General features: G+C 67.9%; 90 protein-coding genes and 1 pseudogene (1 of these 91 running past the window's edge). 26 read left to right on the top strand and 65 right to left on the bottom strand.

Features of this window, described 5'->3' with window-relative positions; genetic code table 11:
• The 5 genes from HF886_RS12210 to dxr all read right to left on the bottom strand — a co-directional run.
• Window positions 1-139, bottom strand: the start of a protein-coding gene (locus tag HF886_RS12210) for a penicillin-binding transpeptidase domain-containing protein (protein WP_169652419.1). It extends 1,706 nt beyond the left edge of the window; the window shows 139 of its 1,845 coding nt (coding positions 1-139); it begins with the start codon at window positions 137-139; its stop codon lies beyond the left edge, outside the window.
• A 46-nt stretch (window positions 140-185) separates the two neighbouring features.
• Entirely contained in the window at window positions 186-1,022 is an 837-nt protein-coding gene (locus HF886_RS12215; RefSeq protein WP_169620571.1) for a GNAT family N-acetyltransferase, read from the bottom strand.
• A 73-nt stretch (window positions 1,023-1,095) separates the two neighbouring features.
• Window positions 1,096-2,250 carry a flavodoxin-dependent (E)-4-hydroxy-3-methylbut-2-enyl-diphosphate synthase gene (gene ispG / locus HF886_RS12220; RefSeq protein ID WP_169620570.1) on the bottom strand — a complete coding sequence of 385 codons (1,155 nt, stop codon included), beginning with the start codon at window positions 2,248-2,250 and terminating at the stop codon, window positions 1,096-1,098.
• 45 nt (window positions 2,251-2,295) lie between these two features.
• The gene (locus HF886_RS12225) at window positions 2,296-3,513 is read right to left on the bottom strand and encodes a M50 family metallopeptidase (RefSeq protein WP_169620569.1); all 1,218 of its coding nucleotides are present in this window, start codon (window positions 3,511-3,513) and stop codon (window positions 2,296-2,298) included.
• A gap of 15 nt (window positions 3,514-3,528) precedes the next feature.
• Window positions 3,529-4,683, bottom strand: a complete 1,155-nt coding sequence (gene dxr / locus HF886_RS12230) for a 1-deoxy-D-xylulose-5-phosphate reductoisomerase (protein ID WP_169652420.1) — start codon at window positions 4,681-4,683, stop codon at window positions 3,529-3,531.
• Between the two features lie 152 nt (window positions 4,684-4,835).
• On the opposite strand from dxr, the gene HF886_RS12235 reads away from it, so the two are divergent.
• Window positions 4,836-5,084 carry a DUF2631 domain-containing protein gene (locus HF886_RS12235; protein WP_296550871.1) on the top strand — a complete coding sequence of 83 codons (249 nt, stop codon included), beginning with the start codon at window positions 4,836-4,838 and terminating at the stop codon, window positions 5,082-5,084.
• A gap of 164 nt (window positions 5,085-5,248) precedes the next feature.
• Here HF886_RS12235 and HF886_RS12240 read toward each other — a convergent pair whose 3' ends face one another.
• Window positions 5,249-5,989 carry an enoyl-CoA hydratase-related protein gene (locus tag HF886_RS12240; RefSeq protein ID WP_169652421.1) on the bottom strand — a complete coding sequence of 247 codons (741 nt, stop codon included), beginning with the start codon at window positions 5,987-5,989 and terminating at the stop codon, window positions 5,249-5,251.
• On the opposite strand from HF886_RS12240, the gene HF886_RS12245 reads away from it, so the two are divergent.
• The 3 genes from HF886_RS12245 to HF886_RS12255 are packed head-to-tail and all read left to right on the top strand — an operon-like array spanning window position 5,936 to window position 9,213.
• Complete coding sequence (locus HF886_RS12245; RefSeq protein WP_206038759.1) at window positions 5,936-7,717, top strand: ABC transporter permease; 1,782 nt, start codon at window positions 5,936-5,938, stop codon at window positions 7,715-7,717. The two genes, HF886_RS12240 and HF886_RS12245, sit on opposite strands and share 54 nt — an antisense overlap.
• Entirely contained in the window at window positions 7,707-8,480 is a 774-nt protein-coding gene (locus tag HF886_RS12250; protein WP_072698611.1) for an ABC transporter ATP-binding protein, read from the top strand. The genes HF886_RS12245 and HF886_RS12250 overlap by 11 nt, the downstream gene beginning before the upstream one ends.
• Window positions 8,473-9,213, top strand: coding sequence for an ATP-binding cassette domain-containing protein (locus tag HF886_RS12255; RefSeq protein ID WP_169620554.1), 741 nt, complete (start codon window positions 8,473-8,475; stop codon window positions 9,211-9,213). Before HF886_RS12250 ends, HF886_RS12255 begins: the two co-directional genes overlap by 8 nt.
• A 45-nt stretch (window positions 9,214-9,258) precedes the next feature.
• Here HF886_RS12255 and rlmN read toward each other — a convergent pair whose 3' ends face one another.
• A complete protein-coding gene (rlmN, locus tag HF886_RS12260) occupies window positions 9,259-10,368 on the bottom strand; it encodes a 23S rRNA (adenine(2503)-C(2))-methyltransferase RlmN (protein WP_072698613.1) in 1,110 nt (369 codons plus the stop codon).
• Window positions 10,369-10,452: 84 nt separating this feature from the next.
• On the opposite strand from rlmN, the gene HF886_RS12265 reads away from it, so the two are divergent.
• Window positions 10,453-11,283 carry a CoA ester lyase gene (locus HF886_RS12265; protein ID WP_169652422.1) on the top strand — a complete coding sequence of 277 codons (831 nt, stop codon included), beginning with the start codon at window positions 10,453-10,455 and terminating at the stop codon, window positions 11,281-11,283.
• A 20-nt stretch (window positions 11,284-11,303) separates the two neighbouring features.
• Here HF886_RS12265 and HF886_RS12270 read toward each other — a convergent pair whose 3' ends face one another.
• From HF886_RS12270 to rpsB, 6 genes are all read right to left on the bottom strand, one after another.
• Window positions 11,304-12,002 carry a class I SAM-dependent methyltransferase gene (locus HF886_RS12270; RefSeq protein WP_169652470.1) on the bottom strand — a complete coding sequence of 233 codons (699 nt, stop codon included), beginning with the start codon at window positions 12,000-12,002 and terminating at the stop codon, window positions 11,304-11,306.
• 32 nt (window positions 12,003-12,034) lie between these two features.
• Complete coding sequence (locus HF886_RS12275) at window positions 12,035-12,967, bottom strand: phosphatidate cytidylyltransferase (RefSeq protein WP_169620552.1); 933 nt, start codon at window positions 12,965-12,967, stop codon at window positions 12,035-12,037.
• A 2-nt stretch (window positions 12,968-12,969) separates the two neighbouring features.
• Window positions 12,970-13,527, bottom strand: a complete 558-nt coding sequence (frr, locus tag HF886_RS12280) for a ribosome recycling factor (protein ID WP_072698615.1) — start codon at window positions 13,525-13,527, stop codon at window positions 12,970-12,972.
• Between the two features lie 28 nt (window positions 13,528-13,555).
• Window positions 13,556-14,290 (bottom strand): UMP kinase, encoded by a 735-nt coding sequence (pyrH, locus tag HF886_RS12285; RefSeq protein ID WP_072698616.1) that lies wholly within the window; start codon window positions 14,288-14,290, stop codon window positions 13,556-13,558.
• Between the two features lie 210 nt (window positions 14,291-14,500).
• Complete coding sequence (tsf, locus tag HF886_RS12290) at window positions 14,501-15,325, bottom strand: translation elongation factor Ts (protein WP_072698617.1); 825 nt, start codon at window positions 15,323-15,325, stop codon at window positions 14,501-14,503.
• A 132-nt stretch (window positions 15,326-15,457) separates the two neighbouring features.
• Window positions 15,458-16,327: a 30S ribosomal protein S2 gene (gene rpsB, locus HF886_RS12295; protein WP_169652423.1), complete on the bottom strand. Its 870-nt coding sequence runs from the start codon at window positions 16,325-16,327 to the stop codon at window positions 15,458-15,460.
• A 303-nt stretch (window positions 16,328-16,630) separates the two neighbouring features.
• On the opposite strand from rpsB, the gene HF886_RS12300 reads away from it, so the two are divergent.
• Both HF886_RS12300 and ligD (HF886_RS12305) read left to right on the top strand, forming a co-directional pair.
• Window positions 16,631-17,164 carry a M23 family metallopeptidase gene (locus HF886_RS12300; RefSeq protein WP_169652424.1) on the top strand — a complete coding sequence of 178 codons (534 nt, stop codon included), beginning with the start codon at window positions 16,631-16,633 and terminating at the stop codon, window positions 17,162-17,164.
• Window positions 17,165-17,244: 80 nt separating this feature from the next.
• Window positions 17,245-18,216: a non-homologous end-joining DNA ligase gene (gene ligD, locus HF886_RS12305; protein ID WP_169652425.1), complete on the top strand. Its 972-nt coding sequence runs from the start codon at window positions 17,245-17,247 to the stop codon at window positions 18,214-18,216.
• A 44-nt stretch (window positions 18,217-18,260) separates the two neighbouring features.
• On the opposite strand, the gene HF886_RS12310 is transcribed toward ligD (HF886_RS12305), so the two are convergent.
• Both HF886_RS12310 and HF886_RS12315 read right to left on the bottom strand, forming a co-directional pair.
• Window positions 18,261-19,670, bottom strand: coding sequence for a MinD/ParA family protein (locus HF886_RS12310; protein WP_240955076.1), 1,410 nt, complete (start codon window positions 19,668-19,670; stop codon window positions 18,261-18,263).
• A gap of 127 nt (window positions 19,671-19,797) precedes the next feature.
• On the bottom strand, window positions 19,798-20,712 hold the full coding sequence (locus HF886_RS12315; RefSeq protein WP_240955109.1) for a tyrosine recombinase XerC: 915 nt from the start codon (window positions 20,710-20,712) through the stop codon (window positions 19,798-19,800).
• Window positions 20,713-20,820: 108 nt separating this feature from the next.
• On the opposite strand from HF886_RS12315, the gene HF886_RS12320 reads away from it, so the two are divergent.
• Entirely contained in the window at window positions 20,821-22,008 is a 1,188-nt protein-coding gene (locus HF886_RS12320; RefSeq protein ID WP_169652471.1) for a multidrug effflux MFS transporter, read from the top strand.
• A gap of 80 nt (window positions 22,009-22,088) precedes the next feature.
• Here HF886_RS12320 and HF886_RS12325 read toward each other — a convergent pair whose 3' ends face one another.
• Window positions 22,089-22,871: a siderophore-interacting protein gene (locus HF886_RS12325; RefSeq protein WP_169652428.1), complete on the bottom strand. Its 783-nt coding sequence runs from the start codon at window positions 22,869-22,871 to the stop codon at window positions 22,089-22,091.
• Between the two features lie 99 nt (window positions 22,872-22,970).
• Here HF886_RS12325 and HF886_RS12330 point away from each other — a divergent pair, with 99 nt between their 5' ends.
• Both HF886_RS12330 and HF886_RS12335 read left to right on the top strand, forming a co-directional pair.
• Window positions 22,971-23,252: a hypothetical protein gene (locus HF886_RS12330; RefSeq protein ID WP_169652429.1), complete on the top strand. Its 282-nt coding sequence runs from the start codon at window positions 22,971-22,973 to the stop codon at window positions 23,250-23,252.
• A 216-nt stretch (window positions 23,253-23,468) separates the two neighbouring features.
• Window positions 23,469-24,803: a ClC family H(+)/Cl(-) exchange transporter gene (locus HF886_RS12335; RefSeq protein ID WP_072698626.1), complete on the top strand. Its 1,335-nt coding sequence runs from the start codon at window positions 23,469-23,471 to the stop codon at window positions 24,801-24,803.
• Window positions 24,804-24,822: 19 nt separating this feature from the next.
• On the opposite strand, the gene dprA is transcribed toward HF886_RS12335, so the two are convergent.
• The 9 genes from dprA to HF886_RS12380 all read right to left on the bottom strand — a co-directional run bounded on the left by dprA (window position 24,823) and on the right by HF886_RS12380 (window position 33,769).
• Window positions 24,823-25,950: a DNA-processing protein DprA gene (gene dprA, locus HF886_RS12340; RefSeq protein WP_169620544.1), complete on the bottom strand. Its 1,128-nt coding sequence runs from the start codon at window positions 25,948-25,950 to the stop codon at window positions 24,823-24,825.
• Window positions 25,947-27,455 carry a YifB family Mg chelatase-like AAA ATPase gene (locus HF886_RS12345; protein WP_169620543.1) on the bottom strand — a complete coding sequence of 503 codons (1,509 nt, stop codon included), beginning with the start codon at window positions 27,453-27,455 and terminating at the stop codon, window positions 25,947-25,949. Before HF886_RS12345 ends, dprA begins: the two co-directional genes overlap by 4 nt.
• A complete protein-coding gene (locus HF886_RS12350; RefSeq protein ID WP_169620542.1) occupies window positions 27,455-27,811 on the bottom strand; it encodes a YraN family protein in 357 nt (118 codons plus the stop codon). The genes HF886_RS12345 and HF886_RS12350 overlap by 1 nt, the downstream gene beginning before the upstream one ends.
• A 124-nt stretch (window positions 27,812-27,935) precedes the next feature.
• The gene (locus HF886_RS12355) at window positions 27,936-28,250 is read right to left on the bottom strand and encodes a DUF2469 domain-containing protein (RefSeq protein ID WP_072698634.1); all 315 of its coding nucleotides are present in this window, start codon (window positions 28,248-28,250) and stop codon (window positions 27,936-27,938) included.
• A gap of 37 nt (window positions 28,251-28,287) precedes the next feature.
• Window positions 28,288-28,986, bottom strand: coding sequence for a ribonuclease HII (locus HF886_RS12360; protein WP_072698889.1), 699 nt, complete (start codon window positions 28,984-28,986; stop codon window positions 28,288-28,290).
• 5 nt (window positions 28,987-28,991) lie between these two features.
• Window positions 28,992-29,855 carry a signal peptidase I gene (gene lepB / locus HF886_RS12365; protein WP_169652430.1) on the bottom strand — a complete coding sequence of 288 codons (864 nt, stop codon included), beginning with the start codon at window positions 29,853-29,855 and terminating at the stop codon, window positions 28,992-28,994.
• Window positions 29,856-29,958: 103 nt separating this feature from the next.
• Window positions 29,959-30,300 carry a 50S ribosomal protein L19 gene (gene rplS, locus HF886_RS12370; protein WP_072698636.1) on the bottom strand — a complete coding sequence of 114 codons (342 nt, stop codon included), beginning with the start codon at window positions 30,298-30,300 and terminating at the stop codon, window positions 29,959-29,961.
• Between the two features lie 96 nt (window positions 30,301-30,396).
• Window positions 30,397-31,293 (bottom strand): hypothetical protein, encoded by an 897-nt coding sequence (locus tag HF886_RS12375; RefSeq protein WP_206038754.1) that lies wholly within the window; start codon window positions 31,291-31,293, stop codon window positions 30,397-30,399.
• A 97-nt stretch (window positions 31,294-31,390) separates the two neighbouring features.
• Window positions 31,391-33,769, bottom strand: a complete 2,379-nt coding sequence (locus HF886_RS12380; RefSeq protein WP_169652432.1) for a Tex family protein — start codon at window positions 33,767-33,769, stop codon at window positions 31,391-31,393.
• Between the two features lie 128 nt (window positions 33,770-33,897).
• On the opposite strand from HF886_RS12380, the gene HF886_RS12385 reads away from it, so the two are divergent.
• Window positions 33,898-34,914: a serine hydrolase gene (locus HF886_RS12385; RefSeq protein ID WP_169652433.1), complete on the top strand. Its 1,017-nt coding sequence runs from the start codon at window positions 33,898-33,900 to the stop codon at window positions 34,912-34,914.
• Window positions 34,915-34,933: 19 nt separating this feature from the next.
• Here HF886_RS12385 and trmD read toward each other — a convergent pair whose 3' ends face one another.
• From trmD to HF886_RS12500, 23 genes are all read right to left on the bottom strand, one after another.
• A complete protein-coding gene (gene trmD / locus HF886_RS12390) occupies window positions 34,934-35,641 on the bottom strand; it encodes a tRNA (guanosine(37)-N1)-methyltransferase TrmD (protein ID WP_169620537.1) in 708 nt (235 codons plus the stop codon).
• 4 nt (window positions 35,642-35,645) lie between these two features.
• On the bottom strand, window positions 35,646-36,239 hold the full coding sequence (gene rimM / locus HF886_RS12395; RefSeq protein ID WP_169620715.1) for a ribosome maturation factor RimM: 594 nt from the start codon (window positions 36,237-36,239) through the stop codon (window positions 35,646-35,648).
• A 10-nt stretch (window positions 36,240-36,249) separates the two neighbouring features.
• Window positions 36,250-36,492, bottom strand: a complete 243-nt coding sequence (locus tag HF886_RS12400) for an RNA-binding protein (protein ID WP_072698641.1) — start codon at window positions 36,490-36,492, stop codon at window positions 36,250-36,252.
• Window positions 36,492-36,926, bottom strand: a complete 435-nt coding sequence (gene rpsP / locus HF886_RS12405) for a 30S ribosomal protein S16 (RefSeq protein WP_169620536.1) — start codon at window positions 36,924-36,926, stop codon at window positions 36,492-36,494. Before rpsP ends, HF886_RS12400 begins: the two co-directional genes overlap by 1 nt.
• Window positions 36,927-37,098: 172 nt before the next feature.
• Window positions 37,099-38,205, bottom strand: coding sequence for an amidohydrolase family protein (locus tag HF886_RS12410; RefSeq protein ID WP_169620535.1), 1,107 nt, complete (start codon window positions 38,203-38,205; stop codon window positions 37,099-37,101).
• Window positions 38,206-38,211: 6 nt separating this feature from the next.
• Entirely contained in the window at window positions 38,212-39,780 is a 1,569-nt protein-coding gene (gene ffh / locus HF886_RS12415; RefSeq protein ID WP_169652434.1) for a signal recognition particle protein, read from the bottom strand.
• 112 nt (window positions 39,781-39,892) lie between these two features.
• Window positions 39,893-42,406, bottom strand: a complete 2,514-nt coding sequence (locus HF886_RS12420) for a [protein-PII] uridylyltransferase (protein WP_169652435.1) — start codon at window positions 42,404-42,406, stop codon at window positions 39,893-39,895.
• A complete protein-coding gene (locus tag HF886_RS12425; RefSeq protein WP_169620532.1) occupies window positions 42,396-42,734 on the bottom strand; it encodes a P-II family nitrogen regulator in 339 nt (112 codons plus the stop codon). The genes HF886_RS12420 and HF886_RS12425 overlap by 11 nt, the downstream gene beginning before the upstream one ends.
• Window positions 42,735-42,823: 89 nt before the next feature.
• A complete protein-coding gene (locus tag HF886_RS12430; RefSeq protein WP_169620531.1) occupies window positions 42,824-44,131 on the bottom strand; it encodes an ammonium transporter in 1,308 nt (435 codons plus the stop codon).
• A gap of 268 nt (window positions 44,132-44,399) precedes the next feature.
• A complete protein-coding gene (ftsY, locus tag HF886_RS12435) occupies window positions 44,400-45,902 on the bottom strand; it encodes a signal recognition particle-docking protein FtsY (RefSeq protein WP_169652436.1) in 1,503 nt (500 codons plus the stop codon).
• Between the two features lie 12 nt (window positions 45,903-45,914).
• Complete coding sequence (gene smc, locus HF886_RS12440; protein WP_169652437.1) at window positions 45,915-49,541, bottom strand: chromosome segregation protein SMC; 3,627 nt, start codon at window positions 49,539-49,541, stop codon at window positions 45,915-45,917.
• Window positions 49,542-49,563: 22 nt separating this feature from the next.
• A complete protein-coding gene (locus HF886_RS12445) occupies window positions 49,564-49,845 on the bottom strand; it encodes an acylphosphatase (protein WP_169620528.1) in 282 nt (93 codons plus the stop codon).
• A gap of 7 nt (window positions 49,846-49,852) precedes the next feature.
• Window positions 49,853-50,290 (bottom strand): OsmC family protein, encoded by a 438-nt coding sequence (locus HF886_RS12450; RefSeq protein ID WP_169620527.1) that lies wholly within the window; start codon window positions 50,288-50,290, stop codon window positions 49,853-49,855.
• 57 nt (window positions 50,291-50,347) lie between these two features.
• Window positions 50,348-51,211: a bifunctional DNA-formamidopyrimidine glycosylase/DNA-(apurinic or apyrimidinic site) lyase gene (gene mutM / locus HF886_RS12455; protein ID WP_169652438.1), complete on the bottom strand. Its 864-nt coding sequence runs from the start codon at window positions 51,209-51,211 to the stop codon at window positions 50,348-50,350.
• A 4-nt stretch (window positions 51,212-51,215) separates the two neighbouring features.
• Complete coding sequence (rnc, locus tag HF886_RS12460; RefSeq protein ID WP_169620525.1) at window positions 51,216-51,989, bottom strand: ribonuclease III; 774 nt, start codon at window positions 51,987-51,989, stop codon at window positions 51,216-51,218.
• Between the two features lie 13 nt (window positions 51,990-52,002).
• Window positions 52,003-52,185 carry a 50S ribosomal protein L32 gene (gene rpmF / locus HF886_RS12465; protein ID WP_006551208.1) on the bottom strand — a complete coding sequence of 61 codons (183 nt, stop codon included), beginning with the start codon at window positions 52,183-52,185 and terminating at the stop codon, window positions 52,003-52,005.
• Between the two features lie 2 nt (window positions 52,186-52,187).
• A complete protein-coding gene (locus HF886_RS12470; protein WP_169620524.1) occupies window positions 52,188-52,802 on the bottom strand; it encodes a DUF177 domain-containing protein in 615 nt (204 codons plus the stop codon).
• 111 nt (window positions 52,803-52,913) lie between these two features.
• Window positions 52,914-53,672: a DivIVA domain-containing protein gene (locus HF886_RS12475; protein WP_169620523.1), complete on the bottom strand. Its 759-nt coding sequence runs from the start codon at window positions 53,670-53,672 to the stop codon at window positions 52,914-52,916.
• 140 nt (window positions 53,673-53,812) lie between these two features.
• The gene (gene coaD, locus HF886_RS12480; protein ID WP_169620522.1) at window positions 53,813-54,316 is read right to left on the bottom strand and encodes a pantetheine-phosphate adenylyltransferase; all 504 of its coding nucleotides are present in this window, start codon (window positions 54,314-54,316) and stop codon (window positions 53,813-53,815) included.
• Entirely contained in the window at window positions 54,313-54,879 is a 567-nt protein-coding gene (gene rsmD / locus HF886_RS12485; RefSeq protein WP_169620521.1) for a 16S rRNA (guanine(966)-N(2))-methyltransferase RsmD, read from the bottom strand. The genes coaD and rsmD overlap by 4 nt, the downstream gene beginning before the upstream one ends.
• Window positions 54,876-58,277, bottom strand: coding sequence for a pyruvate carboxylase (locus HF886_RS12490; protein WP_169652439.1), 3,402 nt, complete (start codon window positions 58,275-58,277; stop codon window positions 54,876-54,878). The genes rsmD and HF886_RS12490 overlap by 4 nt, the downstream gene beginning before the upstream one ends.
• 196 nt (window positions 58,278-58,473) lie before the next feature.
• Window positions 58,474-60,783, bottom strand: coding sequence for an ATP-dependent DNA helicase RecG (gene recG / locus HF886_RS12495; RefSeq protein WP_169652440.1), 2,310 nt, complete (start codon window positions 60,781-60,783; stop codon window positions 58,474-58,476).
• 46 nt (window positions 60,784-60,829) lie between these two features.
• Window positions 60,830-62,542, bottom strand: coding sequence for a DAK2 domain-containing protein (locus HF886_RS12500; protein ID WP_169652441.1), 1,713 nt, complete (start codon window positions 62,540-62,542; stop codon window positions 60,830-60,832).
• A gap of 177 nt (window positions 62,543-62,719) precedes the next feature.
• Here HF886_RS12500 and rpmB point away from each other — a divergent pair, with 177 nt between their 5' ends.
• Entirely contained in the window at window positions 62,720-62,908 is a 189-nt protein-coding gene (gene rpmB, locus HF886_RS12505) for a 50S ribosomal protein L28 (RefSeq protein ID WP_072698660.1), read from the top strand.
• 87 nt (window positions 62,909-62,995) lie between these two features.
• Window positions 62,996-63,790, top strand: a complete 795-nt coding sequence (locus tag HF886_RS12510) for an enoyl-CoA hydratase-related protein (RefSeq protein WP_169620517.1) — start codon at window positions 62,996-62,998, stop codon at window positions 63,788-63,790.
• Between the two features lie 24 nt (window positions 63,791-63,814).
• Here the strand turns inward: HF886_RS12510 and HF886_RS12515 are convergent, their stop codons facing one another.
• From HF886_RS12515 to HF886_RS12525, 3 genes are all read right to left on the bottom strand, one after another.
• Window positions 63,815-64,510 carry a uracil-DNA glycosylase gene (locus HF886_RS12515; RefSeq protein ID WP_346765086.1) on the bottom strand — a complete coding sequence of 232 codons (696 nt, stop codon included), beginning with the start codon at window positions 64,508-64,510 and terminating at the stop codon, window positions 63,815-63,817.
• Between the two features lie 73 nt (window positions 64,511-64,583).
• Window positions 64,584-65,105 carry a gamma carbonic anhydrase family protein gene (locus HF886_RS12520; RefSeq protein WP_169620516.1) on the bottom strand — a complete coding sequence of 174 codons (522 nt, stop codon included), beginning with the start codon at window positions 65,103-65,105 and terminating at the stop codon, window positions 64,584-64,586.
• Window positions 65,106-65,115: 10 nt separating this feature from the next.
• Window positions 65,116-66,087 (bottom strand): thiamine-phosphate kinase, encoded by a 972-nt coding sequence (locus HF886_RS12525; protein ID WP_346765355.1) that lies wholly within the window; start codon window positions 66,085-66,087, stop codon window positions 65,116-65,118.
• A 109-nt stretch (window positions 66,088-66,196) separates the two neighbouring features.
• Between HF886_RS12525 and HF886_RS12530 the strand changes: the two genes are divergently transcribed.
• On the top strand, window positions 66,197-66,835 hold the full coding sequence (locus HF886_RS12530) for a DUF3515 domain-containing protein (protein WP_169652444.1): 639 nt from the start codon (window positions 66,197-66,199) through the stop codon (window positions 66,833-66,835).
• A gap of 31 nt (window positions 66,836-66,866) precedes the next feature.
• On the opposite strand, the gene HF886_RS12535 is transcribed toward HF886_RS12530, so the two are convergent.
• Entirely contained in the window at window positions 66,867-68,453 is a 1,587-nt protein-coding gene (locus HF886_RS12535) for an acetyl-CoA hydrolase/transferase family protein (RefSeq protein WP_169620514.1), read from the bottom strand.
• 365 nt (window positions 68,454-68,818) lie between these two features.
• Here HF886_RS12535 and HF886_RS12540 point away from each other — a divergent pair, with 365 nt between their 5' ends.
• The 5 genes from HF886_RS12540 (at window position 68,819) to HF886_RS12560 (ending at window position 74,427) form a co-directional block, all read left to right on the top strand.
• Window positions 68,819-70,957 (top strand): DEAD/DEAH box helicase, encoded by a 2,139-nt coding sequence (locus HF886_RS12540; RefSeq protein ID WP_169620513.1) that lies wholly within the window; start codon window positions 68,819-68,821, stop codon window positions 70,955-70,957.
• Between the two features lie 141 nt (window positions 70,958-71,098).
• Entirely contained in the window at window positions 71,099-71,617 is a 519-nt protein-coding gene (gene ectA / locus HF886_RS12545; RefSeq protein WP_169652445.1) for a diaminobutyrate acetyltransferase, read from the top strand.
• A 61-nt stretch (window positions 71,618-71,678) separates the two neighbouring features.
• A complete protein-coding gene (ectB, locus tag HF886_RS12550; RefSeq protein ID WP_169620511.1) occupies window positions 71,679-72,962 on the top strand; it encodes a diaminobutyrate--2-oxoglutarate transaminase in 1,284 nt (427 codons plus the stop codon).
• Between the two features lie 57 nt (window positions 72,963-73,019).
• A complete protein-coding gene (locus HF886_RS12555) occupies window positions 73,020-73,418 on the top strand; it encodes an ectoine synthase (RefSeq protein ID WP_169620510.1) in 399 nt (132 codons plus the stop codon).
• A gap of 73 nt (window positions 73,419-73,491) precedes the next feature.
• Complete coding sequence (locus HF886_RS12560; RefSeq protein ID WP_169652446.1) at window positions 73,492-74,427, top strand: D-isomer specific 2-hydroxyacid dehydrogenase family protein; 936 nt, start codon at window positions 73,492-73,494, stop codon at window positions 74,425-74,427.
• Between the two features lie 18 nt (window positions 74,428-74,445).
• Here HF886_RS12560 and ligD (HF886_RS12565) read toward each other — a convergent pair whose 3' ends face one another.
• A complete protein-coding gene (ligD, locus tag HF886_RS12565) occupies window positions 74,446-75,408 on the bottom strand; it encodes a non-homologous end-joining DNA ligase (protein ID WP_169620508.1) in 963 nt (320 codons plus the stop codon).
• A gap of 129 nt (window positions 75,409-75,537) precedes the next feature.
• Here ligD (HF886_RS12565) and HF886_RS12570 point away from each other — a divergent pair, with 129 nt between their 5' ends.
• Window positions 75,538-77,076 carry an ATP-dependent DNA ligase gene (locus HF886_RS12570; RefSeq protein ID WP_169652447.1) on the top strand — a complete coding sequence of 513 codons (1,539 nt, stop codon included), beginning with the start codon at window positions 75,538-75,540 and terminating at the stop codon, window positions 77,074-77,076.
• Between the two features lie 5 nt (window positions 77,077-77,081).
• Entirely contained in the window at window positions 77,082-77,933 is an 852-nt protein-coding gene (locus HF886_RS12575) for an NAD-dependent protein deacetylase (protein ID WP_169620506.1), read from the top strand.
• A 3-nt stretch (window positions 77,934-77,936) separates the two neighbouring features.
• Here HF886_RS12575 and proB read toward each other — a convergent pair whose 3' ends face one another.
• From proB to HF886_RS12630, 11 genes are all read right to left on the bottom strand, one after another.
• Complete coding sequence (proB, locus tag HF886_RS12580) at window positions 77,937-79,037, bottom strand: glutamate 5-kinase (RefSeq protein ID WP_169652448.1); 1,101 nt, start codon at window positions 79,035-79,037, stop codon at window positions 77,937-77,939.
• A gap of 17 nt (window positions 79,038-79,054) precedes the next feature.
• Window positions 79,055-80,512 carry a GTPase ObgE gene (gene obgE, locus HF886_RS12585; RefSeq protein ID WP_169652449.1) on the bottom strand — a complete coding sequence of 486 codons (1,458 nt, stop codon included), beginning with the start codon at window positions 80,510-80,512 and terminating at the stop codon, window positions 79,055-79,057.
• A 169-nt stretch (window positions 80,513-80,681) separates the two neighbouring features.
• Window positions 80,682-80,945 carry a 50S ribosomal protein L27 gene (gene rpmA, locus HF886_RS12590; protein WP_169620503.1) on the bottom strand — a complete coding sequence of 88 codons (264 nt, stop codon included), beginning with the start codon at window positions 80,943-80,945 and terminating at the stop codon, window positions 80,682-80,684.
• A gap of 37 nt (window positions 80,946-80,982) precedes the next feature.
• Window positions 80,983-81,294 (bottom strand): 50S ribosomal protein L21, encoded by a 312-nt coding sequence (rplU, locus tag HF886_RS12595; protein ID WP_072698676.1) that lies wholly within the window; start codon window positions 81,292-81,294, stop codon window positions 80,983-80,985.
• 235 nt (window positions 81,295-81,529) lie between these two features.
• A complete protein-coding gene (locus HF886_RS12600; RefSeq protein ID WP_169652450.1) occupies window positions 81,530-84,997 on the bottom strand; it encodes a translation initiation factor IF-2 N-terminal domain-containing protein in 3,468 nt (1,155 codons plus the stop codon).
• A gap of 454 nt (window positions 84,998-85,451) precedes the next feature.
• Window positions 85,452-85,871 (bottom strand): nucleoside-diphosphate kinase, encoded by a 420-nt coding sequence (ndk, locus tag HF886_RS12605; protein WP_169620501.1) that lies wholly within the window; start codon window positions 85,869-85,871, stop codon window positions 85,452-85,454.
• 16 nt (window positions 85,872-85,887) lie between these two features.
• Complete coding sequence (locus tag HF886_RS12610) at window positions 85,888-86,292, bottom strand: DUF4233 domain-containing protein (RefSeq protein ID WP_346765356.1); 405 nt, start codon at window positions 86,290-86,292, stop codon at window positions 85,888-85,890.
• Complete coding sequence (locus HF886_RS12615; protein ID WP_169620500.1) at window positions 86,289-87,710, bottom strand: folylpolyglutamate synthase/dihydrofolate synthase family protein; 1,422 nt, start codon at window positions 87,708-87,710, stop codon at window positions 86,289-86,291. Before HF886_RS12615 ends, HF886_RS12610 begins: the two co-directional genes overlap by 4 nt.
• Complete coding sequence (locus HF886_RS12620) at window positions 87,707-90,370, bottom strand: valine--tRNA ligase (protein ID WP_206036802.1); 2,664 nt, start codon at window positions 90,368-90,370, stop codon at window positions 87,707-87,709. The genes HF886_RS12615 and HF886_RS12620 overlap by 4 nt, the downstream gene beginning before the upstream one ends.
• A gap of 95 nt (window positions 90,371-90,465) precedes the next feature.
• Window positions 90,466-92,454 (bottom strand): S9 family peptidase, encoded by a 1,989-nt coding sequence (locus HF886_RS12625; protein WP_169652451.1) that lies wholly within the window; start codon window positions 92,452-92,454, stop codon window positions 90,466-90,468.
• 40 nt (window positions 92,455-92,494) lie between these two features.
• Complete coding sequence (locus HF886_RS12630; RefSeq protein ID WP_169652452.1) at window positions 92,495-92,935, bottom strand: hypothetical protein; 441 nt, start codon at window positions 92,933-92,935, stop codon at window positions 92,495-92,497.
• Window positions 92,936-93,108: 173 nt separating this feature from the next.
• Between HF886_RS12630 and thiD the strand changes: the two genes are divergently transcribed.
• The 4 genes from thiD to HF886_RS12650 all read left to right on the top strand — a co-directional run bounded on the left by thiD (window position 93,109) and on the right by HF886_RS12650 (window position 96,546).
• On the top strand, window positions 93,109-93,900 hold the full coding sequence (gene thiD, locus HF886_RS12635) for a bifunctional hydroxymethylpyrimidine kinase/phosphomethylpyrimidine kinase (RefSeq protein ID WP_169620711.1): 792 nt from the start codon (window positions 93,109-93,111) through the stop codon (window positions 93,898-93,900).
• 242 nt (window positions 93,901-94,142) lie between these two features.
• Window positions 94,143-94,433 carry a hypothetical protein gene (locus HF886_RS12640; RefSeq protein ID WP_169620496.1) on the top strand — a complete coding sequence of 97 codons (291 nt, stop codon included), beginning with the start codon at window positions 94,143-94,145 and terminating at the stop codon, window positions 94,431-94,433.
• A 3-nt stretch (window positions 94,434-94,436) separates the two neighbouring features.
• Entirely contained in the window at window positions 94,437-95,516 is a 1,080-nt protein-coding gene (locus HF886_RS12645; RefSeq protein WP_169652453.1) for a hypothetical protein, read from the top strand.
• The gene (locus tag HF886_RS12650; RefSeq protein WP_169652454.1) at window positions 95,506-96,546 is read left to right on the top strand and encodes a hypothetical protein; all 1,041 of its coding nucleotides are present in this window, start codon (window positions 95,506-95,508) and stop codon (window positions 96,544-96,546) included. The genes HF886_RS12645 and HF886_RS12650 overlap by 11 nt, the downstream gene beginning before the upstream one ends.
• 24 nt (window positions 96,547-96,570) lie before the next feature.
• Here the strand turns inward: HF886_RS12650 and HF886_RS12655 are convergent.
• Window positions 96,571-97,174: pseudogene (locus HF886_RS12655) on the bottom strand (GNAT family N-acetyltransferase).
• A gap of 113 nt (window positions 97,175-97,287) precedes the next feature.
• Between HF886_RS12655 and HF886_RS12660 the strand changes: the two are divergent.
• Window positions 97,288-98,478 carry an FAD-binding oxidoreductase gene (locus HF886_RS12660; RefSeq protein ID WP_169652455.1) on the top strand — a complete coding sequence of 397 codons (1,191 nt, stop codon included), beginning with the start codon at window positions 97,288-97,290 and terminating at the stop codon, window positions 98,476-98,478.
• The last annotated feature ends 537 nt before the right edge of the window (window positions 98,479-99,015 follow it).

The following is a 99,015-nucleotide window of genomic DNA, read 5'->3' on the forward strand; positions in this document are numbered from 1 at the left end:
GCGCGGCGGCTTGGGGGCCCGTGACGCCGGGCGTGCACGCGACGAGAAGACCGCACAGCAGCGCCGTCGCCACCCAGACCGCGACGACGGCGACACGACCGGGCCGCGCGGGCGCCAGAGGTGAACGTCGAGGGCTCATCGCCCGTCATGGTAAGCGGACGAGCGCCCGAATCGGCCGAGGCGCGTCAGTCGAGCAACACGGTCGTGAATGTCGCGACCTGGCGGAAACCGATGCGTTCGTACGTGGCGCGCGCCCGGGTGTTGAAGCTGTTGACGTACAGGCTCGGCAGACGCCCCGTCGCGGTGACGGCTGCGCCGACCGCGGCCGTTCCGGCGGCACCGAGACCGGCGCCGCGTTTGTCCGGGTCGACCCACACGCCCTGGATCTGGCCCACCGTCGAGGACTGTGACCCTACCTCGGCCTTGAACACGACCCGGCCGTCCTCGAAGCGCGCCCAGGCGCGTCCGGCGGCGATGAGGCTCGCGACCCTTCGCCGGTATCCCGCTCCCCCGTCGCCGAGACGCGGGTCGACTCCGACCTCCTCGATGAACATCGAGATGGCGGCGGGGAGATAGGCGTCGAGTTCTTCCGGGCGCACCCGCCGGACGCGCGGATCGGGATCGATGCGGGGTTCCCGGTCGAGAACCAGCAGCGGTTGCTCGGCGCGAACCTCACGCGGAGGCCCCCACGCGGATTCGAGTGCTTCCCACATCGGCAGCGCCAACTCGGCGCGGCCCACGATCGAGGAGCACAGACGCGGCCCGCGGACGGCTCGCTCGGCGAACGCCTGGATGTCGTCGGGGTTCCCGAGCAGGGGTATGAGGTTTGCGCCGGCGAAGCAGAGTGAGGACTCCGGCCCGCCGCGACTCCACATGTCGCCGCCGACAGCACGACCGTCGAGACCGTACTCCTCGACGCGACCCGCCACCATGCACGACGCCACAGGGTCTCTCGCGAGCACCCGCAACACCGAGGCCGTATCACGGCCACCCAGCGACCGGACACCCAGAAGCTTGAGCACTCGCTCACCACCCGTCGACAAGCCGATACGAGATCAGGGTGCCACGCGTCACCCGCTCAGGGAAATCGGGGTATCAGCCGACGGACACGACCGGGTTTCCGGCTCCGGCGTCGCCTTCCATCTCCTCGGCGATCCGCATCGCCTCTTCGATCAGCGTCTCGACGATCTGCGCTTCCGGCACCGTCTTGATGACCTTGCCCTTGACGAAGATCTGGCCCTTGCCGTTACCCGACGCCACACCGAGATCCGCCTCGCGGGCTTCACCCGGACCGTTGACGACGCAGCCCATCACTGCGACGCGCAGCGGGATCTCCATCCCCTCGAGCCCAGCCGAGACCTCGTCGGCCAGCGTGTAGACGTCGACCTGTGCGCGCCCGCACGACGGGCACGACACGATTTCCAGCTTGCGGGGGCGCAGGTTCAGCGATTGCAGGATCTGCGTGCCCACCTTGATCTCCTCCGCGGGCGGAGCGGACAGCGATACGCGGATGGTGTCGCCGATCCCTTCGCTCAGCAGCGCGCCGAACGCGACCGCGGACTTGATCGTGCCCTGGAAGGCCGGTCCGGCCTCGGTGACACCGAGGTGCAGCGGGTAGTTGCACTGGGCGGCGAGCTGACGGTAGGCCTCGACCATCACGACCGGATCGTTGTGCTTGACCGAGATCTTGATGTCGCCGAAGCCGTGTTCCTCGAAGAGGCCCGCCTCCCACAACGCGGACTCGACGAGCGCTTCGGGCGTCGCCTTGCCGTATTTCTGCATCAGGCGCGGATCGAGGGAACCGGCGTTCACGCCGATGCGGATCGGAATGCCCGCGTCGCCGGCCGCCTTCGCGACCTCCTTGACGCGACCGTCGAACTCCTTGATGTTGCCGGGGTTGACCCGCACCGCGGCGCATCCCGCGTCGATGGCGGCGAAGATGTACCGGGGCTGGAAGTGGATGTCGGCGATCACGGGGATCTGGCTCTTCTTCGCGATGGTCGCGAGAGCGTCGGCATCCTCCTGCCGAGGGCAGGCAACACGCACGATGTCGCAGCCCGAGGCGGTGAGCTCGGCGATCTGCTGAAGCGTGGCGTTGATGTCGTGGGTCTTGGTGGTGCACATCGACTGCACCGAGATGGGGTGATCGCTTCCGACACCGACATTGCCGACCATGAGCTGGCGTGTCTTGCGTCGCGGCGCGAGGACCGCGGGCAGTTCGGGCATGCCCAATCCGACGGGGCTGGTCACAGTTCGCCTTCTTTCGTAGCTACCCGGCAATTCTAGCGGCGCAGGTCAGAACAGCTGGATGGGGTTGATGATGTCGGCGGTGAGGGTGAGGACCATGAACGCGCCACCGATCACGACGGCGACGTAGGTCAGCGGAAGCAGTTTCATGTAGTCGACGGGCGCTCCTTCCGGCAGCCCGCGCAATCCGCGCACCCAGTTGCGGATGCGTTCGTAGATCGCCACGGCCATGTGCCCACCGTCGAGCGGAAGCAGCGGCAGGAGATTGAAGGCACCGAGGAAGAAGTTGAGCTGCGCGAGCAGCAGGACGAAGGATTGCCAGATCCCGCGCTCCGCGAACTGCCCGCCGATGACACTGGCACCGACCACGCTCACCGGGGTGTCGATGGCGCGCTCACCGCCTGTCACCGCAGTCCACAGATCCGACACCTTGCTGGGCAGATCCATGAGCGACTGGGCAGTGATCACGGCCAGGTCGCCGGTGAATTGGAACGTCGCCGGAATCGCCGTGAGTGCGTTGTACTCGGTCGGACGGTTCTCCTCTCCCGTCACGCCGATCGCGCCCACGGTCTCGGAGGTGATCTCCCCGGTCGCGGTGTTCTCCACGTACCGCTGCACCTGTTCGACGGTCACCGGCACGGTGAGGGTTTCCCCACCCCGCTCGACCGTGAAGTCGACGGTACCCGTGGCGGCGCGTGTCGCCTCGACCAGCGCGTAGAACCCTTCGACCTCCTGGCCGTCCACAGCGACGATCACGTCACCGGGCTGGATTCCCGCCTCACCCGCAGGCCCGGTGCCGGTACACGGGGCGAGCGCGTAGTCGCCGTCCGCCCCCGCCTGGCTGGGTGCCACACAGGACACCTCCGCGACGGTGGCCTTGGGATGCAGTTGCGGCAGCGCCCACGCGACGGCGAGGACATAGATCAGGACGATGCCCAGCGCGAAGTTCATCCCGATGCCACCCGCCATGACGACCAGGCGCTTCCACGTCTTCTGCTTGTACATCGCGCGGTCGTACTCGTCGGGAGCGAGTTCGTCGAGGGCGGTCATGCCCGCGATGTCGCAGAAACCTCCGGCCGGGATGGCCTTGAGACCGTATTCGGTCTCGCCGCGGCGGAAGGCGAAGATGCGCGGCCCGAAGCCGATGTAGTAGCGCCGAACCTTCATGCCCAGTTTCTGCGCGGTCCACATGTGGCCGGCCTCGTGCAGGGCGATGGAGGCGGCGATGCCAAAGGCGAAAACCACAACGCCCAATACGAACATCATGTGTGGCCGATCCTCCTAGTCGACGAGTGTGCGCGCCCGGCTGCGGGCCCAGCCGTCGGCTGCGAGCACATCGTCCACGGTACTGGGTTGCGCCGACCACTCGTCGGCGTCGTCCAGCACGGCCTCGACGGTCTGCACGATCCGGGGGAACGAGAGCCGTCCCGCGAGGAACGCCTCGGCGGCGATCTCGTTCGCCGCGTTGTACACGGCGGTCAGGCAGCCACCGCGGCTTCCCGCGGCGCGTGCGAGTTCCACAGCAGGGAACACCGCGTTGTCGAGCGGCTCGAACTCCCATGTCGACGCCGTCGAGAAATCGAGCGCCGGAGCCGCCTCCGCGACACGGTGCGGCCAGCCGAGCGCGAGCGCGATCGGCAGAGTCATCGACGGCGGCGAGGCCTGGGCGAGCGTGGACCCGTCGGTGAAGGTCACCATGGAATGCACGATCGATTGCGGATGGACGGTGACGTCGATCCGGTCGTAGGCGATACCGAACAGCAGGTGCGCCTCGATGAGTTCGAGCCCCTTGTTCACGAGCGTCGCGGAATTGAGGGTGTTCATCGGGCCCATCGACCACGTCGGATGGGCGCCGGCCTGCTCGGGTGTGACCGACTCGAGACGATCTGCCGTCCAGCCCCGGAACGGCCCACCCGACGCGGTGAGCACCAGACGGGCCACCTCGTCGGCAGTGCCGCCGCGCAGGCACTGCGCCATCGCCGAATGCTCGGAATCGACCGGCACGATCTGGCCCGGAGCGGCCGCTGCCGTCACGAGCGCACCACCGGCGACGAGCGATTCCTTGTTCGCCAGCGCGAGGCGCGCCCCGGTCTCGAGAGCCGCGAGGGTCGGCGCGAGCCCGAGCGAGCCGACGAGCCCGTTGAGCACCACGTCGGCTTCCACCTCCCGCACGAGCGCGGTCACCGCGTCGGGGCCGCTGCGCACCGGACGGTCGAGGCGCGACGCAGCGGCGGGGTCGGCGACCGCGACCTCGGAGACACCGAACAGACGGATCTGCTCCGCCAGCAGGTCGATGTTGCCACCGCCCGCGGCGAGGCCGACCACCTCGAACTTGTCGGGGTTCGCGTCGATCACCTGGAGCGCTTGGGTCCCGATGGAGCCGGTGCTGCCCAGCAGCAGCACGCGTGTACGGGAGGAGTTCTCTGCTTCGGCCACGGATGCATTGTTCCCGACGGCGGTGTCCACGTCATGAACCGGTGGTCACGGGTCGTACCGGACTTGCCGTGAGAGCGCCCCCACTTCATACGACGGGCGGTCGTATGTCACGATTAGCGGCAACAGGACCAACTGGCAAGCAGGAGGAAACGGTGGCCGGTACCGAGCTGGAGTCCATTCATGACAGAACGGTGGCGGAGGTGCCCTCGGCGGAGTGGGGCTGGAGTGGTGAAGCACCGCGCGCGTTCCGTGCCGCAGGCTGGATTTTCGCCGCGTTCCTCCTCCTGATGATGATCGGCAACCACACCGGCCGCGTCGAGGACCTCTACCTCATCGGTTTCGCTGCGGTGATCGTGTTCATCCTCGTCCGCGACATCGTCAGTCGCCGTCGCATGCGGTAACACCACTGGTCGAACAGCAGGGCCCGCCCGGAGTGATCCGGGCGGGCCCTCGCCGTCGTGGCCCCCGCGTCTCCCGCCACTGCGCGGAATCAGCGGCCCCGCCACGGCACAGAATCAGTGGCCCCGCCACCGCACTGAATCAGCGGCCCCGCCACTGCACTGAATCAGTGGCCCCGCCACTGGGGCGCACGTTTGGCCGCGAACGCCCTCGGCCCTTCCTGCGCGTCCTCGCTGTTGTAGCAAAGCTCGGACGCGTGCCGGGCGGCGACCAGCGCAGCCGAGCGTCCCATCTCCGTCGAGAGCATCACGGTCTCCCGCGCCGCACGAACCGACAGGGGTGCGCCGGCGAGGATCTCACCCGCCAGGCCGAGTGCCGTCGCGAGGAGGTCTCCGGGCTCGGCGAGCCTGTTGACCAATCCGATCTCGTACGCCCGCTGCGCGGTGATCCGGTTTCCGGTCAGGAGGATCTCCATCATGATCCGCTGCGGGATCATGTGGATCAGTGGAGAAGCCCACGGTGAGCTCCTGCCCACCTTCACTTCCGTCACCGCGAACGTCGCACCGGTACTCGCCACACACAGGTCGCACGACTGCGCGATCAGCCAGCCCCCGGCGAACGCGGCCCCGTTGACGGCCGCGATCGTGGGTTTCGACAGTTCGACCGTGTCGTACGGGACCGGAATCAGCGTGCGGGGGGGAACCGTCATCCCCGTCTCGACCATCTCCTTGAGGTCGCCACCCGCACAGAACGCCTTGTCCCCCGCCGCGGTGAGGACGGCGACTTGCAGGCCGGGATCGTTCTGGTTCTGCCGATCGGAAGCCTGGAGTTCGACGAGAAACCGTCCACCCCGGTGGCGCTGGCCATCGGGCTGCTCATGGCACTGCTCCTCGGCCTTCTCACGCACTACCTGGTGTTCCGGCCCGTCCGGCGCGCACCGGCACTCGCGCAGGTGGTCGTCTCGGTCGCACTGATGCTCACCATCCAGGCGCTGGTGGTGCTTCGGTTCGGCCCGAACAACATTCCGATCGAGGCGATCGTCCCGGACGGCTCCCTCGACGTCTTCGGCACCACCGTCTCGTCCGCCGAGTTGGTGATGGCGGGGATCATGGTGGCGCTCTCCGCACTGATCTGGGCATACTTCCGCTTCACGCGGGCCGGTGCGGCCACCCGAGCGGCCGCCGAGAACGAGCGGGGCGCGACGCTCATGGGATTCTCGGCGGACCGCCTCGCCGCACTCGCGATGGTGATGGCGTCGTTCGTCAGCACGATGGGTGTCGTCCTGGGCGCGAGCTTGACCGGGTTGAATCCTCTCAACTATTCGCTGCTCGTCGTGCCCGCTCTCGCGGTGCTCCTCGTCGCCCGGATGGAGTCCGTCGCGACGATCGTGATCGCCTCGCTCGCCCTCGGAGCATTCCAATCGGTGCTCAACCTGCTCACCGGTGAGAACTGGTGGCCGGTGTGGGCGCAATCCGGCGTCGACCAGGTTGTGCCGTTCCTCGTGATCATCGTGATCCTCTTCGCGTTCGGCGGTCGCATACCGTCCCGCGGTTCGCTCCAGACTGTCAAACTGCCCGATGTGCGGATTCCGCGCTTCCGGCCGATCCCCGCCGCCGTCGTGGTCGTCGCGACCGGGGTACTGCTGGCGGTCACCTCCGGCACGTACCGTTTCGGGTTGACCTATTCGATCATCCTGATGCTCCTGGCCCTGTCGTACGTGGTGATCACCGGTTACCTCGGCCAGATCTCGTTGGCGCAGGCGGCATTCGCCGGAGCGGCAGGATTCATGCTGTCGAAGGTGACCACCGGCTGGGGTCTACCGTTCCCGGTAGCACTGGTGTTCTGCTCGCTCGTCGCGGCGGGGCTGGGAATGCTGGTAGCGCTGCCCGCCTTCAGAATCCGGGGCGCGCAACTCGCGATCGTCACCATCGCGGCCGCCCTGGCCATCGAGCGGTTCGTCTTCAACAACTACAGCCTGACCCCTCCGTCGGGAAATCCCATCGCCAACCCCACGCTGTTCGGACTGAATCTCGGTGTGCGCGAGGGCAGCGACATCGCGCGTCTGTCGTTCTCCCTCACCGTCCTGGTCGTCGCAGTCCTGGTCGTCTGGGGATTCATCCGGCTCGCGTCCGGCGACACGGGCCGGACGTTTCTGGCAGTACGCGCCAATGAGCGCGCCGCCGCCGCGAGCGGCATCAACGTGCGGCTGACCAAGCTCGTCGGGTTCGGTCTCTCCGCCTTCATCGCCGGTGTCGCCGGGTGCCTCATCGGGTACAGCGCAGGCCAGCTCTCGGCGGAGTCCTTCACGGTCTTCGTGGGATTGCAGGTGCTTGCGGTCGCGTACCTGGGCGGCATCACCTCGGTCGGCGGCGCGATGATCGCCGGCGTGATCGGGCCACTGGGGATCGTCTACGTGTTGCTGCACAACGTGTTCGATTTCGGTGACTACTACGCCCTGATCTCCGGACTGGCGCTGATCGCCACCGCGATCGTCAATCCCGTCGGGGTGGCGGGAGAAGCATCCCGGATCGCCGATCTGGTCCGCTCCCGCCGATCGCGACCACCGGCCCCACCCGGGATCGACTCCGCCCCGAACGCCGACGACAGAAAGGTTGCGGTGAGTGATGCCGGATGAGAAACCGGCGCGGCTGTCCGCGCGTAACGTGACCGTGGCCTACGGAGGCGTCGTCGCCAACGACGACGTGTCGCTGACGGTCGGCTCCGGGGAGATCGTCGGACTGATCGGACCGAACGGTGCCGGCAAGACCACGTTCGTCGACGCAGTCACGGGCTTCACCGAGTACTCCGGCGAGATCACACTCGGCGACACACGGCTCGACGGACGTGCTCCGCATCTGCGCCGACGCGCCGGACTGTCCCGCACATGGCAATCCGGTGAGCTTTTCGGCAACCTCACCGTCGCGCAGAATGTCGTTGCCGCCCTGCGTCCCGGCGGACCGGCGACGCTGTGGCGCGATCTGTTCGGCCGACGGAAGACCGGCACGGACGAACTCGTGGCCTCGACGCTGCATGCGGTAGGCCTCGGCGATCTCGGGGAGACCACGGCGCGCGATCTCACCCTCGGACAACAGAAACTCGTCGGCGTCGCACGTGCACTCGTCGGGAACTGCCGCCTGCTGCTGCTCGACGAGCCCGCCGCGGGCCTCGACAGCCAGGAGAGCCTCGACTTCGCCGAGCGTATCCGTGCCGTGGCGCGCGGCGGTCCGGGAGTGCTGCTCATCGACCACGACATGTCGCTCATTCTCGGTGTGTGCGACCGCATCTACGTCATGGAGTTCGGGAAGGTGATCTTCTCGGGCACACCGGAAGAGGCGAGAAAGGATCCTGCTGTGATCGCTGCGTACCTCGGCACACCGATGGAGACCACTCATGGCTGACGTGGTGCTCACCGCCGAATCCATGACGTCCGGTTACAACGGCGTCGCCGCGGTCTCCGACGTGAACCTGACCGTCTCCGCCGGTGAGGTCGTCTCGATCCTCGGATCCAACGGCGCGGGCAAAACGACGACTCTGTTGACACTCGCGGGACTGCTTCCGGTGATGGGCGGTGCGGTCACCGCCCTCGGTGCCCCGGTCGACCACCGCAGGCCCTACCGGATGGCGCGGCGCGGTATCCGACTCGTTCCCGACGACCGCGGACTCTTCTCCACCATGACGGTGCGCGACCACTTCCGGCTGGCCCGCAGTACAGCCGACCGTGCCCGGGAAGAATTCGTTCTCGACAGGTTTCCGGCTCTGGCCCGATTGCAATCGCGCACAGTCGGTCTCCTGTCCGGCGGTGAACAGCAGATGCTCGCGATCGCGGTGGCGCTACTCGCGGAACCGCGGATCCTCATGGTCGACGAGATGAGCCTCGGGCTGGCACCGCTCGTCGTGGAACAGATGCTGCCCGCCATCCGGGACCTGGCTCGCGACGAGAACATCGCCGTCGTGCTGGTCGAGCAGCACGTCGAACTCGCTCTCGCCGTGTCGGACCGCGCGATCGTGCTCGGGCACGGCCGCGTCGTCCTCGAGGGCAGCGCGGCGGAACTGCTGGCCGACCGGGATCGTCTCGAGGCAGCGTACTTCGGCGCCGGGGACAGCGAGGCGAAGCAGGATCGCGCTGTCTGAGCCGGCTCAGTCCGAGGTGGTCCGGGTCGCCACGTCGCCCCGTTCTCAGCCTTCGGCGGCGAGCTGGCCACACGCCGCGGCAATTTCCTGGCCGCGGGTGTCACGCACCGTGCAGGAGACGCCCTGGGCCTGTACGCGCCGCACGAACTCGCGTTCGACGTGCTTGGGGCTTGCGTCCCACTCGCTACCCGGCGTCGGGTTGAGCGGAATCAGATTGACGTGCACCAGCGCGCCGAGTGCCTTGTGCAGCTTCTTGCCCAGCAGGTCGGCACGCCACGGCTGATCGTTCACATCGCGGATCAACGCGTACTCGATGGAAACCCGGCGCCCGGTCTTGTCGGCGTAGTAGCGCGCGGCGTCGAGCACCTCCTTCACCGACCAGCGGTTGTTCACGGGTACGAGGGTGTCGCGCAGTTCGTCGTCGGGGGTGTGCAGCGACACGGCGAGTGTCACGCTCAGCCCCTCGTCGGCGAGCTTGCGGATCGCGGGCGCCAAGCCGACCGTCGAGACAGTGACCGAACGCTGGGACAAACCGAGACCGTCGGGTGCCGGCGAGGTGATACGACGGACCGCAGCGACGACCCGCTTGTAGTTCGCGAGCGGTTCGCCCATGCCCATGAACACGACGTTGGACAGTCGCCCCGGCCCGCCGGCTACGTCACCGTCGCGAAGCGCGGCCGCGGCCGCACGCACCTGGTCGACGATCTCCGCGGTCGTCAGATTGCGGTCGAGACCGCCCTGGCCGGTCGCGCAGAAGGGGCACGCCATCCCGCATCCGGCCTGGCTCGAGATGCAGAGTGTCGCGCGGTCGGGGTAGCGCATCAGCACACTTTCGAGGAGTGTGCCGTCGTGGGCGCGCCACAGCGTCTTGCGGGTCTCGCCCTTGTCGCAGGCGATGTGCTTGACCGCGGTGAGCAGAGGGGGGAACAGGGCCGTGCCCACCGTGTCCCGCACCGTGGCGGGCAGGTCGGTCATCTTGGCCGGGTCCGCCTCGAGACGCCCGTAGTACTGGCGAGCGAGTTGGTCGGCGCGAAACGCCGGCAGACCCAGCTCCCGCACCGCCTCACGTCGCTGCTCGGAATCGAGGTCGGCGAGGTGTCGCGGCGGCATGCCGCGCTTGGGTGCGTCGAATACCAGGGGCAGAGAAGAAGCCATAATGATCCATTCTCCCATGAACCGGAGCGGGCCGGACTCGCCGTTGCTGTGATGCTCGCCTATCGGCAGGGGGACGATGGCTCTATGGCCACCAGCATCGCTCCGGAACTCGCCCGATCGTGGCTACTGGTGCCCGGCACCGCACCGGAAAAATTCGACGCCGCGGCCGCGTCGCCCGCCGACGCGATCGTTCTGGACCTCGAAGATGCGGTTCCGGCCGCGAGCAAGGCCGACGCCCGCGCCGCCGTGGCGCACTGGATCAGCGAGGGCAGTTCTGCGTGGGTGCGCATCAACGACACCAGCACCCCGCACTGGGCCGACGACCTCGCGGCTCTGAGCGCGATCCCGCATCTCGCCGGAGTCATGCTCGCGAAGACCGAAAGCGGCCAGCAGGTCGATGCCACCGCCGACGCGATGCCCGACGGCACCCGGATCCTGGTGCTCATCGAATCGGCGACCGGTCTCGAGGCCGCGCCCGAGATCGCCCGGGCCGACGGCACGTTCCGCCTCGTCTTCGGCAGCGGTGACTTCCGGCGCGACACCGGTATGAGCGATTCGCCGCTGGCCCTGGCCTACCCGCGGTCGCGTCTGGTGATCACCAGTCGCGCCGCGCGCCTGCCCGGGCCCGTCGACGGTCCGTCGCTGAGCGCCGACCCGGCGGCGCTGCGGCAGGATGCCGAGCACACACGCTCGATGGGCATGACCGGAAAGCTTTGTATGACGCCGGAGCGGACGCCGTATGTCAACGCGGCGTTGAGTCCCAGCGCCGAGGACATCGCATGGGCACGCCGGGTGATCGACGAACTGGGCGAGGACGGCCACGGTGTGCACGACGGCAGCGACCTGCCCACACTGGCGAAAGCGAAGAAGATCACCGAACTCGCGAGGGCATTCCACGTCGGCGTGTCGCGCTGACGGGCACGACGCGGTCCGGCTCAGCGTATTTCGACGCCTACCGGTTTGCGGCGGACGTGGAGGCGATAGCGCACGGTCAGTGTCGTGCCGGGTGTTTCCCTGATCGCCCGGGATGCCACCTCCGGGCCGAATTCGATACCCAGCACGCGTTCGAGGGCCGCACGGTCCGGAAACGCCCATTCCGTGTCGACGCGTCGCAGGTCGAATCCCTGGGCGCGGAAGAACGCTTCGACGGCCGGAGGGTCGTAGTGCGGGAGGTCGGCGCGCATCCACTCTCCGTACGGATGGGCGGTCGCGTCGAGATCGACGACGGCGAGCGCTCCCCCGGGCCGCAGCACCCGCATGGCCTCGAGGATGCCGGCCCCGCATCCGGGGCCGAAGAAGTACGCGGTGCGGGCGTGAACGAGGTCGGTGGAGGCGTCCGGCAACGGCAGAGACGCGGCGGATCCTCGCAGAACCCGGACGGTCGAAAGATCCTCGACCCGGCGCCGTGCCGCCGCCACGAGCGGCGGGTGGGGTTCCACACCGGTCACCGTGCGCGCCGCACGGGCGAACATCGGCAGATGGTAGCCGCTGCCGCATCCCACGTCGACGACGTCACGGCCGGTCCAGTCGACCGACTCCCGCAGCGCCGCATAAACGGCGCCGCGGGTGTCCTGGGCCCGGTTCTCCTCTTCGTAGACCGCGGGCCAGTGCCAGATGTTGGGGCTCGCTATCACGCCCCGGTCGCGGCCGCTGTTGCCGACAGCCACTAGATGAACGCGGTGAGGATCAGCCAGGTGACGAATGCGGACGGCAGGATCGAATCCAGCCGATCCATGATGCCGCCGTGGCCCGGCAGGAGTGTGCCCATGTCCTTGATGCCGAGTTCCCGCTTGACCTGGGATTCGATCAGGTCACCGGCCGTGGCCGTGAAGACCAGGACCACGCCGAGGACGGCACCGACCCACCACGGGCCGTCGAGCAGGAAGGTGACGGTGAGGATTCCCACGGCCACACAGGCGACCAGCGAACCTCCGAATCCTTCCCAGGACTTCTTCGGGCTGATCGCCGGGGCCATCGTGTGCTTACCGAACAGTACGCCCGCCGCGTAACCACCGATATCGGACGCCACGCACACCAGCATCAGGCAGAAGACGCGGGCGGCACCCTGATCTTCGAGGACCATCAATGTCGCGAACGAGGCGAGCAACGGCAACCACGCCGCGGTGAACACCGCTACCGCGGTGTCCCGGAGATAGTTGTGCGGCTGCGCCGCCAAGCCGCGGTCGAACAGTCGCCACAACATGGTGACCACCACGGTGCCCGCGAAGGCACCGAGTACGCCGGTGGTGCCGTACGGCCACCCCAGCCAGATGATCGCCTGCCCACCGAGCAGGAGAGGCACGCGGGGAACCGACACGTCGGCTTCGCGGAGGCGCTTGGTGACCTCCCACGTTGCTATGGCGATCGCCGCCGCGACCACCCCAAGCCAGGCAGTCGGGGCGAACAGCAGAATTACGATGACAAGACCGCCGAGCCCGGACCCCACCGCGATCGCGGCAGGGAGGTCTCGACCGGCACGGGAGGCCGGCTTCGCGGGTGCGGTACCGGATGTCGAGTCCGAGACTGCGGGGGTGGTACCGGAGTCGCCTTCGGCACCGAGTGGAAGCTGCGGGGTTGAAGACCCGTCGGCTCTGCCCACCGTCAGACCTCCATCAACTCGGCTTCCTTGTGCTTGATCAGTTCGTCGATCTGCGCCACGTACTTGGCCGTGGTCTTGTCGAGTTCCTTCTCCGCGCGGTTGACTTCGTCCTCGCCGGCTTCGCCGTCCTTCTGGATGCGGCCGAGTTCTTCCATCGCCTTGCGCCGGACGTTGCGCACGGCAACCTTCGCGTCCTCGCCTTTCGACTTGGACTGCTTGACGAGTTCGCGGCGACGTTCCTCGGTGAGCTGCGGCACCGAGATACGGATGATGTGCCCGTCGTTGCTCGGGTTCACGCCGAGATCGGAGTTGCGGATCGCAGTTTCGATCGCGCCGAGCTGCGACTGCTCGTACGGCTTGACGATGACCATGCGTGCCTCGGGCACACTGATACTGGCAATCTGCGTGACGGGCGTCGGCGAGCCGTAGTAGTCCACCACGATGCGGTTGAACATGCCGGGATTCGCGCGTCCGGTGCGGATGCCCCCGAGCTCGTCCTTGGCCACCGTGACGGCCTTGTCCATCTTCTCCTCGGCTTCGAAGAGGGCTTCATCGATCACGGCAGTTCCTCCATGTTCCGTTGTCCGTTCATGACCGTACGAGCGTTCCGATCTTCTCACCGTTGACGGCCCGGGCGATATTGCCCTTGGTCAGCAGGTTGAAGACCATGATCGGCATGGAGTTGTCCATGCACAGGCTGAAAGCGGTCGCGTCCGCGACCTTGAGGTCCTTCTCGATGACCTCGCGGTGGGTGATCTCCTCGAACATCACCGCATCGGGAACCACCCGCGGGTCGGCCGAATAGACGCCGTCGACGGCTTTCGCCATCAGCACGACATCGGCCCCGATCTCGAGCGCGCGCTGCGCGGCGGTGGTGTCGGTCGAGAAGTACGGCATGCCCATGCCCGCACCGAAGATGACGACGCGGCCCTTCTCGAGGTGCCGGCGGGCGCGAAGCGGGAGATACGGCTCGGCGACCTGCCCCATCGTGATGGCGGTCTGCACGCGGGTGTCGATACCCTGCTTCTCCAGGAAATCCTGCAGCGCAAGGGAATTCATGACCGTGCCGAGCATGCCCATGTAGTCGGAGCGAGCGCGTTCGAGCCCGCGCTGTTGCAGTTCCGCGCCGCGGAAGAAGTTTCCGCCGCCGATCACCACGGCAACTTCCACACCGCTGCGCACGACCTCGGCGATCTGCTCTGCCACCGTGGTCACGACGTCGGGATCCAGCCCCACCTTGCCGGTGCCGCCGCCGAACATCTCGCCGCCGAGCTTGAGGAGCACCCGGCGGAAACCGGGCCGTTCGTGGGCGTGTTCGGACATGACTCTCCTCTGGTTGCGCATGAATCGGCCCTTTCATCCTGCCTCATCGACCCGGTGGAACCGAGACCGGGCGCGAGACGACACGTTGTGTCATGACCGTTCGCACGGCGGCGGACCGCCCGTGCGGCGGCCGTGCGCGTGCCGGTGGGCGTGCCCTGACACACCTCGACCCCGCCGGCAGAGAGCCGGCGGGGTCGAGAAGCAGACATTCTAGCTGGCGCCGACCTCGAACCGCACGAAGCGGACGACGGTGGCACCGGCCTCGTCGAGGATCGCCTTGACGGTCTTCTTCGAGTCCGTGACGGAGGCCTGCTCGGTGAGCACGACATCCTTGAAGTAGCCGTTGACGCGGCCTTCGACGATCTTCGGGAGTGCAGCCTCGGGCTTGCCCTCGGCCTTTGCGGTCTCCTCGGCGATACGACGCTCGTTGGCGACGATGTCCTCGGGGACCTCGTCACGGGTGACGTACTTGGCCTTGAGCGCAGCGATCTGCATCGCGGCGGCACGCGCGGCCTCGGCGGCAGCGTCGCCTTCACCGGTGTACTCGACGAGCACGCCGACCGACGGCGGCAGGTCCGAAGCACGCTTGTGCAGGTAGACGGACGTCTGGCCGTCGAACGACGCGACGCGGCGAAGCTCGAGCTTCTCGCCGATCTTCGCGGACATCTCCTGGACCAGCGCGTCGACCGTCTTGCCGTCGATCTCGACGGCCTTGAGGGCGTCGACATCGGCGGGACGCGCCTGCGCGGCCGCGGTGACGATCGTGTCGGCGAGAGCCTTGAACTCGTCGTTCTTGGCGACGAAGTCGGTCTCGGAGTTCAGCTCGACGAGCACGCCGTCCTTGGACACGACCAGGCCTTCGGCGGTGGAGCGCTCGGCGCGCTTGCCCACGTCCTTGGCACCCTTGATGCGCAGCTGCTCGACGGCCTTGTCGAAGTCGCCGTCGTTGTCGGCGAGAGCGTTCTTGCAGTCCAGCATTCCGGAGCCGGTGAGCTCACGGAGACGCTTGACGTCGGCGGCGGTGTAGTTCGCCATGGAAGCGAGCCTCCTGTGTCTGTGATGGAAAGTCTCGGAGTGCGGGCGGCGCAGCGAATGTCCGGGCCGCTCGCGAACAGACGGCCCCGACCATGGATCTTGCGATCTACCGGTCGGGGCCGTCCATCGGGATCAGGCCTCGGGCGTTGCGTCCGCGGCAGATGCCTCGGCAGCGGGAGCTTCCGCGGCGGGAGCCTCTGCAGCAGGGGCCTCGGCCTCGGCGGCCGGGGTGGCCTGCGAGAGCAGTTCCTGCTCCCACTCGGCGAGCGGCTCGGCGCCGGCCTCGGGCTTGGCGTCGGCGTCGGTGCTCTTGCCGGCGCGGGCCTGGAGGCCCTCGGCGACGGCGGAAGCGACAACCTTGGTCAGAAGCGCAGCCGAACGAATCGCGTCGTCGTTACCCGGGATCGGGTAGTCGACGAGGTCGGGATCGCAGTTCGTGTCCAGGATCGCGATGACCGGGATGTTGAGCTTGCGAGCCTCACCGACGGCGATGTGCTCCTTGTTGGTGTCGACGATCCACACGGCCGACGGAACCTTGGCCATATCGCGGATACCACCGAGGGTGCGATCCAGCTTGTTCATCTCACGCGTGAGCATGAGGATTTCCTTCTTGGTGCGACCCTCGAAGCCACCGGTCTGCTCCATGGCCTCCAGCTCCTTCAGGCGCTGCAGGCGCTTGTGGACGGTGGAGAAGTTGGTGAGCATGCCGCCGAGCCAGCGCTGGTTCACGTACGGCATTCCGACGCGAGTGGCCTCTTCGGCGATGGATTCCTGCGCCTGCTTCTTGGTGCCGACGAACAGGATCGTGCCACCGTGGGCGACGGTCTCCTTGACGAATTCGTACGCCTTGTCGATGTACGTCAGCGTCTGCTGCAAGTCGATGATGTAGATGCCGTTGCGGTCGGTGAAGATGAACCGCTTCATCTTCGGGTTCCAGCGTCGAGTCTGGTGACCGAAGTGGGCGCCGCTGTCGAGCAGCTGCCTCATGGTTACGACAGCCATGGCTGTTGTCTCTCTTTCGTGTCGGTTGATGCGGGCGATCTTGCGATCCCCGCCCTGGCGTCCACATGCCCGTCGAACCCTTGCGGGACCGATCGACGGCCATCGGGTGTACACCGTACGAACGGGTGACACCGTGCGCGGACGCGCGAAGTCGATCTGCGAACACAGACCGCCCGACAAGTGTACGTGCCCAGGTGCCGGATCGCTAAACCGGCACGTCGCCCCTGTGGAGCACTCCCGCTTTGTCCACAGACCCCGGATCGGGTCTGTCGCTCGGGCGGCTGCGGACGGCACCCTTCCTGCATGAGTATCGCGGCCGTCCGCCGGATCGTGTCCCGCAGCGCCTGCCTCGCGGTGCTGGTGTTCACCGTGGGGACCGTCCCGGCCCTGGGCGGCCCCCTCCGGACCGACGGGCCGCCCGCCGGTCCGCTGTTCGGATGGCCGCTCGAACCCCGGCCCGCCGTCACTCGCGCCTTCGACCCGCCCGACCGGAATTGGCTGCCCGGTCACCGCGGCGTCGACCTGGCCGCGTCGCCCGGACAGCACGTCCGGTCTGCGGGTGACGGTGTGGTGGTGTTCGCAGGCACCGTCGCGGGGAAGCCGGTCGTGTCCGTCGACCATCCCGGTGGGCTGCGCACGACGTACGAACCCGTCGTCGCCGCGGTCGTGTCCGGGCGGCGCATCGGGCGCGGCGATCCGATCGGCACGGTCGAGAGCGGTCACGAGGGGTGCCCGGTCGCGGCGTGCCTGCATTGGGGACTGCGCCGGGACCGGGACGAGTATCTCGACCCCTTCCCCCTCGTGGAGCGGCCGGTGATCCGTCTCCATCCCGTGTGACCGGCGTCGAGGACGAGTAGCCGGGGACCACGCTGCCGATTCGCCGATCACCGCCAGGGTGGATGCCGCAGACTCGGTCTATGCCTTCCGCGTCGACGGAGCCGTCCCCGATGCTGGCGACCCTCGGCGTGCTGCCGGCCGGGGACGGCTGGGCATTCGAGATGAAATGGGACGGTGTCAGGGCGATCGCGCGAGCCGGAGCCGACGACTGCCGATTCTCGAGCCGCAACGGCAACGACATCACCGTCTCCTATCCTGAACTGCCCGGCCCGGTGTCGCTCGCCCTGGGCGGCCGCGACGCGGTACTCGACGGCGAGATCGTCGCGCTCGATGCGAAGGGAAGACCGTCGTTCCACCGGCTCCAGCGCCGGATGCACGTGCAGCGGCCTACGCCCGCGTTGCGACGCGAGATCCCGGTGGTGCTGTACCTGTTCGATGTTCTCGCCGTCGACGGCCGGTCGACCACCGCGTTGCCGTATGCCGAGCGCCGGGCCGTGCTCGACGACCTGGTGCGACCGAGTGCGCAGGTAAAGATCCCCCCGTACTGGACCGATGTCGACGGCGCGCAGATGCTCGACCTTGCCCGCCTGCACGGACTCGAAGGCGTAGTGGCCAAACGGCTCGACTCGACGTATCTGCCCGGGGCCCGGGCGCCGACCTGGATCAAGTCACCACTGCGGAACAACACCGAGGCCGTGGTGGTCGGCTGGCTGCCCGGGTCGGGGTCGGCCGCCGGAGGCATCGGTTCCCTGATTCTCGGCGCGCACGACGACGAAGGGCATCTGGTGTACATCGGGAAGGTCGGCACGGGTTTCACCGCCGCGACCCGGCGGACGCTGCGCGCACAACTCGATTCACTCGAGCGGACGACGAGCCCGCTGGCAGTCCCGGCACCGGCTCGCGACACCCGCGATGCGCACTGGGTCGAGCCTGTCCTCGTCGGCGACGTGGAGTTCCGCGAATACGCGGGCGGAAGCCTGCGCCATCCGAGCTGGAAAGGACTACGGACCGACAAGTCACCGGCCGAGGTCGAGCTACCGGGCAAGCACTGAGGAGCGCGCCGCGACCCTCGGCCGGACCGGAGACACCCGCATCGTCAGCCGCGGCCGGCATGCCGGCCGGACAACGGCGGAAAGTCGTCCGCCACGATCGCGGCGAGTTCGACGAAGGCACGCCGGGTCGCAGGCCGCAACCGCTCGAGGTCGATCTCGGCTCCCTCCGCCAGATGCTCGTCGAACGGGACGACATGCAGTGCGCGGCACCGCGCGAGGAAATGCGCGGTCAGCGCATCCATGTCGATCGTCGACGTGCCCGGACGCGGCGCGCTGATCACCACGACCGTGCGGTCGACCAGATCGTCGTACCCGTGGGCCTGCAACCAGTCGAGGGTCGCGGCAGCGCTCCGCGCACCGTCGAGCGCGGGCGAGCCCACCAGCACGAGGGCATTCGCCAGATCGAGTACTCCCCGCATCGCGGAGTGCATGATCCCGGTACCGCAATCGGTGAGGATGATGTTGTAGAAGACCTGGAGGATGTCGACGACAGCGCGGTAGTCGTCCTCGCTGAACGCCTCCGACACCGCCGGGTCGCGTTCGCTCGCCAGCACCTCGAGCCGGCTCGGTGCCTGGGAGGTGTGCGCCCGGACATCGGAATAGCGCCGGATCGTGGGCGCTGCCGCGAGCAGGTCCCGGACCGTGGCGTCGGTCTGCTGCGGGATGCGCTGCGCGAGCGTGCCGAAATCAGGATTCGCGTCGACAGCCACGACACAGTCGCCGCGTAACGAGGCGAACGTGGAGCCGAGCCCGATCGTCGTGGTCGTCTTGCCCACCCCACCTTTGAGGGACAGCACCGCGATGCGGTAATCCCCCGAGATCGGTTGCCGGATCCGTTCCACCAGATGCTCGTGGCGAGCGCTCCCCGTGGAGTCGCCGGGCTCGAGGAGTCCCTTCGCGAACCGGTGCACACCGCGGCGCCACCCGGCCGGCGAAGAACGCCGGGATCGTCGGACCAGCACGTCCGACGCGAGATCGACAGTGGACGGCTGGTGCTCGAACGCGTGAGGGAGCAACGCCGACGGATCGTGTTCACCGGCCTGGTGCGGCGCCCAGGGTTCCTCGGCCTCGACCACCGGATCGGGACAGTCCTCCCCGGAGGCGTTCACCGGGGATGGTTCGGAAGCCGTGACGGACGGCTCGGTCTCTTCGGAGCGCGGCATGTCTTCGGATCGCGGCGCTCCGGGCTCCGGGGTCGGTGTCTCTCCCGCGTCGTCCGCCGCACCGGCCGGGGGCAGGAGTGGCGTTCCGAACGGGACCGACGCGACGGGGCGCTCGGCCGCCTGCACAGCGGCGGCAGCTGTCTCGAGCGAATCGCTTTTCGGTTCGGAGCCTGCCCCCTCCGGCCGGACCACCCGACGAAAAGCCTTCCGTGCCGGTGGTGACTCACTTGCGGCAGGTGGCTGGTCCCGCAGCCACGCGGGCAGAGCATGGCCCGGTTCGTCGCGTCTCATCTGATCCCCCCGAATTCGATGGTGCGGCGCGCACGCTATCAATCCGGGCGGGACTGTGCACGTCCGCACCCCCGAACCCGTGCGCGCAGGACAGTTCGCGCGGGCGCGAGGGCCGACGTTCCGGTCGTCAGGCCCGTGGATGTGCTTGCTCGTGCACGGCACGCAGCCGCGCGACGGAAACGTGCGTATAGAGCTGTGTGGTTGCGAGGCTCGAATGACCGAGCACTTCCTGCACAACTCTCAGATCCGCACCGCCCTCGAGGAGATGAGTCGCGGCACTGTGCCGGAGTCCGTGCGGCGCGAGATCGGGGGCTCCGGGAATTGCCGACACCGCGTCGTGCACGACCGTGCGGACCTGGCGCTGGTCGATGCGTCCGCCGCGCTTGCCGAGGAGCAGCGCATCGCCGGACGACGGCCGCACCAGATGCGGGCGGCCGTGCCGGAGCCAGGCATCGAGCGCGTCGCCTGCCGGAACGCCGTAGGGCACCACCCGCTCCTTGTCACCCTTGCCGAGCACACGCAGCACGCGCCGCTCGCCGTCGACGTCGCCGACGTTCATCCCGCACAGTTCGCCGACCCGGATGCCCGTCGCGTACAGGACCTCGAGGATGACCCGGTCGCGGAGTGCCTGCGGGTCGAGTTCCTGCGCACCCGATTTTGCGGCCTCCATGACCTCGACGGCCTGCTCGTCGCGCAACACGGTGGGCAGTGTCCGATGTGCCCGCGCCGACGCGAGGCGCACGGCCGGATCGTGGTCGAGCCGCCCGGTCCGAACCAGCCAGGCCGTGAACGCCCGCGCCGTCGACGTGCGTCTCGCGATTGTGGTCCGTGCCGCGCCGGCCTCGACCTGCCCCGCGAGCCATGATCGCAGCGTCGCGAGGTCGAGGTCCGCGATGCGGGCGTCCGGGTTCGTTGCAGCCAGGTGTGCGAGCAGGGACCGGACATCGGTGGAATAAGCACGAACGGTGTGGGCGGAGCGGTTGTTCTCGAGGGCGAGATGGTCGGCGAAATCGTCGAGGTGCACGGCGAGCGGGGGCGGCAGTTCTCTCGGACCGTCGGTGCGCATGGGTCTACCGTGCGCGGAGTCACCGCACGGCGCAACGAGCCACGCCGTTACAGTTCGTTAGTGAGTAAAACAATCCCGTTGTCGATGCTCTGCGCGCTCGCGCTACTGTCGGCGATCGCACCACTTTCCACCGATATGTACCTTCCCGGGCTCCCCGTCATGTCCGAAAGCCTCGGCACGACGACGGTCGGTGTCCAGCTCACCCTGACGACGTTCATGGCCGGTCTCGGCCTGGGACAGCTGCTGATCGGTCCGCTCTCCGACGGCTGGGGGCGACGCCGACTGCTCATCATCGGCACGCTCGTCCTGGTGGCGAGCAGTGCCCTGTGCGCGCTCGCACCGACGGTGGAGGTGCTGATCGCAGCCCGTCTGGTCCAAGGATTCAGCGGCGGAATCGGAATCGTCCTGGCCCGTGCGGTCATCGCCGACCGCGCGCGGGGCGACCAGGCCGCCAAACTTTTCAGCATCATGATGATCATCGGCGGTATCGCGCCGGTGGCCGCGCCCCTGCTCGGCGGCGCGCTTCTCGGTCCGATCGGGTGGCGTGGCATCTTCTGGGTTCTCACGGCGCTGGCCGTCGCGATGACCGTCGCGGTGCTGCTCTTCGTCCCGGAAACCCTGCCGCCGGAGAAGCGGCACGGCGGCGGCTTCTCTGCCATGGCAGGCAACTTCGGGTACGTGCTGTCGCAGCGGCGGTTCGTCGGCTATGCCGCGACCTTCGCTCTCAGCTTCGGGGCGATGTTCTCCTACATCTCGGCGTCGCCGTTCGTGACGCAGGAGATCCTCGGACTCAGCCCGGGGCAGTTCTCTCTCGTCTTCGCCGTGAATTCGGTCGGTCTCGTCGGCGGCAACATCGTCAACAGCCGTCTGATCGGACGTTTCCCGACGCGGTCGCTGCTGCGCGCCGGCGTCACCACCCTTTTCTGTGGTGGAGCACTCCTGCTGCTGTCGATCCTGGTTGTCGGGTACACACCGTGGCTGATCCTCCCGCTGATGTTCGTGTGCGTCAGCAGCCTCAGCTTCATCCTCGGCAACGCCACCGCGCTCGCCCAGTCGCAGGTCCCCAAGGCGGCCGGCACCGGTTCGGCGGTGATCGGCGCGTCCCAGTTCGGGCTCGCGGCACTCGTCTCGCCCCTCGTGGGACTCGGCGGTGAGAGCACCGCGGTACCCATGGCGATCTCGATCCTCGTGTGCGGGACCCTCGCGTTGACCGCGTTCACCGTGCTCACCAGGGAAGCCCGCGTCGACGCCGCCCGCGAGCCTGCGCACTGACGCAACGCGCCCCGTCGGCACGACGAGTGCGGCCCGGCTCCCCTCACCGGGGACCCGGGCCGCACTCGTTGTGAATGCCGTTACGACGCTTCGATGGTCGCCAATTCCTGCTTCCAGGTCCGGAAGCCTTCTTCGGTACGACCACGACGCCAGTACCCGGAGATAGAGGCGCGGGCAGGACTCACGCCCCGGTCCTTTCGCAGGTACGGACGAAGATGCTTCATCACCGTCTCCGCTTCACCGTGCACGAAGACGTGGACGTCCCCGGCCGGCCACGGAAGCGACTTCACCGCGGCGACGAGCGGCGCGTTACCGTCGATCAGGTCCTGCGGTGCGTCACCGGCGGCCACCCCACGATGCACCCAGTGCACCTCGACACCCGCCGGAACGGACAAGGGCAATTCGTCCGATACGCCCGCCACCTCGACGAATACCGCCCCCCGAGCGTCGCCGGGCAGCGACTCGAGCGCAGCAGCGATCGCCGGGAGCGCCGTCTCGTCGCCCGCGAGCAGGTGGAAATCCGCGGCCGGATCGGGCCGGTATCCACCGCCCGGTCCGCGCACTACGACGTCGGTCCCGGGCTGCACACTGCGCGCCCACGGTCCGGCGACACCCTGGTCACCGTGCACGACGAAGTCGATCCAGATCTCGCGGGCAGCCTCGTCGACCCGGCGCACCGTGTAGGTGCGTACCGCGGTGTCCTCTCCCGTGGGAAGTTCGATCTTGACGTAGCTGTCGGTGTCGGCTCGCGCGGCGAAGTCGCCGAAGCCGTCTCCGCCGAGGACGACCCGGACGAAGTGTTCGGCGATCGTCTCCGTGCGCAACACGGTCAGGGTCGTCGATGACGGAGATTTCCGGGCCACTGCGCCTCCTGGTAAGGGTTACCTATATCGGCGCAACCGTACTCCGAGGCGGGGTCCAGCGGGGACGTCACCCCTCGGGACGCTCTAGGCTCGATACCCATGAGCACCACCGCGACCGAGATCGCCACCTGGATGACCGACATCATCACCACGGAACACAAGGTCACCCAGACCGACATGGTCGACGCGATCGAGGCCAAGTTCGGACCCGAGTGGACCTACATCAACGACAACGGTCACGCGTCGATCGACCGGGCCGTTCTCCGGGAGTTCCGCAAGGCCCACCGCGGTGGCGTGAAGTGGGACCGGGAGGATCGCGCCTGGTACGTGGACGACACCGCCGCCGCCGAGGGCACCGACTCGGAGACCACCGGGAACTGACACGACACCCCGGCGACGCCGACCCGCCGGGACGATTCCGCGATACTCCGATTCCCGGACCGGCCGAAACGTCCGAACGACCACGCAGGACAGACTCCGGTGGCCATACTTCCGAGTGTGGATTGTTTTCGATCGCCTGCGTTCGATCCCTTCACGGCCGCGTCGGCACGGCGCGGCCTGCGCCCGTAGCCGACATCCCCCGGTCCTGGAGAGCGCATGGCGGATTCACGCGACAAATCGGACGAAGCTCCCGTAGTCGCGCGCGAACTCGCAATCGTCTGCCTGGTCGCTGCTGTTGCCGGCGCGCTGATCGGCTTCGTCGGAGGAGCGTTCCGATGGTGTCTGCTGAGGGCTGACGCAGCACGGATCGATCTTCTGGGCTGGGCGCACGAGTTGCCCGGACCGGGATGGTTGATCCCGATGGGGGTCACGGCCGTCTGTGCCGCGATCGCGGCGTTGATAGTGCGCTGGGTGCCGTTCGCATCCGGTAGCGGTATTCAGCATGTCGAGGCCGTCTCCCGCGGCGAGGTCGACCCACCGCAATTCCGGATATTGCCTGCGACGTTGGTGGGCGGCGTCCTCAGCATCGGGTCGGGTCTCGTGCTCGGACGTGAAGGCCCCATCGTGCACATGGGCGCAGTCGCAGGGGCCGAGACAGCTCGCCGCGCGGGGATGAACGCCGATCACCAGCGACTCCTGCAGACGTCGGTATCCGGCGCGGGACTGGCGGTCGCGTTCAATGCGCCCATCGGTGGCGCGCTGTTCGTCTTCGAGGAAGTCATGCACTCGTTCCGGCTCCGGACTGTGGTGCCGGTTCTGGTGTCTGTCGCCGTCGGGGTCGCGTGCTCCCGTCTTGTCGTCGGAGATTCGCCTGACTTCTCGGTCGGCCCGGTCGATCCCCCCTCGATCACCCTGCTCCCGGTGTTCGTCGTGTTCGGTCTCCTCACCGGAGTTCTCGGCGCTGCCTACAACCGTGCGGTGATGGGTTCACTGTCCGTTGTGGACGCTCTCCGCTCGGTCCCCTCGGTGGTGAAGGCCACTGCGATCGGAGGTGCCATCGGCTTGCTCTCCGCAGCCTCACCTCCTGCTACCGGCGGCGGCGACTCCCTGGTGCAGCACGTGCTGTCGGGCGGCGCGCTCGCGATCCCGCTCGTCGCGTTGTACGTCGCATTGCGGTTCGCCACGGGGCCCGTCTCGTATGCCGCGGGCACTCCGGGAGGTCTGTTCGCTCCGCTACTCGCGCTCGGTGCGCTGTGGGGCGTGCTCTACGCGGGGATCTGCCACGCAATAGTTCCCGGAATCGATTCCTCTGTTGCGGTGCCGATGGCAATCGTGGGAATGGCCTCGATGTTCAGTGCGACGGTGCGCGCACCCGTCACCGGCGCGGTCCTCGTCATGGAGATGACCGCGACGACCAGCGTCACCGTCCCGATGCTCGCAGCCGTCGCCGGGGCATTCGCCGTAGCGCAGTTGATGGGATCCTCGCCGATCTACGACAGCCTGAGAGAACGCATGCTCGCGCAACTGCACCACCCCCCACGTGGAGACTGAAATCCGGCCCTGGTGAGGTTCACGCACGCCGCCAGCCACCGTCCACCAGAACCACGAGCCCGTCCAGCTCGAGCAGAGTCAACGCCGCACGAACCTGCTCGACCGGCACACCCGCCGACTCCGCCAGGACCGACGGAGTGCAACTGCCCGTGGCCGGAAAAGCCTCGTACACAAGAGAACTCTCCGTCGACAAGCCATCGAGATCTCGGTGGAACAACGCGTCACGTCCGTCGTCGCGGGCGAGCAGCGGTCCGCATTCCTCCACGATCTCGCGCGCACTGCCCACCAGACGCGCCTCACCCTCGCGGATCATCCGGTGACAACCCTGCGACGATGCGGAGGTCACCGGACCCGGCACCGCCATCACGGGTTTGCCGAGCCGTCGAGCCCACGTCGCCGTATTGCGAGCGCCGCTGCGCCATCCCGCCTCCACCACGACCGTGCCCGCCGACAACGCCGCAATCAGGCGATTGCGCGCCAGGAATCGGTACCGGGCAGGCGTAGTGCCCGTGGGGTACTCGCTCACAACCAGGCCCGTTTCCGAGACCGATCGCAGCAGCGCGGAATGCGCGGCGGGATAAGCCCGGTCGACGCCGCACGCAAGGACGGCCAGCGTCGGCCCCCCGACCCCCAGCGCCGCCCGATGCGCTGCAGCATCGACCCCGAACGCCGCACCGGACACCACGGTCCACCCGTCGACAGCGAGATCCCCGGCGACCTGCGCGGTCACGTGTTCGCCGTATCCACTCGCCGCGCGGGTGCCCACGATGCCCACGGACCGGTCGGTCAGTTCGTCGATTCTTCGCTCCCCCCACACCCACAGCGCGAGAGGCGGCGCGTCGGCATCGGCGGTGGTGGTCAGCGAGTCGAATCCGAGCAGGTGCCAGGCCGGCCACTCCTCGTCGTCCGGCGTGACCAGGCGCCCTCCCGATCGTGCGAGCCTGCCGAGATCCTCCGCCGCCGTGTCGAGGTGCGCCCGCGCGGCAAGCCGGGACGACAACCGTCCGCCGGCGCCGCCCTGACGAACCGCCTCGGCCACCTCGACCACGCCGTGTTCCCCGATCGCCGCGGACAACGACCGGGACGCGCCCTGCGCCACCGTGGACAGATACGCCCAGGCGAGGCGTCTCTCGTCGGCCGCGCTCACACCAGTCCCCTGTCGCGGAACTGCAGTGCTGTCGCGACATGCACCTCCGACGGCGAGGCCGCGCCCGCGAGATCGGCCAGCGACCACGCGACGCGCAACGCCCGGTCGGCGCCTCTCGCGGTGATCGCACCCTTCCGCAGCGCTCGTTCGACGGGCCGCACCGCCGCGGGGGCGAGGCGGAACTTCTGCCGCAGAGCGGGTCCGGGAACCTCGGCATTGGTGGACCACCCGTACTCGGCCCAGCGCTCCCGCGCAGCGCCGCGTGCGTTCGCGACCCGAGCGCGCACCTCGTCGGTACTCTCACCGGTCTCGTCCATCAGGGCACTGGTCGCGACGGACTCCATCCGGATGCGTAGGTCCACCCGATCGAGCAACGGACCCGAAAGCCTCCCGAGATACCGGCGGCGCGCCGTGGGAGCACAGACGCAGTCGGCGTCGCGTGCCGGTGCGCACGGGCACGGGTTCGCCGCCAGGATCAGCTGGAACCGCGCCGGGTACCGTGCCACGCCGTCACGCCGCGCAATCCGGACTTCGCCGTCCTCGAGGGGTGTCCGCAGTGCTTCGAGTGTTTTCGTGCCCATCTCGGCAACTTCGTCGAGGAAGAGGATTCCGCGGTGCGCTCGGCTTACCGCACCCGGCTTCGCCATCCCTGTCCCACCACCGATCAGCGAGCTCACCGAGGCGGTGTGGTGAGGGGCGATGAAGGGGGGTTCCGTCACCAGAGGACGGTCGGCGGTGAGCGTACCGGCCACCGAGTGAATCGCGGTCACTTCGAGGGCGTGCTTCTCGGTGAGCACGGGAAGAATTCCCGGGAGACGCTGTGCGAGCATCGTTTTGCCGATCCCCGGCGGACCGGTGAGCATGAGGTGATGCGCCCCCGCAGCGGCCACTTCGAGGGCGCGGCGCGCCTCGTACTGCCCGACGACTTCGCTCAGGTCCCCGCGGACCGCACGCGGAGGGGCGCGACGCTCGCCGGGACGCTCGAGAGCACCGTCACCCCGCAACCAGCGCACGAGGTCCGCGAGGGTATCGGCGCCGTAGATCTCGATCCCCTCCACCAGCGCGGCTTCGATCATCGTCGCGGTGGGCACCACAACCCTCCGCCACCCGTGATTCATCGCGGTCACGACCGCCGGCAGCACTCCCCGGATCGGCCGCAGCCTGCCGTCCAGTGCGAGTTCACCCAGCAGGATCGTCTTCTCGAGGAGATCGAGGGGGACGATGTCGGCGGCGTTGAGCACCGCGCACGCAAGACCCACGTCGTAGACGCTGCCCACTTTGGGCAGCGTCGCCGGCGACAACGCCAGCACGACTTTCGAATCCGGCCATGCAGCACCCGAATTGGACACCGCGGCGCGCACCCGATCGCGCGACTCCTGCAGCGCGGTGTCGGGCAGACCCACCATGGTCACGCCGGGTAGCCCCCGGCCGATATCCGCTTCGATCTCGACGACCTGCCCGTCGACACCCGAGACCGCCACCGACCAGGCTCTGCCCAGCGCCATCACAGCACCTGCCGCAGGTGGGTGATGACGGGCGCGTAGCCGCGCTGGAGCAGCACTGTCACGACATCCACCCGGATGTGCGTCCACCGCCTGCTCTGCGCGGCGAGCCACATGCCCGCGAGACGCCGGATCCGTTCGGTCTTACCTCGGGTGACGGCTTCGGCGGGCGTGCCGTACCCGAGACCCGACCGGGTCTTGACCTCCACGAATACGAGGACCGCGCCGTCCTGCGCGATCAGATCGAGTTCCCCGTACCGCGTGCGCCAATTGCGTTCGAGCACCACCATTCCGGCGGACTCGAGGAATTCTGCGGCGAGGTCTTCCCCGCGTATCCCCAGATCCCGATTACGTCCCATGCCCGGCTCCTCCCCCTGCGTGCACCTACTGTGCAGCGGGGAGGGCGCGAGGCAACGGAAACAAGGGCCCCGAGGCGTGATCTGTGGATGAGGGCGGGCGTTGTGGACAACGCCCTCGGGTCGGCTATCCCAGCTTGTCGGGCAACCTCAACTCGGGCTTGTCGAGTTCTTCGATGTTGACGTCCTTGAAGGTGATCACCCGGACGTGCTTGACGAACCGCGCGGGGCGGTACATGTCCCAAACCCAGGCGTCGGACATGCGTACCTCGAAGTACACCTCTCCGCTCGCGTTGTGCGGGAGCAACTCGACCGCGTTGGCGAGATAGAACCGTCGTTCGGTCTCCACGACGTACGCGAACTGACCGACGATGTCCCGGTACTCCCGGTACAGCGAGAGCTCCATCTCGGTTTCGTACTTTTCGAGATCCTCGGCACTCATCGCTTTCGGTGTCCTCCCAGTCCGGTGTGTCCTGTCATCATCCCGCATCTGCCTCGTCGATGAACAATCGCCGCCGGAACGGGGTGTCGCCGGACACCGCCGCGACGTTTGCCCACGACCGTCGATGCTCGTGGCACGGGCCGCGTTCTTGCAGCGCCGCGATGTGGGCGGGTGTGTTGTAGCCCTTGTGTACCGCGAAACCGTACCCCGGTATCTCGCGATCGAGGTCCACCATGATCCGATCTCGCGTGACCTTGGCGAGAATACTGGCGGCCGCGATACAGGCGGCCGCGCCGTCTCCGCCGATGACCGGAAGCGACGGAACCGGCAGACCGGGCACCCGGAATCCGTCGGTGAGCACATAGCCGGGTGCGAGGGACAGGCCCGCGACGGCGCGTCGCATGCCTTCGATGTTGGCCACGTGGATACCGATCGCGTCGATCTCCGCGGCCGGTACCTCGATCACATTCCACGCGAGTGCCCTGCGCGTGATGACCGCGTACAACTCTTCGCGAGTCTTCTCGGTGAGCTTCTTCGAGTCGTCGAGCCGATCGAGCGACGGGTGCGGCTTCGGGCCGAGAATGCAGGCCGCGATGACCAGCGGGCCGGCGCACGGACCTCGCCCGGCCTCGTCGACTCCGGCCACGGGGCCGAGTCCGCACCGCACGAGGGCGGATTCCATCGTCCGCAGGCCCGCGGACCTGCGGATCACCGGACGAGGGGGCCAATTGTCCAGAACGGTCACGAGGGGATTATCTCCGGAGAATCGATCAGACCCCACCGTCCGGGGGGCAGCACGATGAACTGGGCCTTGCCGATCACGTTGTCCAGGGGAACGGCACCCTGGTATTCGTCGCCGACGTGATACCGCGAGTCCGCGGAGTTGCTGCGGTTGTCGCCCATGACCCATACCGCGTCCTCGGGGACGGTGATCGGGCCGAAGCACCGGCCGGACGGTACTTCGGTGTCGCAGTCGACCACGCCGGGCGTGAACGGGTAGTCCATCTGCACATACGGCTCGTCGAGCGGTTTGCCGTCGACGAGGACGCGGCCCTGGTCGTCACAGCACTCGACCGTCTGACCCCCGACTGCGATGACGCGCTTGACGAGGTCGTTCTCGTCGGGCGGCACGACACCGATCAGCGAGCCGACCTCCTGGAGGCCGCGCAGAACGACATTGTCGGAGCGAGTCGAGGTGTATCCCGCCGACCACGAGTCGGGTCCCTTGAACACGATGACGTCGCCGGGCCGGGGATCGGTGAAGCGGTAGCTGATCTTCTCGACGACGATCCGGTCTCCGGTACAGCCCGGGCATCCGTGGAGCGTGGGCTCCATCGACTCGGACGGGATGAGGTAGACGCGGGCGACGAATGTCTGGAGCAGGAAACTCAGTGCCAGCGCCACCACGATGAGAATCGGGAGTTCGCGCCAGAAGGACTTCTCCTTCTTCGTGTCCGTGTTGTCGTCCTTGCGGGAGAATCCACCGCCCGGATCGGCGTCGTCGCGCCGGTGGTGTGCACCGGAGGTTCGGTGGTTGCGGGCGACGGCGTCGTCGCTGTAACGGTGCGCACCCGGACCGGCCGGATCGTGCGGGGAATCTGCCACGACGACAGCCTAGCGTCTGCCACCACGCTCTCCGAACGGCAACAACCCGGCACGGACGAATGTCCGTACCGGGTTGTCGAACTCGTGGTTCAGCGCGTGGAGATCAGCGCTTTTCCTTGATCTTCGCAGCCTTGCCGCGCAGGTCGCGCAGGTAGTACAGCTTGGCGCGACGCACGTCACCGCGGGTGAGGACGTCGATCTTCGCAATGTTGGGGCTGTGGACCGGGAAGGTGCGCTCGACACCGACGCCGAACGACACCTTGCGCACGGTGAAGGTCTCGCGGACGCCGCCGCCCTGACGCCGGATCACGACGCCCTTGAAGACCTGCACGCGCTCCTTGGAGCCCTCGATAACCTTGACGTGCACGTCGAGCGTGTCGCCGGGACGGAAGTCCGGGATGTCGTCGCGCAGCGACTTTGCGTCCAGAAAGTCCAGGGTGTTCATCGGTTACATCCTCTTTTTCGCTCGAGCAGAGGAACCTGGCGGCGACCACCGTGAGGCGGGCTCGACCGGTTCATACCCAGGTCAGGTAGGCGTGCCCTAACGGGGCAACCCGTCAATTGTGCCAGACGACGCCGCTGGAGGCGAAATCGACGGCGGTGGCAGCGCGGGATGCACCTCCCGGTCGAGGACCTCCTCGGCCACGACCTTCGAATTCTCCACGCTCCCGCGCACCGTCTCGAGTGTCGGAGCCCCCGCCACGAGGTTCTGCACGACGACCTTCGCCCGGACGACGGGGCGACGTACTTTCCGCTCCCGGGCGAGCGACCGAGCCATCTTGCGCGAGTCGGGTGCGTACCGCGCCCGTGCCCACGGTGCCGCCGGACGCGACAACCGGAGCGCACCGACCCACAGCAGCGGAGCGAAGAACAAGCCCACCAGCCCCGTCCAGATCTTCCCCTTGGACAGGACGACCATCGCCAGCAGCAGGTCGATCACCGCACCCACCACCAGCAGGCCGCGGCTGATCAGGTCGCCGGTGTCCTCGAAATTGCCGGCGTCCCCGAGGTCCAGCGGCCGGAGCCCGACGAGCAACATGCCCGTCACCGCGACCGCGACGAACACCGCGTCGACCGAGACGCGGCCTTCTTCGTCCCAATAGACGTCGTTGAGGTAGAAGATCAGCGCGAACTCGTCCAGGGTCAGCGCGGCGCCGATCCCGAACAGCGTCGCGAAGACGACCCCGGCCGCCAGGCTGCCGTCCTCGTAGAAGCCGATCAGGCCACCACCGGCGATCACCATGGTCACCACGCCGAACACCACATGGTGCACATGGTGTCCGCCGGGACTGATGTTGCCGGGCCACCACCGCACGTTCGCGCGGATCATGCGCACGCTCATCCGGATGAACAAGAAGGCCACCACGAAACCGATGAGGAAGCACAGCAGCGGAAATCGCCCCTGCTCGACGATTTCTCTGCGGAACCAGTCGATCATTCCGGTCATCGCACGACCGGCAGCCACTCCATACAACTCAGCATCGCAGGTGCGGGGCCACGCCGCGGAACAACGCGACCCCGCACCGGGATACGAACTACTTCCCGAATCCGGCTCGTCGCAGCGCCTCGGCCATGGACCCGGCGGCCGGAGCTTCGCTGCGCCGGCCCGACTGCCCGTCGCGGTTCCGGCCGCCCTGTCCGTTGCCCCGCGTCTGGCTGTCGCCCCGGCCCTGAGTGTTGCCCCGGCTCTGGCCGCCGGCCGGTCCCCCGCGGCGTGCGCCGCCCCGGGGCGGACGCCCGTCGGACGCATCGGGCGTGGTCGAGGGCAGTTCGTCGTCGAGGCGGAGAGTCAGAGCGATGCGCTGTCTCGGCACGTCGACCTCGAGGACCTTCACCTTGACCACTTCGCCGGACTTGACGACGTCGTGCGGATCCTTGACGAAGCTGCGCGACATCGCCGACACATGCACCAGACCGTCCTGGTGCACTCCGACGTCGACGAACGCACCGAATGCGGCGACGTTGGTGACGACACCTTCGAGCACCATTCCCGGCTTCAGGTCGCCCACCTTCTCGACGCCCACCGCGAAGGTGGCGGTCTTGAACTCCGGGCGGGGGTCACGACCGGGCTTTTCGAGTTCCCCGATGATGTCGGTGACCGTCGGCAGCCCGAACTTGTCGTCGACGAAGTCGTCCGGACGCACCGTACGGAGCGTTGCGGTGTTGCCCAGCAGTTCGCGCACGGCCGTCCCGCTGCGTTCGGCGATCCGTCGCACCACGGGGTAGGCCTCGGGGTGCACGGCGGACGCGTCGAGCGGATCCTCACCGTTGGGAATGCGGAGGAATCCGGCGCACTGCTCGAACGCCTTGGGACCGAGCCGCGCGACGTCCTTGAGCGCCCTGCGGCTGGGGAAGGGACCGTTCTGGTCGCGGTGCGCCACGATGCTCTCGGCGAGCGACGACGTGACACCCGAGACGCGCGAGAGCAGCGGCACCGACGCAGTGTTGACATCGACCCCCACCGCGTTCACCGCATCTTCGACGACCGCTCCGAGGGACCGGGCGAGCATCGTCTCCGAGACGTCGTGCTGGTACTGCCCCACGCCGATGGACTTGGGATCGATCTTGACCAGTTCGGCGAGCGGATCCTGCAGGCGCCGGGCGATCGATACCGCGCCGCGGATCGACACGTCGAGGTCGGGCAGTTCCTGTGAGGCGTACGCCGAGGCCGAGTACACCGAGGCCCCCGCCTCGGACACCACGATCTTCGTGAGACCGGGCGTGCCGAGCTTCGCGATCAGTTCGGTGGCGAGCGCGTCGGTCTCCCGCGACGCCGTGCCGTTACCGATGGCGATCAGTTCGACGCCGTGCCTCGCGACGAGTTGGGCGAGGGTCGCCAGCGACTGGTCCCGTTTGTTGTGGGGCTGGTGCGGGTAGATCGTGGCATGGTCGACGACCTTGCCGGTGGCGTCGACCACTGCGACCTTGGTGCCGGTGCGGAAGCCGGGGTCCAGGCCCATGGTGGGACGGGACCCGGCGGGTGCGGCGAGCAGAAGATCCTTGAGGTTTGCCGCGAAGACGTCGACGGCATCCTTCTCCGCGGACTGCTTGAGCCGCATCCGGAGATCGACACCGAGCGAGACCTGCAGGCGGGTCCGCCACGCCCAGCGCACGGTGTCGAGCAACCAGCGGTCGGCGGCCCGGCCGCGGTCGGCGATACCGAAACGTGCGGCGATGCGGCCCTCGAAGTACGACGGCTCCCCCGGCTCGGGCTCGTCGGCATCGGGAACGAGCGTCAGGGAGAGCACCTCTTCCTTTTCGCCACGCAGCATCGCGAGGATGCGGTGGGACGGAAGCTGGGTGAACGGCTCGGAGAATTCGAAGTAGTCCGCGAACTTCGCGCCGTCGGTCTCCTTGCCCGGGCGGACGGCCGCTTTCATGCAACCGCGGCTCCACATCGCCTCGCGAAGTTCACCGACGAGGTCGGGGTCCTCCGCGAAACGCTCGACGAGGATGGCACGTGCACCGTCGAGTTGCTCTGCGGAGAACCCGGCGGGATCGGTGCTCGGGTCCGAGTAGAGGGCGTCGGCGACGGGTTCGTGGCCGGCTTCCCGCGCGATCTGCGCTTTCGTGCGCCGCTTGGGCTTGTAGGGCAGGTAGATGTCCTCGAGCCTGGCCTTGGTGTCCGCGAGGCGGATCTGGGCGCGCAGGTCGTCGTCGAGTTTGCCTTGGGCCTCGATCGATTCGAGGATCGCGGTGCGGCGCTCGTCGAGTTCACGCAGGTACCGCAGTCGCTCTTCGAGGGTGCGGAGCTGGGCATCGTCGAGTCCGCCGGTCGCTTCCTTGCGGTAGCGCGCGACGAACGGAACGGTCGCGCCGCCGTCGAGCAATCCCACCGCCGCAGCCACCTGGTGTTCGCGGACGTCGAGTTCGTCGGCGATTCGCCGGATCACGGTGTCGGGTTCGGTTGTCACGACGATCGACCCTACATTTATCCTTGCGAAGCTCCCCGGGCGCCACATCGGGTTCCGGACGGAGCGTCGACGACGGACGCGTGGACGCATGGTGCTGCGCGCCGCACAATGGCATACAGGAGCAAACGATGAATCGGGGTCGCCGGACCGGTGCTCGGTCGTACGCAACGGTGCTGCTCGCAGCAGCAACGGTAGTGGCGTGTGGATCGCAGTCCGACGGGTCGAAAGAGATCGTGCCGGCGCTTGCCGCGCTGAACCCGGGTGTCACGGATACCGACGGTGACGGGTTCGCGGACCTCGCCTTGCAGATGGGCTCGTCCTCACTCGACGTGGAGTCGCTCGCCGACCGCATCGAAGCGGCAGCGACCCTCGCGGAACGCCGGGGTGCCCGGATGACCATCGCCGTGCTGGATCGCAGCACCGGCGCACGCACGGTGGGCGGCGTGGACGAGCCCGTGGAAACCGCATCGGTGGTGAAACTGTTTCTCGCCGACGACCTGCTGTTCCGCGAGTCGACCGGCGAAGTGACACTCACCGAGGACGACTACGACCTCATCGAGAACATGCTCCGGTCGTCCGACGACACGGCCGCGAATCTGCTGTGGGCGCAGCACGGTGGTTCGGAGATGGTCTTGCGGGTTGCGGAGCGGCACAACCTCACCGGGACCACGCCGCCGTTCTCACCGTGGTGGTGGAACACGACGACCACGGCGTCGGACCTGCTCACCTGGTATGACGATGTGCTCGGTGGTCGCGGCGGGCTCGACGAAGAGGCGCGCGCCCGGATCATCGGATATCTGACCGATTTCACACCCACAGGATCGGACGGGTACGACCAGACGTTCGGTCTGCCCGAAGGCCTGCCGGGCATGACCGATCTCGGGGTCAAGCAGGGATGGATGTGCTGCCTCGACGGCGAGTGGGTGCACCTGTCCACCGGTTTCTTCGGCGACGACCAACGGTATGTCGTGGCCGTGACGTCGCAGGAAGAGGTCACCTACGAGGAGGGCGATCCCGAGTTCGGCACGGGAATCCTGCCGGATACGGCGCTCTACGACGTGACCTACGACGGCAGCGCCCGGCATGCGCGCGAGACGGTGTCGATGGCGGTGGAGACGGCACTGGGCAGCAGCGCCGATCGCTGAGCGGCAGCGCGCAGAGCGGTCAGTTCTCGTCGGGCAGCAGGTCGGGCCGGCGTTCCCGGGTGCGGGCGAGCGATTGCTCCCGGCGCCAGGCGGCGACCTTCGCGTGGTCGCCCGAGAGGAGCACCGCCGGTACGTCCAGTCCACGCCAACTGGCGGGCCGCGTATAGCTCGGTCCCTCGAGGAGTCCGTCGGAGAAGGAATCTTCCTGGTGCGACTGCTGATTGCCGAGGACGCCGGGGAGCAACCTGACGACGGCCTCGACCATGACGAGTACCGCGACTTCCCCGCCGATCAGTACGTAGTCCCCGATGCTCACTTCCTCGACGCGCACGCGGCGGGCCGCGTCGTCGAAGACACGTTGGTCGATGCCTTCGTACCTGCCGCACGCGAAGACGATGCGCTTCTCCTGCGACCAGCGCTGGGCGGTGGCCTGGTCGAACGGCCGCCCCGCGGGGGTGGGGACGACGAGCAGGACGTCGGGGTCGGTGTCGCCGTCGGGGCCGGCGAGCACGTCGTCGAGGGCAGGCCCCCAGACGGTGGGTTTCATGACCATTCCGGGACCCCCGCCGTACGGCGAGTCGTCGACGGCCTTGTGGACGTCGTGCGTCCAGTCGCGGAGATTGTGGATGTCCACGGAGATCAGGCCTTTGTCGATGGCCTTGCCGAGGAGCGCTGCACGCATCGGTGCGAGATATTCGGGAAAGATGGTGACGACATCGAGTCGCACGGAACTACCTGTCTCCCTTGCTGTTCCGCTGTGACGCCTTCGAAGGCGGCTCCCCGAAGTCGGGGTCGAGCAGACCTTCGGGCGGATCGATCTCGATGACACCGTCCGCGAGAGACACGGTCGGCACGATGTCGGTGACGAACGGGATCAGCAGTTCCGCGCGCTCGTCGTCGACGGGACGGAGCGAGAGCAGTTCACCGGCGGCCGTGTGCAGCACCTCGCGCACGGTGCCCACCACGGTGCCGCCGTCGGGACGGCCGGCGACGATGCGCACCGACAGCCCTTCGAGTTCGTGATCGTAGAATTCGTCGGGATCGTCGGACGGCCCCAGGTCGTCGCTGTCGACGACGAACAGGGTTCCGCGCAGCGCGTCCGCCGTGCTGCGATCGTCAACCCCGGTCAAGCGCAGCAGAAGCCGCCCGGAATGCTCCCGGGCGGCTTCTACCGTGTAGTCCTGCAGGTTCTTCTCGCGGGGTTTGCGGCCACGCAGGACCGCACCCACAGCAAAGCGCTCCTCGGGTTCGTCGGTGCGAACCTCGACGACCACCTCACCCTTGATGCCGTGCGACTTCGCCACCCGGCCTACCACGAGCTCCACCTGCATGCGCCTATCGGTCGGTGTCGACGACGTCGACGCGAATGCCCCGGCCACCGATGCCGGTGACGAGGGTCCGCAGCGCGGTGGCGGTACGCCCACCACGACCGATCACCTTGCCGAGATCGTCGGGGTTGACGTGAACCTCGACGGTGCGTCCCCGTCGGCCTGTGATCAGGTCGACGCGGACGTCATCGGGGTTGGCGACGATTCCACGAACAAGATGCTCGACGGCGTCGGCGACCACGGTGCTCATTACTCGGCGGCCTCGGTGGACTCGGCCTCGGTGGCCTCTTCCTTGGCAGCCTTCTTCTTCTTCGGGGTGGTCGCTGCGGCGGCCGGCTCGTTCTCGGCCTGCGCGAGAGCGGCCTGGAACAGCTCGAGCTTGGACGGCTTGGGCTCTGCGGTCTTCAGGGTGCCCTCGGTGCCCGGCAGGCCCTTGAACTTCTGCCAGTCACCGGTGATCTTCAGAAGGTTGAGGACGGGCTCGGTCGGCTGTGCGCCGACGCTCAGCCAGTACTGCGCGCGCTCCGAATCGATCTGGATCAGCGACGGCTCTTCCTTGGGGTGGTACTTGCCGATCGTCTCGATCGCCCGGCCGTTGCGACGGGTACGCGAGTCCGCGATGACCACGCGGTACTGCGGGTTGCGAATCTTGCCGAGACGGGTGAGCTTGATCTTCACAGCCATGGCTGAGTTCTCCTTCGAAGCGCACAAGGCGCATGTCACGTGCAATTCGGACGGCGCACCCTTTTGGCACGCCCGGTTTTGCCTCTAACCTGTGACCGCCGCGCGGTACGTAACCGGATGCGACGACAGCGGTCCATTCTGCCAGATCGCCGAGCCAGGACGAAACCGGAGGTCACGCGAGTGACGCACTCCGCGTGACGACCGCACCGCGGAGGACGACGAGATCCGGACGTGCTGCCGCGGGGTCCCGGCGCGGGTCCTCGGTGTAGACGATGAAGTCGGCCGGAGTGCCCGGCTCGAGGCTGGGGTGGCCGAGCCACGTCCGGGCCGCCGACCCGGCCGCGTCGAACGCTTCGGTCGGGCCGAGACCCACGCGGGCGAGTGCGGCGATCTCGTCCGCGATCCGGCCGTGCCGGACGTGCCCACCGGCGTCCGTGCCGGCATAGATGGGGACCCCGGCGTCGTGGGCCGCGCCGATCGTGTCGGCGACGCGGGCGTGCAAATCCCGCATATGCGCGGCATACACTGGGAAACGCGTTGCGGAATCGGCGATTTCGGGGAAGTTGTCGATGTTGACCAGCGTCGGGACGAGCGCGGTGCCCGCTGCCGCCATGGTCGCGATCGTCTCGTCGGTCAGGCCGGTGCCGTGCTCGATGCAGTCGATCCCCGCGGCGAGCAGACCCGGCAACGCGTCTTCACCGAACACGTGCGCGGTGACGCGGGCGCCCTCGCGGTGTGCCGCGGCGATCGCCTCGACGAGGATGGCATCGCTCCACAACGGCGCCAGGTCGCCGCTCCCCCGGTCGATCCAGTCGCCGATCAGTTTGACCCAGCCGTCGCCGGCGCGCGCCTGCCTCACCACCTCCGCGGGAAGTTGCGATTCGTCGTCCAGTTCGACCGGCAGACCCCGGATATACCGCTTCGGGAGTGCGATGTGACGGCCGGCGCGGACGATGCGCGGCAGGGCCGGATCGTCGTCGAAGCTGCGCGTGTCGGCGGGAGACCCGGCGTCGCGGAGCAACAGGACGCCCGCGTCCCGCTCGACGATCGCTTGCGCGAGGGCCCCGGCAGCGTCTTCGATGCCGCCGCCGTAGCGGATTCCGACATGGCAGTGGGCATCGACGAGACCGGGCAGGATCCACCCGCCGGTCGACGCAACCTCGGCGCCGGGAATCGGCTCGGACGCGAACATGCCGTCCGAGCCGACCCACAGTTCGACGGGCTCACCGTCGAGCGTCTTTCCCCGAACCGCGAATGCCTCGGCGGTCCCCCCTGCCACCGGTCGCTACTTCTTCGGCAGCTTGAACTGCGAGAGGTCGAATCCCTCGAGGCCGGGCGGCAACTCGTCGAGACCCTTCGGCATCTTCGACAGATCCGGCATGCCACCCGGAAGTCCGCCGGGCAGGCCCGGGAAGCCGCCGGGCAAGCCGCCCCGCACCTTCGGCGGAGTGGGCCCGCGGCCGCCCTTCTTGCCCTTCTTGCCCTTCTTGGACCGCTGGTTCTTGCGAGAGCCCATGCCCATCTGGCCGGCCATCGCCGTCATCATCTTGCGGGCTTCGAAGAAGCGGTCGACGAGCTGGTTCACGTCGGAGACCTTCACGCCGGAACCGTTGGCGATACGGAGACGACGCGAACCGTTGATGATCTTCGGGTTCGCCCGCTCGGCCGGGGTCATGCCGCGGATGATCGCCTGGATGCGGTCGAGCTGCTTCTCGTCGACGTTGGCCAGCGCGTCCTTCATCTGGCCCGCGCCGGGCAGCATGCCCAAGAGGTTTGCGATCGGCCCCATCTTGCGGACGGCCATCATCTGGTCGAGGAAGTCCTCGAGCGTGAGCTCTCCCGAACCGATCCGGTTGGCCGTGGCTTCGGCCTGCTCGGCGTCGAAGACCTGCTCGGCCTGCTCGATGAGGGTGAGCACGTCGCCCATGCCGAGGATCCGGCTCGCCATGCGCTCGGGGTGGAAGACGTCGAAGTCTTCGAGCTTCTCACCGGTCGACGCGAACATGATCGGCTGACCGGTCAGTTCGCGGACGCTCAGGGCGGCGCCACCGCGGGCATCGCCGTCCAGCTTGGTCAGCACGACGCCACTGAATCCGACGCCGGCACGGAAGGCCTCGGCGGTGCTGACGGCATCCTGGCCGATCATCGCGTCGAGGACGAACAGCACCTCGTCGGGATCGACCGCATCGCGGATCCCGGCGGCCTGAGCCATCAGTTCCTCGTCGATGCCGAGACGACCGGCGGTGTCGACGATCACGACGTCGTACTGCTTGCTCTTCGCCTCGGCGATGCCCTGCTCGGCCACCGCGACGGGGTCTGCCGCCGTGATGCCCAGAGCGTTCTCGCCGCCGCCGATGGACGTTCCGGGGTGGGGCGCGAACACCGAGACCCCGGCGCGTTCACCGACCACCTGAAGCTGCGTCACGGCACCGGGCCGCTGCAGGTCGCACGCGACGAGCAGTGGCGTGTGGCCCTGATCCTTCAGCCACTTCGCCAGCTTGCCGGCGAGGGTCGTCTTACCGGCACCCTGCAGACCGGCGAGCATGATGACCGTCGGAGGGGTCTTCGCGAAGCGCAGCCGGCGCGTCTCACCGCCGAGGATCGTGACGAGTTCCTCGTTGACGATCTTGACGACCTGCTGCGCGGGGTTGAGCGCGCCGTGCACCTCGGCACCCTTGGCGCGTTCCTTGATCTTCTTGATGAACTCGCGCACAACGGGAAGGGCGACGTCGGCCTCGAGAAGCGCGAGGCGGATCTCGCGGCACGTGGCGTCGATGTCTGCGTCGGACAGGCGTCCCTTGCCCCGCAGGTCCTTCAGGACCCCTGTCAACCTGTCGGAAAGGGATTCGAACACCGAATGCGCTCCTGGGCTATGACGAAGATGCGGACAATTCTGCGAACCAGGGTAGCCGCTCCCGATCCACAAGCATCGAGTGCGGCCACCCAGCCGGCAGGATCACGGTCGTTCAGGACTCCGTTGCGGGCTTCTTCGGCTCGGCCGTAGGCAGGACGGCGAGGAGCTCACGCTCGAGGCGCTCACGCGACGCTCGTGTGTCGAGCCCGGTCAGGTCCACTCCGAAGGCGTCGACCACGGTCGTGCCGAGCGTGGTCACCCGCGCCCAGCGCACATCGGCGCCGACCCGTTCGAACACATCGGCCAGCCGGCACAACAGTCCGAGGCGGTCCTCCGCGCGCAGTTCGAGCACCACCTGTCCGGGCTCGGACGCGTCGAACCAGATCAGGCGCGGTGGCGCCTGCGCGTACATGCCGGGCACGGCGTGCTCGGCCCGCTCCGGAGTCCGGCCTTCCCGCGCGGCGCGGTCTTTCGCGTCGAGTTCGGAGAGCAGGTCCAGGTCTCCGGATCGAGCTCGGCCGAGTTCCTGCCGGAGCAGGCTCGCCTCCGGTGGTGCACCGAATCGGGGCACCACCACGAAGGTGTTGACCGTGCTGCCGGCATGGCTGCCGATCGACGCGGACAGCACCCGGAGTCCGTGCAGGGCAAGGACACCCGCCTCGTCCGACAACACGCCTCGTTCGTCGGGAGCGATGAAGGTGGCCGAGTAGCTGCGGCCGTCCTCGCGGGGATCGAGCGCGACATGCGTGGCGCCCTCCGCGGCCAGCGCCGCCAGTTCCGGATCGATGGGGTCGGGAACGGGAAGCTCCTCACCGGCCATCATCATGCGGCACCGCCGCACCAGTTCCCGCATCAGCGACGCCTTCCAGTCACCCCACACCCCGGGTCCGGTGGCCTGTGAATCGGCTTCCGCGAGCGCGTGGAGCAGTTCGAGCAGGACGGGGTCACCGTCGAGCGCCTCGACCACCGACGCCACCGTCTCCGGGTCGTCGAGGTCGCGCCGGGTCGCGGTGTGCGGCAGCAGCAGGTGGTGGCGCACCATCGCGGTGAGCATGCCGAGATCCGACGGCCACAGTCCCATGCGCCTGCCGATCTGCTGGGCCAGTTCGGCCCCGACGACGCTGTGGTCTCCGCCCCTTCCCTTGCCGATGTCGTGCAGGAGAGCGCCGAGCACGAGCAGGTCGGGGCGTGCGACGCGCGTCGTCAGTTCGCTCGCATACACCGCGGTTTCGACGAGGTGCCGGTCGACGGTCCACGTGTGGATGGCGTCGCGCGGCGGCAGGTCGCGCACCGCACCCCATTCGGGTAGGAGTCGGCCCCACAGGCCCGTCCGGTCGAGCGACTCGATCACGTCCACTGCGCGTCGCCCGGAACCGAGCAGCACGAGCAGGTCGTTGAGCGCTTCCCGCGGCCACGGTTCCCGGAGTTCGGGTGCGTTGTCCGCGAGCCTGGTCAGGGTGGCCGCGGAGATCGGCAGGCCGGACTGCGCTGCGGCGGCAGCGACCCGCGTGATCAGTCCCGGGTCGCGTCGCGGATGTGCGTCCCGCGCGAGAGCGACCTCTCCCCCGTGCTCGACGACGCCCTCGTCGAGTGGCCTGCGCACCGGTCCGCGCCGCAACCTCGACAGGCCCTTGCGTGGAAGCGAGTTCGCGGCGGTCCGGAGCCCGACGTCCACCGAATAGCTCACTGTTCGCGCGGATTCGGTGAGCACGCGCGCGAGGTCGAAGCGGTCGCCGATGCGGAGCGCCGCCCCGATCTCGTCGGCATCCTGCGCACGGAGCTGGTCGCGGCCGCGTGCCGCGACGCGGTGGAGTTCGGTACGCACGTCGAGGAGCCGGCGGTGCGCGGCGGCGAGACCGCCACCGGGCACGTCCGGACCGAGTCCCGGCATGCCGTCGGTGAGCTGCGCGACGGACAGGGCATTGAGCAGCTGTACGTCCCGCAGCCCTCCGCGGCCGCTCTTGAGGTCGGGTTCGGCGCGGTGCGCGATCTGCCCGCTGCGCCGCCATCGGGTCTCTGTCATCTCGAGCAGTTCGTCGAAGCGGGAGCGGATCCCGGTACGCCACTGGCGCCGCACCCCGCCGATCAGCAGGTTGCTCAGCTCCACGTCACCGGCGATGTGCCGGGCTTCGAGCATCCCCAGCGCCGCCGTGAGGTCCGAGGAGAACACCTGCAGCGCCTGCGGGACCGTGCGCACACTGTGGTCGAGTTTGATGTGGGCGTCCCACAGCGGGTACCAGAGCTTGTCGGCGACCTGGGACACCACGGCGCTGTCCATGTCGTCGTGAAGGAGGATCAGGTCCAGATCCGAGTACGGCAGCATCTCGCGACGGCCCAGACCACCCACCGCGACGATCGCGAATCCACAGTCGTGCTTGATGCCGAGCTCGGCACCCTTCGTGGTCAACCAGAATTCGTGCAGGTCGACCAGTGCGTGCCGGAGTGCGGGCGTATCGAGGCGCCGGTTTCGGGAGGTGCCGGCCAGGAGGGCATCGCGGGCGGCGGCGAGGTCGGCCGCTCCGGAGTGTGCGGTGTTGTGGCCCGAAGACACCGAGGGCCCCGGTCCCGCCGCCGAAGCGGCGGGGCCAGGGCCTCGAGTTCCGGACCCGTGGGGGTCAGAGTGCATCCGTTCCTCGTTCTCCGGTACGAACTCGGACCACCGACTCGACGGGGGTGATCCACACCTTGCCGTCGCCGATCTTGCCGGTGCGGGAAGCCTCGACGATGGTCTCGACGACCTTCTCGACCGCCGAGTCGTCCACGACGACCTCGACGCGCACCTTGGGCACGAAATCGACGGAGTACTCGGCGCCGCGGTACACCTCGGTGTGACCCTTCTGGCGCCCGTAGCCCTGCACCTCGCTGACGGTCATGCCGAGCACGCCCGCCTGTTCGAGACCCGCTTTGACATCCTCGAGCGTGAACGGCTTGATGATTGCCGTGATCAGCTTCATATCCTCATCCTTCCCAGTGCCCACTGGCTACTGCGATCACTGCCCGCTGTCTTGGTCTTCTTATCACTTCGGTGCGTTGGAGAAGTCGTTCACTTCAACGCGGTGGCGAAGTCGTATGCGGATTCCGCATGCTCGGCTTCGTCGATTCCGCGGGCTTCTTCCTCGTCCGTCACACGCCAGCCGAGCGGCTTGAGGGCGTATGCGATCACGAGCGTGACGACACCGGTGAACACCAGGGCGACGACCGCGATGACGATCTGGACCACGAGCTGCTTGTAGTCGCCGCCGTAGAACAGGCCGGTCTCGGTTCCCAGGAACCCGATGGCGACGGTGCCCCACAGGCCGGAGACGAGGTGCACGCCGACGACGTCGAGCGAGTCGTCGTAGCCGAACTTGTACTTCAGGCCGACGGCCAGGGCGGACAGCACACCGGCGATGACACCGAGGGCGATCGAGCCGACCGGGCTCAGCGAGCCGGCTGCCGGAGTGATGGCGACCAGGCCGGCGACGGCACCCGACGCGGCACCGAGGCTGGTGGCCTTGCCGTCACGCAGTCGTTCGGTGAGGAGCCAGCCGAGGATCGCGGCGGCGGTTGCGGTGGTGGTGTTGACCCAGGCGAGACCCGCGGTTCCGTCTGCGGCGAATGCCGAACCGGCGTTGAAGCCGAACCAGCCGAACCACAGCAGGGCGGCGCCGAGCATGACGAACGGGAGGTTGTGCGGGCGGAACGCGGTGCGTCCGAAGCCGGCGCGCTTGCCGACCACCAGCGCCAGCACGAGGGCTGCGACACCGGCGTTGATGTGGACCACGGTGCCACCGGCGAAGTCGATCGGTGAGACCGTGGCAACGAGCCCACCTTCACCGTCGTCCGACGTGCCGAACAGCTTGGCCGCGAGGCCGTCTTCCGAACCGGAGAGCAGGCCGCCACCCCACACCATGTGGGCGAGCGGGAAGTAGGCGCAGGTGACCCAGATCGCCGCGAACGCCATCCAGGTTCCGAACTTGACGCGCTCCGACAGAGCACCGCTGATCAGCGCGGTGGTGATGATCGCGAAGGTCACCTGGAAGCCGATGTCGATGATCTGCGGGTAGTTTCCGAGACCGGGCAGGAACTCGCCGCTCTCGTCATAGATCGCACCCTGCAGACCGAAGTGCTGGAACGGGTTCGCGAAGATGCCGGCGATGTCTTGCGAGCCGTAGGACATCGACCAGCCCCACAGGACGTAGACGACGCCGATCACGGCCATCGCCCCGAACGACATCATCATCATGTTCAGGACAGATTTCGCCCGGGACATTCCGCCGTAGAAGAACGCCAGGCCCGGTGTCATCAACAGCACGAGCGACGCTGCCATCAGCATCCATGCTGCGTCCCCGGTGTTCACCACTTCCTCCACTTGCAACCTCCCTGTTGGTCGCGCCGGACGGCGCGTCGTCATCGAGGGAAAGCTTGGCGGCGTCATGTTTCATCGGAAGCGCCGCACTGTTTCGGAGGTGTGAACGACGAACCGGACTGTGTTTCGTCTGTGTTTCGCCTGCGAAGAACAACGGCGCGCACACGGCGTATTCGCCTATTTCGTCCGATTCATGCGTGGCACGACATGCGAGTGGCCGCTCCCCTCTGTCGAGGGAAGCGGCCACATCGAGCGTGTCGCAGCGGGACCGTCAGCCGAGCAGAGCGTCCACGAATGCCTCCGGCTCGAACGGCGCAAGGTCGTCCGCGCCCTCTCCGAGACCGACGAGCTTGACCGGCACACCGAGCTCGTGCTGAACCTGGAACACGATGCCACCCTTGGCGGTGCCGTCGAGCTTGGTGAGGACGACACCGGTGATGTCGACGACGTCGGCGAACACCCGGGCCTGCATGAGACCGTTCTGGCCGATGGTCGCGTCGAGCACGAGCAGTACCTCGTCGACCGCGGCCTTCTTCTCCACGACGCGCTTGACCTTGCCGAGTTCGTCCATCAAGCCGATCTTGGTGTGCAGGCGCCCCGCGGTGTCGATCAGGACCGCGTCGACACCGTTCTCGATCCCCTTCGCCACCGCATCGAATGCGACGGCGGCCGGGTCGGCGGAATCCTTGCCGCGCACCACTTCGGCGCCCACGCGTTCCGCCCAGGTCTGCAACTGATCTGCCGCAGCGGCACGGAAGGTGTCTGCGGCGCCGAGAAGCACCCGGCGGCCGTCGGCGACGAGCACGCGGGCGAGCTTGCCGGTGGTGGTCGTCTTTCCGGTGCCGTTGACGCCCACCACGAGCAGCACGGCCGGATGGTCCTTGTGCGGCAATGCGCGGATCGAACGGTCGAGTTCGGGTCGCAACTCGTCGACGAGGACGCTGCGGAGCAGGGCGCGCGCCTCCGCCTCGGTACGGACCGTGTTCAGTGCGATCTGTTCACGCAGACGATCGACGATCTTGGTCGTGGTCGCGGCACCGAGGTCTGCGACGAGCAGCGTGTCCTCGATCTCCTCCCACGAGTCCTCGTCGAGGTCGCCGCCGCCGAGCAGCCCGAGCAGGCTCTTGCCGACCGCGGACTGCGAGCGGGCGAGGCGCCCGCGCAGGCGCACGAGCCGGCCGGCGGTGGGGTCGATCTCGTCCAGGTCGGGCGCGGCCGGTGCAGCGGGCTCGACCGGTGCCGGCGCCAAGTCCGTCTCGACGGTCGTCTCGGTCGTCGGCTGCGTGACGACGACGGGCTCGACGGGCTCCGTGGTCTCGGGAACTGCCTCGGGTTCGACGGTCTCCGGCGCCGTCTCGGGTGCAGGAGCGGTCTCGGGAGCGGTCTCGGGAGCGGTCTCAGGTGCGGGAGCGGTCTCGGGAGCTGCTGCGGGCTCGGCCGGACCGGTTTTCGGCGGGGTCGGCGTGGTCGGCGGCGCCGGAGCCTCCGTGACCTCGTCCGGCAACGGCACCGTGGGCGGTGCGGGCGCCTTGTCGGGCACCGGCCGCTCGACAGGCTGCGGCGGCGCCGTGGCGGTGGGCCCCTGGGTGAAACTGAACCCGCTCTGCGCCGTGTAACCGCCGGAGCGGTCCTTGGTGTCGGCGGCGTCGAGCTCAGGCGTGTCCTTCACCTGGAGCGACACCTGTCGGCGCCGGTACAGCGTCAGACCGACGACGAGCGCAACGAGAACAACCGCCAGGGCGGCCGCGATGATTATCCAAGCTCCGGTACTCACGCCCCCATACTGTCAGGCTTGCGCCTCTTCCTCCGGCCCGGGGACGGGTGTCGGGACGTTCTGGCCGCGCATGCGCTGGGAGATGACACGGGTGATGCCGTCGCCGCGCATGCTGACCCCGTAGAGCGCGTCGGCCACTTCCATCGTGGCCTTCTGGTGCGTGATCACGATGAGCTGGGATTTTTCCCGCAACTGCTCGAACAGTCCGATCAACCGCCGGAGATTGGTGTCGTCCAGTGCGGCCTCGACCTCGTCCATGACGTAGAACGGGGACGGCCGGGCCCGGAAGATCGCGACGAGCATCGCCACTGCGGTCAGCGACTTCTCGCCACCGGACAGCAGCGACAACCGCTTGACCTTCTTGCCCGGCGGCCGGGCCTCGACCTCGATCCCTGTGGTGAGCATGTTGCCGGGCTCGGTGAGCACCAGCCTGCCTTCACCGCCGGGAAACAGCTTGGCGAACACCTGCTCGAATTCGCGTTCGACGTCGACCCATGCCTCTGTGAAGATCTGCAGGATGCGGGCGTCCACCTCGTCGACGACGGCCAGGAGGTCCTTGCGGGCGTTCTTGACGTCCTCGAGCTGCGTGGCCAGGAAGTTGTACCGCTCTTCGAGGGCCGCGAACTCTTCGAGTGCGAGGGGATTGACCTTGCCCAGCGTGGTGAGATCCTTCTCGGCGCGCTTGGCTCGACGCTCCTGGGTCGTCCGGTCGTAGGGCATGGGTTGAGGCGCGACCACCTGCTCCCCCCGCTCACGAGCTTGCTCGTACTCCGCGATCTCGACGTCGCTCGGAGGCAGCGGCACATCGGGTCCGTATTCCGCGACCAGATCGTCGAGCGCGATGCCGTACTGCTCGAGAATCGTCTGCTCGAGCTGCTCGATTCGCAGCGCCGCCTGAGCACGGGCCACCTCGTCGCGGTGAACGGAGTCGGTGAGCTGGTCGCGCTGCGTGGTGAGTTCCCGCACGAGTGCGCGCGCGTGTTCCAGTTTCTCGGTGCATTCGGTGCGCAGGCGCGTGAGTTCCTCGCGGTGGGCGAGTGCCTCTGCGACAACTGTCTCGAGATGCGCCGAGACCCGGCCTCCCGCTTCCGCGACCGCCGCGGCGACCGCAGCGGCCTGTCGCCGGCTCCGGCGGGCACGCTCGGCCCGCGCGCGGGCCTCCCGCTCGGCCTGGGCGGCGCGCCGCAGAGAATCAGCTTTACCGCGAAGGGATTCCGCGCGTTCCTCGGCCGTACGAGCCGCGAGCCTGGCTTCGACCTCGACTGCGCGCACTTCGGCGAGGGCCGCAGCGGTCATCTCCCGCTCGGCCGCGGTCGAGTCGGTGCCGCTGCCGTCTCCGGTGCCGGACTGTTCGTCTTCCGCGAGCCGCAGCCGCTCTTCGAGCTCGACGAGCTTCTCCCGCGCGGTGTCGCGTTCCTTCTCTGCCGCCGAACGCTGCGCGGCGAGCCGTTCCGATTCGGCGTGCGCGTTCCGCGCCACCTGCCCGAGCCGCCCCAGCTGCTCGTACACCGCCGACATCGCGGCATCCGACTCGTTGAGAGCGGCGAGGGTCTGCTCGACGTGCTCGGCGCGATCCTTCTGTTCGGTGAGCGCGCCGGCGAGCGCCGCCGCGAGTTCTTCGGACCGCCGGACCGCGCGGTCGAGACCGTCGCGCGACGTATCGATCGCGGCCTGGATCTCGAGGGTGCTCGGTGCACGATCCGATCCGCCGATCACCCAGCCGGAACCGGCGAGATCTCCCCCACGGGTCACCGCACGCAGGTCGGGGCGCTGGGCACACACGTGTGCCGCCGCGTCGAGATCGTCGACGACGACGGTGCGGGCAAGCAGGGCGTCGAGCGCTCCACGTAGGTCCGGGGGGCAGTCGACGACGTCCCGGACCCAGCGCGCACCGCTCGGTGGATCGCCCGCGTCGCCGGGGCCGGACGCGTCGGCGGCGACGAACGCGACCCGCCCTTGGTCGGCTGCCGCGAGGGCTGCCACCGCGTCGTTCGCGGACCGCACCGACGCCACCGCGAGGGCATCGGCGGCGGGTCCGAGCGCGGCCGCGACCGTGGCCTCGTACCCGGGTGTCACCCGCAAGCGCTCGGCGAGGGATCCGAGCAGTGCTCCTCCGGTGTCGTTGCCGAGCAACCAGGCAGCGCCGTCCTTACGTTCGAGTCCCATCGACAGTGCGTCGATGCGGGCCTCGAGCGAGGCCACCTCCTTGCCGGCCGCACGTTCGGCTTCCTGCAGTTCGGTGACCCGCGCGTCGGCGAGGCGCTGCGCAGCGACCGCCCGTTCGTGTTGCGCGTCCGCGTCGATCTCCCCGGCGTCGAGGTCGGCGATGCTGCGTTGCGCGGTTTCGAACTCCGCCTGGGCCTCGACGCCGCGCAGGCGCGCTTCTTCGATCGCGACGGTCAGGCGCGCGATCTCCGAGTCGACGGAGTCGGCGCGGGTGCGGAACGTGTCGACCTGCCCGGCGAGGCGTGCGAGCCCCTCGCGTCGGTCGGCGATGGCACGCACCGCCGCCATGTGTGCCCGTTCGGCGGCAACTGCGAGTTCTTCCTGCGCGGCGAGTTGTTCCCGTGCGGCCTCGAGCGTTCCGTGCGCGATCTCGACGGCTTCGACGAGTTCGGCTTCCTCGGCGGCGATCCGGTCGGCGCGGGCCTCCATCTCGTCGGGGTCCTGCCCGGAGCGGTCCTCGGGTTCACTGTGCAGGTGGCGGGCGCGCTCCTGCGCGACCCGCACTGTCGCCGACACCCGTTCGGCGAGCGCGGACAGCCGGAACCAGGCCTGCGACGCGGCCTCCGCGCCCGGGGTGAGCTGGGCGAGCGACTGCTCGTAATGGGCGAGTTCGATGTTGGCGTCGTCGAGCGCGGACAGGATGTGGTCGAGGCGCTCCCGGATGGTGCGTTCCTCCTCGTCCTGACCGGCGAGTTCGGCGCGGCGGGTGACGAGGTCGTCGGCGGCGAGCCGCAGCCGCGCGTCGCGCAGGTCGGCCTGGATGCTCTGTGCACGGCGCGCGACCTCCGCCTGCCGGCCCAGCGGCTTGAGCTGGCGGCGCAGTTCCGCGGTGAGGTCGGTGAGCCGGGCGAGGTTGGCCTGCATCGAATCGAGCTTGCGGACGGCCTTTTCCTTGCGGCGGCGGTGTTTGAGAACCCCGGCAGCCTCTTCGATGAAGGCGCGGCGATCTTCCGGGCGCGACTCGAGGATCGCGGCGAGGCGTCCCTGGCCGACGATGACGTGCATCTCACGGCCGATACCGGAGTCGGAGAGCAGTTCCTGCACGTCCATGAGCCGGCACGAACTGCCGTTGATCTCGTATTCGCCGGCGCCGTCGCGGAACATGCGCCGGGTGATGGAGACTTCGGAGTATTCGATGGGCAGTGCGCCGTCGGCGTTGTCGATCGTGAGGGTCACTTCGGCGCGGCCGAGTGCCTGCCTGCCCGCGGTCCCCGCGAAGATGACGTCCTGCATCTTGCCGCCGCGCAGCGCTTTGGCGCCCTGCTCCCCCATGACCCAGGTGAGGGCATCGACGACGTTGGATTTGCCGGAGCCGTTCGGTCCGACGACGCAGGTGATACCGGGCTCGAAGCGCAGAGTCGTCGACGACGCGAAAGACTTGAAGCCCTTCAGCGTCAGACTCTTCAAGTGCATGGGAGAGAACCTTACCGGCGACTCAGCGCTCGACGAACCCGGTCAGCCCGCCCCGTGCAGGTTCCCAGCTCTCGACGACGAGCCGGACCTCGCCCGGCGTCCCCGGCGAGCGGAGCAGGTCGAGGAGCCGTTCCAGGTCGGCGAGCGGACCCTCGGCGATGACGAGGACCCGCCCGTCGGGGTGGTTGGTGGCGTGACCGACCAGACCGAGTTCGAGTGCGCGCGCCCGCGTCCACCAGCGGAATCCGACGCCTTGCACGCGTCCGTGCACCCACGCGGTCAGGCGCTGCGGTGTCTCGGTCACGATGTCCCTACGCGTCCGGGGTGATGGTCAGCGTCACCTGGGTGCCGCGCTCGAGAGTGCGTCCCACCGTGCACACCTTGGCGATGGAACGCTCGACGAGTGCGATGAGGCGTTGCTGCGCATCGGCGTCGAGTTCGGACATGTCGACCTCGAGGTTCTCGGCCAGGTGCGGGTAGACCTCGTTCTCACGATCGGCGGCACCCGCGACGCGGATGGTGGCGTCGTAATCGTCGCCGAGCCTGCGGGAGAGCGGAAAGTCCGAACTCATCCCCGAGCATGCGGCGAGTGCGATCTTGAGCAGTTCTCCGGGGGTGAACACCCCTTCGACGCCCTCGGAACCGATGGCCACTTCGGCGCCGCGTGAACTGCGGCCCGTGTAGCGACGGGTGCCGGTGCGCTCCACCCACAACTCGGTGGGCGCGGTATCAGGAGTCGGGTCAGCCATACGGAGAATCCTGCCATGCGCGTCCGACACGGGCCGCACGCAGGACCTCGGATCCGCTCACCGCCCGGCGCGCGGCCGCGGCTGGCACTTGGGGCAACTGTAGGAGGAGCGGTTCATGAACTTCTCACGTCGGATGGGAGCCCCGCACCGCCTGCACGGCAGGTTCTCCTGGCCGTACACGTTGAGCGACCGCTCGAAGTAACCCGATTCACCGTTCACGTTGACGTACAGCGCATCGAACGAGGTGCCGCCCTGGTCGAGCGCCTCCCCCATCACCTCTCGCGCCGCCGCGAGGACCGCTTTCAGTTTCGGTCCGGACAGGCTGTCGGTGAGGCGGTTGCCGTGGATCTTGGCGCGCCACAGCGCTTCGTCGGCGTAGATGTTCCCGATGCCGGACACCACCGTTTGATCGAGGAGTGCTCGTTTGATCTCGGTGTGCTTGCCGCGCAACACCTTTACGACCGCATCAGGGTCGAACCGCGGATCCATGGGGTCGCGCGCGATGTGCGCGACCGGCAGCGGGAGGCGTGCTCCGTCGACGTCGAGGAGCGGCGCGAGCGCCCATCCCCCGAACGTCCGCTGGTCGACGAAGCGCAGTTCTGCCCCGTTGTCGAGGACAGCCCGGATGCGTAAATGCTTCTCCTGGGGCACCGTCGGGGGTTGCACGAGCATCTGACCGCTCATCCCGAGGTGTACGACGAGTGCCATGTCACCGGGCTCGAGCACGAGCCACATGTACTTGCCGCGCCGCTCCGCTGCGGTGATGTGCTGCCCGGTCAGTTGCAGCGCGAGATCACGCGGTCCCGGTTCGTGCCGGCGCACCGCGCGCGGATGCAGAACCTGAACGGACTCGATGGTCGCGCCGAGGATGTGCGCCTCGAGACCCCGACGGACCACTTCCACCTCGGGGAGTTCGGGCACGTGCTCAGGCGTCCTCGGAAGAAGCGTCCGTCTCTGCGGTCTCGCCGGCGGACTGATCGGAGAGCGCCTGCCACGCCGTGGCTGCCGCCTTCTGCTCTGCTTCCTTCTTGGTCCGGCCTATGCCGACACCGAGTGGAGTACCGCCGATGATCGCGGTGGCGGTGAATTCCTTGTCGTGATCGGGCCCGGTCGCGGTGATCTCGTACACCGGAACACCGAGGCCCCGCTCCGCAGTGAGTTCCTGCAGGCTCGTCTTCCAGTCGAGACCGGCGCCCAGGCGCGGGCCGCGCTCGAGGAGATCACTGAACAGACGCAGTACCACCTCGCGGGCCACGTCGATGCCGTGCTGCAGATGCACGGCGCCGAGCAGGGATTCCATGCCGTCGGCGAGAATGCTGGCCTTGTCCTTGCCTCCGGTGAGTTCTTCACCCTTACCGAGAAGCAGGTGTGCGCCGAGTCCGCCGGGGCCGAGCTTGCGCGCGACCTCCGCGAGAGCGTGCATGTTGACGACGCTCGCACGGATCTTCGCGAGCTCACCCTCGGACTTGTCCGGGTGGGTCAGATAGAGCTTTTCCGTGACGGCGAGTCCGAGGACCGCGTCGCCGAGAAACTCGAGACGTTCGTTGGTGGGAAGACCGCCGTTCTCGTACGCGTACGAGCGGTGCGTCAACGCCAGGATCAATAATTCGGGTTCCAAAGTCACGCCGAGGGCGACGAGGAGAGGTGTGTACTGCTCCTCGTCGCCCACGGGTGGTGTGTTGGTCGACTTGCTCGTCACGTGAATACCGTTACTAGACGGGCGCGGTCACCTGACGGCCGTTGTACGTACCGCACGACGGGCACGCCACGTGGGGCAGCTTCTTCTCGCCGCAGCCACGGTTCGGGCAGGTAACGAGCGTCGGCGCAGTGGTGTTCCACTGGCTGCGCCGCGACCGGGTATTGGAACGCGACATTCTGCGCTTGGGGACGGCCACGTCTACTTCTCCTCGTTGTTCATGCTGACGATTTCACTGCTGGATTTTTCGGAGCCTGCACCGAACTTGGCTGCCAACCCAGCCCAGCGAGGATCCATTATCTCATGCCCGTGCCCGGATTCCGCAATCGCCAGGCGAATGCCGCATTCGGGACACAAGCCCGCACAGTCGTCGCTGCACAGCGGCTGGAGCGGAAGCTCCAGGCCCACGGCATCGACGAGGACGGGTTCGAGGTCGATCAGGTCGTCTTCGACCCGGTAGACCTCATCTTCGGCGGAAGTCTGATCCGTGACGCTGTTCGGGTAGGCGAACAACTCGGTGAGAAACAGATCGACAGGTTCGGTGAACTGCTCGAGACAACGCGAGCACTCACCGACAGCCTCGGATCGAACTGTACCCGTGACCAGAACACCTTCGGACACCGCCTCCATCCGAAGATCGAGTGCGATATCGGTTCCTGGCTCGATCGCGATCAGATCGAGCCCGATCCGAGAGGGAGACGGAACGACGCGCTCTACCGTACGCATGGAGCCTGGGCGCCTGCCCAGGGAGAGCGTATCCAGAACCAGACCGCCCTCTCGATCGCGACGAGACGCGTTGGTATGGCGGGAGGACACGAAAACTCACTTTCGGATAGACGGCACTGCCAAGTGATTGGGCAACCGTTCTATAATACGCGATCACGCCCCCGGCAGGAAACCGTCGGATACTCCGGCTCGCTGCGTCGGTCAGCGCCGGCGTACAGCGCGATGATCGGCTTCCGCGTAGTCGGGAACGCCGGAGGTACGCAACTGCTGACGTCCGCGGCCTACCGACCGCAGCGTGCCTCCGAGGAGTTCCTCGAACTCCGCGAGCTTGCTGTCGATGTATTCGTCGCATTCGGTGCGCAACCGGTCCGACTCGGCGTGGGCGGAGTCGATGACCCGGGCCGACTCCGCGTGCGCGGCCTGCACCACTTCGGTCTGCGACACCAAGCGTGCCTTCTCCGCCTCACCGTCGGCCACCGACCGCTCGTACGAGGCCTGCCCGGCCTCGGCCAGACGTTCGGCGTCGGCGCGTGCCCTGCCGGTGAGAAGTTCGTACTGCTGCTTGCCGTCGGTGATGAGATCGTCCGCTTCGACCCGCGCGTCCTGCACCAGTTCGTCGGCGTGCGCACGCGCCTCCCCGACCATGCGATCGGCCTGCGCCTTCGCGTCCGCGAGCATCCGGTCGGCGTCGGCGCGCGCGTTCTCGAGGAGCGCGCGGGCCTCCTCGTCGGCGTCTCCGACGGTCTTGTCGGCTTGCGCACGCGCGTCGTCGATCAGCTTGTCGCGATGGTCGAGGACGTCCTGTGCGTCGTCGAGTTCGGGCGGCAGTGCGTCGCGGACATCGTCGAGAAGCTCGAGTACGTCACCGCGGGGAACCACACAGCTCGCGGTCATCGGGACGCTGCGCGCCTCTTCGACGATCGCGACCAGTTCGTCGAGTGCCTCGAATACCCGGTACACGTTCTACCCCAATCACTCGCTTCACCCGGCCGCTGCGACCGTGCCGCATCCAGTCTGCCGCAGCGCGGCCCCAGCAGGTGTTCCCCGCGCCGGTGTGTCGAGAAACCGCGAGAAACCGGAGAGAGTGTGAGAAGTCTCGCTCAGCGGCCGCCGTTGCGGGCAGCGGCCCGTTCCGCGATGCGGGCGAGCAGCCGTTCGTGGACGGCCGCGGGCAGCATGTCGTGCACGTCTCCCCCGTACGTCGCGACCTCTTTGACCAGTGAACTGGAGAGGTAACCGAATGCGGGATTGGTCGCTACGAACAGGGTGTCGACACCGGTGAGCTTGTGGTTCATCTGGGCCATCTGCAACTCGTAGTCGAAGTCGTTGGCGCCGCGCAGACCTTTGACGATCGCGGAGATGTCGTTCGCCTTCGCGTAGTCGACGAGAAGGCCCTGCCACGAATCGACGGTCACGTTCCCCAGATGCGATGTCGCTTCGGCGAGCATGTCGAGTCGCTCCGGAACGGTGAACATCCCCTGTTTGTTCGGGTTGATCACCACCGTCACCACGACCTCGTCGAACTGGAGGGAAGTCCGTCCGATGACGTCGAGGTGCCCGTTGGTCACCGGGTCGAAGGATCCTGGGCAGACCGCGCGGCTCATGACCCAGCACCGTAGCAGGTAGCGATTTCGATCCTGCTCTCCCCATATCTACGTGTACGTCCCGGCTCGAATGCGTCCGGCCACACCGTTTCCGGTGATCGTGACGACCGCTCGAGCACCACGACGGAGTCCTCCCTTACCCAGCCGCCGGCAAGGAGCGCGTCCAGTATCGCCGCGATCTGCTGCTCGTCCACGGCGTAGGGCGGGTCGGCAAGCACGAGGTCGTACACACGATCGGCAGGAGCGGCGAGCACCGCCGCCACCGGTGCCGTACGCAAGACGGCTCCCGGCACCCGCACGGTCGCGATGTTCTCCCGGATCACCGCGGCCGCTTTCGCATCCGATTCGACGAGCAGGGCATGGGCAGCACCCCTCGACAGTGCTTCGAGACCGAGTGCGCCGGACCCGGCAAACAGGTCCAGGACCGCGGCGCCGTCGAGGTCCATTCGTGCTTCGAGCGAACTGAAGAGCGCCTCGCGCACCCGCTCCGAGGTAGGCCGGGTCCCGCGGGGCGGCACCTTCAGGCGCCGCCCCCCGGCCGTCCCGGCAACGATGCGTGTCACTCGGCGCTGTCCGCGGTGGACACCTCTACGAGCAGGTCGCCGCCTTCGACCTGCTGCACGGGACCGATCGCGACCCGCGCGACGCGGCCTCCGCGAGGAGCGGTGATCGCCGCTTCCATCTTCATCGCCTCGATGGTGGCGACGGTGTCGCCGGCCGAGACGGTCTGGCCTTCGGAGACCACCAGGGTCACCATTCCGGCGAACGGCGCCGCGACGTGGCCGGGGTGGTTCCGGTCGGCCTTCTCCGCCGCGGGCACCTCGGACGCGACGGAGCGGTCACGCACCGCCACCGGGCGCAACTGCCCGTTGAGAATGCACATCACCGTGCGGAAACCGCGCTCGTCGGCGTCCGAGATCGCCTCGAGGCCGATGAGCAGTTCGACGCCCTTGTCCAGGCGCACCCGGTGTTCGTCACTCTGCCGGAGCCCGTAGAAGAACTGGTTGGCGGACAGCTCTGTGGTGTCCCCGTACTGCTCGCGGTGGTTCTCGAAGTCCTTGGCGGGGCCGGGGAACAGCAGCCGGTTGAGCGTGCGCCGGCGTTCGGACGACGACGCGACCAGGCCTTTTTCTTCGTCCGCGGTCAGCTGCTTTTCCGGCTTCGCGTCGGCACGGCCCGCCAGCGCCTTGCTGCGGAACGGCTCGGGCCATCCGCCCGCCGGCGTGCCCAGGTCGCCGCGCAGGAATCCGATCACCGAATCCGGGATGTCGAACTTGCCCGGGTCCGCCGCGAACTCGTCGACCGACACGCCCGCACCGACGAGGTGCAGCGCGAGGTCGCCGACCACCTTCGACGACGGTGTGACCTTGATGAGCCGCCCGAGCAGGCGGTCGGCCCCGGCGTACGCCGCCTCGACGTCTTCGAAGCGGTCGCCGAGACCCAGTGCGATGGCCTGCTGACGCAGGTTCGACAGCTGACCACCCGGAATCTCGTGGGTGTAGACACGACCGGTCGGAGCCGGAAGGCCCGACTCGAACGGCTTGTAGACCTTGCGCAGCGCCTCCCAGTACGGCTCGAGGTCGCACACGGCCTGCAGATCCAGGCCTGTGTCGAACTCGCTGTTCGCCGCCGCGGCCACGATCGCCGACAACGCCGGCTGGCTCGTCGTTCCGGCCAACGCCGCCGACGCACCGTCGACCGCGTCGGCGCCCGCGTGCCACGCCGCGAGGTAGGTCGCCAGCTGGCCACCGGGGGTGTCGTGGGTGTGCACGTGCACCGGGAGGTCGAAATTCTTGCGCAATGCCGACACGAGAGTGGCCGCGGCGGGTGCGCGCAGAAGTCCGGCCATGTCCTTGATGGCGAGCACATGCGCGCCGGCCTCGACGATCTGCTCGGCCAGCTTCAGGTAGTAGTCGAGGGTGTAGATCGTCTCGTTCGGGTTCGACAGATCACCGGTGTACGAGAGGGCGACCTCGGCGATCGTCGTGCCGGTCTCCCGGACCGCGTCGATCGCGGGGCGCATCTGATCGACGTTGTTGAGTGCGTCGAAGATGCGGAAGATGTCGATGCCGGTGGCCGCGGCTTCCTGCACGAAGGCACGGGTCACGGCCTCGGGGTACGGGGTGTAGCCGACAGTGTTTCGGCCCCGCAGGAGCATCTGGAGATTGATGTTCGGGATCGCTTCGCGCAGTGCGGCGAGTCGTTCCCACGGATCCTCGTGCAGGAAGCGCAGTGCCACGTCGTAGGTCGCGCCGCCCCAGGCCTCGATCGAGAGCAGTTCGGGCGTCATGCGGGCGACGTGCCCGGCGACGGTGAGCAGGTCCTTGCTGCGGACCCGCGTCGCGAGCAGCGACTGGTGCGCATCGCGGAAGGTGGTGTCGGTGACGCCGACCGCCTTCTGCTCGCGTAGGGCGCGTGCGAACCCCTCCGGGCCGAGTTCGAGAAGCCGTTGCCGCGAGCCTGCCGGCGGCGGGGTGCTCAGATCGATGTCCGGCAGCTTGTCGTGCGGGTAGACCGTGGTCGGCCGCTCACCGTGCGGTTTGTTGACCGTGACGTCGGCCAGGTAGGTGAGGATTTTCGTTCCGCGGTCCGCCGACGAGCGCAGCGTCAGAAGCTGCGGGCGCTGCTCGATGAACGAGGTGTTGACGCGCCCGGCCCGGAAGTCCTCGTCGACGAGGACGGCCTGGAGGAACGGGATGTTGGTGGAGACTCCGCGGATACGGAACTCGGCGACCGCGCGGCGGGCACGCGCCACCGCCGCGTCGAAGTCGCGGCCGCGGCAGGTGAGCTTGACGAGCATGGAGTCGAAGTGCGCCGAGATCTCGGCGCCCACCGAGGTGCCACCGTCGAGGCGGATACCGGCGCCGCCGGGGGTCCGGTAGCCGGTGATGCGTCCGGTATCGGGCCGGAACCCGTTGGCGGGATCCTCCGTCGTGATGCGGCACTGCAGCGCGGCACCGCGGATGGTGATCTTGTCCTGGCTCAACCCCAGATCCTCGAGCGATTCGCCGGCTGCGATGCGCAGCTGTGCCTGGACGAGGTCGACGTCGGTGATCTCCTCGGTGACCGTGTGCTCGACCTGGATGCGCGGGTTCATCTCGATGAACACGTGGTTGCCGCGCTCGTCGACGAGGAATTCGACCGTGCCGGCGCACTGGTAACCGATCTCCCGTGCGAACGCGACCGCGTCCGCGCAGATGCGATCGCGGAGTGCGGGGTCGAGGTTCGGCGCGGGCGCCAACTCGATCACCTTCTGGTGGCGGCGCTGAAGCGAGCAGTCGCGCTCGTAGAGATGGATGACGTTGCCGTAGTTGTCGGCGAGGATCTGCACCTCGATGTGCCGGGGGTTGACCACGGCCTGCTCGAGGAACACGGTCGGATCGCCGAAGGCGGCGTCGGCTTCACGCGACGCGGCTTCGATGGACTCCCGCAACTGGTCGGGCTCGGCGACGCGGCGCATGCCTCGTCCGCCACCGCCGGCGACGGCCTTCACGAAGATCGGGAAATGCATGTTCTCGGACGCGGCCACCAGAGCGTCGACGTCGGCGGAGGGTTCCGACGACGCCAGCACCGGCAGACCGGCGGCTTTCGCCGCTGCGATCGCGCGCGCCTTGTTGCCGGTCAGCTCGAGGATCTCGGCGGGCGGGCCGACGAAGGTGATGCCGGCGTTCGCGCATGCCGCTGCCAGTTCGGGGTTCTCCGAGAGGAAGCCGTAACCGGGATAGATCGCGTCGGCCCCGGCGGACACGGCGGCGTCGACGATCCGGTCCACGGACAGGTAAGTCCGGACGGGATGACCTTCGTCGCCGATCTGGTACGCCTCGTCCGCTTTCAGGCGGTGGAGCGAGTTGCGGTCTTCGTACGGGAACACCGCGACAGTTCCGGCGCCCAGTTCGTAGGCGGCACGGAACGCCCGGATCGCGATCTCGCCACGGTTGGCGACAAGCACTTTGGAGAACATTGGACGACGGTACCGCGACGTAACAATCGATTCGCTGCCCCGGTTCCATATCCTGGGAAAGTGTGGCTACCTGTGACGACTGGAACAATTCAGACGTCTCAGAGGTAACACGCCGGCAATCCCCTCAGCCCTCTCGCCGTAACCTCTCGGCCCGCTCCCGGAGACGGTGCGCGAAACGTAACACCGGGATCGCGGCTCAGGACTTGTCCAGATACTCGATGCTCTCGGTGTCGAGCGCAGCCGTCACCATGCTCGCCAGACCCGGGTGCTCCCGTAGTCCCGGGTCCTGATCGGTGACGGTCCGCGCGAACGCCCGGGCGGCTTCGATGACGTCCCCGTCGTCGACGAGCGAAAGCAGACGCAGCGTGGTCACCGTGCCCGACTGCGCCTTGCCCAGAACATCGCCCTCGCGGCGCAACTGCAGGTCGAGTTGCGCGAGTTCGAACCCGTCGGTCGTTCCCGCGACCGCCTGGAGGCGGGTCATCGTCGGGGATCCCGGCTTCGTGTCGGTCACCAGCAGGCACAAGCCCTGGTGACCGCCTCGGCCGACGCGCCCGCGCAACTGGTGCAACTGGCTCACACCGAATCGGTCGGCATCGACGATCACCATCACGGTCGCGTTCGGCACGTCGACGCCGACCTCGACCACGGTGGTGCAGACGAGCACGTCGACGGCACCGTCGTTGAACTCGCGCATGACCGCGTCCTTGTCGTCGGCGGGCAACCGGCCGTGGAGGAGTCCGACGTTCAGATCGCGGAGAGGGCCGGAGGCGAGCATCTCGTGAAGTTCGAGCACGGAGGTCGTCTCGGGGGGCTCCTGCGCACCGGACGCGCGTGCGCGTGACTTGCCGGCCGGTGCGGCGCCCTGCTCGCCCGGGTCGACGGGGAGGTCCTCGTCGGTATCTCCGTCGCCGATCCTCGAGCACACCACATAGGCCTGCCTGCCGTCCGCGACCTCTTCCCGGATGCGTTCCCAGGCGCGGTCGACCCACGTCGGATGCACTTTCGCCGGCACCACCCGGCTCACGATCGGCGAACGACCACGCGGCAGTTCCCGGAGGGTGGAGACCTCGAGGTCGCCGAGCACCGTCATCGCGATGGTGCGCGGGATCGGTGTCGCGGTCATCACGAGCACGTGCGGGGACGCGCCGTCGCGGCCGCGGGAACGCAGCGAATCACGCTGTTCGACGCCGAAGCGGTGTTGCTCGTCGACGACGACCAGTCCCAGGTCGAAGAAGTTCACACCGTCCTGGATCAGCGCGTGCGTGCCGATGACGATCCCGGCGTCGCCGGTGACCGCCTCGTTGAGCGCCTTCCGCTTCCGGGCCGTACTCATCGAGCCGGTGAGCAGAGTCACGCGGGTCGCGAGTTCATGAGCTCCGAGTTCTCCGGCCGACGCCAGATCGCCGAGCATCGCGGTCAATGACCGGGCGTGCTGCGCCGCGAGCACCTCGGTGGGTGCGAGCAGCGCACACTGGTGTCCCGCGTCGATCACCTGCAGCATCGCCCGCAACGCCACGATCGTCTTACCGGAACCCACCTCACCCTGTAGCAACCGGTTCATCGGGTGCGGACGCGACACGTCGGCGGAGATCTCTTCGGCGACGGCGAGCTGGCCCGCGGTCAGCTCGAAGGGCAGACGCCGATCGAACTCCTCGGCCAGTCCCCCGTCGCGGCGCGCGCACGCCGGTGCCGAGCGCACCTCCACGTCGTGGCGCCGTTGCGCCAGCACGAGCTGCACGGCCGCGGCTTCGTCGAACTTGAGCCGGTCGCGGGCGCGGTCCACCTCCTCCTTGGTGTCGGGGAGATGGACCGAGCGCAGCGCCTCGTCGAGGCCGATGAAACCCCGGTCGGCCAGCACCCAGTCGGGCAGCGGGTCTTCGACGGGATCGAGCTGGTCGAGGACTTGGCGCACACAGCGCATCACCGTCCACGACTCGACGTCGCGGGTCGCGGGGTACATCGGGATCAACGCGCGGTCGAACACCGACATGTCGACACCCGCCGCGTCCTGCGCGGTACGTGCGAGGCCGGCGAGCGCACCCGCACCTCGGACGCGCGCGGGGGCTGCGGAGACGAGGTCGTCGGCGGTGCGAGGTTCGGGCAGAACCACGTAGCTGGGGTGGGTCAGGCTCCACTTGTCGCGGAAGTACTTGACGGTGCCGGAGAACATCGCCCGGACGCCCGGTTTGATGTTGTGCTTGACCTTGTGCGGGTTGAAGAACGTGACGTCGATGGTGTGCCGGTCGGATCGCAGCCGGACCGCGAGTCGCTTGCCCGCGCGCGATTTCATCGGCACTTCCTGCGCGGATTCGACACGCGCGATGATCGTGATGTGCTGGCCTTCGACGGGGCGGCTCTCACCGAGTTCCGCTCCTTGCGTCGCGTAACGGTGCGGGTAGTGCCGCAGCAGGTCCTCGACCGTGGTCATCCCGAACGCGTCGGACAGGGCATCCGCCGTCTTGTGCCCGAGGAGATGATCGAGCCGGTCCGCGAGTGTCGCCACTGCCGTCCCTTCCGCATTCCGTGTGGTGGCCCTCGCGGCGCACCGACTACTCGACGCCGAGCTGCAGCAGGTCGCTGCACTGGCCGCCCCGGTACACCACAACCTCCAGCGCGGGATGACGGCGATCGAGGTGCTCGGTCAGCTGCTCGGCAAGTCCGTCGGGAGCGTCGGAGCCGACCAGCATCGTCACGAGCTCTCCGCCCGCGGCGAGGATCTTGTCGAGCAGAGACACTCCCGCTGCCACCAGATCATGCTCGATGACTACGACATCATGTCCCGACAAGCCGAGGCTGTCGCCCGGCTCGCACGTTCCCACCCAGGTCAGAGCCCGTTCCTCTGCTATGCGCAACGAACCCCACCGGACGGCGGCCGCGGCTTCGGACATCGCGAACGCGTCGTCGACCGTCGCGCGGCCGGGATCGTGGACGGCCAGCGCCGCCAGCCCCTGCACCATCGACGAACTCGGCAGGAACATCACGTTCCGGTTCTCGGACCGAGCCTGCACACCCACGGCGACGACGTCCTGCGCCGACAGTGAACCGTTCGGCAGGACCAGCACGTCACCGCTGGGCAGGGCGCGAATCGCCTCGAGGAGGAGGTGCGGACCGAAGTCCGTGTCCGCGTGCAACACGGCGGCACCTTCGGATTCGAACAACTCCCTCGTGCCGTGGCCTGCCACCACAGCGAGTACAGCCCGCGGCGCGGTACCGACTGCCGTGAGCGGCACCACCGTGGCGGGAGTACCGGGCTGCGCCGAGCACGCGTCGCCTGTTGCGGCGTCCAGCGCGAAGCACGTGATGTCGATGCGGATCAGGGAACCGGCGGCGAGTCCGGCTTCCACCGCAGCGCCGGGATCGCAGCAGTGCACATGGACCGACCAGGACCCGGCGCCGTCCCCGACGACCGCCACCGAGTCGCCCAGCGCGTCGAGCCGGACCCGGAGGACGTCGATGTCCTCGGTTTCGGCGCGCTCGACGACGTACATCACTTCGTAGTCCTGCTGCGTCTCGGTCCGCGGTGCACGGGAGGGTTCGGACGCGGAACTCGCCGCCGCCGGGACGGGTGGTCCGGTGACCTGGATGCGACGGCGGGGCCGTTGCCCGGTGGTGACTTCGACCAGGCAGTCGAGGAGTATCACGAGTCCGAGGCCGCCGGCATCGACGACTCCCGCTTCGGCCAGTACGTCGAGTTGCGCAGGGGTTCGCTGCAGGGCGTCCGCTGCAGCGTCGGCGGCGGCCACCGTGACGTCGCAGACCGTGGCACCGGGGTCACGGGCCGCACGTTCCGCACCGTCCGCCGCGGCGTCGAGGACACTGACGATGGTGCCTTCGGCGGGCGTGCTCAGCGCTTTCATCACCAGTGTCGACGCCCGCGCCAGTGCGTCCGCGAGTCCGCGGCCGTCGACGGTGGTGTGCCCGGACATGGCGTCGGCGACTCCTCGCAAGGCCTGGGCGACGATGACTCCCGAGTTCCCCCGGGCGCCGAGGAACGCGCCGCGTGCCAGGCGCTCCGACACGTCCCACGCGGTGAGCGCACCGTCGACGGGGCCACCGATGTTCTCGACGGCGGACTGGAGAGTGAGCACGAGGTTGGTGCCGGTATCGCCGTCCGGAACAGGGAAGACGTTGAGGGTGTTGATCTCGTGGCGGCGCTCTTCGAGGGCTTCGAGCGCGATCTCGGCCCATCGCCGCAGCGCGCGCCCGCCGACCGTGTCCCCGACCTCGAGCACCAGCTCACACCCCTCTACGTCGCTGTTCATCCTCTGCCCGAAAGAGTAGCCGGGGGTCGTGCATACGTCCGGTTTGGTCATCCGCCGTGGAGTTCGCTAAGCTGATTGGGTTGCCTCGCACGGGTGACCCTGTTCCCCGTGTTTGTAGGACGCGAAGCAAGACCAGAGAAGATGCATTATCCACTAGACACACAAGGAGTTCGCGACATGGCTGCCGTCTGCGACGTATGCGCCAAGGGCCCCGGCTTCGGGAAGTCGGTCTCGCACTCGCACCGGCGTACCAATCGTCGCTGGAACCCGAACATCCAGAGCGTCCGCGCTCAGGTTGCCCCGGGCAACACCCGCAAGATCAACGTGTGCACCTCCTGCCTGAAGGCAGGCAAGGTTACGCGCTGACCTAGGTCGAGCTGCAGACGAAGGCCCCCGGCGCGAAAGCGCAGGGGGCCTTCGTCGTTCGCGTCGGGTGCCGGATAGTGTGCCGGAATGAGCGAAAACAATAAGTCCCTCGTGCAGATCGAGGACGGCGTGCTGCAGATCGCCGTGGCCACCGCCGAGCACGGCACTTCCCTGTCCCCCGCGGGGATGGAACAGGGCACCGCGGCACTCCGGGCCGCCGGTCCCGAGATCGGTGCGGTCCTGCTCGTCGGCGAGGGCAGCAATTTCTGCGCGGGCGGCAACGTCCGCGGCTTCGCGGGTGCCGAGGACCGGGGCGCGCATCTGTTCGACATCGCGAACCTGTTCCACGATTTCATCCGGGAGATCGACGCGATCGGCGTTCCGGTCGTCGCGGCTGTGCACGGCTGGGCCGCCGGCGCCGGCATGAGCATCGTTCTGCATGCCGACATCGCGCTCGCCGGTCCCGGCACCAAGATGCGTGCCGCCTACCCGTCGATCGGATTTTCCCCCGACGGCGGCATGTCGTGGACCTTGCCCCGGATCGTCGGTCCTGCACGCGCGCGGGAGATCATCATGACCGACGCGGTGATCAACGCCGACGAAGGCGTCCGGCTCGGACTGCTCAGCAGGTTGGTGGCCGACGACGAGATCGGGAGCGAGGCGCTGCGTATCGCCCGGACGCTCGCTCACGGTCCGACCCAGTCGTACGCGTCCATCCGGAAACTCGTCGCCGAGTCCGATTCCCGGTCGCTCTCCGATCATCTCGACGCCGAAGCCGCTGCCATCTCGGCAGCCGCGACCACACCCACGGGCATCGAAGGCGTCGACTCGTTCGTCGAGAAGCGCCGCCCCGACTGGTCTGCTGTGCGCGCTCGCTCCTGACGACGTGCGGTGCGGTGCCGGTGGTCAGGCCAGTCGCCAGTCCACCGGCTCCGCGCCCTGTTCGACGAGCAGCGCGTTCGCCCGGCTGAAGGGCCGCGACCCGAAGAATCCGCGCGACGCCGACAACGGCGACGGATGCGCCGACTGCACCGTGGGCACATCACCGAGCATCGGTACGAGAGTCCCGGCGTCGCGACCCCACAGGATGGCGACGAGCGGTGCCCGACGGGCAACCAGCGCGCGGATCGCTTGCTCGGTGACTTTCTCCCAGCCCTTGCCCCGATGTGAGGCGGCCTGTCCCGGAGCTACGGTGAGAACCCGGTTGAGCAGCAGCACGCCGCGTTCGGTCCACGGTGAGAGATCACCGTTCGGGGGCAGCGGCAAACCGAGATCCTCGGTGTACTCGCGATAGATATTGGTCAGGCTGCGGGGAATGGGCCGTACCGCCGGATCCACCGAAAAGCTCAGCCCCACAGCATGTCCCGGAGTCGGATACGGATCCTGTCCGACGATGAGCACCCGCACCTCGTCGAAGGGTTGCGCGAATGCCCGCAAGACATCGGCCCCGGCCGGAAGGTAGGAACGCCCCGCTGCCAGTTCCGCCCGCAGGAACTGTCCCATCGAGGCGATGTCGTCGGCGACCGGAGCGAGCGCCTGCGCCCAGCCGGGCTCGATGATCTCGGACAACGGCTTGCTCACTCGGGCGGCCTGCTCTGTCACGTTCTCCTGCTCCTGATTCGTGCTTGTTGTCGCGGGTCGTGCACTGGTTTCCCCCGACACGATGGTGGCCCGGTCAGTCGAGGCGACGCAGTGCGGTGCGGTAGTACTCGGCGTTGGCCGCATACATCTTCGCGTTCGCGTCGAAGTGGCCTTCCGGGATCTCGACTCCGTCGCGAACCTTTGCGGGCACGCCCATCGCCATCCGGCGGGCCGGCAACTCGAATCGCGGCGGGATCAGCGCTCCGGCGGCAACCTGGGCGCCGGCGCCGATGGTCGATCCGTTGAGGACGAGCGATCCGGATCCGATGAGAGCGCCGTCGCCGATCGTCGCGCCCTCGATGTGCACGTTGTGCCCCACCACACACCGCGCGCCGATGACGGTGGGCTCGATCGCGGTGCAGTGGACGATCGTTCCGTCCTGGATGTTGGTTTCCTCACCGATGGTGATCGTCCCGTAGTCCGCGCGCAGGACCGCCGTGGGCCATACCGACGCGCGGGCACCGAGTGTGACGTTTCCGATCACGACCGCATCGGGATGAATCCAGGCATCGGGGTGGATATCGGGAACGCGATCACCGAGTGCATAGAGAGCCATGTCGCCCAACCTATCTCGAGGTACCGGGCGAAAAGCTGTGCCACCCTCCGGGACCGGCCGGAGGCCTGCCGTCGACGGTCACCCCGCGCCCCTGCCGCACGGTTCCGATGCGCCGCCACCCGCTGGGCAGCATCACGCCCGGCGGGAAGCACGCTGCCAGCGCGTGATCCTCGCCGCCTGCGAGCACCCATTCCCACGGGTCCGCGCCCAACTCCGCCCCGGCGGCGACGAGACGCTCGTCGGGTGTGATCGCGGCGCGATCCACATCGATCGCAACGTCCGACGCGGTGGCGATGTGCCCGAGGTCGGCGACGAGACCGTCGGAGATGTCGGTTCCGGCGCGGGCACCGGCATCGGCGGCGGCGGGGCCGGCGTCGTACGGGGGTGAGGGCACGCGGTGCGCGTCGACGAGATCCCGATAACCGTCGAGGCCGGCGACGAGCACGGCGAGACCTGCTGCCGACCGCCCCACATTCCCGGCGAGAGCCACGACGTCCCCGGGGCGGGCACCCGAGCGCAGCAACGGCGCACGACCCCCCAGGTCACCGAGGACCGTGACCGACACGATCACCTCGCGCGCCTGGACGAGATCGCCGCCGACAACTCCTGCTCCGAGCGCTTCGGCTGCTTCACCGATGCCCGCGGAGATCTCGTCGAGCACGGCGGCGGGCGTCTCCGGCGGGCAGCCGAGTCCCACGACGAACGCGACCGGCCGGGCCCCGATCGCGGCGACATCGGCACCGTTCTGCGCGACGGCTTTGCGTCCGACCTCGTGCGGGCTCGACCAATCGAAGCGAAAGTGCCGGCCCTCGACCAGCATGTCGGTGGATACCGCGATTCTCCCGTCGGCCGCGGCGACGACCGCAGAGTCGTGCCCCGGTCCTACCAGGGTCGTGCGGGGTTGCCGTCGTCCCGCGATCGCACGGGCGATGGCGGGAAACTCGCCGATGTCGGAGACGGTGGGGCCGGTCTGATCTGCCACGGTGATGGGCGCCTCTTTCTCGGTCGGCAGCGGATACGGGCCGGTACGCCCCCTGCTACGTTCGTTCCACGCTACCGTTGCCGACATCATCCCTCCGACGCTGGACACCATGAACAACACACATTCTTCCGAGCAGGAACCCGGCGACCAGGGTCCTGACGAGCAGGAACCCGCCGACACCGCCGGGTCCGAGCAGGCGACACCCTCCGAACCGCGTCGCCATCCCGCACTGATCGCGACTGCGATCGCGCTGCCGGTGGCACTGCTGGTGGGCGTGGTGGTTGCCGCCGTGTTCGTCGCGCGCACCCCGGTCAACTCTCCGGTCGGGCTGGGTCCGGTGCCCGCCCCCGACGCCGAGTCGGAATCCTGCACCTCACTGCTCGGCGCGCTGCCCGAGGATCTCGGCGACTACACGCGCGCCGAACTCGCCGATCCCGCACCGGCCGGCGCCGCGGCGTGGCAGTCCGCAGACGGCGCGGAGGTCGTGTTGCGATGCGGACTCGAGCGGCCCGCCGAATTCGATCAGGCCGCGGCGCTGACGGTCATCGACCAGGTCCAGTGGTTCGAGATCTCGGGCGCACAGCAGGGCATCGACGCGAGCACGTGGTTCGCCGTCGACCGTCCCGTCTACATCGCGCTGACGGTACCCAACGGGTCGGGACCGACACCGCTGCAAGACGTTTCGGCATCCATTGCCGAGACGCTCCCCCAGCAGGAGATCGATCCCGCCCCGATCGGCGGGCCCTGAACCGTCACCCGCTGCCGATGAGGCGGTGCCGTTACTGCCCGGCGGCCGCGCGCATCGTGCCGGTGCGCTGGAACCGGCTGTGGAACGAGAACGCCTCGTCGAGAAGGTGTGGCGTCTGACCGGCCCCGGGCAGCGCCTCGGCCCGATCGACGTAGTCGTGTAGTTCTGCCCGGAAATCGGGATGGGCACAACGCTCGATGACCACCCGGGACCGCCGGCGCGGCGACAGGCCGCGCACGTCGGCGAGGCCCTGTTCGGTGACGATCACCTGGACGTCGTGTTCGGTGTGGTCGACGTGCGGCACCATCGGCACGATCGAGGAGATCGCTCCGTTGCGCGCGGTCGACGGGCTGAGGAACATCGACAGGTAACCGTTGCGGGTGAAGTCACCCGAGCCACCGATGCCGTTCATGATGCGCGTGCCCATGACATGGGTGGAATTGACGTTGCCGTAGATGTCGGCCTCGAGCATCCCGTTCATGGCGATGATGCCGAGCCTGCGCACGATCTCGGGATGGTTGCTGATCTCCTGGGGGCGCAGCACGATGTGGTTGCGGTAGAAGTCGATGTTGCGCACGAACTCGTCGAGGCCCGCCTCGGACAGCGCGAGCGCGGTGGACGACGCGTAGCGCACCGTCCCGTTCGCGATGAGTTCCAGCATGCCGTCCTGGATGACTTCCGAGTAGCACGTCAGCCCGCGGTACGGCCCGCTGGAGAGTCCGGCGAGCACCGCGTTGGCAACGTTGCCGACACCGGACTGCAGCGGCAGCAGAGTGTCGGCGGGGAGACGCCCGGCCGCCACCTCGTGCGCGAAGAAGTCGAGCACGTGCCCGGCGATGGCCTGGCTGGTCGCGTCCGGCGCCGTCAGCGGGTTCGCGCTGTCCGACACATCGGTCTCGACCACCGCGACCACGCGCGCCGGGTCGACCCGGAAGGTCTGCTGCCCGATCCGGTCCTCGACATCGGTGAGGTGGATCGGGGTGCGGTGCGGCGGGAGCGCGGTGCCGTAGTAGATGTCGTGGACACCGGCCATGGCATCGGGGATCCAGGAATTGACCTCGAGCACGATCTTCTCGGCGACATCGAGCCACGTCTTGTTGTTTCCCACGGAGGTGGCGGGGATCAGTTCACCGGACTCGGTGATGCCGGAGACTTCGACGACCGCGACGTCGACGTGCCCGTAGTAGCCCTCCCACACCTGCTGCGCCACGTGCGACAGGTGGATGTCGACGTAATCCATGCGGCCGTCGTTGATACGTCCGCGCGCGGTCGGCTCGGCTTGGTACGGCATGCGCAGAGCGATGCCGTCCGCCTCGGCGAGCAACCGTTCGGTCTCCGTCGACACCGAGGCTCCGGTGAGAAGATTGATCGTGAAGTCGTCACCGCCCGCCCGAGCACGGCGAATGTGCTCGGCCAGTGCCGGAGTGACCCGCTTGGGGGTACCCGCGCTCGCGAAGCCACTGATCGCGACGGTGTCGCCGGAGCGAATGTGCCGCACCGCCTCCTCTGCGGAAACGATCTTGCGCCTGAAGGATTCGTTGCGGATGCGGCCCGCGGAGGTGACTCCGGCGACTGTCTCCGCCTTCGACGGCGCAGAGGAAAGGGTGGGTGCGTGCATGGCGATGAGGATAGAGGGGCCGAGAGACTCGCCGATCACACTCGCCGAACGGGCGCGATCCCGATCACGTTGCGGCCGGCGTCCGGCGTCGTATCGTATACGCCACCTTGTCGGGCAAACATCTTGTGTGACAGATACTTTCGGCTCTGCGCACAAGGTTCCCGGGCGCCGCGCGTCGCGCGGACGGTGGCGCAGGGCAGGCGGACGGAGGACAACCGTTGGATGCGTTCGTCGCTCACTCGGCACCGCTCACCGAACGAACGCGCCACTCGTCGTGAAAAAACGCGTACCCGACCCGCCGACGGTGGGCCGCTCCGATTCGCAGTGCCACCGTACGAGTCGGTGATGTCGGGCACGATGGGGCAATGAGCATCCCCACCGACGGTCTGCGCGACGACGCCGAACACCTCCTCCGAGAGCTTGCCGGACCGGACGCCCGCTTGCGCGACGACCAGTGGACCGCGATCGAGGCGCTCGTCGTCCAGCGCCGCCGGGCACTCGTGGTCCAGCGCACCGGTTGGGGAAAATCCGCCGTCTATTTCATCTCCGCCAAACTGCTGCGGGCGCACGGACACGGCCCGACGGTGATCGTGTCCCCACTGCTGGCACTGATGCGCAACCAGGTCGCCGCCGCCGAACGAGCAGGTGTGCGGGCCGCGACCATCAACTCCGGCAACATGACGGAGTGGGACGAGATCCACGAACGGATCCGGTCCGGTGATGTCGACGTCCTGCTCGTCAGTCCGGAACGGCTCAACAACCCCGACTTCCGCGATCAGGTGCTCCCGGCTCTCGCACGCGACGCGGGTCTCGTCGTCGTGGACGAAGCGCACTGTGTATCGGACTGGGGCCACGATTTCCGTCCCGACTACCGGCGTATCCGCACGCTCGTCGCCGACCTCGGCGACGGAGTGCCGGTTCTGGCCACCACCGCCACCGCCAACGATCGGGTGGTCGCCGACGTCGCCGCGCAACTGGGAGTCGGCGCTCAGGTCCGGTCGGGTGTGCCCGGAGAGCCGGCGTCGTCGTCCGACGGAACACTCGTTCTGCGCGGCGGACTGGACCGCCCCTCACTGCACCTGTCGGTGGTCCGCATCGACGAACCGGCTCGTCGTGCGGCCTGGCTGGCCCAGCATCTGGACGAGCTTCCGGGTTCGGGCATCGTGTACACGCTGACGGTGTCGGCCGCACGCGATCTCGCGGCACTGCTGTCGGACCACGGCTACGCCGTCGCCGCGTACACCGGTCAGACCGACCCGGCCGAACGGGAGCAGCTCGAGTCGGACCTTCTGGCCAACCGCGTCAAGGCGCTGGTCGCCACGTCGGCGCTGGGCATGGGGTTCGACAAGCCCGATCTGGGCTTCGTCGTCCATCTCGGGGCGCCGTCCTCTCCTATCTCCTATTACCAGCAGGTCGGCCGGGCCGGCCGTTCGACGGACCGCGCGGAAGTCGTGCTTCTCCCCGGCCCCGAGGACCGGCAGATCTGGCAGTGGTTCGCCTCCGTGGCGTTCCCGGAAGAGTCGCTGGTGCGCCGGGTCATCGAGGCGCTCGACCCGGAACGGCCGCTGTCGACCCAGGCATTGGAGCCGCGTGTCGACCTCAACCGGTCACGGCTCGAGATGGTGCTCAAGGTGCTGGACGTGGACGGAGCGGTCCGCCGGGTGAAGGGCGGTTGGATCGCGACGGGACAACCGTGGGTGTACGACGCCGAGCGGTATGCCCGCCTCGAAGAAGCCCGCACCGCCGAACAGAACGCGATGATCGAGTACGAGCGCACCACCGAGTGCCGCATGGTCTTCCTTCGCCGCCAGCTCGACGATCCGGAACTCACCGCGGACACCCCGGGATGCGGCCGGTGCGACAACTGCACGGGGTCGCGATGGTCCGACGTCGTGGACGAGGCGGAGGTGGCCAGGACGAAGGCTCGCCTCGAGCGCCCCGGCGTCGACCTCCCCCCGCGACGGCAGTGGCCGACGGGCATGGCGACGCTCGGTGTGAAGCTCTCGGGCCGCATCACCGACGGCCCCGAGCCCGGGCGCGTTCTGGGAAGACTGTCGGATCTGGGCTGGGGTCCCCGCCTGCGTGCGCTTCTCGACGCTCCGGACGGTCCCGTTCCCGACGCGGTGGTGCAGGCGTCGGTGGCAGTGCTCGCGTCCTGGGATTGGGCGCAACGACCCACCGCGGTGATGGCCGTCGAGTCCCCGGACCACCCGGTGCTCACCGCCTCGCTCGCGTCGCGTCTGTCACAACTGGGCCGACTTCAGGATTTAGGTGTATTACGTCGCCGAACGGGGCATCCCCCTGCGACGGCCGCGAATTCGGCATACCGGATCGCCGCGCTAGTCGATGCGTGGGAGACGCCCGATCTCAGCGGAGTGCGCGGTCCGATCCTTCTCGTCGATGCGGTGACCGACACCGGCTGGACGCTCACGATGGCGGCGAGGACTCTCGTCGCCGCCGGAGCCGACGCGGTGCTGCCGTTCGCGCTCGCGAGCCCGAAGTAATCGCTACGAGGAGACCAGACGCTACATGTTCGTGACCGGTATCACACCACATGTCCTACCTGCACGAAGCGCGGACTTTAGCACCCGAGCCAGGCGAAACGGGTGAATTCGACATCAAATCTTGTTAAGTTACGAGGACTTATGAAGCCCGTTACGGAAAGTAGTACCCCATCTGTAGAGCCGGCTGAATTGAGTTTCCGGAGTCCGCGCATCGCCGACGGAAAACGGCTGTGGCAGATCGCCCGCGACTCCCAGGTACTCGATGTCAATTCCGGTTACGCGTATGTGTTGTGGTGCCGTGATTTCGCCGAGTATTCCGTGGTCGCCACCGACGAGCACGACCGCGCCGTCGGTTTCGTGACCGGATACCTGCGACCCGAGTCGCCACAGACGTTGTTCGTATGGCAGGTCGCCGTCGACGCCGACCAGCGCGGTCGTGGCGTCGCAGGCCGCATGCTGGACACTCTGCTCGACAGGCTCGCCCCCCTCGGCGTCACCCGCCTCGAGACCACGGTGAGTCCCGACAACGCAGCGTCGATCGCGATGTTCACCGCATTGGCTCGCCGCCGCGGAACCCATATCACCCGGAGCGATTTGTTCGCGCCCGACGATTTTCCGGATTCTCATCTGGCTGAGGATCTTTACACGATCGGAGAGTGATCACCCGAGATTCGGGTATCGATCACTTCGAGTTTCTTAAATATCGCAGGAGGACCACCACATGACCATCCTGGAACACAAGCCCGGCACGACGGGCGACATGGATATCTTCACGCATCTCGAGTCGGAAGTGCGCAGCTACAGCCGCAGCTGGCCCACCGTATTCGAAAAAGCGTCCGGATCCTGGCTCCGCAGTGAGAGCGGCAAGGACTACCTCGACTTCTTCGCGGGCGCCGGCGCCCTCAATTACGGGCACAACAACCCGATCCTCAAGTCCGCGCTCGTGGACTACATCATGAGCGACGGCATCACCCACGGCCTCGACATGAACACCGTCGCGAAGCGGCGCCTTCTCGAGACGTTCGAACAGCTCGTGCTCAAGCCCCGCGGGCTCGATTACAAGGTCCAGTTCCCCGGTCCTACCGGCACGAACTCGGTCGAGGCCGCACTCAAGCTTGCCCGCAAGGTCACCGGGCGCGAGTCGGTCATCAACTTCACCAACGCCTTCCACGGTATGACGCTCGGCGCTCTGTCGGTCACGGGCAACTCCATGAAGCGCGCGGGTGCCGGCGTCCCGCTGGTGCACGCGACCCCGATGCCGTTCGACAACTACTTCAACGGAGTCACCGAGGACTTCCAGTGGTTCTCCCGCGTGCTCGACGACGCCGGCAGCGGCCTCAACCGCCCCGCCGCGGTCATCGTCGAGACCGTTCAGGGTGAAGGCGGCGTCAATATCGCGCGCCCCGAATGGCTTCGCGCGCTGGCGGATCTGTGCCAGGAACGCGACATCCTGCTGATCGTCGACGACGTGCAGATGGGATGCGGCCGCACCGGCCCGTTCTTCTCCTTCGAGGTCGCCGGGATCACCCCCGACATCGTCACGCTGTCGAAGTCGATCGGTGGCTACGGTCTGCCGTTGGCGCTGACGCTGTTCAAGCGCGAACTCGACGTCTGGGGTCCGGGCGAGCACAACGGCACCTTCCGTGGGAACAATCCGGCGTTCGTCACCGCTACCGCCGCCCTCGAGCACTACTGGGCCGACGACAAGCTCGAGCGCGAAACGCTGCGCAAGGGCGAGCGCATCCGGCAGACGTTCATGAACCTGTCCGACATGTTCGACGGCGTCTCGACGCGCGGTCGCGGTCTCGTCCAGGGACTGGTGTTCGAGAAGCACGAGAACGCACAGAAGGTCTGCGAGCTCGCCTTCGAGGAGGGTCTTCTCGCGGAGACCTCGGGGCCGTCCGACGAGGTGGTCAAGCTCCTTCCGCCGCTGACCATCAGTGACGACGAGCTGGAGTTCGGACTCAATATCCTCGCCGAGGCCACCGCGAAGGTGCAGGCCTGAGCGAAGTCCGCTCCCCCTTTCCCGAGAAACCCTCACCCCTAAGGATTTTCGACACCCATGATCGTTCGTACGACTGAAGAGATCACCGGTACCGATCGCGACGTCACGTCCGAAGACGGCAACTGGACCAGCAAGCGGATCGTGCTCGCCGGCGACAAGGTCGGTTTCTCGTTCCACGAGACGACCATCAAGGCGGGCACCGTCAACGAGTTCCACTACGCGAACCACATCGAGGCGGTGTGGCTGGTGGAAGGCGAGGGCACCCTCCAGGACCTGGACAACGACGTGGAGTACGAGCTGGGTCCGGGTTCGATGTACCTGCTCAACGGCCACGAACGCCACCGCGTCCTGCCGCGCACGACGATGCGGATGATGTGCGTGTTCAATCCTCCGGTGACGGGTCGCGAGGTCCACGACGAGAACGGTGTCTACCCGCTCGTCGAAGAACCTGCCTGATACCCACCCGGGTGGTCGCCACGCGCGACGCGAGCACGTGACCAATTGCGGGGCGGGCGCTTAGAGTCGAATCATGACTTTCGAGCGCTCGCCCCGCATTGCTGTCGGTCCGGCGCCGGACGAGCGCTTCGTCCGAGCCGTCACCAGTGGCGGTGGGGTGGTGTGCGACCTCGACGACGCGCCCGACGCGCTGGTCTGGACCGGCGGACCCGACTCGTTTCCCGAGTCGCTCCCCCGGTCCGTGCGCTGGGTTCAGCTTCCGGCGGCCGGGGTCGAGCGCTGGCTGTCCGAAGGAATCGTCCGGGCTCATCCGCAAGTGATGTGGACCTCCGCCGCGGGTGCGTACTCGGCGACCGTTGCCGAGCACGCGCTCATGCTGCTGCTCGCCGGGGTGCGGGCACTGCCGGCCCACCTCGAGGCAACCTCCTGGGAGCCCGAGGCCTTCTTTCCCACCCTCGGGACGTTGCGAGGATCCACCATCGGCATCATCGGCGCCGGTGGCATCGGCCGGGCACTGATCCCCATGCTCGCGGCACTGGGCGCACGCGCCCTGGCCGTGACCCGCAGCGGCCGTCCCGTACCCGGCGCTGTCGAAACCTACCCCGTCGAGAGGATCGACGAGATCTGGCACCTCGCAGACCATTTCGTCGTCGCCGCACCCTCGACCACCGAGACCGAACAACTCGTCGGCGCCCCGGAACTTGCCGCCATGAAACCCACCGCGTGGGTGATCAACGTTGCCCGGGGACGCCTCATCGATACCGAGGCACTGGTGGAGGCGCTACGACAGGGCACCATCGCGGGAGTGGGTCTGGACGTCACCGACCCGGAACCTCTCCCCGACGGTCACCCCCTCTGGTCGATGCCGAATGCGATGATCACACCCCACGACTCCAACCCCCCGGCGGTACGCATCCCTGCCTACCTCGAGCACGTCACGGAGAACATCACCCGGTTCGCGTCCGGGCTCGATCCCGTCGCTGTGATCGACCCGAGCGCCGGGTACTGAGCGCGCCTCGGTGCGGGGTCACGAACCGGCGCGACCGATATCCCCGTTCTCCGCCTCGTCCCGGTCGGCCCATTCGAGAAGAGCGTCGAGCGAGAAGACGGCGTCGTCGATCCCCGCGTGCAGGTCCCCGTATTTCGCGAACCGGTCCGGGACGGTCGCGACCGTGAATTCCCGCGGGTCGACATCGGGCACTTCCTCCCAGCGGACCGGCGTCGAGACACGGGCGTCGGCCACCCCGCGAATCGAGTACGCGCTCGCGAGGGTGTGGTCGCGCGCGTTCTGGTTGTAGTCGACGAACACGGCCGACTGGTCGCGGTCCTTACGCCACCAGGTGGTCGTCACATCCCGGGGCGCTCGTCGTTCGACTTCCCGCGCGAATGCCCATGCGGCCCGGCGTACGTCGTCGAACCCCCATCGGGGCTCGATCCGGACGTAGACGTGCAGTCCCCGGCCACCCGACGTCTTCGGCCAGCCGACCGCGCCCAGTTCGGCGAGGACTTCCTGTACCACTCCGGCCACGCGCACCACGCGATCGAATCCGCAGTCGGGCATCGGGTCCAGGTCGATGCGCCACTCGTCGGGACGTTCGACGTCGGCGCGGCGCGAGTTCCAGGGATGGAACTCGACCGTGGACATCTGGACGGCCCACACGACGTCGGCGACGCGGGTGACGCACAACTCGTCCGCGTCGCGGTTGTAGCGCGGAAAGTGGACCCGGACGGTGTCGACCCAGTCCGGCGCGCCATGGGGAAGCCGCTTCTGGTGCACCTTCTCCCCCTCGATGCCGGACGGAAACCGGTGCAGCATGCACGGCCGTTCCCGCAAGGCGCGGACGATGCCGTCGCCCACGGCCAGGTAATAGTTCGCGATGTCGAGCTTGGTGACACCGACTTCGGGGAAGTACACACGCTCGGGATGCGACAGCCGAACCGTACGGCCGTCGGCTTCGAGTTCGACGGCTTCCGACGAGTCCTTCCCCATGCGGTCCCTCCTCGTGTACCCACGGGCCACCGCGTGCGGCCCGCCGGCGTGCACCCATCCTCGCGCGCCGGACACCACACCGCAGCACTTTCCGGTGCCGTGCTCCCTGCCGCGCGTTACCGTCGAGCTGTGTTGCTCGAGAGCGTGGTGGAGACATCGGACGCGGTGGCGGGGACCCGCTCACGGCGCGCGAAGACCGAGGCGTTGCGCGCATTGCTCGTGCGCGCCGATCCGGCCGAAGTCGAATCGGTGGTGTCGTGGCTGTCCGGGGATCTGGCCCAGGGACGGATCGGAGTCGGTTTCCGCACGCTCGCGGGCCTCGATCTGTCGCCGGCCGGCACGGCGACGCTCGAGGTCTCCGAGGTGGCCTCGATCCTCGACTCCCTCGCGACGACGTCGGGCCCGGGTTCTGCTGCGACACGTCGAGCACAGCTCGACGAATTGTTCTCACGCGCAACCGCCGGCGAACAGCATTTCCTCGTTCGTCTGCTCGGCGGCGATCTACGTCAAGGGGCGCTCGAAGGGGTGATGACCGATGCCGTGGCCGCGGCAGCAGACCTTCCCCTCGACGCGGTGCGGCGCGCCTTCATGCTCTCCGGACGGCTCAGCGGCACGGCAGCGGCGGCCTTCGAGGGCGGGCTCGACGCCCTGGCCGCGTTCCGGATCGAGGTGGGCCGGCCGGTACGGCCCATGCTTGCCTCGCCGGCCGAGTCCCTCACCTCCGCGCTCACCGAACTCGGCGGCGAGGTGAGTGTGGAGTACAAACTCGACGGCGCACGCATCCAGGTTCATCGTGCGGGAGACGAGGTACGGATCTTCACGCGTACGTTGCGCGACATCACCGGGTCCGTACCGGAACTGGTCGACCTCGTCGCCGGCCTGCCGTGCACCAGTGTGGTGCTCGACGGGGAGACGCTCGCCTTGACCGATTCCGGCCGTCCCCGCCCCTTCCAGGAGACCATGAGCCGATTCGGCGCACGCAGCGAGCGCGAACTGCTGCTGCATCCGTACTTCTTCGACTGCCTGCACCTCGACGGAGACGACCTCCTCGACGCTCCCCTGTCCGAACGACTGGCCGCCCTCGACCGTGTGGCCGCGCGACACCGGATACCTGCGGTGACGGCGCCCGGCCCGGAGCGTGCACAGGCGCACCTCGCGGCGTCGCTCGATCACGGGCACGAAGGCGTCATGGTGAAATCCCTCACGTCCCCCTACAACGCGGGTCGGCGCGGACGCGCGTGGCAGAAGGTCAAACCCGAGCACACACTCGATCTGGTGGTGCTGGCCGCCGAGTGGGGTTATGGGCGCCGGACCGGATATCTGTCGAACCTGCATCTGGGCGCGCGCGATCCCGACGGCGGCCCGCCGATCATGGTGGGAAAGACGTTCAAGGGCCTCACCGACGAGTTGCTGCGGTGGCAGACAGCCGAATTCCCGCTACACGAGTCGCACCGGGACGAGCACACCGTCTATCTCGAACCGCGCCTGGTAGTGGAGATCGAACTCGACGGTGCCCAGGTCAGCACGCGCTATCCGGGCGGGGTGGCGCTCAGATTCGCGCGGGTACTGCGCTACCGCCCGGACAAATCACCGGCAGAGGCGGACACGATCGACGCGGTGCGCGCACTGCTCCCCCGCTCGCCGGTCGGCAACGACGGCCTACCGTAGAAGGGGTGATCGACGTTCGACCTTCCCTCGACTCCCTGTGGTCCCTGGTGGACGGCAAGCGGGTCGCCGTGCTCACCGGCGCCGGCGTCTCCACCGACTCCGGCATTCCGGACTACCGCGGACCGGATTCTCCGCCGCGTAACCCGATGACGATCCAGCAGTTCGTCGGAGACCCGGTGTTCCGGCGCCGCTACTGGGCACGCAACCACGTGGGCTGGAGGCATATGGACGCTGCCCGCCCCAACGTCGGTCATCGCGCCCTGGCCGCGCTCGAGCACGCCGGGTGCGTCACCGGCGTGATCACCCAGAATGTCGATCTCCTGCACACCAAGGCGGGCAGTCGCCGCGTCATCGATCTGCACGGCACGTACGCGCAGGTTCGCTGCCTGGCCTGTCAGCATCGGATCTCCCGATTCACCCTCCACGAACGCCTCACCGGCGCCAACCCGGGGTTTGCCGAACGCGCCCGCGCGATCACGGGACTCGAAGTGGCGCCCGACGCGGACGCGGTCGTGGCCGATACCGACGGCTTCGTCGTGGTCGACTGCGAACGATGTGGCGGGATGCTGAAACCGGACATCGTGTACTTCGGTGAGATCGTGCCCCGGCCGCGTGTGGACGACGCCTTCCGGGTGATAGACGAGGCCGACGCACTCGTCGTCGCCGGGAGTTCGCTGACCGTGCAGTCCGGGTTGCGGTTCGTGCGGCACGCCGTGGCACGCGACATTCCGGTGGCGATCATCAACCGGGGACCGACGCGCGGTGACTCTCTCGCCGCACTCAAGATCGAGGCAGGAACGTCGGAATCGCTCGCGGCGTTGACATCCCGCGTCGCCGAGCCGACACCGACTGCGTAACAGTTAGATTCGCACCAGATCGTCTGCGTGCACCACGGGACGATGCAGATCGGCGGGCAGGTTACGGGTGGAGAAACCGATCATGAAGTCGAGTTCGGCCACGTCGTAGGCAACCACTCCGCGGGCCACGGTGCGGCCGTCCGGAGCGATGAGGGCAACAACATCGCCGGCGTGGAAATTGCCACTGCTACCGGTGATTCCGGCGGGCAGCAACGACCGGCGGCGATCGACGACCGCGCGGACGGCTCCTTCGTCGAGATGCAGCGCGCCGTGGGTATCGGCGGCGTGCCGCACCCAGAACAGCCGGGCAGACAGACGATCGGGACGCGCCGAGAACGCCGTCCCGACGTCCGCGGTGGTCAGTGCCCGGGCGGCGTCCGACGCCGCGGCAAGCAGCACCGGCACACCGGAGTCCGCGGCGAGCCGCGCAGCGGACAGCTTGGAGGCCATGCCCCCGGTGCCGAGTGCGCCGCCCGACCCGGCGACGACACCGTCGAGGTCTTCCGGACTGGTGACTTCCGGAATGAAGTGAGCCCCGCCCTTCCGTGGATCACCGTCGTACAGTCCGTCGACGTCGGACAGCAGGATCAGCGCGTCCGCCCCGACGAGATGCGCGACGAGAGCCGCGAGCCGGTCGTTGTCACCGAACCGCAGTTCCGCCGTCGCGACGGTGTCGTTCTCGTTCACGATCGGCACGGCCCCGAGGGCGCGCAGACGATCGAGGGTGCGCTGGGCGTTCCGGTGCTGGGTGCGGCGGGCGATGTCGTCCGCGGTGAGCAGCACCTGCCCGACGGTCCGGTCGTACCGGGCGAAGGAGGTGCCCCACGCGTGAGCGAGGGCGAGTTGCCCGACGCTGGCCGCCGCCTGCTTCGTGGCCAGATCGCGGGGCCGCGTGGTGAGTCCCAGCGGCGCGAGTCCGGCGCCGACAGCCCCGGACGACACCACCACGACGCTCGAACCCGACCGCATCCGCGACTCGATCGCGTCTGCGAGCCGGTCGAGCCTGCCACGATCGAGGCCGCCCACCAGGCTGGTGATCGCCGACGAGCCGATCTTGACCACCACGCTGCGTGCGTCGGAGATGACCTCTCGCGTGTCGCTCACAACTCTCCTCGAAAAGATCAGAAGTCGTCGTCGTCGGAAGCGAGCCCCCGACGGACCTTCTTGGCATGGCGGCGTTCTTCGGCGCCGACGCGATCGACCTGGTCCAGGCGGGCGTCGGTGCCTCGGCCGGTGCGCACGACGTCGACGCCGGCTGCGGTCTGCGGCTCCCAGTCGAAGCTGACGTCGCCGATGGTGACCGAGGCGCCGGGCTGCGCGCCCATCTTGACCAGCTTGGCCTCGACGCCGAGCCGTGCCAGCCGGTCGGCGAGGTAGCCGACGGCTTCGTCGTTGTCGAACGCCGTCTGGCGGACCCAGCGCTCCGGGCGCTCGCCGCGCACGATGAATCCACCGGGAACTTCGGGATCGGGAACGACGGTGAAGCCGGTCTCGTTGCGCGCGATCGGGCGGATCACCGGACGGGTGGGCTCCGCGGGCGGATGCGCCTCGCGGTACTCCTCGACCATCTTCGCCAGCGCGAACGTGAGGGGCCGCAGACCTTCGTGGGTCACCGCGGACACGGTGAACACCGGCCAGCCGCGCTTCTCGAACTCGGGCAGGACGAACTCGGCGAGTTCGGCGGCGTCGGGAACATCCGCCTTGTTGAGGACGACGATGCGGGGCCGGTCCGCGAGGTCACCGAGGCTGTTGTCGCCGGACAGCGCGGGCTGGTATGCCGCGAGTTCGGCTTCGAGGGCGTCGACGTCGGAGATCGGGTCGCGACCCGGGTCCATGGTCGCGCAGTCCACGACGTGCGCGAGCACCGCGCAGCGCTCGATGTGCCGCAGGAAATCGAGGCCGAGACCGCGGCCCTGGCTTGCACCCGGGATCAGTCCGGGCACATCGGCGACGGTGAAGGTGGTGTCGCCGGACTGGACCACACCGAGGTTCGGAACGAGCGTGGTGAACGGGTAGTCGGCGATCTTGGGTTTGGCCGCGGACAGCACGGACACGAGCGACGACTTGCCGGCCGACGGGAACCCGACCAGACCGACATCCGCGACGGATTTCAGTTCCAGGACGAGTTCACGTTCTTCGCCCTCCTCGCCGAGCAGCGCGAAGCCGGGGGCCTTGCGCGCCTTGGAGGCGAGGGACGCGTTGCCGAGGCCGCCTCGGCCGCCCTGCGCAGCGATGAACCGGCTGCCGACGCCGACGAGGTCGGCGAGGACGTTGCCGTCGGTGTCGAGCACGACGGTTCCGTCCGGGACCTCGAGCACCAGGTCGTTGCCGTTGGCACCGCTGCGGTTGCCACCGGCACCCTGCGTGCCGTTGGTTGCCTTCGCGTGCTGGTGGAAGTGGAAGTCGAGCAGCGTGTGGACGTTGCCGCCCACCTCGAGGACGACGTCACCGCCGTTTCCTCCGTTGCCGCCGTCGGGGCCGCCGAGGGGCTTGAACTTCTCGCGATGGACGGAGGCGCAACCGTTGCCACCCTTACCGGCGCTGACGTGCAGCACAACCCGGTCGATGAAGCGGGACATGGATGGACCTCTTTCCGTGCGAGAACTGGCGAAGCTTCCCGATATGTACTGGCGAAACGTGCTGTGTGGAAAACCAACAAGGGCGGGACAGGGTGTGTGCGACCCTGGCCCGCCCCTATTGGGAGTATGTCGCGAGGAAACCCTCGCAGTGTCCTGTTCGGACGGCAGATCAGGCGTCTGCCGCGACCGGGACGATGTTGACCGTCTTGCGTCCACGCTTGGTGCCGAACTCGACAGCACCCGCTTCGAGGGCGAACAGCGTGTCGTCGCCGCCGCGTCCCACGTTCACACCGGGGTGGAAGTGGGTGCCGCGCTGACGCACGAGGATCTCACCGGCGCTGACGGACTGGCCGCCGAAACGCTTGACGCCGAGGCGCTGGGCGTTCGAATCGCGACCGTTACGGGAGCTTGATGCACCCTTCTTGTGTGCCATGACGAACCCTCCTGGGGGTTGAAGCTCGAAGCTCGAGTTACTTGATGCCGGTGACCTTGACGACCGTCAGCTTCTGACGGTGGCCCTGGCGCTTGTGGTACCCGGTCTTGTTCTTGAACTTGTGGATGTGGATCTTCGGGCCCTTGGTTTGCTCGACGATCTCGGCGGTGACCGATACCTTCGCCAGCTTGTCGGCGTCGGTGGTCAGCTCGGATCCGTCGACGACGAGGACCGGAGCAAGCGAGACAGCAGCGCCGGGCTCACCCTCGATCTTCTCGACCTTGACGAGGTCGCCTTCAGCGACCTTGTACTGCTTACCGCCGGTCTTGACGATCGCGTACGTTGCCATCGGACGGCTACCCCTTGCTTCTTCGAACGTGCTCGCGCCACAGTCTTGCGGTCGCGACTGGTCTGTATGGTGCTTACTCGGTATGGTGCTTACTCGGTCCCGCCGCCATCCTGAGTCCAGGCGCGGCTGGGCAGTATCGCCGAGTAGCGACTGAACAAGATTACGGGAAAGTGGCGGCCAGGGTCAAACCGGGCCGAGCTCCCCGGACCGGTCTCTGCCGGTCCGGGGAGACCCGTCATGCTTCTGCGTCTACGGGCGGACCCGCGGGGCGTCCCGCAGCCCGCCGTGAACGTGTCCTGCGGACCACCTTGACGGCAGGTTCGTCGGCGCTCGAAGGCGCGTCCTCGGGCGTCGACACCGGCGTGGTGGCCGGAGGCGTCACCGGCGTCGAGTCGGCGGCCGGGGCCGGCAGGACGAACACCGTCGCAGCGGCGTCCGCGTCCCCGGCAGGTGCTGCCGGGCGTGCCACACGGCGCGCGCGACGACGACGGGGAGCGGGCTCCGAGTCGGATTCCGGCGCGGAAACCTTCTCCGCCTCAACACTCTTCGGAGCCGCCTTCGCGACCGCAGCCTCGGCGGCAGCGATCTCCTCCGCGACCTCCTCCGGCTCGTCCGCAGGGGTCGTGACCGTAGTCGCGTCCTCTCCGGTGCCGGATTCGCTCCGGGCGGCGTCGGCGATCCGGCCGGGATCGGCTGCCCGCAACGGCTCGGAGATCTTCACCGGGTCGCCCTCCTGGCCGACCGGTGCCTGCGTCGCCGGAGCTTCTGCTCCCGCGTGCGCGGACTCGGCGACAGGAGCGTCGGTGGAGTCGGCCACAGCAGCATCAGCGGAGTCGGAATCGCTGTGCTCCGGGTGGTGCGAGGCCATGGCGAGCGCCACAGGATGAGCCGCGCGCCTGGCCAGCTCCTCCTGCGAGGGCGCCGGGGCCGCGGTCTCTTCCACGACCACCTCGGCGACGGGTTCCGGAGCACTCTTGTCGCGCCCCCGCTTGCGCCGCGAACCGCCGCTCTGCGAACGCGTCGACTCCTCGTGCGGCTTGGACTCGATCGGCTCCGAGTGCACGATGATGCCGCGTCCGTTGCAGTGCTCACAAGTGGTGGAGAACGCCTCGACCAAACCGGTACCGAGACGCTTGCGCGTCATCTGCACCAAGCCCAGTGAGGTGACTTCCGACACCTGATGGCGGGTGCGGTCCCGTCCGAGGGCTTCGGTGAGACGGCGCAGCACCAGGTCGCGGTTGGACTCGAGCACCATGTCGATGAAGTCGACCACGATCATGCCGCCGATGTCGCGCAGCCGCATCTGACGGACGATCTCTTCCGCCGCTTCGATGTTGTTGCGGGTGACGGTTTCCTCGAGGTTGCCGCCCGAACCGGTGAACTTGCCCGTGTTGACGTCGACGACGGTCATTGCTTCGGTGCGGTCGATCACGAGCGTGCCGCCCGAGGGCAACCACACCTTGCGGTCGAGCGCCTTCGCCAGCTGTTCGTCGATGCGGTGAGCACCGAACACGTCCACCGAGTTGTTGGAGCGGTACCGCTCCACGCGCGGCAGCAGGTCGGGTGCGACCGTGCGGATGTAGGACTCGACCGTGTTCCAGGCGTTGGCGCCCTCGATGACCAGCTTCGAGAAGTCCTCGTTGAACAGGTCGCGGACGACCTTCACAAGAAGGTCGGGCTCCTCGTACAGCGCCTTCGGCTGCCCGGAGGCCTCGGCCTGCACCTTGTCGGCCTGGGCGCTGATCGTGTCCCACTGCGACTGCAGACGGGTCACGTCGTGCGCCAGTTCGTCCTCGCTGACGCCTTCGGCGGCGGTGCGGATGATGACCCCGGCTTCTGCCGGAACGATCTCCCGCAGGATGTCCTTGAGGCGCTTGCGCTCGGTGTCCGGCAGCTTCCGGCTGATCCCGGTCGACGATCCACCCGGGACGTAGACGAGGAATCGGCCGGCCAGGCTGATCTGGGTGGTCAGACGCGCGCCCTTGTGGCCGACGGGGTCCTTGCTGACCTGGACCACCACCATGTCGCCCGGCTTGAGCGCCTGCTCGATCTTGCGGGAGTTTCCTCCCAGGCCGGCAGCCTCCCAGTTGACCTCACCGGCGTAGAGCACGCCGTTGCGGCCGCGTCCGATGTCGATGAAGGCGGCTTCCATGGACGGCAGCACGTTCTGCACGCGACCGAGGTAGATGTTGCCGACCATCGACGCCGACCCGGAGGTCGTGACGAAGTGCTCGACGAGGATGCCGTCTTCGAGCACGGCGACCTGCGTCATTCCCGCATGGGCACCGGAGGTGCGCTCGCGGACCACCATGACCCGGTCCACGGACTCACGGCGTGCCAGGAACTCCGACTCGGTGAGGATCGGGGGACGGCGACGGCCGGCTTCCCGACCGTCCCGGCGACGCTGTCGCTTGGCTTCGAGGCGCGTCGAGCCGCTGATGCCCTGCACCTCGTCCTTGACGCGCGCCTTGGGCCGCGGCTCCCGCTCGTGCACGACGGTGGGAACTGCATCGTCGTCGCCCGACGTGTCGGTGTCGGAATCGGCCGATCCGCGGCGGCGACGACGGCGGCGACGGCGACGCGACGTGCCGTCGCTGTGCTCGTCGTCCTCGGAGTCGTCGTCCGAGTCGGCGTGGTCCGACTTGCTCTGGTCCGTCTTGGTCTGGTCCGTCTTGGTCTGGTCCGACGGTTCCTCGTCGGCGGCAGCCGGCTTGCCGTGCCGGTCGTCGCCCGAGTCGGCCGCGGGGCCGGTCTCGGTCCGGTCGTCGTCCTTGCCGCTCTTCTCCTCGTGTTCGGAGGAGGTGTCGTCGTGCTGATCGTTCTCGCCGCTGTCACCGCGTCCACGGCCACGGCCACGACGTCCACGGCGGCGGCGACGGGGATGCTCGTCCTGATCGTCATCGTCCGGGCCCTGGGCCCGGCCGCCGTCGGAGCCCGTATCGCGGGCGGGCGCCTCGTCGACCTGCTCGGCCGGCGCCTCGGCTCCGGCGACCTTGTCGGACGTGGTCTCGGATGCTTTCCCGGAAGTCTTCTCTGCGGTCTTCTCTGCGTTCTTCTCGACGGTCTGCTCGTCGATGTCCTTCGCCGCTGCGCCTCGGCGGGCGCGGCGGCGGCGCGGACGAACCGGTTCGTCGTCGGCGTCCTCGTCCGCAGGCGCGGGCGCGACCGGTTGCAGGAACAGCGGTGCGGCGACCGTGTCGGCTACCGGCTCCGGCGGCGCGAACAACGGGGTGTGCTGTTCCGGGGATGTGAACAGACCGGTGGGTCCACCGATCGACGTCTCCTGGACGGGCTCGTCCTTGTCCGCGACCTTCGGCTCCGGGGAGAGCACCGGCTCTTCGATGTGCGCGAGCGTCGTGTCGCCCGGCGCCTCGGCGGCCGGATCCTCGGGTGCCTGGGCCTCAGGTGCCTGGGCCTCAGGTGCCTGAGCCTCGGTGCGTCCGTCAGGAGCGACCGGCTCGGAAGCGCCGCTCAGTGCGGCGTACACCTCTCGGGCGGCGTCGCGGTGCAGCGTGGCGTGCGCACTGCTGAGCGCAGTCCCGAGTTCGGTGGCCTTTGCGATCACCTGCTTGCTGGTGAGTCCCAGCATCTTGGCGAGCGCGTGCACGCGAATTTTCGCGGGCAGGTTCGGTACCTCGGTGCCGTCGGCGACGACGTCCGCGGATTCGATGGAATTGTTCTCCGGCGGCTCTTGATCGGCCACGTAAGTCTCCTAAGCCCCCGGGCGCGTCCATCACCGACTCGTGCGATGTGAGCGGCCACGCGAGGGCGCTGCTTGTATGCCCGCGCCTGGGGGCGCGAGATCATCCGGTCTCGCATCACACGGCCGTCCGGTGCCCGTTATCACTGCACGGCCGAGCGATGCCTGGCTTGATCGCGGTTCGAGCGCCGGAACATCCAGCATGTCGCGGAGCGAGGTGGTTCCTTCGTCCTCGGCCACAGCGATGTCGGGCATCGATCCGTGATGTCGTTCGGTCGCCCCGGACGGGTTTCGCACGGTGCAACCTTCCCCAGTATCCCACACAGGCGTGCGCGGATACGCCAACGGCGCCCCGCGGGGCGCCGTCGGTCGATATCGGGAACGTTGATTCGTGTCGTCGCGGACGGTTTCCGCACGACACCGGGGCGCCAGCAGAACGGCCGCCACCGTGGGTGGACTAGTTACCGGCGAGGGCCGGGAACCACAGTGCGATCTCGCGTTCGGCCGACTCGGCGGAGTCGGATCCGTGGACGAGGTTCTCACCCGGATCGAGGCCGAGATCGCCCCGGATCGAGCCCGGAACGGCCTTCTCCACCGGATCGGTTCCGCCGGCGAGCTGACGGAACGCCGCGATCGCGCGCGGGCCCTCGAGCACCGCGGCCACGAGGGGGCCACCGGTGATGAACTCGATCAGCGAGTCGTAGAAGGGCTTGCCCTCGTGCTCCGCATAGTGGGCCGCCGCGACCTCGACAGGGGCGACACGGAGCTCGAGAGCCACGATGTCCAGCCCCTTGCGCTCGATGCGCGACAGGATTTCTCCGACGTGACGGCGGGCAACGCCGTCGGGCTTGATCAGTACAAGGGTGCGCTCAGTCACGCGACAAGCGTAGAGGTCAGCCTCGCTGGCCCGGTAGCAGACCCCTCGATTCACGATCCTTGATGTCTTTCCGCAGGTAGAGCAGGTATGCCCAGACCACACCGAAGAGCACGCCGACCGCGCCGAGCGCGGGGTCGATGAGGAATCCGAGCAGGACGAGAGCCTGCAGCGTGAGGTTGAACGGAATCGCCCACGAGCGTCCCTGCACCCCTGCCCCGAGGATCATGAGCACCGCGAGTCCGACGACGTACCCGCCCGACAGCGCGGTCAGGCCGCCGCCGAGGGTCGCGATCACCGGCAGCACCAGCAGTACGACGATCGCTTCGAGAACGAGGGTTCCGGCCATCACACCCCGGAAACCCTTCCAGGGGTCCTTGGTCGGCGGTCCGAACTCCGGTTCCGCCGGGCTCTGGTTGGTCACGCGGGTTCCTTTCCGAACAGACTGCGGGCAGCACCTGCGGTCACCACCGAGCCGGTCACCACGACGCCCGCACCCGATACTGCCTCACCGGGTTCGCCGACTTCCTCGGCAATCGCGATCGCGGTCTCGATCGCGTCGGGCAGTGTCTCCGCGGTGACGACCCGTTCGTCGCCGAACCGCGCGACAGCGATATTCGCGAGATCCTCGACGTCCATCGCCCGGGGCGAGCCGTTATGGGTGACGACGATTTCGTCGAAGACCGGTTCGAGCGCCTCGATGAGACCTGCCACATCCTTGTCGGCCATGACGCTGACCACGCCGACGAGTTTGCGGAAGTCGAACTCGTCGGCGAGCGCGGCCGCGAGCGCCTTCGCGCCGTGCGGGTTGTGGGCTGCATCGAGGAAGACGGTCGGAGCGTTGCGCACGCGCTCGAGGCGTCCGGGATTGACGACCGAGGCGAAGGCCTCGCGCACCGCGTCGACGTCGAGTTGCTTCTGCGGGCCGGCGCCGAAGAACGCTTCGACGGCAGCCAAGGCCACCACGGCGTTGTGCGCCTGGTGCTCGCCGTGGAGCGGCAGGAAGATGTCGGTGTAGACACCGCCGAGCCCCTGGAGGTCGAGTTGCTGACCTCCGACGGCCACGGCACGCCGCGCCACCGCGAACTCGGAGCCTTCACGAGCAACGGCCGCATCCGCTTCGACGGTCTGCCGGAGCAGGACGTCCATCGCTTCGGGCTCCTGTTGCGCGATGACGGCGACCGTGTCGCGCGGGACCAGGTCGTCGCCCCGGGCCTTCTTGATGATTCCGGCCTTCTCCCCCGCGATCTCGGTGAGCGTCTCACCGAGGTATCCGGTGTGGTCGATTCCGATCGGGGTGATCACCGCGACCTGACCGGTGACCACGTTGGTCGCGTCCCAGCGTCCCCCGAGGCCCACCTCCACGACTGCGACGTCGACCGGTGCGTCCGCGAACGCCGCGAACGCCATCGCGGTGGTCACCTCGAACTTGCTCATCTTCGGTCCGCCGGCCGCCTCGGATTGCTCGTCGACCATGCGCACATACGGTTCGATGTCGCGGTAGGTGTCGACATAGGTGCGCGGTGACACCGGCGCGCCGTCGATACTGATGCGCTCCGTCGCGAGTTGCAGGTGCGGACTCGTGGTGCGGCCCACGCGATGATGCATCCGGGTCAGCAGGGCGTCGATCATCCGGGCGACGGAGGTTTTGCCGTTGGTGCCCGCCACGTGGATGGACGGATAGTTGTTCTGCGGCGAGCCGAGAATGTCCATCAGCGCCGCGATACGCGCCAGCGACGGTTCGATCTTGGTCTCGGGCCAGCGCTGGTCGAGTTCCGCCTCGACCAGCGCCAGTTCGGCGACGTCGACCGGGGACGGTCCCCCGGAATTATCGGTGGTCACGCCTGGCCCAACTCCTTCAGTCGCGCGTCGATGCGAGCGATCTCTTCCTCGGCGACCTGCTTGCGCGCGCGGATCTTCGCAACGACCGGTTCGGGCGCCTTCGCCAGGAACGCATCGTTGGACAGCTTGCCGGAGGTCGCCGCGAGATCCTTCTCCGCCGCGGCGAGATCCTTACGCAGACGTGCGATTTCGGCTCCGATATCGATACTGCCGGAGGTGTCGAGCTCGACGGTGACGGTCGCGCGGGACAGACGGACCTCGATGGACGCCGTCGCTGCGAATCCGTCCTCGGGATCGGTGAGACGCGCCAGTGACCGCACCGCGGGAACCTGGGCGACGAGGTCGGCACCGTCGATCCCCTCGAGCCGGGCCGCGACCTTCTGCGACGGCTTGAGGCCCTGGTCGCTGCGGAACCGGCGGATCTCCGTGATGAGCTTCTGCATGTCCTCGACGCGGCGCAGGGCGTCCGCATCGGCGGGCACGCCACTCGCGACCGGCCAGGATGCGATCACCAGCGACTCGCCGCCGGTGAGCACCTTCCAGAGCGTTTCGGTGACGAACGGGATGACCGGGTGCAGCATCCGCAGCAACTGGTCGAGCACGGTTCCGAGCACGGCCTTGGTGTGCGCGCTCCTGACGTCACCGTCCGCGAACTGCACCTTGGCGAGCTCGAGGTACCAGTCGCACACTTCGTCCCACGCGAAGTGGTACAGCGCCTCGCACGCCTTGGAGAATTCGAACTTCTCGAAGGCCTCGTCGACCTCGGCGCGCACCTGGTCGAGCCGGTCGAGGATCCACCGGTCGGCGTCGGTGAGGTCGTCGCGGGCCGGGATCTCGCTCACCACGGCGCCGTTCATGAGCGCGAACTTGGTGGCGTTGAACAGCTTGTTGGCGAAGTTCCGGGAGGACTGTGCGTGGTCCTCGCCGACGGAGAGGTCGGCACCCGGGTTCGCGCCGCGCGCGAGGGTGAAGCGCAGTGCGTCGGCGCCGAAGCGGTCCACCCAGTCCAGCGGGTCGATGCCGTTGCCACGCGACTTCGACATCTTCTTGCCGAACTGGTCGCGGACCAGTCCGTGCAGGAACAAATCCTTGAACGGCACCTTGCCGCCGTTCACCGCGTCGTCGTCGGCGACGTAGGTACCGAACATCATCATGCGGGCGACCCAGAAGAACAGGATGTCGTAGCCGGTGACGAGAACGCTGGTGGGATAGAACTTTTCGAGTTCGGGCGTCTTGTCGGGCCAGCCCATCGTCGAGAACGGCCACAGTCCGGAGGAGAACCAGGTGTCGAGGACGTCGGGATCCTGCTCCCAGCCTTCGGGTGCGGTTTCGTCCGGGCCGAAGCATTGCACTTCGCCGTCGGGGCCGTACCAGATCGGGATGCGATGACCCCACCACAACTGCCGCGAGATGCACCAGTCGTGCATGTTGTCGACCCAGGCGAACCAGCGCGGTTCCTGGCTCTTGGGATGAATGACCATGTCGCCGTTGCGCACTGCGTCGCCGGCGGTTTCGGCAAGCTTGTCGACCTTCACCCACCACTGCATCGACAGGCGCGGCTCGATGGTCTCGCCGGACCGCTCGGAATGGCCGACGCTGTGGACGTACGGACGCTTCTCGGCGACGACGCGGCCCTGTTCGGCGAGTTCCTCACGGATCTTCACACGTGCTTCGAAACGGTCCATCCCGTCGAAACGTGTTCCGCTGTCTGCGATCTTGCCGGTCTTGTCCATGATGGTGGGCATCGGCAGGTTGTGCCGCAGACCCATCTCGAAGTCGTTGGGATCGTGCGCGGGGGTGATCTTCACAGCGCCGGTGCCGAACTCGGGATCGACGTACGCGTCGGCGATCACCGGGATCTGGCGTCCCGTGATCGGGTGGTAGATCGTGGTTCCCACAAGGTGCTTGTAGCGCTCGTCTTCGGGATGCACCGCGACCGCGGTGTCACCGAGCATCGTCTCGACACGGGTGGTGGCGACGATGACGTGCGGCTCGGCGTCGTCGAGCGAGCCGTAGCGCAGCGACACGAGTTCGCCTTCGACCTCCTCGAACTTGACCTCGATGTCGGAGATCGCCGTCTGCAGCACCGGTGACCAGTTGACCAGGCGCTCGGCACGGTAGATCAGGCCGTCGTCGTACATGCGCTTGAAGATCGTCTGCACGGCGCGGGAAAGACCCTCGTCCATCGTGAAGCGATCACGCGACCAGTCGACGCCGTCGCCGATACGTCGCATCTGCCCCTGGATGGTGCCGCCGGATTCGCGCTTCCACTCCCACACCTTGTCGATGAACAGTTCGCGGCCGAAGTCTTCCTTCGTCTTGCCGTCGACGGCGAGTTGCTTCTCCACCACGGTCTGGGTCGCGATGCCCGCGTGGTCCATACCGGGGAGCCAGAGCACCTCACAGCCCTGCATGCGCTTGCGGCGGGTCAGCGCGTCCATCAGGGTGTGGTCGAGCGCGTGACCCATGTGCAGGCTGCCCGTGACGTTCGGGGGCGGGAGCACGATGGAGTAGCCGGGCTTGTCGCTTCCCGGGTCCGCCTCGAAGTAACCGGCGTCCACCCACCCCTGATAGAGCTCGGCCTCGACAGCGCTGGGGTCCCAGCTCTTGGGGAGGGCATCTGCGGGATTCTGGGGGTTCTCTGGCGCACTGGTCACCAGGCAATCGTAAGCGTCGAGCACAAACCGCCTGGACACGGGCTGTCGGCCGCTGCCGGTATCCCGGACCGCCGCCGGTGCCCGCACGGGAACGGCCCTCAGCCCAGCAGCTCCGGTAGTTCGACCGGCCGGCCCAGAACGTGCTCGGACAGGAACGCCTCGACCACCCGGTACCAGAGCTTGGCGTGCTGGGGGCTGAGGACCCAATGGTTCTCGGACGGGAAGTACAGGAACCGGTGCACCGTGGTTCCGTCGTCCTCCGCGGGCAGCCCCGACTCGTCGAGCAACTCGTACCAGAGCCGTAGCGCCTCTCCGATGGGCACGCGATAGTCCTTGTCACCATGAATGACCAGCATCGGAGTGACGATGTCGGCGACGAACAGGTGCGGAGAGTTCTCCACGGCCATCTCGGGAGTCATCTCCCGCTGCCAGTACCAGGCGACGTCGGTGGTCGGCGTGAACTGGTCGAGCGCCCACAAACCCGCGTGGGTGACGATCGCGCGGAACCGATCGGTGTGCCCGGCCACCCAGTTCGCCATGTAGCCGCCGAACGATCCGCCCATCGCCGCGGTGCGGTCGGCGTCGATGTCGGGTCGCGCGACGGCCTCGTCGGTGATCGCCATGAGGTCGGTGTACGGTTCGGCTCCCCACCGGCCCCAGCCTCGCAGGACGAACTCTTCGCCGTACCCGGTGGACAGTGCGGGATCCGGGAGCAACACGGCGTATCCGCGCGCGACCATCAGCCACGGATTCCATCGCCACGACCAGGTGTTCCAACTTCCCAGCGGTCCACCGTGAATCCACAGCAGCAGTGGGACGGGCGTGCCCTCCGTCGCGTCGTGCGGCAGCACGAGCCATCCACGCAGCGGGGTTCCGTCCGCGGCGGTCGTGGTGATCTCGGTGTGCCTACCGGGAAGCTCCGGTAGGTCCGCGGGGGCTCGCAACGGGGTCACGGTGCCCGCGTCGGGTCCGGTGAGAGCGATGCGGACGGGGTGCGGCGGCATGCGATACGAGGCGCGCAGCGCGTACAGAGCAGTGCCGTCGGGTGCGACACGCACGTCGGTGTAGGCCTCGTCCCCGCCGGTGAGTGCGTCGGGGCGGTCGGCTCCCGAGCGGAGTACGAAGATGGGGGCGCGTCCGTGGTCGTCTGCGGTGAGGACGAGTCCGGACCCGTCGGGTAGCCATGCGATCGAGGTGGGCCACCGGTCCCATCCGGGTGCCGCGACGGTGGTGGTGCCGTCCGTGAGGTCGAGTACGCGCACCGTCGTCTTCAGGGGCGTGTCGGGATCGCCCGCCGTCTCGTGCAGGAAGGCGAGCCGGGTTTCGTCCGGTGACACGACGGGGTGGAGCGCGTCCCCGGTGGGATCGTCGACGAGCGGCGTGCGAAGTCCGGTAGCGAGGTCGATCCGCACGAGAGTGGTCCGACGGGATGCGCGCGGGCCGGATACGACCCAGGTCGACACGGCGAACGACCCGGTGGCGGCCACGTCGAGTTGCGCGTCGCGCAGAGCACCGCGGATGCCGGGTGTCAGGTCGACCAGGTCTCCGCGTTCCCGCACGGTCAGCAGATGCGGGCGGTCGGGTCCGAGATCGTGATCCCAGTAGCGGACGGGATATCCGGTGTGCAGGGTCGCGGTCACCTTCGCGTCGTCGCGTGCGGTGCGAATACGTTCGTCGTCGCTGTCCCGGTGCCCGAACACGCTCGCGGTGGCGACGATGCGATCTGCGGCTGCCGCGGCGTGGACCGTCGCGATGCCGCCCTTGCGTGTGGCCACGGGTGTTGCTTCGCCTCCGGCTGCGGGGAGGCTCCACAGCGACGCCGGGTCCCCGTCCCCCCGGGAGGCGATGAACAGCAGGTCGCCGCCGGCTGTGAACGTCGGGTTCGATTCGCCCGTCACGCCGTGCGTCAGCCGGCGGGCGGGTTCGTGGCCTGCGGGATCGATTTCCCACAGTGCCCCGGTGTACGCCGTGGCCTTCTCGTCGAGCACCGATTGCGCGAGTACCAGGCGGGTGCCGTCGGGCGACATCACGAGGCTCGTGGCACGCGGCAGCGCAAGGTAGTCGTCGAGATCGTCGAAGGCGGTCATGCCCGAAACCCTAACGTCGGGGACGCGCCCTGCGGGTGTGTCAGGCCGGAGGTGGGCACAGACCCTCACGCGCACGATTCCAGAAGGGGAACAGCTCCGGGCTCCCCGCCTCCGGGTGCCGGACGCGGGCAAGGTCGACGAATTCGAGTTGCGTCTGCCCCGGCTGACCGATCAGGCTGCACGCTTCGACGACGAGGGCGGCCGTCTCGTCGGAGTCGAGCGTTGCGGCCCACGGACCGAGATCGGCTCCGCGCACGAAGCCGTCGAGTCGGGGCGCGATCCGGTTGTACGTGGTCTGCATCGCCACGCTGCACGGTGCGCCGAGCAGTTCGCCGCACGTGGTGGGAGTGCCGTCGAGGAGCACCCGGGTGTCTTCGACGGTCCTCGTCGAATCCGAGTCGGAGAGGCCGCGCAAGGCGAAATAGAAACCGGCAGCGACGACTGCCACCAGTACCAGCATCACTCCGAAGAAGCGTGTCATCGTGCCTCGCCTACGCCGTCACATGCCTCCATGCTGCCGGACGAGGACCGTACACACCGGGCGTTTCGCCCGATGACCCCTGCGGGCTCCGTAGTCCCGGTTGTTAGGCTGGGACGCCTGCTACACGATCGCTGATGCATCCGCGATCATCCCAGCCGAACGGAGAACTCATCGTGGTCGATCTCGCCTTCGTCATTGCCGGATCGGAAGCCACCGGCGGTGCCGGGCTGCAGGTGGACCTCAAGACGTTCCAGCAACTCGGCGTGTACGGGGTCGGTGCCATCACCTGCATCGTGTCGTTCGACCCCGGGAACAACTGGGGTCACCGATTCGTACCGATCGACCCGCAGGTCATCGCCGACCAGATTCAGGCTGCGACGGCGGCCCACGACCTCGACGTCGTGAAGATCGGCATGCTCGGAACTCCGGCGACGATCGACGTGGTCGCGGACGCGCTGGGCAAGAAGAACTGGCGGCACGTCGTGCTCGACCCGGTCCTGATCTGCAAAGGGCAGGAACCCGGCGCGGCACTCGACACCGACAACGCGCTGCGCACCCAGATACTCCCCCACGCCACCGTGGTGACCCCCAACCTCTTCGAGGCCCGCACCCTGTCCGGCATGGACAGCATCGACTCGGTCGACGACCTGGTCGAAGCCGCGCGCCGCATCCACGATCTCGGACCGCAGTACGTCGTCGCGAAGGGCGGTGTCGAACTCGCCGGTGACGACGCGGTCGACGTGCTGTTCGACGGCCGGGAGGTGACGCTGCTGTCGGCACCCAAGATCGGCAGCGAGCGGGTCTCCGGCGCCGGGTGCACTCTCGCCGCCGCGATCACCGCGGAAATCGCGAAAGGCACCGACGTCACTCGCGCGGTGCAGAATGCGAAGGACTTCGTCACCAAGGGCATCAAGGGCCGGGTGTCGGGGCACACGCCGTTCGACACCGTGTGGCAGGGTGCCTGACCGCCGTAGTCACGGGGCGTAGTCGCTGCGCCCGCATCGCACAACCGATTCGATCTTGATACCCTGTCACCGATGTCGCCGACCGGGGGGTCCGGCGTCGCCGACCGATCAGGGGGGATCGTCGTGACCTTACCGTCGCATGCAGTGTCACCACTTCTGCAAAGTCCATGTGGCCGAGCGTTGTACGGCGGCGAAGGCCGACGACCGGGTAACGGGAGCACGCCGCGCCGGCAGGCGACGCGTTGAGCCTGCACGTCGATCCGAACGAACTACTCCGCGCCGCAGCGCGATACGAAGACTCCGCCCGTGTTGTGGCGGCCGCAGTCGACCCGCTTCCCGACACAGTGCAGGCGGGCGCGGCCACCGGCGCGCTTGTCGGCGTACTCGGGCGGGCCGTCGGGGATGTCGCAGGTCTCGTGCACACGCTCGGTATCGCTGCGGGCATGCTCAGCTCCTGCGCCGAGGCGTACCGCGACAGTGACGCCGGCACCGCCGAGCGAATCGTCACTGCATGGCCCGATCAGGGCGAGTGAGCCGTGCCGATCGATACCTACATCGACGGCGATCCCGCCGATATCTCGCGCGTCGGGCACTTGATCCGCTGCCACCTCGCGGCCGCCCTCGCTGCGGCCGGGGACAATGCCGAAGAAGCCCGCCGCATCGCCGATGACGCATGGGAGGGAGAGGCGTCCGACCGGTACCTGCGCGAGGCATCGCGGATCGTGCGGGTCGTCGACGAGTTTCACGCGAGGACGCTCTCCGCTGCGGACGATTTCGACACGCTGTCGGTTGCGCTCGCTTCGGCTCTCGCGGATATGTCGGATATTCGCGACCGCGCAGCGAGTGCCGGACTCCCGGTCGTGTGCAACACCATCGGCGATCCGGGTCCGTATTCGGACGAGTCTCTGCTCCGAATCTATGACGAGTTGGCGGATGCCGCGACAGATGTGCACCGCCGGTGGGCACGCGATATCGCGGGAGTCACCCATCGGTGGACGAGTCCCGCCTGGGCCGCATTGTTCACTACCACCACCGGGTTCGACTACCTGACAGCCGAACTGCGCGAACGCGTCGAACGGTTGGCGGGAAGAGCCACCATGTGTCTCGAACGTTCGGCGCGGTCGATGCAGGCGGTGCTCGACCTCGCGCCGGGTACCCCGTACGACGAGGTGCGGCGCATGTTCGGACAGGCGAAAGCATCCACCGACGATCTCGCCTCCACGATCGCGAAGCGCGGCGATCTGGCGCCGGTTCCGACCAGGTTGGCCGTGGGGACAGGGGCCGTGGGCCTCGTTGCCGGCGTCGGACTCGACTATTTCGGCGGCGGTGAGCCTCTCGAGCAGGCTGTGGTCTCCAATTCGACCGGGCTCGCCGCGTCGATAGCCGCGGGAGCTATTGCCGGGTCAGCGTTTCCCTTCTTAGGCACTCTGGGCGGCGCAGCGGTAGGAACAGCGGTCGGCATCTTCGCCTCCGGCGGTGCCGACCACCTCTACGAGGATTCGTCCGCGACAGTTCTCAGCACCCTCGAAGCCGGAGGCCGCGAACTGGATGAAGCAAAAGATGCGTTGTTCGCCCTCGGCGACGCCGTCCGAGAGGTACTCACCGATGGCAACTGACAATGCGCCGATGGAGGCGGACAGCGGGACCCGTCGGAAGGTATACGGAACCCTCACGGTCTACGGACATTGCGTGACCGCTGCCCTACTTATTGCTCTCAGCACCGGCCTGGTTGTTCACGCCTTCGGACAGTGGCGGGACGGCACGGTGGATATCACCCCGGACAGGTTTCAGTTCGGTCCGACCTACGCGACCGATTGGCTCTGGTTCACACTCGGATTCGGGGTGGTCATCTGGCTTCTCCCCGTCTTCCTCGTGCTGATGCACAGCCCTCGCACCCGGCGTTCCGACATCGCCGTCGGCACCGACGAGGGCATACCGGCTCTCCTGCTCCGTCAGTCACGGTTGATCTACAACCTGACCATGTTCGCGGTGCTTCCCGGACTCACTGTCTTCATGGGGTTCCTGCTGAAAATCGGTGTGTCCACCACCGATGTCTCCCCGGTCGAGGAGGAGATCGAGCCCTGGTGGTTGGCAATCCTCCTGGTCTTCACGTTCGGGTATCAGGCAGTCATCGTCGTGCTGATCGTGCTCGGCCGTGTCCGCCCCGGTCACATCGCGATCCGGCACGACGGACTCCACCTCCGCGGTTACGCCCACGACGCGTGGATACCTTGGGACAGCCTCTTTCTCGTCCAACCCAACGGGCACTGGAAATTCCTCGCTGTCTGGGTCGGTCCCAGCCACCGCGCCACGTTCTCCTCGCCGATCCCCCTGTGGAAAAGATTCGACAACACCGTCATCAAACACGGCTCCCTCACAGACGACCTGCCGTTTTTCGTGCACGTCGACCGCCGACCTTTCAGGATCTCTCCCGAGATCATCGACGCAGCGGTCGAGCACTACATGGAAAACCCCGACGCGCGTCGCGAATTGCGCGACCCCGAAGCCATCGCTCGCACTGTCGAAGTCCTGCGGTCGCACGCCACAACAGCGTGGTGGCGCTCCCAGCGACGTCCGGTTCCCGTCCCCCGTCTCGTACCGGGCTCCACGGGTCGCGACGAGTTCCTCCGGAAGTGGAGCTTGTGACAGCGCGGTCGAGTCCCCTGTCGCTCAGCGCGGATTCCGCCACATGGCCCAGAGGGTGGGCCCGCCGCGGGGAATCGCGATCTCGCGGGTGACCTCGAATCCGAAGCGTTCGTAGTAGCCGATGTTCACTTCCTTGCTGGATTCGAGATAGGCGGGCGCGTGCGTCGCGTCGCAGCGGTCGAGTCGGGAGCGGAGTAGGGCGGCACCGAATCCTCCTCCGCGCGAGTGCGACGCGCTACCGAGCGTCGAGAGGTACCAGTGCGGTTCGGCGGGATGAACTGCCTCGAGTGCTGCGCTGACGGCGATTCCGGCGCGCAGGTGACTGCCGAGTGCGACCGCGAGCCGGGGCCACATGCGAAGCGACTGCCATACCGTCGGCTTCCATGCACCGGGGGCCCCACAATGCGGCACCGCCCACGATTTCGTCCCTCTCCGCAATGTCGGCACCGCCGACCGGCACGGAATGAAATCGGGCTTCGGCAGCGAAATACCGTCGTAGCCCGTGCTCACGACGCCCTTCGTCGGGCCACATCCACGCCATCACCGGGTCGTCGAAGAACGCATCCGCCAGCACAGTTGCGCCGGCAGGGACATCGGTCTTCGTCGCCGGACGCACAGTCACGCTCACAGCATCGACGCTACCGGGCCAATATTTTACGTTCACGTCACACGCCGACGGGTCGTTACGTTTCTTCGTATGCAACACTGTCTCTCATTAAGAAACACGATTGTGGAGGACCGATGACAAAGAGCACCCGTGTAGTGATCGTCGGTGGCGGACTCGAGGGACTGGCCGCAGCCTGGTCACTTGCCGAACGCGGTGAATCCGACGTCCTCGTTCTCGAGCGACACACGCTGTGTTCCGGCATGACCGGAAAATCGAGCGGGATCGTCCGCTGCCACTACGGTGTGCGATCGCTCGCGGCGATGGCCTGGCACGGGGTTCAGGTCTTCTCGGCTGCCGAGGAGATCTTCGGTACGGACATCGGCTTCCGGCAGACCGGGTACATCGTGGGAGTGGGCGCGAACAACGTCGCACCCATGACCGCCAACACCGAGATGCACCGCGATCTGGGTATACCCGTGGAGTCGCTCGACGCCGACGAGGTCGCGCACATATGGCCCGGTATCGCCCTCGACGATTTCGCGGCGTTCGCCTACGAACCCCTCGGAGGGCACGGCGACGCGTATATGACGGGTATGGCCTACGCCGCGCAGGCACGACGCCTCGGGGTCCGAATCCGGCAGGCGGCCGAGGTCACCGCCCTTCTGCAGCGCGGGAACGGCGAAGTCTACGGTGTCGTTCTCGCCGACGGATCCGAAATCCACGCGGACACAGTGGTGCTCGCGACGGGAGCATGGTCTCCGACGCTCGGCGCCACCGCCGGCATCGAGGTCCCCGTACGCGTGCAACGCGAGTCGATTCTGCTCGTCGACCAGGGAACCCCCACACCGGATGTGCCCACATTCTCGGATCTGGTGAACCTGCAGTACCTCAGGCGCGAGCCGAACGGCGACCTGCTCGTCGGCAACAGCGACCACTCGACCCCCGAGTGGGCCGATCCGGACACCTACTCCAACCGCGCCGGCGACCACGTCGTCGCCGCCGCGATCGGCAAACTGGATCGCCTGCTCCCCCACATGCCCGACCCGCGACTGGCGTCGTCCTACGCCGGTTGTTACGACGTCACACCCGACTACAATCCGATCATCGGCCCGTCCCCCGCTCCCGGCCTGTTCCTGCTCGTCGGCTTCAGTGGCCACGGTTACAAGATCTCTCCCTCCGTCGGGCGATTGGCCGCTGATCTCCTGCTCGACGGCATTTCCGGCACGCCCGAGGTGGACGGCGACGACTTCCGGTTTTCGCGCTTCGAGGAGGGCGAGCCCTTGGCGAGTCTGCGCCCCTACGCGGGCGCCGGTGAAATGCGCTAGAGGTGTGCGAGTGAGGACGCGCGACCGACTCCTCACGCGTCTTGATGGTCCGCCTCGGCGCTTGTTACGGTGTCGGCAGTGATACGCATGCTGTCTCTGTGAGCCGAACCCACCGCGACGACTTCTCGTCGCCTCTCCGCGGTGTGGTGATTCCGTGTGTTTCGACCGGGAACCGGACGTTGGTTCCCCGCTCCCCGATTCGCACCCACATCACCTTCTGGAGCACCCATGCCCGTCACCATCCCCCTCTCCTCGGAACTAGAAGCCGACTGTTCGAACTGTTTCGCGCTGTGCTGTAACGCTTTCGGATTCTCGAGATCGGCGGACTTTCCCATCGACAAACCTGCCGGCGTACCGTGCCCGAACCTCGAGCCCGACCATTCGTGTGGAATCCACAGGACGTTGCACGCCAGAGGGTTCCGCGGTTGTGCGGCCTTCGACTGCTTCGGCGCCGGTCAAGGGGACTGCCCCCGGTTTGGTTGACATCTGATCTGTGAGGATCACTCCTCACGATGGAAGGATGTTTCCCATGCCGAA

This window comes from Rhodococcus sp. 105337 (genome assembly GCF_012844225.1).
Lineage (GTDB): Bacteria > Actinomycetota > Actinomycetes > Mycobacteriales > Mycobacteriaceae > Rhodococcus.

What these genes read in the sequence shown, in the direction of transcription:
- HF886_RS12225 (WP_169620569.1), bottom strand. Translation starts at nt 3,513, where the DNA reads ATGATGTTCGTATTGGGCGTTGTGGTTTTCGCCTTTGGCATCGCCGCC.
- HF886_RS12250 (WP_072698611.1), top strand. Translation starts at nt 7,707, where the DNA reads ATGCCGGATGAGAAACCGGCGCGGCTGTCCGCGCGTAACGTGACCGTG.
- HF886_RS12255 (WP_169620554.1), top strand. Translation starts at nt 8,473, where the DNA reads ATGGCTGACGTGGTGCTCACCGCCGAATCCATGACGTCCGGTTACAAC.
- rlmN (WP_072698613.1), bottom strand. Translation starts at nt 10,368, where the DNA reads ATGGCTTCTTCTCTGCCCCTGGTATTCGACGCACCCAAGCGCGGCATG.
- HF886_RS12265 (WP_169652422.1), top strand. Translation starts at nt 10,453, where the DNA reads ATGGCCACCAGCATCGCTCCGGAACTCGCCCGATCGTGGCTACTGGTG.
- pyrH (WP_072698616.1), bottom strand. Translation starts at nt 14,290, where the DNA reads ATGTCCGAACACGCCCACGAACGGCCCGGTTTCCGCCGGGTGCTCCTC.
- tsf (WP_072698617.1), bottom strand. Translation starts at nt 15,325, where the DNA reads ATGGCGAACTACACCGCCGCCGACGTCAAGCGTCTCCGTGAGCTCACC.
- rpsB (WP_169652423.1), bottom strand. Translation starts at nt 16,327, where the DNA reads ATGGCTGTCGTAACCATGAGGCAGCTGCTCGACAGCGGCGCCCACTTC.
- HF886_RS12300 (WP_169652424.1), top strand. Translation starts at nt 16,631, where the DNA reads ATGAGTATCGCGGCCGTCCGCCGGATCGTGTCCCGCAGCGCCTGCCTC.
- ligD (WP_169652425.1), top strand. Translation starts at nt 17,245, where the DNA reads ATGCCTTCCGCGTCGACGGAGCCGTCCCCGATGCTGGCGACCCTCGGC.
- HF886_RS12310 (WP_240955076.1), bottom strand. Translation starts at nt 19,670, where the DNA reads ATGAGACGCGACGAACCGGGCCATGCTCTGCCCGCGTGGCTGCGGGAC.
- HF886_RS12320 (WP_169652471.1), top strand. Translation starts at nt 20,821, where the DNA reads ATGCTCTGCGCGCTCGCGCTACTGTCGGCGATCGCACCACTTTCCACC.
- HF886_RS12330 (WP_169652429.1), top strand. Translation starts at nt 22,971, where the DNA reads ATGAGCACCACCGCGACCGAGATCGCCACCTGGATGACCGACATCATC.
- HF886_RS12335 (WP_072698626.1), top strand. Translation starts at nt 23,469, where the DNA reads ATGGCGGATTCACGCGACAAATCGGACGAAGCTCCCGTAGTCGCGCGC.
- HF886_RS12345 (WP_169620543.1), bottom strand. Translation starts at nt 27,455, where the DNA reads ATGGCGCTGGGCAGAGCCTGGTCGGTGGCGGTCTCGGGTGTCGACGGG.
- HF886_RS12350 (WP_169620542.1), bottom strand. Translation starts at nt 27,811, where the DNA reads ATGGGACGTAATCGGGATCTGGGGATACGCGGGGAAGACCTCGCCGCA.
- HF886_RS12355 (WP_072698634.1), bottom strand. Translation starts at nt 28,250, where the DNA reads ATGAGTGCCGAGGATCTCGAAAAGTACGAAACCGAGATGGAGCTCTCG.
- rplS (WP_072698636.1), bottom strand. Translation starts at nt 30,300, where the DNA reads ATGAACACCCTGGACTTTCTGGACGCAAAGTCGCTGCGCGACGACATC.
- HF886_RS12375 (WP_206038754.1), bottom strand. Translation starts at nt 31,293, where the DNA reads ATGATCGACTGGTTCCGCAGAGAAATCGTCGAGCAGGGGCGATTTCCG.
- HF886_RS12385 (WP_169652433.1), top strand. Translation starts at nt 33,898, where the DNA reads ATGAATCGGGGTCGCCGGACCGGTGCTCGGTCGTACGCAACGGTGCTG.
- HF886_RS12400 (WP_072698641.1), bottom strand. Translation starts at nt 36,492, where the DNA reads ATGAGCACCGTGGTCGCCGACGCCGTCGAGCATCTTGTTCGTGGAATC.
- rpsP (WP_169620536.1), bottom strand. Translation starts at nt 36,926, where the DNA reads ATGGCTGTGAAGATCAAGCTCACCCGTCTCGGCAAGATTCGCAACCCG.
- HF886_RS12420 (WP_169652435.1), bottom strand. Translation starts at nt 42,406, where the DNA reads ATGCACTCTGACCCCCACGGGTCCGGAACTCGAGGCCCTGGCCCCGCC.
- HF886_RS12425 (WP_169620532.1), bottom strand. Translation starts at nt 42,734, where the DNA reads ATGAAGCTGATCACGGCAATCATCAAGCCGTTCACGCTCGAGGATGTC.
- smc (WP_169652437.1), bottom strand. Translation starts at nt 49,541, where the DNA reads ATGCACTTGAAGAGTCTGACGCTGAAGGGCTTCAAGTCTTTCGCGTCG.
- HF886_RS12450 (WP_169620527.1), bottom strand. Translation starts at nt 50,290, where the DNA reads ATGGCTGACCCGACTCCTGATACCGCGCCCACCGAGTTGTGGGTGGAG.
- coaD (WP_169620522.1), bottom strand. Translation starts at nt 54,316, where the DNA reads ATGAGCCGCGCGGTCTGCCCAGGATCCTTCGACCCGGTGACCAACGGG.
- HF886_RS12490 (WP_169652439.1), bottom strand. Translation starts at nt 58,277, where the DNA reads ATGTTCTCCAAAGTGCTTGTCGCCAACCGTGGCGAGATCGCGATCCGG.
- HF886_RS12500 (WP_169652441.1), bottom strand. Translation starts at nt 62,542, where the DNA reads ATGAACAGCGACGTAGAGGGGTGTGAGCTGGTGCTCGAGGTCGGGGAC.
- rpmB (WP_072698660.1), top strand. Translation starts at nt 62,720, where the DNA reads ATGGCTGCCGTCTGCGACGTATGCGCCAAGGGCCCCGGCTTCGGGAAG.
- HF886_RS12510 (WP_169620517.1), top strand. Translation starts at nt 62,996, where the DNA reads ATGAGCGAAAACAATAAGTCCCTCGTGCAGATCGAGGACGGCGTGCTG.
- HF886_RS12520 (WP_169620516.1), bottom strand. Translation starts at nt 65,105, where the DNA reads ATGGCTCTCTATGCACTCGGTGATCGCGTTCCCGATATCCACCCCGAT.
- HF886_RS12530 (WP_169652444.1), top strand. Translation starts at nt 66,197, where the DNA reads ATGAACAACACACATTCTTCCGAGCAGGAACCCGGCGACCAGGGTCCT.
- HF886_RS12535 (WP_169620514.1), bottom strand. Translation starts at nt 68,453, where the DNA reads ATGCACGCACCCACCCTTTCCTCTGCGCCGTCGAAGGCGGAGACAGTC.
- HF886_RS12540 (WP_169620513.1), top strand. Translation starts at nt 68,819, where the DNA reads ATGAGCATCCCCACCGACGGTCTGCGCGACGACGCCGAACACCTCCTC.
- ectA (WP_169652445.1), top strand. Translation starts at nt 71,099, where the DNA reads ATGAAGCCCGTTACGGAAAGTAGTACCCCATCTGTAGAGCCGGCTGAA.
- ectB (WP_169620511.1), top strand. Translation starts at nt 71,679, where the DNA reads ATGACCATCCTGGAACACAAGCCCGGCACGACGGGCGACATGGATATC.
- HF886_RS12555 (WP_169620510.1), top strand. Translation starts at nt 73,020, where the DNA reads ATGATCGTTCGTACGACTGAAGAGATCACCGGTACCGATCGCGACGTC.
- HF886_RS12560 (WP_169652446.1), top strand. Translation starts at nt 73,492, where the DNA reads ATGACTTTCGAGCGCTCGCCCCGCATTGCTGTCGGTCCGGCGCCGGAC.
- ligD (WP_169620508.1), bottom strand. Translation starts at nt 75,408, where the DNA reads ATGGGGAAGGACTCGTCGGAAGCCGTCGAACTCGAAGCCGACGGCCGT.
- obgE (WP_169652449.1), bottom strand. Translation starts at nt 80,512, where the DNA reads ATGTCCCGCTTCATCGACCGGGTTGTGCTGCACGTCAGCGCCGGTAAG.
- rpmA (WP_169620503.1), bottom strand. Translation starts at nt 80,945, where the DNA reads ATGGCACACAAGAAGGGTGCATCAAGCTCCCGTAACGGTCGCGATTCG.
- rplU (WP_072698676.1), bottom strand. Translation starts at nt 81,294, where the DNA reads ATGGCAACGTACGCGATCGTCAAGACCGGCGGTAAGCAGTACAAGGTC.
- HF886_RS12625 (WP_169652451.1), bottom strand. Translation starts at nt 92,454, where the DNA reads ATGACCGCCTTCGACGATCTCGACGACTACCTTGCGCTGCCGCGTGCC.
- HF886_RS12630 (WP_169652452.1), bottom strand. Translation starts at nt 92,935, where the DNA reads ATGACACGCTTCTTCGGAGTGATGCTGGTACTGGTGGCAGTCGTCGCT.
- HF886_RS12650 (WP_169652454.1), top strand. Translation starts at nt 95,506, where the DNA reads ATGGCAACTGACAATGCGCCGATGGAGGCGGACAGCGGGACCCGTCGG.
- HF886_RS12660 (WP_169652455.1), top strand. Translation starts at nt 97,288, where the DNA reads ATGACAAAGAGCACCCGTGTAGTGATCGTCGGTGGCGGACTCGAGGGA.